General features: G+C 68.0%; 66 protein-coding genes. 31 read left to right on the top strand and 35 right to left on the bottom strand.

Translation table 11 applies throughout. The annotated features are described in order from the left end of the window. Positions 1-279 precede the first annotated feature (279 nt). Positions 280-1,542, top strand: coding sequence for a right-handed parallel beta-helix repeat-containing protein (locus tag KY501_RS48815; RefSeq protein ID WP_224372281.1), 1,263 nt, complete (start codon positions 280-282; stop codon positions 1,540-1,542). Between the two features lie 31 nt (positions 1,543-1,573). Here KY501_RS48815 and KY501_RS48810 read toward each other — a convergent pair whose 3' ends face one another. After that, on the bottom strand, positions 1,574-1,870 hold the full coding sequence (locus KY501_RS48810; RefSeq protein WP_224372280.1) for a hypothetical protein: 297 nt from the start codon (positions 1,868-1,870) through the stop codon (positions 1,574-1,576). Positions 1,871-2,130: 260 nt separating this feature from the next. Between KY501_RS48810 and KY501_RS48805 the strand changes: the two genes are divergently transcribed. From KY501_RS48805 to KY501_RS48750, 12 genes are all read left to right on the top strand, one after another. Beyond that, positions 2,131-4,341: a type VI secretion system Vgr family protein gene (locus tag KY501_RS48805; protein WP_224372279.1), complete on the top strand. Its 2,211-nt coding sequence runs from the start codon at positions 2,131-2,133 to the stop codon at positions 4,339-4,341. 18 nt (positions 4,342-4,359) lie between these two features. Next, positions 4,360-6,585, top strand: coding sequence for a type VI secretion system Vgr family protein (locus KY501_RS48800; protein ID WP_224372278.1), 2,226 nt, complete (start codon positions 4,360-4,362; stop codon positions 6,583-6,585). A 21-nt stretch (positions 6,586-6,606) separates the two neighbouring features. Then, the gene (locus KY501_RS48795) at positions 6,607-9,324 is read left to right on the top strand and encodes a type VI secretion system Vgr family protein (RefSeq protein ID WP_224372277.1); all 2,718 of its coding nucleotides are present in this window, start codon (positions 6,607-6,609) and stop codon (positions 9,322-9,324) included. 11 nt (positions 9,325-9,335) lie between these two features. Beyond that, complete coding sequence (locus KY501_RS48790; protein WP_224372276.1) at positions 9,336-10,637, top strand: hypothetical protein; 1,302 nt, start codon at positions 9,336-9,338, stop codon at positions 10,635-10,637. Between the two features lie 26 nt (positions 10,638-10,663). Next, entirely contained in the window at positions 10,664-11,611 is a 948-nt protein-coding gene (locus tag KY501_RS48785; RefSeq protein WP_224372275.1) for a hypothetical protein, read from the top strand. A gap of 9 nt (positions 11,612-11,620) precedes the next feature. Continuing rightward, a complete protein-coding gene (locus KY501_RS48780) occupies positions 11,621-12,568 on the top strand; it encodes a hypothetical protein (protein WP_224372274.1) in 948 nt (315 codons plus the stop codon). A 78-nt stretch (positions 12,569-12,646) separates the two neighbouring features. Beyond that, positions 12,647-13,117: a hypothetical protein gene (locus KY501_RS48775; protein WP_224372273.1), complete on the top strand. Its 471-nt coding sequence runs from the start codon at positions 12,647-12,649 to the stop codon at positions 13,115-13,117. An 11-nt stretch (positions 13,118-13,128) separates the two neighbouring features. Next, positions 13,129-13,536 (top strand): PAAR-like domain-containing protein, encoded by a 408-nt coding sequence (locus KY501_RS48770; protein ID WP_224372272.1) that lies wholly within the window; start codon positions 13,129-13,131, stop codon positions 13,534-13,536. 21 nt (positions 13,537-13,557) lie between these two features. Continuing rightward, a complete protein-coding gene (locus KY501_RS48765; RefSeq protein WP_224372271.1) occupies positions 13,558-14,487 on the top strand; it encodes a type VI immunity family protein in 930 nt (309 codons plus the stop codon). Positions 14,488-14,504: 17 nt separating this feature from the next. Further along, complete coding sequence (locus KY501_RS48760; protein ID WP_224372270.1) at positions 14,505-16,550, top strand: HEAT repeat domain-containing protein; 2,046 nt, start codon at positions 14,505-14,507, stop codon at positions 16,548-16,550. Beyond that, complete coding sequence (locus KY501_RS48755) at positions 16,550-17,566, top strand: DUF2169 family type VI secretion system accessory protein (protein WP_224372269.1); 1,017 nt, start codon at positions 16,550-16,552, stop codon at positions 17,564-17,566. Before KY501_RS48760 ends, KY501_RS48755 begins: the two co-directional genes overlap by 1 nt. Then, positions 17,566-18,681: a beta-ketoacyl synthase N-terminal-like domain-containing protein gene (locus KY501_RS48750; RefSeq protein WP_224372268.1), complete on the top strand. Its 1,116-nt coding sequence runs from the start codon at positions 17,566-17,568 to the stop codon at positions 18,679-18,681. The genes KY501_RS48755 and KY501_RS48750 overlap by 1 nt, the downstream gene beginning before the upstream one ends. Positions 18,682-18,694: 13 nt before the next feature. On the opposite strand, the gene gpmI is transcribed toward KY501_RS48750, so the two are convergent. The 8 genes from gpmI to KY501_RS48710 form a co-directional block, all read right to left on the bottom strand. Continuing rightward, positions 18,695-20,236 (bottom strand): 2,3-bisphosphoglycerate-independent phosphoglycerate mutase, encoded by a 1,542-nt coding sequence (gpmI, locus tag KY501_RS48745; RefSeq protein ID WP_224372267.1) that lies wholly within the window; start codon positions 20,234-20,236, stop codon positions 18,695-18,697. 127 nt (positions 20,237-20,363) lie between these two features. Continuing rightward, entirely contained in the window at positions 20,364-20,993 is a 630-nt protein-coding gene (locus tag KY501_RS48740) for a DUF4388 domain-containing protein (RefSeq protein ID WP_224372266.1), read from the bottom strand. Positions 20,994-21,166: 173 nt separating this feature from the next. Continuing rightward, a complete protein-coding gene (locus KY501_RS48735; RefSeq protein ID WP_224372265.1) occupies positions 21,167-27,514 on the bottom strand; it encodes an immunoglobulin-like domain-containing protein in 6,348 nt (2,115 codons plus the stop codon). Between the two features lie 418 nt (positions 27,515-27,932). Next, entirely contained in the window at positions 27,933-28,805 is an 873-nt protein-coding gene (locus KY501_RS48730) for a response regulator (RefSeq protein WP_224372264.1), read from the bottom strand. A 172-nt stretch (positions 28,806-28,977) separates the two neighbouring features. Further along, positions 28,978-30,969 (bottom strand): response regulator, encoded by a 1,992-nt coding sequence (locus tag KY501_RS48725; protein ID WP_224372263.1) that lies wholly within the window; start codon positions 30,967-30,969, stop codon positions 28,978-28,980. Further along, positions 30,966-33,764, bottom strand: a complete 2,799-nt coding sequence (locus tag KY501_RS48720; RefSeq protein ID WP_224372262.1) for a response regulator — start codon at positions 33,762-33,764, stop codon at positions 30,966-30,968. Before KY501_RS48720 ends, KY501_RS48725 begins: the two co-directional genes overlap by 4 nt. Positions 33,765-33,776: 12 nt before the next feature. Then, positions 33,777-34,154, bottom strand: coding sequence for a response regulator (locus KY501_RS48715; protein ID WP_224372261.1), 378 nt, complete (start codon positions 34,152-34,154; stop codon positions 33,777-33,779). A gap of 302 nt (positions 34,155-34,456) precedes the next feature. Then, positions 34,457-35,086 (bottom strand): DUF2378 family protein, encoded by a 630-nt coding sequence (locus KY501_RS48710; RefSeq protein WP_224372260.1) that lies wholly within the window; start codon positions 35,084-35,086, stop codon positions 34,457-34,459. Between the two features lie 269 nt (positions 35,087-35,355). Between KY501_RS48710 and KY501_RS48705 the strand changes: the two genes are divergently transcribed. Both KY501_RS48705 and KY501_RS48700 read left to right on the top strand, forming a co-directional pair. Further along, complete coding sequence (locus KY501_RS48705) at positions 35,356-38,205, top strand: ATP-binding protein (protein ID WP_224372259.1); 2,850 nt, start codon at positions 35,356-35,358, stop codon at positions 38,203-38,205. A 36-nt stretch (positions 38,206-38,241) separates the two neighbouring features. Beyond that, positions 38,242-40,239, top strand: coding sequence for an ATP-binding protein (locus KY501_RS48700; RefSeq protein ID WP_224372258.1), 1,998 nt, complete (start codon positions 38,242-38,244; stop codon positions 40,237-40,239). On the opposite strand, the gene KY501_RS48695 is transcribed toward KY501_RS48700, so the two are convergent. Continuing rightward, positions 40,164-42,404: an ATP-binding protein gene (locus KY501_RS48695; RefSeq protein WP_224372257.1), complete on the bottom strand. Its 2,241-nt coding sequence runs from the start codon at positions 42,402-42,404 to the stop codon at positions 40,164-40,166. The genes KY501_RS48700 and KY501_RS48695 overlap by 76 nt on opposite strands. A 219-nt stretch (positions 42,405-42,623) precedes the next feature. Then, positions 42,624-44,009 carry a sigma-54-dependent transcriptional regulator gene (locus tag KY501_RS48690; RefSeq protein ID WP_224372256.1) on the bottom strand — a complete coding sequence of 462 codons (1,386 nt, stop codon included), beginning with the start codon at positions 44,007-44,009 and terminating at the stop codon, positions 42,624-42,626. A 519-nt stretch (positions 44,010-44,528) separates the two neighbouring features. Here KY501_RS48690 and KY501_RS48685 point away from each other — a divergent pair. Together KY501_RS48685 and KY501_RS48680 are read left to right on the top strand one after the other, a co-directional pair. Next, complete coding sequence (locus KY501_RS48685) at positions 44,529-45,305, top strand: dienelactone hydrolase family protein (protein ID WP_224372255.1); 777 nt, start codon at positions 44,529-44,531, stop codon at positions 45,303-45,305. A 556-nt stretch (positions 45,306-45,861) separates the two neighbouring features. Next, positions 45,862-46,824, top strand: coding sequence for a hypothetical protein (locus tag KY501_RS48680; protein WP_224372254.1), 963 nt, complete (start codon positions 45,862-45,864; stop codon positions 46,822-46,824). Here KY501_RS48680 and KY501_RS48675 read toward each other — a convergent pair. Genes KY501_RS48675 through KY501_RS48660 form a run of 4 tightly spaced genes read right to left on the bottom strand, consistent with a single transcriptional unit; the run spans position 46,821 to position 50,293 of the window. Continuing rightward, positions 46,821-47,963: an RNA ligase RtcB family protein gene (locus tag KY501_RS48675; RefSeq protein ID WP_224372253.1), complete on the bottom strand. Its 1,143-nt coding sequence runs from the start codon at positions 47,961-47,963 to the stop codon at positions 46,821-46,823. The genes KY501_RS48680 and KY501_RS48675 overlap by 4 nt on opposite strands. Positions 47,964-48,014: 51 nt before the next feature. Then, positions 48,015-48,479, bottom strand: coding sequence for a 23S rRNA (pseudouridine(1915)-N(3))-methyltransferase RlmH (locus KY501_RS48670; RefSeq protein WP_224372282.1), 465 nt, complete (start codon positions 48,477-48,479; stop codon positions 48,015-48,017). Further along, positions 48,476-49,009, bottom strand: a complete 534-nt coding sequence (gene rsfS / locus KY501_RS48665; protein WP_224372252.1) for a ribosome silencing factor — start codon at positions 49,007-49,009, stop codon at positions 48,476-48,478. The genes KY501_RS48670 and rsfS overlap by 4 nt, the downstream gene beginning before the upstream one ends. Before the next feature lie 15 nt (positions 49,010-49,024). Continuing rightward, positions 49,025-50,293: a glutamate-5-semialdehyde dehydrogenase gene (locus tag KY501_RS48660; RefSeq protein WP_224372251.1), complete on the bottom strand. Its 1,269-nt coding sequence runs from the start codon at positions 50,291-50,293 to the stop codon at positions 49,025-49,027. Between KY501_RS48660 and KY501_RS48655 the strand changes: the two genes are divergently transcribed. The 3 genes from KY501_RS48655 to KY501_RS48645 all read left to right on the top strand — a co-directional run bounded on the left by KY501_RS48655 (position 50,292) and on the right by KY501_RS48645 (position 52,699). Then, positions 50,292-50,630 carry a tetratricopeptide repeat protein gene (locus KY501_RS48655; protein WP_255637463.1) on the top strand — a complete coding sequence of 113 codons (339 nt, stop codon included), beginning with the start codon at positions 50,292-50,294 and terminating at the stop codon, positions 50,628-50,630. The genes KY501_RS48660 and KY501_RS48655 overlap by 2 nt on opposite strands. 69 nt (positions 50,631-50,699) lie before the next feature. Next, positions 50,700-52,181, top strand: coding sequence for a DNA-3-methyladenine glycosylase 2 (locus KY501_RS48650; RefSeq protein ID WP_224372249.1), 1,482 nt, complete (start codon positions 50,700-50,702; stop codon positions 52,179-52,181). 17 nt (positions 52,182-52,198) lie between these two features. Continuing rightward, positions 52,199-52,699 carry a methylated-DNA--[protein]-cysteine S-methyltransferase gene (locus KY501_RS48645; RefSeq protein ID WP_224372248.1) on the top strand — a complete coding sequence of 167 codons (501 nt, stop codon included), beginning with the start codon at positions 52,199-52,201 and terminating at the stop codon, positions 52,697-52,699. Between the two features lie 95 nt (positions 52,700-52,794). Here the strand turns inward: KY501_RS48645 and KY501_RS48640 are convergent, their stop codons facing one another. Next, the gene (locus KY501_RS48640; protein WP_224372247.1) at positions 52,795-53,208 is read right to left on the bottom strand and encodes a hypothetical protein; all 414 of its coding nucleotides are present in this window, start codon (positions 53,206-53,208) and stop codon (positions 52,795-52,797) included. 372 nt (positions 53,209-53,580) lie between these two features. Between KY501_RS48640 and KY501_RS48635 the strand changes: the two genes are divergently transcribed. Together KY501_RS48635 and KY501_RS48630 are read left to right on the top strand one after the other, a co-directional pair. Then, positions 53,581-54,447 carry a DUF2381 family protein gene (locus tag KY501_RS48635; RefSeq protein ID WP_224372246.1) on the top strand — a complete coding sequence of 289 codons (867 nt, stop codon included), beginning with the start codon at positions 53,581-53,583 and terminating at the stop codon, positions 54,445-54,447. Next, on the top strand, positions 54,444-56,342 hold the full coding sequence (locus KY501_RS48630) for a serine/threonine protein kinase (protein ID WP_224372245.1): 1,899 nt from the start codon (positions 54,444-54,446) through the stop codon (positions 56,340-56,342). The genes KY501_RS48635 and KY501_RS48630 overlap by 4 nt, the downstream gene beginning before the upstream one ends. A gap of 429 nt (positions 56,343-56,771) precedes the next feature. Here KY501_RS48630 and KY501_RS48625 read toward each other — a convergent pair whose 3' ends face one another. Then, positions 56,772-58,238, bottom strand: a complete 1,467-nt coding sequence (locus tag KY501_RS48625) for an SET domain-containing protein-lysine N-methyltransferase (protein WP_224372244.1) — start codon at positions 58,236-58,238, stop codon at positions 56,772-56,774. Positions 58,239-58,280: 42 nt separating this feature from the next. On the opposite strand from KY501_RS48625, the gene KY501_RS48620 reads away from it, so the two are divergent. Then, positions 58,281-58,844 (top strand): SET domain-containing protein-lysine N-methyltransferase, encoded by a 564-nt coding sequence (locus KY501_RS48620; protein ID WP_224372243.1) that lies wholly within the window; start codon positions 58,281-58,283, stop codon positions 58,842-58,844. Here KY501_RS48620 and KY501_RS48615 read toward each other — a convergent pair. The 4 genes from KY501_RS48615 to KY501_RS48600 are packed head-to-tail and all read right to left on the bottom strand — an operon-like array spanning position 58,841 to position 64,944. Next, positions 58,841-59,998, bottom strand: a complete 1,158-nt coding sequence (locus tag KY501_RS48615) for a hybrid sensor histidine kinase/response regulator (protein WP_224372242.1) — start codon at positions 59,996-59,998, stop codon at positions 58,841-58,843. The genes KY501_RS48620 and KY501_RS48615 overlap by 4 nt on opposite strands. Then, positions 59,988-60,620 carry a chemotaxis protein CheB gene (locus KY501_RS48610; RefSeq protein ID WP_224372241.1) on the bottom strand — a complete coding sequence of 211 codons (633 nt, stop codon included), beginning with the start codon at positions 60,618-60,620 and terminating at the stop codon, positions 59,988-59,990. Before KY501_RS48610 ends, KY501_RS48615 begins: the two co-directional genes overlap by 11 nt. Then, on the bottom strand, positions 60,617-61,450 hold the full coding sequence (locus KY501_RS48605) for a CheR family methyltransferase (protein ID WP_224372240.1): 834 nt from the start codon (positions 61,448-61,450) through the stop codon (positions 60,617-60,619). Before KY501_RS48605 ends, KY501_RS48610 begins: the two co-directional genes overlap by 4 nt. Before the next feature lie 2 nt (positions 61,451-61,452). Beyond that, positions 61,453-64,944, bottom strand: coding sequence for a response regulator (locus KY501_RS48600; protein ID WP_224372239.1), 3,492 nt, complete (start codon positions 64,942-64,944; stop codon positions 61,453-61,455). Positions 64,945-65,199: 255 nt separating this feature from the next. On the opposite strand from KY501_RS48600, the gene KY501_RS48595 reads away from it, so the two are divergent. Next, complete coding sequence (locus tag KY501_RS48595) at positions 65,200-65,631, top strand: GFA family protein (protein ID WP_224372238.1); 432 nt, start codon at positions 65,200-65,202, stop codon at positions 65,629-65,631. Here the strand turns inward: KY501_RS48595 and KY501_RS48590 are convergent. Together KY501_RS48590 and KY501_RS48585 are read right to left on the bottom strand one after the other, a co-directional pair. Next, positions 65,621-66,799 (bottom strand): hypothetical protein, encoded by a 1,179-nt coding sequence (locus KY501_RS48590; protein WP_224372237.1) that lies wholly within the window; start codon positions 66,797-66,799, stop codon positions 65,621-65,623. The two genes, KY501_RS48595 and KY501_RS48590, sit on opposite strands and share 11 nt — an antisense overlap. A 133-nt stretch (positions 66,800-66,932) precedes the next feature. Next, positions 66,933-68,090, bottom strand: coding sequence for a hypothetical protein (locus KY501_RS48585; RefSeq protein WP_224372236.1), 1,158 nt, complete (start codon positions 68,088-68,090; stop codon positions 66,933-66,935). Here KY501_RS48585 and KY501_RS48580 point away from each other — a divergent pair. After that, entirely contained in the window at positions 68,089-68,622 is a 534-nt protein-coding gene (locus KY501_RS48580) for a hypothetical protein (RefSeq protein WP_224372235.1), read from the top strand. The two genes, KY501_RS48585 and KY501_RS48580, sit on opposite strands and share 2 nt — an antisense overlap. Before the next feature lie 25 nt (positions 68,623-68,647). On the opposite strand, the gene KY501_RS48575 is transcribed toward KY501_RS48580, so the two are convergent. After that, the gene (locus tag KY501_RS48575; protein WP_224372234.1) at positions 68,648-69,697 is read right to left on the bottom strand and encodes a TetR family transcriptional regulator; all 1,050 of its coding nucleotides are present in this window, start codon (positions 69,695-69,697) and stop codon (positions 68,648-68,650) included. A 174-nt stretch (positions 69,698-69,871) separates the two neighbouring features. Further along, positions 69,872-71,281, bottom strand: a complete 1,410-nt coding sequence (locus KY501_RS48570) for a sigma-54-dependent transcriptional regulator (RefSeq protein ID WP_224372233.1) — start codon at positions 71,279-71,281, stop codon at positions 69,872-69,874. A 118-nt stretch (positions 71,282-71,399) separates the two neighbouring features. On the opposite strand from KY501_RS48570, the gene KY501_RS48565 reads away from it, so the two are divergent. After that, positions 71,400-71,999 (top strand): NUDIX hydrolase, encoded by a 600-nt coding sequence (locus KY501_RS48565; RefSeq protein ID WP_224372232.1) that lies wholly within the window; start codon positions 71,400-71,402, stop codon positions 71,997-71,999. A 157-nt stretch (positions 72,000-72,156) separates the two neighbouring features. Further along, a complete protein-coding gene (locus tag KY501_RS48560) occupies positions 72,157-73,953 on the top strand; it encodes a methyl-accepting chemotaxis protein (RefSeq protein ID WP_224372231.1) in 1,797 nt (598 codons plus the stop codon). Positions 73,954-74,079: 126 nt separating this feature from the next. On the opposite strand, the gene KY501_RS48555 is transcribed toward KY501_RS48560, so the two are convergent. Both KY501_RS48555 and KY501_RS48550 read right to left on the bottom strand, forming a co-directional pair. Next, a complete protein-coding gene (locus KY501_RS48555) occupies positions 74,080-75,549 on the bottom strand; it encodes a sensor histidine kinase (protein WP_224372229.1) in 1,470 nt (489 codons plus the stop codon). Between the two features lie 10 nt (positions 75,550-75,559). Further along, the gene (locus KY501_RS48550) at positions 75,560-77,341 is read right to left on the bottom strand and encodes a monovalent cation:proton antiporter-2 (CPA2) family protein (RefSeq protein WP_224372227.1); all 1,782 of its coding nucleotides are present in this window, start codon (positions 77,339-77,341) and stop codon (positions 75,560-75,562) included. A 155-nt stretch (positions 77,342-77,496) separates the two neighbouring features. Here KY501_RS48550 and KY501_RS48545 point away from each other — a divergent pair, with 155 nt between their 5' ends. From KY501_RS48545 to KY501_RS48535, 3 genes are all read left to right on the top strand, one after another. Further along, complete coding sequence (locus tag KY501_RS48545) at positions 77,497-78,966, top strand: potassium/proton antiporter (protein ID WP_224372225.1); 1,470 nt, start codon at positions 77,497-77,499, stop codon at positions 78,964-78,966. 135 nt (positions 78,967-79,101) lie between these two features. Then, positions 79,102-79,551, top strand: a complete 450-nt coding sequence (locus tag KY501_RS48540) for a hypothetical protein (RefSeq protein WP_224372223.1) — start codon at positions 79,102-79,104, stop codon at positions 79,549-79,551. 493 nt (positions 79,552-80,044) lie between these two features. After that, on the top strand, positions 80,045-82,108 hold the full coding sequence (locus KY501_RS48535; RefSeq protein ID WP_224372220.1) for a monovalent cation:proton antiporter family protein: 2,064 nt from the start codon (positions 80,045-80,047) through the stop codon (positions 82,106-82,108). Positions 82,109-82,185: 77 nt separating this feature from the next. Here KY501_RS48535 and KY501_RS48530 read toward each other — a convergent pair whose 3' ends face one another. From KY501_RS48530 to radA, 8 genes are all read right to left on the bottom strand, one after another. Continuing rightward, a complete protein-coding gene (locus tag KY501_RS48530) occupies positions 82,186-82,848 on the bottom strand; it encodes an NAD-dependent epimerase/dehydratase family protein (protein WP_224372218.1) in 663 nt (220 codons plus the stop codon). A gap of 64 nt (positions 82,849-82,912) precedes the next feature. Beyond that, the gene (locus KY501_RS48525) at positions 82,913-83,485 is read right to left on the bottom strand and encodes a TetR/AcrR family transcriptional regulator (protein WP_224372217.1); all 573 of its coding nucleotides are present in this window, start codon (positions 83,483-83,485) and stop codon (positions 82,913-82,915) included. A gap of 42 nt (positions 83,486-83,527) precedes the next feature. Beyond that, a complete protein-coding gene (locus KY501_RS48520; protein ID WP_224372215.1) occupies positions 83,528-83,704 on the bottom strand; it encodes a hypothetical protein in 177 nt (58 codons plus the stop codon). A 269-nt stretch (positions 83,705-83,973) separates the two neighbouring features. Beyond that, the gene (locus tag KY501_RS48515) at positions 83,974-86,523 is read right to left on the bottom strand and encodes a hypothetical protein (protein WP_224372213.1); all 2,550 of its coding nucleotides are present in this window, start codon (positions 86,521-86,523) and stop codon (positions 83,974-83,976) included. A 325-nt stretch (positions 86,524-86,848) separates the two neighbouring features. Next, entirely contained in the window at positions 86,849-87,913 is a 1,065-nt protein-coding gene (locus tag KY501_RS48510) for a pilus assembly protein (RefSeq protein WP_224372211.1), read from the bottom strand. Then, positions 87,913-89,400: a pilus assembly protein TadG-related protein gene (locus tag KY501_RS48505; RefSeq protein ID WP_224372209.1), complete on the bottom strand. Its 1,488-nt coding sequence runs from the start codon at positions 89,398-89,400 to the stop codon at positions 87,913-87,915. Before KY501_RS48505 ends, KY501_RS48510 begins: the two co-directional genes overlap by 1 nt. Then, positions 89,397-90,173: a TadE/TadG family type IV pilus assembly protein gene (locus tag KY501_RS48500; RefSeq protein ID WP_224372207.1), complete on the bottom strand. Its 777-nt coding sequence runs from the start codon at positions 90,171-90,173 to the stop codon at positions 89,397-89,399. The genes KY501_RS48505 and KY501_RS48500 overlap by 4 nt, the downstream gene beginning before the upstream one ends. 235 nt (positions 90,174-90,408) lie before the next feature. Next, positions 90,409-91,770: a DNA repair protein RadA gene (gene radA, locus KY501_RS48495; RefSeq protein WP_224372205.1), complete on the bottom strand. Its 1,362-nt coding sequence runs from the start codon at positions 91,768-91,770 to the stop codon at positions 90,409-90,411. 214 nt (positions 91,771-91,984) lie between these two features. On the opposite strand from radA, the gene KY501_RS48490 reads away from it, so the two are divergent. Continuing rightward, positions 91,985-92,251, top strand: coding sequence for a GlsB/YeaQ/YmgE family stress response membrane protein (locus KY501_RS48490; RefSeq protein WP_224372203.1), 267 nt, complete (start codon positions 91,985-91,987; stop codon positions 92,249-92,251). The last annotated feature ends 258 nt before the right edge of the window (positions 92,252-92,509 follow it).

Genomic DNA, 92,509 nt, shown 5'->3' with positions numbered 1-92,509 from the left:
ACGACGCCTGGCCAGAGACTACGAGCGAAAAGAGGAGTCGTCCGAAGCCTTCGTCTACCTGGGGATGATCCGACTGATGCTGGGCCGCCTTGCCTGAATGCCTTGCCTCAACACCCTCTCAGCGGCGCATGCGGAGTGCTCACATGTCTGCTCTTGAATGCCTGTGGATCTGCAACACAGACGGAACGGCGCTCCTCCGAAGACGTGGAGTTTCCGCAGCGGGTGGAGGTTCCTCCCGAGAGGCCACTGCCTCCGGAGCCTGAGGGGCAGAGCTGGTATGTGAGTCCCAAGGGCTCGGATGCGGGGAAGGGAACACGCGAGTCCCCACTGCGCACCATTGGACGGGCCGTGGCGCTCGCCAGGCCAGGCGATGCCATCCGGGTGCAGCCCGGTGTGTACGCGGAGCAGCTCGTCCTGGGGTCGCGGGGTTCGGGCGCTGCCTCCATCCTCCTGAAGGGAGAGGGCCAGCCTCGGCCCACGCTCGTTCCGGGGGACAAGAGCCGGAGCACCCTCATCCGCGTGCGCGGTAGCTGGCGCGTGGAGAACTTCGAGATCGACATCGGCGGCGCTCCGATGATCGCCCTTGCCTTTGAGGCCGGTGCCAGCCAGGCGGCTCTGATCGACAGTGATGTGCACGGCGGAACGGCCGGCGCGGGCGTGCTCGTGGAGGGCGGGCAGGACATCACCCTCCAGCACAACGCCTTGCACCACTTCATCCGGGAGGGAGAGGACTCGCACGGCGTGGCCGTGGTGGGTCCATCGCGGAACATCGTCATCCGCGAGAACGACATCCATCACAACTCGGGGGATTCGATTCAGTGCCAGGCGGGGACGGCTCCCGCGGAGACCCTACTCATCGTGAGCAACACGCTTCACGACGAGGGGGAGAACGGGGTGGACATCAAACGGTGCAACGCCGTCACCGTGCGAAGCAACATCCTGTCGGACTTCCCGAACACGGACATCCGCGCGCCGGGCTCATCGGCGGGCGAGGCAGTGGTCATCCACGAGGCCGCGAGCGGGGTCTCCATCCAGGGCAACCTCATCTCCCGGGCGGGACGAGGCGTCTCCGTGGTGGACAGCTCGTCCACCGAGGACGTGTGGGTGGAGGGCAACGCCATCGAGGACATCCACAACTTCCCCGAAGGTAATGGCCAGGGCATCCGCATCGCGAGCGCCCGGAACGTGACGGTGGTGGGCAACACGATCGGGCGCACGGACAGCTACGCGATGATGCTGGCGGCCGATGGCCAGACCGTAAGTGGGCTCACCGTGAAGGACAACATCCTGCGCGCAGGCTCGCAGCCACTCCTGCTCCGGCTGGGGCGCGAGTCCTTCCGTCCGGGGATGGTCCTGCAGGGGAACTCCTATCTCCGCGGCGGCGTGCTGAAGGCCGACGGCGTGCAGGAGTTGCTCTCGGGGGCGAACCTGGGCTTCCAGGAGGCGTTCACCGGAGAGCAGCTGTGGCTCACTTCTCCGGAGAAACTCGAGGCGTGGCGGCAGGTGCTCCAGGTGGACCAGGGGTCCGGGCTGCTGGAGTGAGTCCCCGCTCTGACGGGCCAGGCGGGGCTCGTCAGTTCGAGGGCTTGGGCTCTTCGTCGGGGACGCAGCGCTCGACGAAGCCAGAGGCATCGCAGTGCGTCTGGGGACCGCACTGCAGGCGACAGGCCGGCTTCTCGCGGGTCTCCTTGGGTGGCGAGGCGCCGACGGTCGGATCCCCCACGAAGTCGTGAGGATCCTTCGGCTGAAGCTGCTGGCCGTTCTGCATGGATTGAGCGCTGTTGGGGCGGTCGGAGCTGCCTGCGGCAGGGCCAGCGCAAGCCGCCACGAGCAGAAGGGAGCCGAGTACGCCAAGAAGCTGTTTTCTCATGACATTCATTATGAGGTTACCGATGTCCCCAGGTGACTTATTTGGGGGAATCCCAAGGTGTCTCCTTCAGGACCCGTGTCTCCCGTGCAGCCCGCGTTCAAGATTCTGGAGAATCGAGAGCACTGGCGATCGAGTGAAGTGCCACGAATGAAACGGTTCTGAGCGGCAGTGTTTGTTGCTGCTAAGCCTGTCTTCCGCACTGCTAAGCTGCCGCTCCCCAGGCAGGTTGATACATGCCTGGGCGGTGGAGGCTGCTTCGCATGCGAGTGAAGGCCGTGCTCTCCCATTCGCAAGTTCCCGTGGAGGCGCAGGTCTCGCGCCTGCACGTCGAGGAGGGGCTGTCGCGCCTCTTCGTGGCCGACATCGAGTGGGTCTGCGCGGAGCCCGATCTGGATCTCGCGGCCATGGTGGGGACGGAGGGCGCCGCCATCGTCGCCGCGGACGATGGCTCCCAGCGGGTGTTCCATGGCCTGGTCGAGAAGGCCGAGTACCTGGAACGCCGGGGGGATCTCTTCGCCTATCGCCTGCGGCTGATGCCGCGTCTTCAAGGGCTCGTCCACCGCGTCCGCACCCGCATCTTCCAGGACAAGAACCTGGTGCAGATCCTCCAGGAGATCTTCGAGGGGGCTGGCATTCCGCGAGAGGACGTGGCCTGGAGTGTGCCCGAAGGGCCCGTGCGCGAGTACTGCACCCAGTGGCGCGAGAGTGAGCTGGCGTTCGTGCTGCGGCAGTTGGAGGACGAGGGCATCTTCTTCTGGTTCGAGCACACGGAGTCGGGTCACATCCTGCACCTGGCGGACTCGCCCGCTGTCCACGAGGCCATCGAGGGCGCGCCGGGGTTGAGCTTCGTTCCCTGGGACGAACGGGAGAGTCGCCGCGAAGTCGTCACGCATGTCACCTATGCGTCCCGGTTGGTTCCGGACGCGGTCAAGGTGCGTGACTGGAACTGGCGCACGCCCCAGCAGCCCGCGGAGGCCTCGGTAGGTGCCCAGGGCGCGGGAGCCCTCGAGCTCTATGCGTTCCCGGCAGGGTTCACCAGCACGGCGGCAGGCAAGCGTCGCGCCGAGGATCGTCTGACCGCCGCGCGCTCCCGTCAGCGCGTCCTGAAGGGCCGGACTCCCAGCCTGAGGCTCGCGCCCGGGCGCCGTTTCCTGCTCTTCGACGCGGAGCCTGCTCCCATCAATCGGGAGTACCTGCTGCTGGAGGTGAGCCACCTCTTCGAGGATGCCGCCGCGGGGACGGTGGCGGACGCGTCGGGCCGCTACCGCGCCAGCTTCGCCGCCATTCCCAGCGACGTGGAATTCCGGCCTCCACGCGTGATACCCAGGCCCCGGGTGCCGGGCAAGGAGCTGGCGGTGGTCACCGGCCCGCCCGGTGAGGAGATCCACGTCGACTCCTTCGGCCGGGTGAAGGTCCACTTCTACTGGGATCGCGAGGGCCCCACGGACGACAAGTCCTCATGTTGGCTGCGCGTCCAGCAGCAGAACACCGCCAGCAGCCAGATCCTCCCGCGCGTGGGCTGGGAGGTGGAGGTGGGGTTCCTCTACGGGGATCCAGATCGGCCCCTGGTTCTCCAGAAGCTCTACAACGCGGACAACCTGCCTCCGTACGCGCTGCCGGACAACCTCACGCAGAGCTCGCTGCAATCCTCGACGACGCCAGGAGGCGGGGGAACGAACGAGCTGCGCATGAATGACGCGTCGGGGGGGATGGAGTTCTTCCTCCACGCCCAGAAGGATCTGTCGCTCACGGCGGGCCACAACCTCTCCGAGCAGATCGCCGTGGACGAGGCGGTGCAGGTGGGCTCCGACTGCTCCGTGAGCATCGGCGCCACCGAGCAGATCTCCGTGGGAGGCAACCAGAGCTCCAGCGTCACGGGCGCGTGGGCGGGGGACACGGCCGGCGCGAAGACGGTGAACGTGGGGGCGGTGGATCAGTGGGGCGTGGGCGGCATGCACTCCATCACCGTGAAGGGCACGCGCGCCGAGGACATTGGCGGGTTGAAGAACGTGCTCGCCGAGAAGGTGTCGGAGACGTTCAACGCCGACCTCTCCACGCAGGTAGGCGGAGCGCTGAGCCTCAACTCCGTGGGGCCCATCGTGGAGGCGGTGGCGGGCGACAAGACGGAGACGGTTCTCGGCGCGAAGCTGGAGATCATCGCCAAGTCGAAGGCGGAGAACATCGGCCTGAACAAGGCGCTCACCGCCGGGGTGGTGAACATCAAGACGGGCAAGAGCATCTCCATGGCTGCCGAAGCGGCCCTGGCCGTCACGTCCGGAGGGCCGATGGTCATCCACTGTGATGGCGACTTCAACATCTCGGGCAGCAGCGTGACGATCAACGTCGGCGGGGCGACCCTGACGGCGGGCGGGAAGCTGAGCGCCACCCCTGGCTCCATGAAGCTCAAGGGAGACAAGGTTGGTGGGGATGGGGCTCAGCTCAAGCTCAAGGGCAACATCAAATACAAGTGAGAGGGCCGGGGCACGAACATGGGTGACGGAAGGAACCTGAGGTTCACGCTGGCCATCGACGGCGAAGAGGTGCTCTCGCACCGCGTCGTCCGCTTCGAGCTGGAGGAAGGCCTCTCCGAAGGGAGCCGTGGCTGGGTGGAGCTGGAGTCCGAGGAGGCGCTGGATGCCACCGAGCTCCCCGGCAAGCCGGTGCGGTTGGGGATCTCCTTCGGCAACGGTCTGCCGGACCGCGCCTTCCATGGCGTCATTCTCGGCACCCGCATGGAGGCCTTTCAGCCGGACCACTTCCGATTGCGGCTCGAGGTCGGTGCGCGGCTGCACCTGCTGGAGCTGGGGCAGGAGGTCCGCCTCTTCCAGAACCAGACCGTCCCCGAAGTCGTCAAGGAAGTGCTCGCGCAGGCGGGTATCCCCAAGGACGCTCAGTCCTGGCCGCTGGAGTCCTCCTACCCCAAGTACGACGCGCTCACGCAGTACAACGAGAGCGATTGGGCCTTCCTCCGGCGTTTGCTGGCACGCGAGGGTATTGCCTTCGTGGTACGCAATGACGTGGATGCGGAGAAGTTCGTCTTCTTCGACGGCTCCGATGGCCTGGCCCCCGTGGAGGGAGAGCTTGTCCTCATGGATCGCGCGAGCACCTCCACTGCGGAGGACACCGTGCTGCGGATCCAGGAGCGGCGCGCCGCGGCCTCGGACTCGGTGATGGTGCGCGACTATGATCCGCGGCGGCCCACCGTGAACCTCAGCCATACGGAGAAGGCCGAGGGCTCACGTGGGCGAGAGGTGTACCTGCACCCGGGCGGCTTCGAGGAGCTGGCGGAGGGCAAGCGGCTGGCGAAACGAGCCGTGGAGCGGCTCCAGGTGGACACCCACCTCCGCGAGGGGACGACGGACTGCCCCTTCCTGGAGCCGGGGCGCACCGTGGCCATGGAGGGACATCTCCGGCTCGAACTCAATGGACAGATGTTGCTGCTCTCCGTGGTGCACCGCGGCGGGCTTCTCCAGGGAGAGCCCGGGACCTTCGAGCAGACCTACGAGAACTCCTTCCGCGCCATTCCCCACGACACGCCCTTCCGCCCTCCGCTGCCGCCCGAGCCGCGCACGCCCGGGGTGCAGGTGGCCTTCGTCACAGGCCCCTCGGGTCAGGAGCTGCACGGCAACGAGCATGGCGAAGTGCGCGTGCGCTTCCCCTGGGATCGCTCGGGCATCCAGGATGACCGCAGCTCGCCCTGGCTCCGCGTAGGGCAGGTCGCCCTGGGGGGATCGATGATCATCCCCCGCGTGGGCTTCGAGGTTCTGGTGGATCATGAGTTGGGAACGTGGGACCGGCCCCTCGTCACCGGCCACCTCTATAACGGCGAGGCGCAGCCCCCCTACGCGCTGCCGGATCACGCCACGCTGAGCTCCTTGCAGACAGCCACGACGGATGGGGGCCCGGGAGCCAACGAGCTGCGCTTCGAGGATGCAGCAGGGGCCGAGGAGATCTTTCTCAATGCCTCGCACGACCTCACCGTCTCGGTGGAGCATGACGCCTCGATGCGCGTGCTCGTGGACGAGGCGGCTCAGGTGAGCGGCAACCGCACCTTCAGCGTGGGCGCCAACCTCACGGAGCAGATCACCTCCGATCGCACGCTCCAGGTCGGGGCCAACCAGAGCCTGAGCGTGGGGGCAGACCTCTCGGAGGCGGTCGGCGGAAGCTCGACGGTCACGGTGGGAGCGGCACGCAAGCTGACGGTGGGAGGAGACCTGTCGGAGAACACACAAGGCGCTCTCAATCGCAGCGTGGGAGGCTTGCAGTCCCTCACCGGAATCGCTGGCTACGATCGCAAGGTGGTGGGCGGCGTGAAGACGAGCGTGGGAGCGGCCTGGCTGGAGGTCTGCGCCAAGAGCCGCTCGACCACCTGTGGCCCCACGCGCGTGGAGACGGTGGGAGCCCTGAAGATGGTGAAGGCCAAGACGGTGGCGGTCTCTTGTGGCACGGCCTACGTGATGAACGCCGCGGCGGAGACGGTGAAGTGTGGCGGAGACCGGACCGACAAGGCGGGCGCGGCACTGGCGCTCTCCGCGGGAGGAGGCCTCAGCGTCAAGGCGAACAACATCAACATCACCGGAGAGAGCAAGGTGGTGTTGCGCGTGGGCGGTTCGGTGCTCGAAGTCACTCCCACGGGAGTCCGGATCAAGTCCTCGGATGTGAAGCTCGAGGGCGTGAAGAAGCTGGGCTCGACCATCGGTCATGAGAGCAACTGAGGCCACGAGAGAGGAGCGAACGTGAGCGACAAGAACTTCCTGAGCTCCAGCTTTCTCCTCGACGGGCATGAGGGGCCCCTCGCCGTGCATGCGGTGCGCGGGCGCGAGGAGGTGTCTCGGCCCTACCGGTTCGAGGTGGACTTCTCCGGGCAGGACGTGGACGTGGATTCCGCGCCGGGAGCCCGGGTGCTCCTGAGGCTGGAGTCTCCTCAGGTGGGCGAGCGCTTCGTGGGCGGCGTCGTCGAGGAACTGGAAGTGGCGGCCATGGCACAGCGGGTGGTGGACTCCCACGCTCGTTACCGGGCCTTCATCGTCCCCGAGCCGTACCTCGTCCTGTCGAACCGCCACGGCTTTCGCATCTTCCAGCAGAAGACCACGCGGCAGATCGTCGAGCAGGTCTGCCAGGATGCGGGGCTGGACAAGGAACTCTTCGACTGGCGAGGGGTGACGGGCTCCTATCCCAAGCGCGACTACTGCGTGCAGTACGATGAGACGGAGTGGGACTTCGTCTGCCGGCTGCTGGAAGACGAGGGCATCTGCTTCGCCTTCAGCCACATGGCGGACGGCGCGCGCATGCTCTTCGAGGACGACAGCAGCAGCGTGGATCTGCTGTCGACGGAGGAGCTGGAGTTTACCTTCGCTCCTCGGTCCGATGCGCCGGTGCCCCAGGTATGGGACTTCCATGTCGAGACGCGGCTTCGTCCCTCCAAGGCCACGGTCAACGACTATGACATGACGCGGCCGAGCACCTCGTTGCTCGCGAGCGCCGAGGCTCGGGAGGCGGTGAGCCGCGAGTGGTACGAGTACCCCGGCGGGTTCCGAGCCAATGCGGAAGGCAAGCGCAGGGCCCAGGTGCGGCTGGAGGAGCAGCGCTCCTCGAGGGTGGTGGCGCGTGGCCGCACGGATGCGCTGTTCATGGAGCCAGGGCGGCGCTTCCAACTGGTGGAGCACCCGGCCGCCAGCGCTGAGTATTTCGTCACGGCGGTCAGCTTCTACCTCCGATTCGATGAGGAGACCGCCGCCGATCGGCCCCTGGTGGACGCCGGCCCCTGGCTCTTCCAGATGGACTTCGAGGCCGTTCCCTCCGAACAGCTCTTCCGGCCCGCGCGGCTCACTCCGCGGCCGAGGGTGGTGGGGCCTCAGACGGCTCGCGTCACCGGACCGTCGGGCGAGGAGATCCACTGTGACGCCCACGGCCGGGTGAAGCTGCAGTTCCCCTGGGATCGCGAGGGGCAGTACGACGAGCGCACTTCGTGCTGGGTGCGCGTGACGCAGGCCCACACCACGGGCGCGCTGATGATCCCCCGGGTGGGCTGGGAGGTGCTGGTCGAGTTCGAGGATGGAGACCCGGACCGGCCGGTGTGCCTGGGCAAGGTGTGGAACGCCTTCTTCCCGCCGCCTGTCGAGCTTCCCGGGGGCAAGACCCAGACGGGGCACAGCTCCATCTCCTCACCGGGAGGAGGCGGCGTGAACGAGGTCATCTTCGATGACACGGCGGGCGCCGAGAGCGTCACCATCCAGGGCCAGTACGACATCTCCGTGAAGGCGGCGAACAACAAGCTGCTGAACGTGGGCCACGACCTGTCTCACGTGGTGAATGGCAAGCGCGAAGGGAGCGTGGGCGGCAACGAGCAGGTGGCCGTCAGCTCCAACCAGGACGTCAATGTCGGGGGCGCGAACGACACCAGCGTGGGCGCCATGCGGGACGTGAAGGTGACGGGCAGCGCCACGGAGGAGGTGGCCGGAGGCTTCACCCTCCAGGTGGGGGGCATGGAGATGATCCAGGTGGGCAGCCCCGTGCAGGCCGTGCTGGACACCATCAAGGAGGCGGCGGTGCAGGCGGCGGAGGGAATGGCGGCCCAGGCGCTCGGTGCGGCGCAGCAGGCATTGCTGGGCCCCATCCTCCCGGTGCTGGCAGGGGCACGCGCCGCGCTCGGTGAAGCGGCGCAGTTCGCGGGTCCCGCGGCGGCCTTGCTCAAGGGAGGAGACCCGAAGATCGCCGCGCTCGCGGAGGCGGCGGGCACCCTGTCGAACGTGGAGGGCGCTCGCGAGGCGGGCCAGATCGCGGCTGGGGTGGCCAGGCTCGCCGCCGGCAGCGGCATGGCGTCCCCCGCTGGGGGTGGGAGCGGTGGGGGCGGTGGCGCCTCGGGCAGTTGGGACGACGGGGGCTCGGCGGACGCTGGCGGCGGAGGCGGTGGTGGCGGCGGGGATGCGGCTCCCGAGGGACCTGCCGGAGCCACGGCGGGAGGCAGCGGCATCTGGCACACCGTGGTGAACGGCTCGGTGAAGGAGTCGGTGGGTGGACTGGCCGCCATCAACTCGCTGAAGGGCATCTCCTTCGCGGTAGGCGGCACGGCCACGGAGACGGTGGGGGCCGCGCGCGTGGAGCTCATCGGCGGCGGCAAGGCCGAGACCACCGGGGGCTCCAAGCTGGAGACGGTGGGCGTCTACATGGTGAATGCCAAGGAGTCGCTCGCCATCGACGCCAAGGCGGCGGTGGCGGTCAACATCGCCGGGACGCAGAAGCAGCGCATCTCCGGCGGCCACAGCATCAGCGCGGACGGTCCGGTGCTGGTGAGCGCGTCGCAGCTCAAGCTGAAGGGCAAGGGCACCATCACGCTCACCTGTGGAAGCACCAAGGTCGTGGTGAAGTCGGGCGGCATCTTCGTGGAGGGAGGCGCCGCGCTGACCATCGAGGGCAGTTCGATCGAGTTGGACGAGAACGCATTGGGGACATAGGCAGGTAGGAAGTGACGACGGTCGCACAGACTCCGGGAACCTGGCTCAAGGGAGGCGCGGGCGCGCTGTGGTCCGCCGCGTGCAAAGCCGCGCTCATCGCCTGTGGCATCAACCCGGACAACTTCGGCTCGTACAGCATGCGCGCCAACGCGCAGGGCCAGGAGCGCAAGAAGTACCGGGAACAGCGCATCAAGGAGTCCCAACAGGAGGGAGACAAGAAGCGGCCGCACGAGCCGAACTGCCCCGCCGGCGGCGACCCGAGCAGCCTGTGCATGTGCATCGAGAGCGATGCGGCCTACAAGGAACTGGGGGTGGAGAAGTGGATGCTGGCCAACTCCCAGTCCGGGCACATCTCCCAGAATGCCTTCTACCAGCAGCACCGCAATGACGCGTGCTCGAACATTCCTCCGACGGACGGCAACTCGGGCACCTACGGCTACCAGGACAGCAAGGCCTTCTGCATGGATCACCTGGGGCGCGCCAACAACCCGGGGACCATTCACTACGAGATCACCAACCGCGAGTCCCAGTTCGCCCAGCACCTGGCGAAGCAGGGCATCACCGTTGTCCCCGAGCCCACGATCCAGGAGGGCGTGAAGGGCACCGCGGCCGTGGCCGCCGGAGGTGCCATGAGCCGCCAGAAGGGCAACGATCCCAATGCGCCCTTCGACAAGGACCTGGGCAAGCTCACCCCTGAGCGTCAGCACGAGGGGCAGCGCTCGGATCAAGCCAAGGATGAGCACGCCGCCAAGTTGAAGAGCCAGGATAATGCGTCGTCGGCCGCAGGGGCCTCCGGGTCGGCGGATGCTGGCACTCCGAATGCGCCATCGACGAAGAGCCCCAGCCCGGAGGATGTGCAGAAGGCCATCGAGTGCATCTCGGATGCGTGGAAGCAGTCACTGGACGAGATGCGCAACGACGTGATCAACAAGCACTCCGTCGCGGGACAATCGGACGAGTGCAAGAAGCAACTCAAGGAGTACAACAAGACCCGGCCGCCAGGGACGCCGAAGGCGAAGGGCTATACGGACCTGCCCAAGGATCGGCGCGAGAAGGTCGACGAGGCGGTCAAGCAGAAGGTCACCGACCGACAGAAAGAACTCGAGGGGATAGGGGCGCACGACAAGCTTCAGAAACAGAAGGATCCCGGTCGCCCCACGGAGAAGGACTGCCTTGAGTACCAGTCCAACTGGCTCTACAACCAGCACAAGACGAAGGATGGAACGTATCCGCCCATGCAGGGACGCGTGCCTGATAGCAACGTAGGCGACGACACGAGCCTCGACAACAACGGTGGCAACGGCGAGTTCTGACCCCCAGCATCAACGATATCGAGAACATGGAAATCGAAACCGCCAACTACAGTGCGAGTGGTCCGTCGTTCGACGCTTGTTACTACCTCTGTCAGCGCTACGACGCGGAGCGCGGCTACAAGCCCTTCGAGTCTGAGTGCTGGGTCGTCACTCATCAACCCGCCGCAGGCGACACGACCGACATGGGCGCGCGGCTGGGATCGACAGGCTGGCTGACCCGCCTGTGGCGCTCGCCCTCTGGGGCCGCGTTCGTCAGCAGTTCCACGGACGCACTGGTGTTCTTCCATCCCGATCTGGATGGGAACCGAAGCGCTCCTTTCACGAAGATGAAGCTGGGTGTACCCCTCAATGGCGTGTGGGGGTTGCGTGACGAGTACGTGTTGGCGTGGGGGACGACGTACGAAGGCACGCACCACCTCTACCGATATGACGGCAAGAACTGGAACGAGATGAGCGCGCCGGACTTCGAGGTGCGAGCCATTCACGGGCTGGCCGAGGATCTGTTGTACGCGGTGGGCGTGGGAGGAGGGGTGGCCCGCTGGGATGGACAGGCATGGAAGCGCTTCCCGGTCCCAACGAACGAGGTCCTCAACAGTGTCTTCGTGGCAGGGCCAGACGAGATCTATGCCACCGGCGGGTCTGGCTCGTTGCTGGAGGGCAGTGCGCACGGCTGGGGGAAGATCGGAGAGGCACCCGGGCCTGGGCCCAAGCCGCTGCTGGGTGTAGCGAAGTGGAACAAGGAACTCTGGGTCGCGGCGGGGCAGGCGGGCCTGTTCAAGCGTGTAGGCACCGGGAATCAACTCGAGTGCATCAAGCCGAATCTCTGGGCAACAGGCCTCGAAGTGGGCCAGCAACTCCTCATCTGTTGCAAGGATGTGATCGTCAGCACTGCGGACGGCCAGCGCTTCCGGGGCTCGGGTAAGAACTACGTGCTGCAGAAGCGGAAGGGCAAGGCGCTGGGCGATGTCGGATGAGGTCGTGCCATGGAAATCGAAATCGCTAACTACAGTGCGAGCGGGCTGGCGTGCAGCAATTGCTACTATCTTTGCCAGCGCTACGATGCGGAGCGCGGCTACAAGCCCTTCGAGTCCGAGTGCTGGGTCGTTACCCATCAACTCGGTGGCGGAGATCAGACGACCATAGGGGCACGCCTGGGATCGACAGGCTGGCTGACCCGCCTGTGGCGCTCGCCCTCTGGGGCTGCGTTCGTCAGCAGTTCCACGGACGCTCAAGTGCACTTTCATCACGATCTGGTGGGGGACCGGAACGCTCCGTTCACCAAGGTGAAGCTGGGGATACCCCTCAATGGCGTCTGGGGGTTGCGTGACGGGTATGTTTTGGCGTGGGGGACGACGTACGAAGGCACGCATCACCTCTACCGGTACGACGGCAAGAACTGGAACGAGATGAGCGCGCCGGATTTCGAGGTGCGAGCCATTCACGGGCTGGAGGAGGATCTGTTGTACGCGGTGGGTGCGGGGGGAGGGGTGGCCCGCTGGGATGGACAGGCGTGGAAGCGCTTCCCAGTTCCAACTGACGAGGTCCTCAACAGCGTCTTCGTGGCAGGGCCTGACGAGATTTATGCCACCGGCGGTGCTGGCTCGCTGCTGGAGGGCAGTGCGCACGGGTGGGGAAAGATCGGGCAAGCTCCTGGGCCTGCTCCCAAGCCGCTGCTGGGTGTGGCGAAGTGGAACAAGGAACTCTGGGTCGCGGCCGGGCAGGCAGGGCTGTTCAAGCGTGTGGGCACCGGGAGTCAACTCGAGTGCATCAAGCCGAATCTCTGGGCGACGGGCCTCGAAGCGGGCCAGCAACTCCTCATCTGTTGCAGGGATGTCATTGCCAGCACCGCGGACGGCCAACGCTTCCGAGGCGTGGGCAAGGATTTCGTGTTGACGGACCGGAAGAGCAAGTCGTTGGGCGATATCAGCTGAGCCCGCGAGCAACGGCATGGCTGGAGCACCAGGAGGTTCCACTTTGAATTCCGTTTTCCCCCACCCAAGGAAGAGCCCATGAAGCCAGCCCTGCGTCACGCCCGCCGTCCCGCCGCCGCGAGGAAGAAGGCGTCTGCCCCTCTGCCCGCGGGCGCGGTGCTGCTCGCCACCGTGGTGGCCGAAGAGTCCGGCGGCTGGCGGGTCCGCATCGGGACTCAGGAGCAGGTGCTCCCGCTGGACGCTTCCGTGGATCCCGCGCTGATGCGTCAGGCGCTCGAGGAGGGCGCGCGGGTGCTCGTCGAGAATTCCGGGACGCCCTCGGTGGTGGGGGTGGTGCAGACGTCACGCAGCCTGCGTGTGGATCGCCAGGGAGTGGTGGACGCGGTGGTGGAGCGCTTCTCCCTGCACGCGCGCCTGGGCGCCACGCTTCAGACGTCCTCGGCCTTCATGCGGGTGAAGGGCTCGGAGGTCGAACTCTATGGCACCCGCGTGCTCACCCGCGCTCGCGAGGTCGCGAAGATGCTCGCGCGCATGATCAGCCTCAACTAGCGGAGCCCACCATGAGCCTGACGACGACCAAGATGGAGGCTGCCACCTGCAAGCAGCCGCTCAAGTTCGTGCCCCTGGCGCCCAACGTGTGCCTCATCCCCGCGCCGCCGCCGCCCGCCGGCCCCCAGGGCATCCCCACTCCGTTCCCCATCACCACGGACACGAGCAAGATCGACAAGAAGCCCGTGCCCAAGGTGAAGCACAAGGGCGGTGAGGTGCCCAACACGGACTCCGTCTTCAGCGGCATCCAGGGGAACGTCGGGGGAGTGGGGCAGTTGCCTCCCTCCAAGCCGACGAAGGACATCCTCACGGGCGTGAACCTGAAGAACGCATCGGCCATCGTGGGGTGTCCCAACTGCCAGGTTGGCGGCAAGAGCTTCATCATGACGGGCAGCCCCGGGCTCGGGAACCACACCTGACCTCCCGGTCGGGGCCCTCTTATGTCCGAGCCCTTCATCGACACGATGATCGACGCGCGAGAGGATGCGCCTGTCATCCGCGTCGCGCTCGGACTCACCGCGTATCTGGCCGAGCCGGAATTCTGGGCTCGCGAGGGCGCCCAGCGCGCCCTGGATCTGATGCTCCAGGCCTCCGTAGGGGGACAGCTTCGGTACTACACCACGTCCGTCATGACGCAGTGGCAGGCGGCCGGGCCGAAGACGCTCCAGGGGCTGCGCCAGGGGCTTAGCTCGCGCATCCTCGTTCAGGAGCGCCCGCGCCACTTCATGTTCTTCCGGCTCGCGGACGTACCCAACTGTCCCTCGGTGGGCTTCTCCTATACGGAGATCGATCCGCGGCGGGACGCGCGCTCGGCGGTGCTGGAGCTGACGTTGCCCCAGGCGCATCCGCCGGAGGAGTTGCTGGCGCTGGCCATCGCGCTGGGCAAGCTGGGGCCGCTGCACTCGCTGGTGGGCGGCTATGTGGCGCGCTGGAACGTGCTCCACCAGAAGACGGCCTTCAACCAATTCTACCTATGGGCCCAGCGCTACCTGGGCCTGGACATCCAGGACGCCGAGGAGCTGGCGGCGTACACCCCTTCCGCGCTGCCCGGGAGCAACTGGCTGACGCTGGTGAGTGCCCGAGTCGCCGGGGAGCGGGAGTTCGAGCTCGCCGCGCTTCAGCGCGTTCGCTGGCAGGAATCCGTGACGGTGGCCCCCGTGGGCGAGGGCCTGTTGTTGCGCGCGGGGGAGCGGCCCACGCTGGGGGATCTCAACCGCCTCTCCTACCCTCAGGCCTATGCGGAGGTCGCGCGCCAGCTCGAGCCTCTCTTCGTGGAGGAGCCTCCCGAGTTCTGGGGGCAGTTCACCAACACCGCTCGCACGGGCGCCTGGCTGCGGCGCCTGGTAGGCGCCCGGCACTGGTCGGCGTGAGGCTTGGGGGAAAGCGCATGGCGGATCCACGACACAGCGGAGCGCGCGTCCCCGGAAAGCGTGGGGGTACCGCGGCTGGCAAGGACTCCGGCCAGGGCGAGGGTCCTCCCAGCCTGGATCTGCCGGCGCGCCGCGTGCTGCTCGATGAGGCGCTCGTGCAGCTGCGCGCGGTGAAGGATCCAAAAGTTCCTCTGGGGGCCGTGAAGCGCCACGTGGAGGCCGCGCTCCGGGCGCTCTACGGCGCGCTCGTCTCGTCCGCGGACGAGGCCCGCTACCGTCCGTACACCACCCAGGCGCTTGCGCGGGCTCGTGCGGGGCTCGACTCGCTGAACGCCGCGGGCAGCCAGGATGCCGCCGTGGCTCGGAGCGTCGCCGCCCTGAGCGAGGCCACGCGAGGCTGGGAGCAGGCTGCCCGCCGCACCTTGCTCCATCCGCTGGAGCTGCCCCGGCCGCCTGATGGAGCCCGGCCGAGGCGGCTCACGGACACGCCCGCGCTCCTCACGCTCCCCCGAGGGCCCGTGCCTCCCGCAGTCGTGTTGCCACTGGAGGAACAGCCGGAGGTGGAGGCCCTGGAGTCTGTCTCCGAGCCTCCGATGCCACTGCCTGCGATGTCGCTGGACGCGTTGCTGGCTCAGGCCGCCGCTGCGGGGGCTGCGTTGGAGGCACCCCCGCGGAAGGAGCCTGCCCCGCCTCCTGCTCACAAGTCGGAGCGGGCCCCCGTGACTCCGGAGGAGATCGAGCAGGAGCAGTTTGGCGCGAGGCTCTCGCGAGAAGAGGTGGAGCTTCTGCGGGCGAAGGCCTTCTTCGAGGAGCTGGCGATGATGAGCGTGATGCGCCAGCCCGACGCGGGTGAGCTCTGGAGCAACCTGCGCCCCGTCGAGGAGCGGCTGCTGGCGCGGGTGGAGGGCATCCTGGCCTGTGGTGAGTGGGTGCTCTCGGAGTTGGTGGCGCTGCTCTGTGAGCGCCCGGTTCCGGACCCCGAGATGACGTGGGCCGCGCTCTTCATTCATGGGAGCCTCGCCGGTGAGGACACGCTCCACCAGATGGAGCGGCTGCTGAGAACGGCCGGGTTGGAGGAGCCCGTCGTCTTCGATGCCGCCTGTGACGCGCTGGCCTTCGTGCCGCACCCGGGGCTCCAGGCGATGATGCGCAAGTGGCTCACGGACAAGGAACTGCTCCACCGCCGGTTGGCGGTACGGGTGCTGGGACGCCGCGGGCTGCTCGATGCGGCGCAGGCGCTCGTGCTCGCGAGGGGGGAGGAGCCGGAGTTGGCGCTGGAGGGGGCCCGTGCGCTGCCGATGGCGCCAGGGGAGCTGGATCTGCGCGAGACCGCGCAGTTGCTGGGGCACAAGCAGGAGGAGATGGTCTCCTGTGCCATCGAGGCACTCTGGCTGCGCCACTCGCCGCTGGGCCTGCGGCACGCCCAGGCGCTGGTGGCCGAGGGACGCGGGGCGTTCGCGAGTGCCGCTCTGTGGCTGGCCGCCGGGGGAGGGCCCGAGGCGCAGCCTGTCTTCGAGGCGGCACTGGCGCGGGGCGCGTCTCCCGTGCTGCTGGAGGCGCTGGGCTGGTATGGCAATCTTCAGTTCATGGAGCCGCTGCTGGCGCTGCTCGAGAAGGGGAAGGTGGCGGCGGTAGGAGCCCTGCAGCGGCTCACCGGGGCCTCTCTCACGGATGAGGAGCCGGAGCCCGAGTACGTGAAAGGAGAGGAGCCCTTCGTGCGCGGCTTCTCGCCACCCTCGGAGGAGCTGGAGCTATCGATGGACGCGGCGGTGTGGTCGGCGTGGTGGAAACAGCACCGCGGCCGGGCCTCCGTGAAGAAGCGCTATCGCTGGGGCCACCTCTGGTCCGCTCAGGACAACCTGTGGGAGATGGAGCTTGCTCGTGCCTCGATGCCCGAGCGCAGGCGAGCCTTCCACGAGCTGGTGGCGAGAGCGGGCGCTGCCCACCCCTTCGAGCCCCGAGACTTTGTCGCCCGGCAACAGGCCGCGCTTGCCCGGTGGCGCGAGGCGCCCGAGCCCCGGCGCATCACCAGTGGTACCTGGCCCCCTTCCTTCTCACGCTGATGAACCTCCCCGAACTCAATACGCGCACTCGCGCTACCGTTGAGCTCCTCCCGCAGTTCGGGCTGGACGGGGCGCCGTGTCTCGTCGTCGTCATCAAGCAGCAGTTCGTCGTCCACCACATGCGGGTGCTGGAGCGCCAGAACGGTGCTCAGGTGCGGCTGGTGGACGAACTCTGGGAGCCCGATGCTCCGGAGAGCACCATCCGGTACCCGGCGGATGGGTGTCTCGGCAAGCCGAGCACGGACGTGGTGGTGGTCGGCAACGCCATGGCCCCGCATTCCAAGTCCGTGACGGAGCTGGACGTGCACGTGCAGGTGGGCCCGGTGCGCAAGCAGCTCAAGGTGTTCGGCCTGCGCGTCTGGTTCCGGGGAGCGCTCGGGATGGCCCTCACGGCGCCCCGGCCCTTCCAGTCGGTGCCGCTGCGCTGGGAGTACGCGTACGGAGGGATGGATACCAGCAATCCGAAGAAACTGGCTCGCGAGCCGCGCAACCCGGTGGGCCGTGGCGTCGTGGCGGACACCGATACGCTCCTGCACAAGCCGGGGCCGCAGATTGAGGATCCTTCGGAGCTCATCAGCAGCGCGCGGACGCGGCCGGCGCCCACGGGGGTGGGGGCGCTCGGTCCCCAGTTCGAGCCTCGGGCCCGCTACGCGGGGACGTATGACGACCGGTGGCAGAAGGAGCGCATGCCGCTGCCGCCGCTGGATTTCGACAAGCGCTTCTTCCAGGTGGCCGCCCCCGGGCTCGTCAGCCCCTCCTATCTGCGCGGGGGCGAGAGCGTGGTGTTGGTGGGGTTGTGCGAGGGCGGACCGCTGGAGTTCGAGCTGCCGAAGCTCGCCTTCTTCGTGGGCAGCCGGACGGTGAAGGGAGACCAGGAGTATCGGCCCGTGCTGGACACCGTGCTGTTCGAGCCCAACGAGCGCCGGATCGAGATGACGTGGCGCTCGTGCATCCCTGTGCCCCGGCGTGCTCACGACCTGAAGGCTGTCACCGTGTACGAGAAGGAGTTCCGTTGATGGCAGGGCCAGCGCAGTGGCGCGAGCAGGGGAACGCGGTCGCCATCGTGGGGACGGGAGCCTTCAACGGGCTGGCCTTCAACGCCGCGCAGAGCTGGGCCTTCTGGCGGGCCGAGGCCACCGGGGTGGTCGAGTCTCCCTTCCGCTGCGCCAATGGCTTTCGGGCCACCATGGTGTTGGCTCGCACGCTGTCTCCACGGGCTGTCGGAGTGGAGCGGATGGAGGCGCTCGCACTGGGAGCGCTCGAGGAGCTGGTGCCGGCGCTGGGAGCCGGAGGGGGCGGCGGGCCGCGTGCACTGTGGCTGGGGCTGCCGGAGCGGTATGGCGAGGGGGCGGGACGCGAGCACGTCGCGGAGCGGCGGCGGCTGGAGCAGAGCGTCCAGGCCTGGTGCAACCGGCACGCGGGGAAGATGCCCGTCAACCTGGTTCCTCGCGGGCATGCCTCGCTGGCATGGGCGCTGGAGGCCTTCTCGGAGGTGGCCTCGGGGCGGCTCGAGGCGGCCATCGTCGGAGGTGTCGACACCTACTATGCGCCCGAGGTGGTGGACGAGCTGCTGACCCAGGAGCGGCTGTTCGATGGGGACAACCTGGACAGCTTCATCCCGGGAGAGGGGGCGGCCTTCCTCGTGCTCATGCGGCCTCGCGTGGCCCAGCGCCAGGGGCTGCCCGTTCTGGCCCGCGTGGAGGCCGTGGCGACGGGGTTCGAGCCAGGAGCGATGTTCTCCGAGCAGAGCTGCACGGGAAACGGGCTGGCGCAGGCGGTTCGGGGAGCGGTGCAGGGGCTGCCCGCGTCGGGACGGCGGCTGGAGTGGTTGTTGGGCGATCTCACCAACGAGAACTACCGCGCCCAGGAATTTCAACTGGCCTTGCCGCGTGGAGTTGCTCCGGGAGGGCTCGACTCCGCGGGGAAGGATTACCAGCCCATCGCCGCGGATGAGGTGCAGGCGGACTTCCTACCGCTGCGGTTTGGGGACCTCGGCGCTGCCACCCTGCCCACGGCCGCCATCATTGCCGCGCACACATATATGAGAGACCCGCCCGTGACTCGGACGTGTCTGCTCATGGGAAGCTCCGTGGGACCGCATCGAGGAGCCATGTTGATGGCTCCCGTGTGACTGGCCTCTCGTCTCAGAGCAGGCCCTGGCGGTTCATCTCCTTGGGCTGCGGCAGGCCCATCACCTTGCACAGCGTGGGTGCGATGTCCGCCAGCACGCCCGGCCGCAGCTTCTGCCCGCGGAACGCCGGGTGGATCAAATAGAAGGGCACCGGGTTGAGCGTGTGCGCCGTGTGCGGCTCGCCCGTCACCGGGTCCTTCATCTGCTCGCAGTTGCCGTGGTCCGCCGAGATGGCCAGCACCCAGCCGTTGCGCTGGCACGCCGCGCCCAACTGCCCCAGGCACTCGTCCACCACCTTTACCGCCTGGATGGCCGCGTCCAGCCTGCCGCTGTGCCCCACCATGTCCGGGTTCGCGAAGTTCACCAGCGCGAAGTCGTACTTCCCCGAATCGAGCCGCTTCACCAGCTCCGCCGTCACCTCGCGAGCCGACATCTCCGGCTTCAAGTCGTACGTCTTCACGTCTCGCGGCGACGGCACCAGGTGCCGCTCCTCTCCCGGGAACACCACCTCGCGGCCCCCGTTGAAGAAGAATGTCACGTGCGCGTACTTCTCCGTCTCCGCCGTGCGGAACTGCTTGAGCCCCTGCTCCGCCAGGATCTGCGGGAAGATCTCCTGCGGCTGCTCCGGCCCGTACGCCACCGGCAAATCAAACGTCTCGTCGTACTGGGTCATGCACACGTACCGGCCCAGCACCAGCCCGCCGCGTTCGAACTCCTTGAAGTCCGGGTAGGCCAACGCGCGCGTCATCTCGCGGGCCCGGTCCGCGCGGAAGTTGAAGAACATCACCACGTCCCCATCCTTGATGCGCCCCACCGGCGTCCCATCTCCCTGGGAGATGATCGTGGGGTGGACGAACTCGTCGGTGATCTTCTCCGCGTACGAGGCGCGAATCGCGGACAGCGCGTCCGGCGCCTTCGGGCCCTGGCCGAACACGATGGCGTCGTAGTGCTGCTTCACACGGTCCCACCGCTTGTCGCGATCCATGCCGTAGTAGCGCCCGCCCACCGTGGCGATCTTCGCGGCCTGCGTCTCCTTCAGGAAGCGCTCCAGCTCCTCCACGTAGCCCAGGCCGCTCTGCGGCGGCGTGTCTCTCCCGTCGAGGAACGCGTGGATGTACACCTGCGGCAGGCCGCGATCCCTCGCCGCCTTCAGCAGGCAGTAGAGGTGATCCATTGACGAGTGCACGCCACCCGGAGACACGAGCCCCAGCAGGTGGAACGCCTTGCCGTCCGCCTTCGCCTTGTCCATGGCCGCGCGGATGATGGGGTTGTTGCCCAGCTCCCCGGACTCGCACGCCCGGTTGATGCGCACCAGGTCCTGGTAGACGATCCGGCCCGCACCGATGTTGGTGTGGCCCACCTCCGAGTTGCCCATCTGCCCTTCCGGCAGGCCCACGGCCAGGCCGGAGGTCTGGAGCTCCGTGAAGGGGAAGCCGTGGGAGATGCGCTCCAGATGGGGGGTGCCGGCAATGAGGATCGCGTTGTCCTCGCGTTCCTTGCGGATGCCCCAGCCATCCAGGATGCAGAGCAGAACCTTGTGCGCGGGTGTCGTCATGGGCTCAAAACTATCCACATAGGAGCCCGGAGGGAGGGAAAAATGCGAGGCCTCGGCCGTGCCGTCGCTCGGCGGACGGCGGAGCCCAGGGCGCACAGGCGGTGGGCGAGTGGGTGGAAGGGCCCCCTCAGGCCAGGATCCGCTCGTCCTTGCAGTGCGGGCGGCTCGCGGAGGGCTCCGGGAGCGGCTCCACCCGGAACCACGGGGACTCCCAGCTCATCATATGATGGGCGGCGGCCGCGCCGAACGTGTCCTCGCAGGCCACCTGGAGGATCTGACCCTGCTGGAACTGGAACGTCCCCGAGCGCAGGCCCTGCTTCATGCGCAGGACGCACGTCTCGCGCTCGTGACAGAGGATCCGCAGCAGATCGTGCAGGGCCAGGGACCGGTACTCCTCGCTCGCCTGGCTCCGCAGGCAGTCCTTCACCCGGGAGACCAGCGCGTGCGGCGTCAGGGGCCGGCTCAGGTGTCCCCGCCAGACCAGGGTCTCGAGCTTCTCCGTCTTCCGCACCCGGCTCGTCGTCAGCACGGCCACCTTGGGGCGGTAGTTGGCCAGGTAGGTCAGCAACTCCAGCCCCGCGCGATCGGGCAGGCCCGTGTGGACGATGACCAGGTCCACTTCCACATCACACAGCGTCCAGAGCGCCTCCAGGTAGCTCGAGGCCGTGAGCAAGCGGAACTCCGGGTAGGGGGCGAAGGCACAGATGGCCGTTGCGTGGACGCAGTGGTTATCGTTGACGAGAAGGATCGTTTTCATACCGGTGAGTCAGAGCAACACCGGTGCCACGCTTCACTGCCGGCCATCCTCTCGAAATCCCAGCGTTTGTGGACAGCGGGCCCCGGCTCGAGTCAAGCCAGGGCCATGACGCGCGGCGTCCTGCCACAGGTTGCGGGATTCTGCCGCGTCCCTGTCTCGCTCACTGGCGCGTTCTAGGGGCGGGGCTCCGCGGAGCGGGTCATGAAGTCGACGCGGCGGTTGATGGCGCGGCCCTCTGGCGTGGCGTTGGTCGCCACGGGACGGGTCTCTCCGTAGCCGTGCGCCTCCATGCGCTCGGGAGCCACCCCGTGCTGGGCCAGGTATGCTCGCACCGCCTCCGCCCGCCGCTGGGAGAGAGAGAGGTTGTAGTCGTCCGGGCCCCAGTCATCCGTGTGGCCCTCGATGAGCACGGAGATGACGTTCGGGTGCTCGTTGAGGACAGACACCATCTGATCCAGCAGCGGGTAGGAGCGGGGCTGGATGGTGACCTTGTTGAACTCGAAGTGGATCGTCTCCTTGAGCGCGATGCGATCCCTCTGGATGGACACCAACTGCCGCTCCTTCTCGGGGCAGCCCTCGTTGTCCGGAGGGCCGGGCTGGCACGGGCAGTTGTCCAGATCGTCCGGCAGGGTGTCTCCGTCCGTGTCCAGGGGCAGGCAGCCGTTCAACTCCGGCAGGCCGGCCACCTCGGGGCAGGCGTCCTGTTCGTCCAGCACCCCATCCTCGTCCGAGTCCTTTGGCGGGCAGCCCAGGTGGTCCGCTGGGCCCGGCTCGGTGGGGCACTGGTCCACCGCGTCCGGCAGGCCGTCGGTGTCCTGGTCCGGGCAGCCCTGGAACTGCGGCAGGCCGGGCTCCCTCGGGCACTGGTCCACCCTGTCCTCGAGGCCATCTCCGTCCGTGTCCTCCAGCGGGCAGCCCTTCTCGTCCACCTTCCCTCCCTCGATGGGGCAGGCGTCGTTGCCGTTGCTCACGCCGTCCTCGTCGTCATCCAGGTGCGGACACTGCTCCGGGGTGTGCCGACCTCCCGCGATGCACGTCGGGGGCGTGTACACGTAGGCCACGCCGAGCAACAGCCGGAAGTCCGGTGTCCCAGGCGCGGTGCCGTAGCCCAGGCCTCCCAGGGCATATGCCTCGACGGAGGCATTCACCGGCATTCGCACGCCCCCCATGGCCTCGAAGGAGGTGCCCTCGCGCCGCAGGGGCACCGCGGCGATGACGGACGTCTCCGCGCGAAGGCCCTCTCCGGTGGTGGCCAGCATGGCGCCCACGCGCAGCGCGTAGCCGATCTCGTCCTGGATCTTCGAGTCCGGCGTCAGGATGGTGCGGGGCCGCAGCAGCACGCCCGCATCCAGCGCGCCGCGCAGGAAGCCCTGGCGGCGGCCCACCATGATGCTCGGGATGGCTCGCTGCTCCCGCGCCAGCGCCTCCGCCCGGCCCAGCCTCGGGCCCGCCTGCACGCCCACGGACAGGTCCACGGGATCCTCGTGGCGCTCGGACAGCAGCCTCCAGCGCGCGCTCAACATCGGAGTGCCCAGCGCCGGGCCCTCCGCGGGCCTGGCGAGCCCCCGCGCCGTGAGGTCATCTCCGCGCTGGGAGAGCAGGAAGGGGATCTGCACGCCGATCTCCAGCTTGTCCATTAGACCGTAGGCCGCGGAGAAGTGCGCTGTGGCCCGGTAGTGGACGACGGAGCCCAGCCGCTCGCCGTTCTGCACGAACACGAGCGGATCGTTCTCGTAGTGGCCAGTGAGGGAGACGCGGTAGGCGCCGTCCGGCAACAGCTCGCCCGTGCCGAGCACCAGTGAGCCCGCGGCGCTGGGGTTGAGGCTCAGCCGCTCCATCTCGAAGGTGGGCAGCTGCCGCGTCTGCGCGGAGCTCGGGGCGCTCAGCAGCATCGCTGCGGCACCGAGCAGCCCCGGCACCGTGCGAGCACGCTCGCGGGAGAGCCGGCGCCTCCCGGTGAGCAGCGCCATCGCCAGCCCCATCATCGCCAGCATCGACGGGCCGCTGCCCGTGGAGGCACAGCCGTTGCCACCGCCCAGCACTGCGCGGTCCCAGTCGATGGGAGGAGGCAGGACCGTCCACGTGCCCTGGGCCGGGGTGGGATCCACATTGCCCAGGCTGTCCCTGGCGCGAACCAGGAGCTGGTGGGGACCCTCGGAGAGTCCTTCGAGGGAGGTGAGCTTCGAGCACGGCATGAACTCGCCGCCCTCCAAGCTGCACTCGTACGTCACATCCGGCTTGGAGGCGGCGAACTCGAACTGGGCCTCCGTGTCCTGTGTCTCGGCGGGGGGGCCCGAGAGGATCCACGTGTCCGGCAGTTTGATGAGCAGCACCGTGACGGTGGTGGTGCAGCTCGCGGTGTTCCCGGACGCATCCTTCGCCGTGTACTTCAGCTCCGTGGTGCCCAGCGGGAAGTGCGTCTGGTCGGGCTGGCTCACCTGGACCGCCAGGTCGCACGAGTCGGTGGCCATGGCCGCGCCCGGCGTGACGGTGGCCTCGTTCGCCTCGAGCACCTGCACGTTGAGGGGCTCGGGGCATGCGATGGAGGGCGCGCGCGTGTCGACCACCTGGACGGCCCGGTCCAACTCCGCCTTCTGGCCGGAGGGATCCGTGGCGAGGTAGTGGAGCGTGTAGCTGCCCGGCGTGTGGGGATCGAGCGTGCCGGAGTGCTCGATGCGAGCCGTCACGTCTCCCGCGCAGGCGTCGAGCGCCGTGGCACCCGGGTCCTTGTAGGGCTCACCGCACTCCATCGTCAGCGTGCTCGGGCCGTTGAGCGAGAGCACCGGCGCGCCGCTGTCCTTCACAGTCACGGTGCGGTGGACCGGCGTGGCTGCGTTGCCGGACGGGTCCGTGACGCCATAGCTCAGGAGGTACGTGCCCGGCGCGCCCGTATCCACCTGGCCCGAGACCTGGACGCGAGAGTTCACATCGTCCGCGCACGAGTCGGTTGCCTGGGCGCCGGGATCCTGGAAGGAGGCGCCGCATTCCAAGGACAGCTCCGACGGCCCCGCGAGCATGAGGGACGGAGGCCGCGTGTCGCGCACGTTCACCGTGCGGAAGGTCGAAGCACTGTGGCCGCTGGGGTCCTGCACCTTGTAGCTCAGCGTGTAGTGGCCCGGCACCCAGGCTTTCAGCTCGCCGGTCTGGATGATGAAGCCCGTCAGGTCGCCGGCGCACAGGTCGGTGGCCGTGGCACCGGGGTCTGGGTAGATCGTGCCGCACTCGATGTCCTGGGTGGACGGCCCCCGCAGCGAGATGGAGGGAGGCAGCGTGTCCTGGACCTGCACTCCGCGCTGAGCCGAGGCGCTGTGGCCAGAGGCGTCGGCCACGCTGTAGGTGAGCATGTAGTCGCCAGGCACCGAGGAGTCGACCGAGCCGGACTGGACGATGGCCCCCGAGAGGTCGCCCGTGCACTGGTCATGAGCGGTGGCGCCCGGGTCGGAGTAGGGCGAACCGCACTCCAGGCTCAGGAGCGCCGAGCCGAGCAGGGAGAGAGCGGGAGGCAGGGTGTCCTGGACGGTGATGGTGCGGGCAGAGGAGGAGGTGCCCTTGTTGCCCGAAGGATCGGTGGAGCTGTAGTGGATGGAGTAGGTGCCGGGCACATTGGGGTTGGCCAGGGACTCGGGCTGAGCTGGCAGCGAGCCGGCGCACACGTCATCGGCGGTGGCGCCCGGATCGACAAAGGAGGAGTCACCGCACTCGACGGCCAGGTTGAGGGGGCCGACGAGGGAGACGAGGGGAGCCAGGGTATCGCTCACAGTGACGGAGCGCTCGCCGGAGGCCTGGAGTCCTGCTCCATCGGCCACCTTATAGGTGAGCCGGTAGAGGCCGGGAGCGTGGGAGTCGACGGAGCCGGACTGGACGATGGAGGCCGTGAGGTCGCCGGAGCACTGGTCGCGAGCAGTGGCGCCCGGATCCTTATAGGGCGAGCCGCACTCCAGGCTCAGAGAAGGAGAGCCATTGAGAGAGAGGCTTGGGGGCAGCGTGTCACTGACGCGCACGGTGCGGCTGGTGGTGGAGGTGGCAGTGTTGCCCGAGGGATCCGTGGCGGCGTAGTGGATGTCATAGGTGCCCGGCACATTGGGGTTGGCGGCGGTGGTGGGCGTGGCTGGCCATTGGCCCGCGCACACGTCGTCAGCCAGGGCGCCCGGATCAGTGAACGGGTCACCACCGCACTCCAAGGAAACGGAGAGCGGACCCTTCAGCGAGATGGACGGAGGCAGTGTGTCACTCACCTTCACCTTGCGCTGGGTCGAAGCGCTGTGACCGGCGGAGTCGGCCACGCTGTAGGTGAGCGGGTAGGTGCCCAGCGTGTGGAAGTCGACGGAGCCGGACTGGACGATGGAACTCGTCAGATCCCCCGCGCACTGGTCGCGAGCAGTGGCGCCCGGGTCCGCATACGGAGTTCCGCACTCCAGGCTCGGGAGGGCCGAGCCCAGCAGTGAGATCGTCGGGGGCAGGGTATCGCGCACCGTCACCGTGCGCCCATTGGCCGAGACGGCGGTGTTGCCCGAAGGATCGGTGGCTCTGTAGTGGATGGTGTAGCTGCCAGGAACGTTCGGATCAGCCACCGTTGTGGGGACTGCTGGCAGCGCGCCGGCGCACAGGTCGGTCGCCGTGGCGCCGGGATCCATATACCCAGGCCCACCGCACTCCACCTGCGCTTCCCGCGGGCCATTGAGGGAGACGGAGGGAGCCTGCGTGTCCGTCACCGTGACGACGCGCGCCGCTTCCTTGGCGGAATGGCCGGCGGGGTCCTTCACGTTGTAGCGCAGCGTGTAGCGGCCGAGCACCTGTGCGTCCACCGTGCCACTCACGGCGAGCTCGCTCGTGAGGTTGCCAGCACACTGGTCCAGCGCCGTGGCACCCAGGTCGATGTACGGCGTGCCGCACTCCTGGCTCTGGGCGTCCGGGCCCTTGAGGAGGATGTTCGGCGCCAGGGTGTCCGTGACGGAGACGAGCCGCTGGACAGAAGGAGGGCTGTTGCCGGCCGAGTCCGTCACGGAGTACTTCAGCGAGTAGTCGGCAGGCACTCCCGCGCGGACCGCGCCCGTCCGCACCGCATCGAGGGCACCATCGCAGAGATCATTCGCGGTGGCCCAGGGATCGGCGTAGGCGCCACCCTGGGTGCACTCCATCGAGGGATGCGCCGAGCCATTGAGCACGAGCGTCGGCACGACGCGATCCAACACCGTCACCTGGCCTGAGCACGCGTCAGTGTGGCCCTGCCGATCCACGCACGTCAGGGTCACCACGGTGGCGCCGATGCCGTATGGGCCCGCGGGGGTCTGCGAGCAGGACACCAGGTCTCCGTCCGGATCATAAGAGCCGTTGTCGATGCTGGCGGCGACACCACAGGTCATCTCCGCCGCCGTGCTCACATCCCGGCAGAGCGCATGCGGAGGGTTCGACGGAGGCGGAGCCTGGGTGGTCAGCTTGCAGGACGCGCTGCACGTGCCGATCTCGCCCCTCGCGTCGCCTGTCCGGCCGTTGTTGACGCCCTCGTCGCACTCCTCTCCCTGGTTCAGGTCCACGGCTCCGTCGCCGCACCATTGGAGGTGGCACGAGTAGGAGCACGTGTCCCGGGCCTTCTGGCCCTTCACCGCCGGCATGCCATTGAGGTCATCTCCCAGGTCGCACTGCTCATCCAACGTGGGGTTGGGCAGTCCGCAGCCAGCGCTTTGCGCCTCCGCGCCTCGCACGAGGATGTAGGGCGCGCCACCGAAGGCCGTATCGACGCCCGGGTCATACAGGAAGTCCACATAGGAACGCTGGCCGGGAACCGGCGCCCCGGAGGATTTCATCGCGATGGCCGCGAACGAGAAGTTGTGGTCCGGGTACGAGGTGAACACCGAGCGCGCCGCGCACCCGTCTCCGGACAGCAGCCCGTCCCACAGGTCGCGCGAGAGCAGGTCGCCCCACATTCCGAACATGTGCGCCGAGTCGGCGCAGCCGGGCACGCCCTGCACCTTGAAGGAGCCGAAGGGCGTCAGCAACTGCACGGGCGTGCCGGCCGGGGCGTTCTGGTAGGCACAGCCCAGCGCGATGTACATGCCGGTTCGCTTCTGCACGGAGTTGAGCACGAACCGGATGCCGTTCTCGACCAGCTGCTCCGTGTTGTTGTTGCTCGGATCCGTGCCGAAGATGGCCACGTCTCCGTCCACGATGAGGCCCCAGCTGTCACGGCTGTCCACGGCGGCCTGGAACGCGGCCGCCCCGCTCTGGCACGCCGCATCTCCGATGATGAGGGCGCGGTAGGACATGAACTCCTTGGGAGTCATCCCCTTCCACTTCTCGGGCGTCACCATCTGGATCTCGGTGGTGGGGGAGGCCGCGGCCACCGCGCGCGCCTCCCGGCTGTTGAGCCCTCCCTTCACACTGCTGCTCAGGATGAGCACCTTGTTGGTGCTGTTCGCGTTCTGGAGCGGGCTGCTCTCGTGCTCCAGCGCCGGCTCGAGTTCGGCAGCTCCCTGCTCCGGGCTGCAGGAACCGGCCAGAAGGGAACCGGCCAGAAGGGACATGACCAGAAGTGAAGCTCCCCAGACGCCTCGGAGGTCCCGACGGTGATGCGCAGTGCGAGGAGTGGTATGCATGCCCCTCGTTGGAGCAACACTGATGCCGAGTCCCTGCTCGGCTTCCCCGCTGGGGACAGCCTGCATCAGAGCGAGCGGAAGGCGGTGTTCTGCATCGTCCGAGCCGTGCGCTGCGGTGTCCCGCTACACCTTCGTTTCGGGGGAGCAGGCCCTCACTGATGCCTGCGATGCGGTGGGGTACGGAGCGCTCGGGGCGCTCGACGTGGCGATCCGGGGCGGGAGGCTCGAAGCACTCGACGCTACCCTCGGGGCCATGGTGCCGCCCATGGCCTGCACGACAACACCACCACGCGCTCCAGCATGAGCGCCGCGGTGGCCAGATCCAGGTTCGGGCGTGGCTCCTCCTTCACCGCGCCGGGTGCTCGACGCCGGCACTTCCTTTGACATTGGACACCAGGGCCGCCAGCCAGGCGCGGAGCTGGCCCAGGAAGCGGACATGGCCTTCCTTCGAAGGAGCGCGGGGGCTGGGAGCGCTCGGGAGCGCAAGGGCCGCAGGGGAGGAGGGGTTCATCACCGTCGCCGAGGTCTGGGGCTGGGAGCGCTCGGCCACCTCGCGCTCCTGCTGGAGCGCTGCGGCCTGACTCAGCAGCACGTCCGTCGGCGCCATGATGGAGATGTGCAGGCCTGGCAGGATCGGCAGGATGCGCAGACTCGGCGTCTTCCAGCTCATCACCTCGGAGAAGACCTCTCGGCCCTCTCGGCCCTCGCAGCTCGCATGGATGAGCTTGCCGAAGGTGAGGTGGAGCACGGCGGTGCGCTCGGCCGAGCTGATCTGCAACACGCGCGTCTGACGCTCGTTCGCGCAGAAGAAGAGGAACTCGAGCAGCGTCACGCCGTGGCGCATGTCATACGAGGCGCTTCGGCTCTTGCCGCCCGCGGAGGCCGGGGCCCGGCGGCCTGGCGGCGGCGCCAGCACGTCCGCGGGGTTCGGGGTGAGCAGGTAGTGCTGGGCACTGCGGGAGCTCGGGGCATTGCGCAGGACGATCGGCAGATCGAAGCGGCAATCCATCAGGTACGAGAGGAAGTGGAAGCCATCCATCACGGGCATCTGCAGCAGGGTGATCAGCCCGTCGGCCCGGCCCCCCATCGCCGCCCGCGCCTGCCGCAGGCCGCTGGGGGTCATTCCCAGTGAGAACTCGTCCCGGTGCAGAGCGAAGTCGCCTTGCATCCCGGCGTTCACCTGCACTTCGTCGACTGCAACCATTTGGGGAGAGGTCATTGCGGCGGCTCCTCGTGTCGGGCTCCCTCCCTCCTTGAGCAACTTCAGTGCCGCCTCTTGCGTGCCGCCAACCCCTTGGAATCTGGAGCCTGAGGGCTGGATCTGATGCATTTCGCATCCGCCTGAGGTGCTCTGCTACAGCCTGTCTGCGCGCCCCAACCTTCCCGTTTTTTCAGTCGATCTCGATGCGGTTGCGGCCGCGAGTCTTGGCCCGGTAGAGCCGTTCGTCGGCCCGGCGGACCAGTTCGTCCAACTGGAGGCCGTCGTTCGGCGTCACGGCCACACCCGCGCTGAACGTCACCTGGAAGCGTTCGCCCTTGTCGCCCTCGAAGGTGTGCTGGGCCAGCTCCGCCGCGGTGCGCGCGAGGATCTCCCGGGCGTGCTGCGCGGACTCGCCCATGAGGGCCAGCATGAACTCCTCGCCTCCCCAGCGGCCGCGCACGTCCTCCTTGCGGAAGCGCGTGAGCAGCAGCCGCCCCAGCGTCATCAGGACGCGATCTCCGGCCAGGTGGCCGTAGGTGTCATTGATCTTCTTGAAGTGGTCCACGTCCAGCAAGCACAGCGCCAGGGAGCGGCGCCAGCGCTGGGCCTCGGCCAGCCGCGCGTGCACGTGCTCCAGGAAGGGGCGGCGCAACATCAACCCGGTAAGCGCATCCCGCTCCGCGCGCTCGCGCGCCAGTCGCCCTCGTTCCAGCCGCGCCTGCACCCGGGCCAGCAACTCCTCGCGCAGCACCGGCTTGGAGAGGTAGTCGTCCGCTCCGGCCCGGAAGGCGGCGATCCGGAACTCGTCCTGGATCAGTCCGGTGTTCAGCAGGATGGGCAGCTCCTGCCAGGCGGGCGTGGAGCGGACGATGCGGCACAGATCCAGGCCGCTCAGCCCGGGCATCTCCACGTCCATCAACAGCAGATCCGGGCGGTGCTCGGTGAGCGCCTCGAGCAGGCGGTAGGGATCCGACAGGCTCAGCACCTCGATGTGCTCGCTGGCCAGGGTGCGAGTGAGGGCGCGCAGCGCCAACGGATCATCATCCAGCGCCAGCACTCGAGCGCGCTCGGGGCGGCGGGCGGCCACCATCCGCTCCACGGCGCCCATGAAGTCCAGCGCGGTGAAGGGCCGGGAGAGGTACAGCGAGGCGCCCGCATGCGCCGCCGAGACGCGGTGCTCCAGCGCTCCATCCGCGGAGAAGAAGGTGAGCGGCAGCGCCTCGGCCCCGCTCATGCCGCGCAGCTGCGCGGCAACCTCGAAGCCCCCCTGAGGCTTTCCCAGGTGGACGTGCAGCAGCACCCCATCCAGCCAGTGCTGGTTCGCCACGGCCGCTGCCTCCTCGGCGGTGCGCGCCGTCAGCACGCGCACCAGCCGCTCGTGGCCCATCCGCTCCACCGCCGCGAGCCAGCTCGGATCGTCATCCACCACCAGCACCGTGCCGAGCGCGGTGTGGGGCGCCGTCTCGTTGGGGTGGGCGTGCACGGCGGAGGCGACCTGCACGTCCTGGAGGGCCAGGGACACGCCGTCCCAGCCTCCGCCCTCGTCCCGCCGCTGGCGCAGCCGCTTCTCCACCTGCCCGGCCGCCGCGCTCACCTGCACGAAGCCATAGGAGCCCGCCGTTCCGTGGAGCTTGTGGGCCAGCTTGAGGGCCTCCTCCAGCTCTTCGCGCCCCCCCCGCTGGGCCTGCTGCACCGCGGCCGCCAGCTCCTGGTACTTCTCCGGGAGCCGCGTGCCGTACTCGGCGCTCAGCGCGGCGATGGCCGCGGCGATGTCATCGGCCTCCACCGGCTCGGGCGTCTTCTTCGCCTTCGGGCTCAGCACCTGCTCCACCCAGACGAGCAGCTCCTGGGGCGTGTACGGCTTGTGGAGGATGCGCGCCACGCGCAGCTGCTTGGTGAGCAGCTCATGGCTCTTGAGATCCCTCCAGAAGGCCGAGGCGAAGAGGATGGGCAGGTCGGGCCGGGTCTGGCGGACCTCCTCGATGTAGCCGGCCCCCGTCATGCCCGGCAGCTGGCCGTCCACGATGGCGGCATCCACCTGCGTGCGCGCGAGAATGGCCCGGGCTTCCTCGGCATCCCGGGCCGACTGCACCTGGTAGCCCGAGTCTCGCAGGTATGTGGTGACGAGCGACTGCAGATCCTCGTCGTCTTCCAGGAAGAGCAACGTGCGGGTTCTCATCATGGCGAGGCGACCTTTTCTGGCACGGGCCTGCTGCCGGGGCTCAGCAGGCCATTGAGGAACTCCTTGACCAGGTGCGCCATCTCCCCCTCGGATGAGCGCGCCTTGTGGAGGATACAGGTGGTGCCGAGCGTGAGCTGGCGTTGCTCGTCCGCGGAGAGCTCGCGGCCGGTGAAGACGATGAGCGGGGTGGTGCGGCTCTTACCCTGGCGCAGCAGATCCACCACCTCGAAGCCATCCATGCGCGGCAGGTTCACGTCCAGGATGATGAGGTCCGGCGGCTTCTCTCGCGCGAGCTCCACCGCGCTGTCTCCGTCCGCGGCCTCGTAGAACTGCGCCCCCATGCGCTCCAGGAGCGTGCCGAGGATGTGCCGCAGGGACACGTCATCATCCACCACCAGCACGCGGGCCTTGCCCGGCGGCCGGAGGACGGAGCGCAGCGTGTTGAGGAAGCGCGTCTCGTCGAAGGGCTTCACCAGCCAGTTGATGGCCAGGGGCGCCACCACGCCCTCGCTCTCGGGCAGGTGCGAGGACACCACGAGGATGGGGAGGGTGTGGGTGGCCGGAGCCTCGCGCAGCTGCCGCACCAGCTCCATCCCGTTGCCGTCCGACAGCTCCGTGTCCAGCATCAGCGCGTCCGGCGCGCCGGCCTCGATCATCCGAGACGCCTCCTGCAGCGAGGTGGTGCGCAGCACGCGGTACCCCTCGAGCTTCAGCAGGCCCCGCAGCAGCGCGTACAGGGACTCGTCGGCGGTGACCATGAGGATGCTGTGGCGCGAGTCATCCCTCACCGCCGGCACCGACGCGGATTCCATGCTCACCGAGGAGACGGTGAAGGTGAAGGTGGCGCCCTCTCCTGGGACGCTGTTCACCTCGATGTGGCCGCCATGCTGCTCGATGATGGACTGGGAGATGGCCAGCCCCAGGCCGGTGCCGCCCTTGGAGCGCGTGTCCGAGCCATCCAGCTGTTGGAACTTGCCGAACAGCCGCCCGAGCTGCTCCGTCGAGATGCCCGGCCCGCGATCGACGATGGAGAAGCGCACGGCACCCCGCGCATCCCGCGTGGCGCTCACCTTGACCACGCCCCTGGGGGGAGAGAACTTGATGGCGTTGGAGACCAGATTGGTGAGCACCTGGATGAGCCGATCCCGGTCGCCACGCACCAGCCCCGCTCCCACCGTGGAGGAGCGCAGTGTCACCTGCGCCGTGTCCGCCATCCCTCGAAGCCCGCTGAACGTCGCGTCGATGAGCTCCGAGGGCTCCAGCGCCTGCCACTTCAGCTCCAGCTTTCCGGACTCGATCTTCTCCAGGTCGAGGATGTCGTTGATGAGGCGGATGAGGCGCTCGGTGTTGGTGCGGGCGATGCGCACCATGTCCTCGGCCTGGGGCGGCAGCGTGCCCATGATGCCGTTCTCCAACAGCCCCAGCGAGCCGCGGATGGAGGTGAGCGGGGTGCGCAGCTCGTGGCTCACGGTGGAGATGAACTCGTTCTTCATCCGCTCCACCTCCTTCCGCTCGGAGATGTCGCGCAGGTAGATGCTGAAGCGCGGCGCTCCGTCCCCGCGCACCCGGAAGATGGTGAGCTCCGCGGGGAAGAGGCTGCCATCGGCGCGCATGAGCCCCATCTCCAGACGCAGGGCCCGGCCGGGCTCGGCGTCGGCTCGCAGCGCGCGCGCCACCATCTCGCGAGAGCCCTCCGGCAGGGTGGCGGGGAGCGCCAGTCGCTGGAAGTCCCGCCCCACGGCGGTGGCCCCCGGCAGGCGGAAGGTGAGCTCCGCGGCGGGGTTGAACTCGAGGATGTGCCCCGTCTCGTCCAGGGTGATGATGCAGTCCAGCGAGCCCTCGAGGATGGCGGCCTTGCGGGCCGCGCTGGCTCGCAGCTCCTGGTTTGCGACCGAGAGCGCCGCGGTCCTCTCGTCCACCCGCTGCTCCAACCTCTGGTTGAGTGTGTCCAGCATCCGCCCCGTCTTGCCCAGCCGCACGAGGACGAACGTCACGAAGCCGCCGAGCACCAGCGACACGCTGAAGAGGAGCAGATGGGCGCGGGTGGCACGTTGGCTGGCCGCATCATAGAACTGCTGGTAGCGGGCGATGAGGAGCCCGGTCGTGTCGTTGGCGGGCTGCGCCAGCAGCGTGCGCAAGGCCGAGTTCGCCTCTCGCTGGTGGGCTGTCATCTCCCGGGCCTCCGCCTGCAACTCTTGGAGTGAGCCCTCCAGCTCCGGGGGGCGGGGCACCGACGCCAGGGCTTCCAACTGCTCCTCGAGCTCCGAGACCGGCGCCGCGTGGAAGCCCTCATCCGCCCGTGCGGCGAGGAGCAGCTCCGCCAGGGTGTCCGAGGCCTGGGGACCCAGCCTCCCGGCCAGGAAGAAAACCTGCCGCGTGAGGCGGTTGCGCAACTCGAACGCGCGTGCGTCCTCTTCCTGGATGTGCGCCAGCAGCTTTTCGCACTCATCCACCGAGCTCAGGTAGAGCGTGACCGACCGCTCCAACTCCTGCCGCTCCTCCGCCAGCAGGAATCTCGGGGAGTTCTTGAGCGCTCCCGCCTTCTCGCGCAGCGAGGCGAACTGATTCGGCCAGGAGCTGGGAATGCCCTCCAATCCCATGCGCTCGCGAAGGATGGACTGAGCGATCTGGACGCTGTCCGATCGGACCTCCCTCAGCGAGGCCCGGTAATGCTCATGCTCGGCTGTCCTCCACGGGCGGCCCAGGATGAACAGGACACACAGCAACACCAATGCCCCCATGGCGAGCGCCACGGGCAGCCTCGACAGCGCAGCGTCGCGAGCTGGTGTCGGCATGGCCATGGTTTTTCAGGATTGGGGCAGCAGTCGCTTGATCTCCGCGGGCAGCGTCAGCGGATCGAACGGCTTGCCAATGACGCCAACGGCTCCCAGCTCCAGGTAACGCGCCACCTCCTGTTTCTGGATCTTCGCCGTCATGAAGATGATGGGCAGCGTAGCGGTGGCCTCCTGCGCGCGCAGTCGGCCGAACGTGGTGGGCCCGTCCAACCCTGGCATCTGCACGTCCAGCAGGATGAGGTCCGGTTTCTCCGAGGCGGCCTTCGTGACCGCTTCGACTCCAGACGAGGCGAGCACCGTCTGCCATCCGCCCACACGGCTCAGGCTGAGCTGGCCAATGGTGCGAATGTCGTCCTCGTCATCTACGAGCAGCACCTTGCGAATCGCCATGACCCGTCTCTCTCCCCTTGGCGGGTGGAAAACCTCTGCTCAAGGCAAGTTGGATGCCGAACCGTTCAAACTTTCCAAACCCTGGAATTGATTGGAGTTGCGATCAGCGTGTCCCTGGCTGTCTGGGTTCCGTGGGTGGGCAGCGAGACTTTTTGCGACAGGCGCCGGAGCCAGGAAAACCGTGTGTTTCCGAGGGGATGGCCGGGGGCCTGTATGGACTGTGGCGTTCTGCAACAGGGAGCACCCCAAGGGTGTCGTAGCCTGCGACGCTCAGCGGGCGATGGGCGGTGCTCCTCTGAACCCTACCTCCAGGAGATGAGGTACTGGCTGTCCAGGAGGTCGAGCGGCATGCTCTGGACGGTGACGGAGTGGGGGTGGAGGTGCTCCACGGCCGCCCGGATCGCGCCCTCGTGGTACGCCGGCGGCATGAAGTCTCCGTGCATGGTGAGCTGGCAGCGCTGAGGCCCCAGCCACTTGACGGAGCGCTCCCCGTAGCTCACCGCGGTGCGGAAGAGCACGGGCAGGTTCGTCACCATGCGCCGCGCGTCCATGCCCGAGAAGCTGAGGAACGTCTTGCCCGCCATGGAGTTCAGGAAGTCCTTCATCCCGCGCTCCCCCAACTGGGTGAGCGCCGCGTCGAAGCCCTCCTGCCGGATGCTCAGGTACTGCGCCGCGGCGAAGGTCAGCCGGAGGAAGTCGAAGGTCGAGTAGCTGAAGAAGTCGAAGAAGCGGGCTTGGTTGAGCATCAGCCGGCAGCGCCGCACGGCCTCCTCGTCCGCCGCGGTGCGCACCATCTCCAGCACACCGTTGAAGAACAGCCCGCGCACCGTGTCCGTGGGGGCCGTCCGCAACAGCCGCTCTTGCAGGCCCAGGCGCGCAAGCACTGGCATCGTCTGCTCCGCATTGAACTCATAGGTCATCATGGCGGTCATGGCAGTCATTCCTTGAGCGAGCGCTCAGCCGAAGAGGGGTCCCCAGGGGGCGTGTTCCCTCTCAGAGCAACCGCAATGCCACTCGAGGAGGCTGCTAGGGATTGAGGAAATCGAGGCGGTGTCCCAGGCCCGCGCGCCTTCGCCGCGTGGTGCTCCGCCACAGCACGGGGTGGAACGCGGCAACGCTTGTTCTAAGGGGAAGCTTCCACTATCACTTCTGTCCGTGAGAGGTGGGAGGCGCGTCCCTCCTGGGGGGTACCGAGTTGAGGATGATCGCCAACCCGCCCGAACCCGGCTCCGGCGCTCGCCCGTCACCGCGCTGGGGGTGGGCGGCAGCACTGGGCGCGGCGCTGGGGATGCTGCTCACCACCTTGCTGCTCGTGTACGGGTTGCAGGAGCTGCAGCGCACGCACGTTGGGGCCGAGCTGGACATCGAGCTGAAGCGGGCCGAGGAGAAGGTGGAGGCGCAGTTGGAGGAGCGCATCCGCGTGCTCGCGCGCATGGCGCACCGGTGGGCGCGGCGGGGCCCCCCTCTCCGCGAGGATTGGGAGGACGACGCCGCGCTCTATCTCCGCGACTTCCAATCCTTTCAGGCCGTCGCCTGGGCCGATGAAAGTCATCACGTCCGCTGGGTCTTCCCGCTCCAGGGCAATGAGGCGGTGGTGGGGATGGATCTGGCCTCGGAGCCGCGGCGGCGAGAGGCGGTGCTGAAAGCCCAGGCGAGCGGCGCGGTGGTGGTCTCCCGGACGGTGGAGCTGGTGCAGCACGGCAGAGGCTTTCTCGTCATGGCCCCCATCGTGCGAGAGGGACAGTTCCTGGGAACCATCATCGGAGTCTTCCGCGTCCAGGACACGCTCGAGACGATCCTGGGCCAGGACTTCCAGTCCCGCTTCGGCATGAGCGTCTTCGATGGGGACGAGCTCATCTATCACCGGGAGCTGCTGGGAGCTCCCGCGGACGCCGAGTGGACGCGCGAGGGCACCTTGCGCTTTCGCGACGTGGTGTGGCGCTTGCGCCTTCAGCCCGCCCCCGAGTTGATGGATCCCCTCTGGTTGGCGTTGCCGGAGCTGGTGCTGGTGGTGGGAGTGCTGTTGAGCGGGCTGGCCTTCGCGGCCGTCTGGCTGGCCTCCCAGGCGCGCTCGCGGGCCCAGGAGCTCGAGGGGCTCAGCGCCTTCCAGCGCGCCATCCTGAACGGGACGAACTTCGCCATCATCTCCACCCACCTGGATGGAATCATCCGCGTCTTCAACAAGGGCGCGGAGAAGATGCTCGGCTACAGCGCCGAGGAAGTGGTGGGCAAGGTCACCCCGCTCGTCTTCCATGATCCCCAGGAGCTGGAGGATCGGGCCCGGCAGCTCTCGCGGGAGCTCGGCCGGCCCGTGGCGCCGAACTTCGAGGCCCTCAGCCCGAGGCTGTTCGAAGAGGGAGTGGCGGAGGGCGAGTGGCACTACCTGCGCAAGGATGGGAGCCGGGTGCCGGTCCAGCTCTCTCTCTCGGCGCTGCGCAATGCCCAGGGGCAGGTGACGCAGTTCGCGGGCATTGCCCTGGACGTGACGGTGCGCAAGCAGGCGGAGCGGGCACTGGTGCAGGCCAAGGAGGCCGCCGAGGAGGCGACCCGCGTGAAGTCGGACTTCCTGGCCCGCATGAGCCACGAGCTGCGCACCCCCTTGAACGGTGTCGTGGGCATGCTGGAGCTCGCGTTGGGCACACAGCTGAGCCCTCCGCAGCGGGACTACCTGGAGACGGCCCAGGACTCCGCGCGCTCCCTCTCGCGGATCATCCACGACATCCTGCTCTTCTCGAAGGGCGAGGCGGGCAAAATGCTGCTGGAGCAGCTCCCCTTCCGCCTCCGGGAGCTGCTGCGCCTGACGCTCAAGCCCCTGGAGCCGATGGCTCGGGAGATGGGGCTCGGGCTGCGCATCGCCATTCCGGACGCAGTCCCCGATACCCTGATGGGGGACCCGTACCGGCTGCGCCAGGTGTTGCTGAACCTGCTCGAGAACGCGCTCAAGTTCACCGAGCGAGGCGAGGTGGTGATGGCCGTCGAGAGGGAGGAGTCGCCGGAGGGCTTCGTCCGGCTCCGCTTCTCGGTGGCGGACACGGGCATTGGCATCCCCGAGGCTCAGCGTCACCGGGTGTTCGAGGCCTTCGTCCAGGCGGACGAGGCCACCACCCGCAAGTATGGAGGGACAGGGCTCGGGCTGGCGATCTCCTCTCAGCTCGTCTCCCTGATGGGCGGCCGGCTTCAAGTGGAGAGCCAGGAGGGCCAAGGCAGCCGCTTCCACTTCTCCGTGGAGTTCGCCCTGGCCAGCGAGGTGCCCGCTCCAGAGGTGCTGGTGGCCAGCGTGCTCCCGGATTCCCGCCTGGCCCAGCAGCCTCGGGAGGTGCTGGTCGTGGAGGACAACAAGACGAATCAGCGCGTCGTCACGGGCCTGCTCGAGCGGGCCGGGCACCGCGTGACGTCAGTGGACAATGGGCAGGTTGCCATCGAGGCACTCCGGGTTCGCCGGTATGATGTCGTCCTCATGGATGTGCAGATGCCGGGGATGGATGGGCTCGAGGCCACCCGGGTCATCCGCTCCGAGGAAGCGCACCGAGGCGAGCGTGTCACCATCATCGCGCTGACGGCCCAGTCCCTGGAGGGAGATGAACAGCGGTGTCTGGAGGCCGGTATGGATGGCTATCTCTCCAAGCCTGTGCAGGCCGGAGCTCTCCTGAAGGCCATCGACGAGCTCCCCCGCCCGAGCGAGGCCAGCCCTCCCGCTTCGACGCCAGAGGAACCGCCTGTCGATCAGGAGTATCTGCTCAGCCGCCTGGATGGCGACGTGCACTTGATGAAGGAAGTGGCGGGGCTGTTCCTCTCCGAATGCTCGGAGCTTCGGGTTGCCATCGAGCAGGCGCTCGAGCGGGGGGATGCCAGGGAACTGGCTCATTTCGCACACAGAGTGAAGGGCGCACTGCTCAACCTCTCCGCGAATCCCGCGGCTGCCGCGGCGCGCAAGCTGGAAGAACTCGGCCGCGAGAAGCGCCTCTCCGAGGCCCGTCCAGCGTTGGACGACTTGAAGCGGGAGCTCGATCGGTTGTGCGGTGTCTTGGAAAAGTTGCGTGCTACGGTCTGAGAGCAGGAAGCCTTCTCTGCCCCTTACGAGAGGTTCATGAAGACGACGGTGCTCATCGCCGACGATGACGCAACCTCCCGGCGCATGCTCGAGGCGACGCTGGAGCGCCACGGCTACGCGACGCTGTCCGTCAGTGATGGTGAGCAGGCGTGGCAAGTGCTCCAGCGCCCGGTGTCTCCCGCGATCGCGGTGCTCGACTGGAACATGCCCGGGATGGACGGTCCGGAGATCTGCCGGCGCGTGCGCCAGCTCCAGGGCCGGCCCTATGTCTTCCTCATCCTCATCACCGCACGCTCGGAGGTGGGTGCCACGGTGGCCGGTCGTGAGGCCGGGGCGGACGACTTCATCCTCAAGCCTTTCTATCCCCCGGATCTGCTGGCACGCATCCACGTGGGAGAGCGCATCATCGCCGCCGAGCGCCGGCTCGCCGCGCAGCTGCAGCGCCAGAGCGTCCTGCACGCCGTGGCCCAGGCCATGGCCGAGTCCCGCGATCTGGGCAAGGCCATTCGCTACATCCTCCAGTTGCTGTGCGAGGAGTTCCGGTGGGAGTACGCGGGCTTCTGGAGGGTGGAGGCGGAGGAGGGAGTGCTGAGGGCCGTGGAGACCTATACCCCCACGCCGGCCTCGCCCGGGCTCACGGAGTTCGAGGCCCTGTCGAGGACCGTGGCGCTCCAACCTGGCCAGGGCCTGCCGGGCCTGATCTGGTCATCGGGCCGGCCCGAGTGGCGCGCCCAGGCGCCTGGGGAAGATGAGGACATCGGCCCCCGGCAGAGCGCGAGCCGCCAGGCCGGGCTGAGCTCCGCGTGCGGTGTGCCCCTCATGGGCGAGCGGGAGCTGCTGGGCGTGCTGGAGCTGATTGGCCGGACGCCCCGGCCCCTGGACGAGGAGCTGCTCCAACTCCTCGCGCACATTGGCCGCGAGCTGGCGCACTTCATCCAGCGCAGCCGCGTCGAAGAGGCGCTGCGCATCAGCGAGGCGCGCACCCGGGCCGTCATCGAGCACATGCCCACCGGGCTCATCATCATCAGCCCGTTCGGCCGTATCGAGACGATGAACGGCGCGGCCGAGCAGATCTTCGGTTACTCCCGGGAGGAGTGCCTGGGGAAGCCCTTCTCCATGCTTGTCGTGGAGGAAGCGGGCAATCGCGGCAGGTTGATGGAGCAGGACAAGCGGCTGGAACCGGGGCGCATCTGGGAGTGGGAGGGGCGCCGCAAGAATGGAGAGGTCTTCCCCTTCGAGCTCGCCCTCTACGAGCTGCCGGTGGCGCACGGGTACTGGTTCGCCGCGAAGATCCACGACATCTCCGAGCGGCGCGAGCTGGACCGGCTGAAGAACGAGTTCGTCTCCACGGTGAGCCACGAGCTGCGCACCCCGCTCACCGCCATCCTGGGCTCCCTCTCCCTGCTCCAGGGCGGCGTGGTGGGCCACATCGATCCGCAGGCGCGAGAGCTCATCCAGATCGCCCACGCCAACGTCGAGCGGCTCATCCGGCTGGTGAACGACATCCTCGACATCGAGAAGATTGAGGCGGGCGGGCTCGAGCTCAAGCTGGGCGTGGTGGATCCGAAGGACATCGTCGCCACGACGGTGGACGGCATCCGTGGCATGGCCCAGGTCGCGGGCGTGGAGCTGGTGTCGGACGTGGGCGACTCACACAAGGTGTATGGGGACTTCGATCGGCTCGTCCAGGTGCTCACCAACCTGGTCTCCAACGCCATCAAGTTCTCTCCGGCGCGGGGCTCGGTCTTCGTCCGCACCATGCCGCAGCCGGGGATGCGGGTCCGCTTCTCCGTGGTGGATCAGGGCCGGGGCATCGCGCCGGAGCAGCAGCACAAGCTGTTCGGCAAGTTCCAGCAGCTGGACAGCTCGGACACGCGCTCCAAGGGCGGCACCGGCCTGGGGCTGGCCATCTCGAAGGCCATCGTCGAGCTGCACCGGGGGCGCATTGGCGTGGAGAGTCAGGTGGGGCAGGGGGCCACGTTCTGGTTCGAGCTCCCCTCGCTGGAGGATCCCGGGGCCCTCGCGTCCGGGTAGGCGTTCGGGACCTGCAGCAGGGGGCCGAGCAGCTCATGGGCCGCCTGGGTGAGCTCCTCCTCGGCCGAGGGCTTCTTGAGGATGTAGCGGGTGTTGCCCAGCGTGTGCTGGCGCAGCTCTTCGCGGGACAGCTCGCGCACGGTGAAGACGATGAGCGGCGTGCTGCGCACCCGGTCCTGGCGCAGCAGGTCCACCACCTCGAAGCCGTCCAGCAGGGGCAACATCACGTCCAGGACGATGAGGTCCGGGGGAATCTCCCGAGCGAGCGCCACGGCGCGCTCTCCATCCTCGGCCTCGTAGCAGGCCGCGCCCATGCGCTCCAGGCACGAGCGCAACAGCCGCCGCGCGTCCACGTCATCGTCCACCAGCAGCACGCGGGCCTGGCCCGGCTGGCGGAGCACCTCGCGCAGCGCGCGCAGGAAGTGGGCCTCCTCGAAGGGCCTCGTCACCCAGGCCACCCGCTGCAGGCGCAGCTCCTCGGTGGAGGTCGGCTCGGCCAGCACGACGATGGGCAGCTGGTGCGTGAGCGGATCCGCGCGCAGGCGGCGCACCAGGTTCATGCTTTCTTCCTCCGGCTGCTGCGGATCCAGCACCAGCACATCCGGCCCCCCTGCCTCGATGAGCCGCATGGCCTCCTCCGCCGTGGTGGCGCGCAGCACGCGGTAGCCCTCGCTGGTCAGCAGGCCGCGCAGCAGCGTGGAGAGCTCCGTGTCCGCCGTGGCCACCAGGACGTTGTAGCGCGAGTCGTCCCGCACCACGGGGGCCAGCCCCATGTCTCCGCGCACGGCCGGAATCGCGAAGGTGAAGGTGGAGCCCCGGCCGATCTCGCTGTGGACCTCGATGTGGCCGCCGTGCTGCTCGACGATGGCCTGGGAGATGGCCAACCCCAGGCCGGTGCCACCCTTGGAGCGCGTGTCCGAGCTGTCCAACTGCTGGAACTTGCCGAACAGCCTGGCGTGCTTCTCCGAAGGGATGCCCGGCCCCTGATCCACCACCGAGAGCTGTACCTGCCCTTCCTGCGTGCGCGCCGCGCGGAGCTTCACCACGCTGTAGGCCGGGGAGAACTTGATGGAGTTGGAGACCAGGTTGGTGAGCACCTGGATGAGCCGGTCGCGGTCCGCACGAACCTGCCCCGTGCCGTGCACCTCCGCGTGCAGCTCCACTTTCGCCGCGTCCGCCATGCCCTGCAGGCCGCTGAACGTGGCCTCCACCAGCTCCTCCACCTCGACCGGCTGCAGCCGCAGCTCCAGCTTTCCGGACTCGATCTTCTCCAGGTCGAGGATGTCGTTGATGAGGCGGATGAGGCGCTCGGTGTTGGTGCGAGCGATGCGCACCATGTCCAGCACGGGAGTGGGCAGCTCCCCCAGGACGCCTCCCTCCATCAGCCCCAGCGAGCCGCGGATGGAAGTGAGCGGGGTGCGCAGCTCGTGGCTCACGGTGGAGACGAACTCGCTCTTCATCCGCTCCACCTCGCGGCGCTCGGTGATGTCTCGCACGTAGACGGTGAAGCGCGGCGGGCCCTCGGCGGTGACGCGGATCAGGGTGAGCTCCGCGGGGAACACGTCCCCGTCCGAGCGCAGCCCGGACAGCTCCAGGCGCGTGGCGCGGCCGGGCTCCACATCCGCCTGGAGCGCGCGGACCACCGTCTGCTGCTGCTCGGGGGGGGCGGAGGCCGCCAGCGCCATGGCCAGGAAGTCGCGCCGCAGCGCCTGGGCCCGGGGCACCCGGAAGATGCGCTCGGCGGCGGGGTTGATCTCGAGGATGCGGCTGGCCGCGTCCAGCGTGAAGATGCCGTCGGGAGAACCCTCGAAGATGGCCGTCTTCCGCGCCTCGCTGTCCCGGAGATCCTCGTAGGCGGCGGAGAGCGCCGCGGTGCCCTCCTCCACGCGGCGCTCCTGCTCCGCGCGCAGCGTGGCCTGGAGGGTGGTCCGCGCCTCGGCCCGGATGAACGCCACCACCACCCAAGCGCCCAGCAGCGCTGCCGCCACCAGCAGGGGGGCTCGCAGGCTGACAATTCCTTCCAGGACCCACCGGGTGAAGCTGGGAACCTGCATGTGCGGCGTTTCGGTGGCCAGGCTGAGGAGAACGCACACAGCCACCATCCCCACCACCGAGAGGCTCACGGAGCGCTTCGAGGAGTGAAAGGGTTTGAGCGGTGGCGTCATGGCAGACCGGCAGGGCAGAGAAGCAGCGGGCCGCAGGGCTTCTCGAGGTCGCCCGGAAGTGGTGCCAGGAGCGTGCCACGGCCGGTGAGAGAGGCTCGTCCGCTCGGTACGAAAGGGCCGTGGTGTTTCGCGACAAGGCCCCTGTAGGGATTTGCAAAAGACGACACCCTCCCCTGGCAACCAGAGGAGGGTGGAGTGAGCCCGGTTGGGCGCGTTGCGTCAGCTGGGGCGGCCGCCGGTGCCTTCGCCCGCCAGGCCGTAGCGCTCGAGCTTGCGGTAGAGGGTGGTGCGGTCCAGGCCGAGCACCCGCGCCGCCATCGTCTTGTTCCCGCCCACCGCCTGCATCACGCGGGAGATGTAGCGGCGCTCCACCTCCTCCATGGGGACGAGCTCCGACGGATCATCCCCCGCGACGACGACGTGCGAGGGCTGGAAGGTGCGGATCCGCTCGGGGAGATCATCCGGCAGCAGTTGTTCGCTGCGGGTGAGGGCCACCGCACGCTCGATGCAGTTCTGCAGCTCGCGCACGTTGCCGGGCCAGGAGTAGCCGCTGAGCGCCTTGGCCACCTCGGGGGAGAGCCCCTTGACGTCCTTGCTGGCGCGCGTGGCGAAGTGCCGCAGGAAGTGCTGCGCGAGCACGAGCACGTCCGCGCCGCGAGCCCTCAGCGGCGGCAGATCCACCTGGATGACGTTGAGGCGGAAGTACAGGTCCTGCCGGAACTTGCCCTCGGCGATGGCGGACTCCAGGTCCTTGTTGGTGGCGGCGATGAGGCGCAGATCCACGGGCACCTCCGCGTCCGCGCCCACGGGACGCACCTTCCGCTCCTGCAGCGCGCGGAGCACCTTCACCTGGAGGTGGATGGGCATGTCGCCAATCTCGTCCAGGAAGAGGGTGCCGCCGTCGGCCTGCTGGAAGAGGCCGGCGCGTGCCGAGCGAGCGTCCGTGAAGGCGCCCTTGGCGTGGCCGAACAGCTCGCTCTCCAGGAGCTGCTCGGGCACGGCGGCGCAGTTCACCGCGATGAAGGGCCCGTCCTTGCGGCGGCCCTTGCTCCAGAGGGCGCGTGCCACCATCTCCTTGCCGGTGCCGCTCTCGCCGATGATGAGCACCGAGGATTCGGACTCGGCCACCCGGCCCAGCAAATCGAAGAGCCGCTGCATGGCGGGGCTGGTGCCCAGCAATTCGGCGAACTGGCCGCCCTCGGCGACGACGCGGCGCAGGCGACGCACTTCCTGCCGCAGCCGGTGGTGCTCCACGGCTCGCGAGAGCGTCATCCCCAGCGCGCCCATGTCCGGAGGCTTGACGGCGAAGTCATACGCGCCGGCGCGCAGCGCTCCCACCGCCGAGTCGAAGGTGCCGTGGGCGGTGAGGACGACGACGGGGAGATCCGGGCGGATGGCGGCCACGCGCTGGCACAGCTCCAGCCCGCTCATGCCCGACATGTTCAAGTCCGTGAGGATGACGTCGACCTCCTCGGACTCGAGCGCGGCCAGGGCCGCGGACCCCGAGGTCCGAGTCACCGAGTCGAAGTCCATCCCCTTCAGCTTGAGTGCGAGGAGTCGGCAGAGACTGTCGTCGTCATCCACGAGCAGCACGCGGCCTTGCATGGTGGGATACTCTCTTATTTGGGGTTGGCTCTGCAAAGGGAAGGAGACTCAAGGGGGTTGCCAGCAGGGCTGCCGGGCGTGGAGGCGTGGCCCGTGCCTCGGAGTCAGAAGAACAGGATGAGTTCGAGCCCCCAACTGGATGAACCGCTCTTGCGACTGCGGGACCTGAGTCCCTGCATGGCATGTGCCGGACGCGTGCCGGACTCGAGGGTGAACTCCTCATAGCGGAGTTCACGCGGGGAGTTTCCAGCCAGAATGAGCGTTCCGCGAATCGGTTGGAGGCGGTGTGTGGAGAAAACGACGACAGTACTTCGACGCTGGTAGGGAGCCACCAGTTGCTGCAGGCTGGGCACGCCAAGCATCCCGGTTCGCGCTGCCCATCGCCGACACCCAGGCCCTCTGGCCGAGCCACCAGGTCCCCGCGGCGTTGTTGCTGGACACCCCGAGCATGAGCGCGGAAGGTTCCCGTCCACCCTCCGGAGAGATGGCCTCGAGGAGGAAGAGAAGGAGCTGGATGCGATGAGAACCCTGGCGGTGTTGGTGGGTTTGTTATCCGTAGCAGCGGCAGCGAAGCCCGTGCAGAAGCCAGTGAAGTACGAGGTGGGCGGCACGAAGTTCGAAGGCGTGCTCATCTACGAGGATTCGGTGAAGACGCCTCGTCCGGGCCTGGTGCTGGTGCCCAACTGGTTGGGCATCAACGCGGCGAACCTGAAGCAGGCGGTGGAGGTCGCGGGCAAGGACTACATCGTCTTCGTCGCGGACATGTACGGCGAGGCGGTGCGGCCCAAGGGCCCTGAGGACGCGGGCAAGGCGGCCGGCGCGGTGAAGGGAGACCGGAAGCTCATGCGGACGCGGGTGAACAAGGCGCTGGAGTTGCTGCGCTCCGAGGGCAAGGCGGTGGGGTTGGATGCGAAGAAGGTGGGCGCCATCGGGTTCTGCTTCGGTGGCACCAGCGTGCTGGAGCTGGCGCGCAGCGGCGCGGAGGTGGCGGGGGTGGTCTCCTTCCACGGCGGGCTGGATGCGCCCACTCCTGCGGAGGGCAAGGGCATCACCGCGAAGGTGCTCGCGCTGCACGGGGCGGATGATCCGTACGAGTCCCCCGCGGAGGTGGCGGGCTTCCAGGAGGAGATGCGCAAGGCGAAGGCGGACTGGCAGTTGGTGGTGTACGGCAACGCGGTGCACAGCTTCACCGACGTGGATGCCAACCAGCCCGGCCAGGCGCAGTACAACCCGAAGGTGGCGAAGCGGGCCTACAAGGCGATGAGCGACTTCTTCGCCGAGGCCTTCGGCGGCTGAGCCGCGTGCGTCTCAGCGGGGGCTCTGGCCCATGCATTCGGGGAATGCCCGAACATGGGTTTCGGAGCCTCCCGCGGCCCTTCGCCTGGGGCGAGCTGGGAAGGGGAAGCGGCGGCGGCTTGCGTGAACCTCCAGGCGAAGGAGCCGAACAGGCCCGATTGGACCAGGAACATCAGCACGAGCAGTGTGAGTCTTTGCGCCAGCGTCATGGCGGTTCCCTCTCGTTTCCGTGGGAGCAGAGCCTGCTCTGGCTCCAGAGAGCAGGAGGCGTGCCAGGGCCAGAAGGACAGGGAGAGGTGGCCAAACCGTGGAGAAGAGGGGCGGGTTCCCGGGAGCAGGCCGTTGCGGACGTTGGAATCTGCCACAGCGTTGCGATGCTCCACCCTGGGCGGTGCCTGGTGCCCAACTGGTATGACAAGCATACCGGTTGGGCGGGGCTTCGCCCGGCGTGGGCTCTTGGGGAGAACTGCGGGTTTGCGGCGTTGCCCCGCGCACGGTCGAGGTCTAGAACGCACGTCCCCCTGACGCCCCCACCATCGCCAGGGCTGGAGCCTCCATGTTCCGCTTCTTTCGTGCTCTCTCCGCCCTGGCGCTCACCGGGATGCTCACCCACTGTGCGACCTCTTCGGGGGCGAGTGGGTCGGCGTCGGGCGACGCCGTGAAGCTGCGCTTTGCGTGGCCCGAGGGGCTCGCGGTGAAGGTGGCCTCCACCAACACTGCGACGCAGAACGCGCAGCCTCCGGAGCAGTCAACGTTGAGCTACCAGCTCCGGCTGGAAGGGAAGGGAGAGGAGCGAAAGCTGATCACCGAGCAGATGACGCCGGCACCGGGCACTGCCGAGGAGGGGCCGCAACTGCCGACGCCCGCCATCGTGTTGGGCCCCCAGGGGGAGTTGAAGCGCATCGAGGGAGTCGAGCAGATCGTCCAGGACATGGCCCGGGAGGCCGAGAGCCAGGGGCTCCCAAAGGAGCAACAGGAGCAGATCACTGGGCTGGTGCGCGATGCGCTGGAGCAGGCCACGCGGTTGCGGTGGGCGGCGCTGGTGGGGAAATGGAACGGGCTCGCGTTGAAGCCGGGGGAGGCGTTCGAGCGCAAGAGCCAGACGACGGTGCCGCTCTTCGGGAGCAGCGCTGGCACCGTGGAGCACGTGACGCTGAAGGAGCGTGTCCCGTGCACCGAGGGCGCGGCGGAGAAGCGCTGCGTCCGCTTGGTTCTGGAGTCCTCGCTGGATCCGAAGGCGCTCGATCAGTCGATGGAGGAGCTACTGAAACGGGTGAAGTCCTTCATGAAGGCGAACATGGGGCTGATGGACGTGGCGATCCCGGAGATGAAGGTGACGAAGCTGAGCATCGACAGCACCCTGGAGTTCATCGCCGAGCCAGAGACCCTCATTCCCCACCGTCAGCGGACGGTGACGAACGCGCACGTGGTGCTGCAGGAGACCGAAGGAGAGCCGAATCCGAAGAACTTCGACCTCCACAACGAGCGGGTGGAGGACTTCACGCCCGTGGCTCGTTAGGAGTGCGAGCCGCGCTTCTTGTACGTGAGCACCGGGGCCAGCGTGGCAATGACCCGGACGAGCCCCGCCTCCACCAGATCCGTCACCACGCGGTCGATGGCCTTGTATGCGGGCGGTGCCTCTTCGAAGAGGAGATCGCGATCCTCGCAGATGACGTGGCTCTTGAAGGAGGTGCGGGTGAGGGACTCGGCGCTGAATCGCTCGCGCATCCGCTCACGGGCGGTGGTGCGGTTCCACTTGCGGCCGGCGCCGTGCGCCAGGCTGTGCGCATTCGAGGAACCATCGCCCATCGGAAGGACCAGGTAGCTCAGCGCGCCGCGACTGCCGGGGATCACCACGGGGCCCTGGTCCGATGGCGCCGCGCCCTTTCGATGCAGCCAGCAGGTACAACCTTCCACTTCTTTTGAGATGACGCTGTTGTGGCAGACATCCAGAACTCGCCGGCCACTGGCTCCGATGCCGTCCAGCATCCGTTGAGCAATCGCCGCCCGGTTGGCTCGGCCCCAGGCCACCGCGTGATCGTGCCGGGTCAGATACGTCCGAGCCTCACCCGAGTCCTCCGCCAGGCCCCCGGCGCCGTGCCGGTCGACATGGGCTCTCAGCGTCGCCTCGCCCAGACCGCGTGAGCCGGAGTGGACGAGCAGCAGCAGCCGGTCCTCCCTCAGCCTCAGCGACGCGAAGGTCTCCGCGTCGTGCACTTCATCCACCCGCTGTACCTCCGCGAAGTGGTTGCCTCCGCCCACCGTCCCCAGTGCCTCCTCGAAGCCGGAGCTCTTCACCCCCTGCTCCTCGAGGAAGGCCGCAGCGTTTCCCTCCCACGGCCCATCCAGATCCAGTCTCGCCGCCCACCGCTCTGCCTTGGCTTTGCGGACTGGCAGGTCCACGTCCCACAGCCCCATCCCACAGCCGATGTCGTTGCCGACGAGGAAGGGATAGAGGAAGCCTTCCGAGGCGAGTGCCGCGCCCACCGGTGCTCCCTTGCCAGGATGGAGATCCGGCAACCCCACTGCGAGCCGCATGCCTGGAAATCGAGCCACGCCTTCCAACTGGCGGATGGCCTCGCCTTCGATCCAGGACTGGGAGGAGGCGATGATTCGAACTCGAGCACCCGGACGATTCGCGGAGGGGGAGGTCATCATGGGCGGCCGGACGCCTCGCCCAAAAGGCCCCTGACGCTCCGACGCTCCGCGTTACTTGTGGTACGGCTCACCCTTCAGGAGGGTGAAGGCCCGGTAGAGCTGCTCGACGAGCACCAGCCTCGCCATCCGGTGCGGCAGCGTCATCCGGGACAGCGAGAGCGTGAGGTGCGCGGCCTGGCGCACCGTCTCGTCCAGCCCCTCGTCGCCGCCGATGACGAAGAGCAGGTCCTTCGCTCCCGTCTGCGCCTTGGCCACGTAGCGGCTGAGTTCCACCGAGTCCAACTGCTTGCCGCGCTCGTCCATGGCCACCAGCCAATCCTGGGGCTTGAGGCGGCCGAGGATGGCCTGCGCCTCGGCGGTCTTGGCGTCCCCGGGCTTGAGCTTCTTGCCGCTGGCCTCGGACAGCTCCACCAGCTCGAAGCGCGTGTAGTGCGCCAACCGAGAGGCGTACTCCTGGACGCCCGGCTCGAACAGGCCCGAGCGATCCTTGCCTATCGAGAGGAGGCGGACCTTCAGGAGAGCTTCTCCCGAGGCGCGTCGGCCCAGAGGCCCTCGAGATCATAGAAGGCGCGCACGTCGTTGAGGAACAGGTGCGCCACCACCTCGCCGTAGTCCAGCAGCACCCACTGGCCCGTCTCCTTACCCTCGGTGCCAGAGGGGTGGAGGCTGTCCTCCTCCTTGATCTTCACGTGGACGTTCTCCGCCATGGCGCTCACCTGGCGATCGCTATCGCCCGAGGCCAGCACGATGTAGTCCGCGTACGAGGCCATGCCGCGCACGTCGAGCACCATCACGTCCAGCGCCTTCTTGTCGAGCAGCAGCTGGGCGATCTTGTGCGCCAGCGCCTTGGCGCGAGGGTTCTCGGGTGGGCCGGCGGGGGCCTCGGGAGGCGCTGCGGGGAGCAGCTTCTTGCGCTGCTTGGGTGGGGCCAGACGCTTGCGCGCGGGCTGCTTCTTGGCCGCCGCCTTCTTGCCGCGTGCCGCGGGCGCCTTCTTCGCGCCGCTCTTTGCCTTCGGGGAACTCGTCTTCTTCTTCTTCAGTGCCATGTGTGGGGTGCCACCCTAGCGCACCTGACCGCGCCCGTGGACGACGTACTTCTGACTCGTCAACTCTCGTAAACCCATGGGGCCAAAGGCATGGAGCCTGCTGGTCGAGATTCCAATCTCCGCGCCCAGCCCCAGCTCTCCCCCGTCGTTGAAGCGGGTGGAGGCATTCCACAGCACCCCGCTGGCCGTCACCTCCCGGGTGAAGCGGGTGGCCGCCTCCTCGTCCCCGGTGACGATGGCCTCGGTGTGTTCACTGCCGTAACGGGAGATGTGGGCCAGCGCCGCGTCCAGGTCCTTCACCACGCGGATGGCGAGGATGAGGTCCAGGAACTCGCGTCCGTAGTCGTCCTCGGCGGCGGGCTTCACGGGCACGCCGGCTCGGGAGAGCACCGCCACGGTTGTGGGGCAGCCGCGCAGCTCCACCTGCTTGTCCGCCAGCGCACGCGCCACGGTGGGCAGGAACTGCTCGGCCACGGCGCGGTCCACCAGGAGACACTCGGCGGCGTTGCAGACGCCCGGGCGGCTGGCCTTGGCGTTCACGGTGATGCGGGTGGCCATGTCCAGGTCCGCCGCCTCGTGCACGTAGACGTGGCAGACGCCCTTGTAGTGCTTCACCACGGGGATGCGGGCGTTCTCCGCCACGAAGCGGATGAGCCCCTCACCGCCTCGGGGGATGCACAGGTCGATGAGTCCCTCGAGCTTGAGCAGCTCCAGGAGGGATTCACGCTCTCCGGCGGGGACGACCTGGATGGCGTGCTCGGGGAGCCCAGCCTCCTGGAGGCCTGCCTGGAGCGCCCGGGCGATGGCCTGGTTGGAGCGGGCGGACTCGCTGCCGCCGCGCAGGAGCACGGCGTTGCCGCTCTTGAGGCACAGGGTGGCGGCGTCGCTCGTCACGTTGGGGCGGGACTCGTAGATCATCAGCACCACGCCCAGGGGCAGGCGCACCTTGCGCACCTGCAGGCCGTTGGGGCGCTTCCAGTGCTCGGTCTCCTCGCCGACGGGGTCCTCGAGGCCGGCGACCTCTTCTACGGCGCGAGCCATGGATTCGAGGCGTTTTTCGTCCAGGAGGAGCCGGTCGAGGAAGGCGGCGTTCTTGCCGGCCGAGCGGGCGGCCGAGACGTCCTCGGCGTTGGCGGCGAGGATGGAGGGAGCGGCCGAGCGCAGGTGGCGGGCCATGCTCCGCAGCGCGTCATCCTTCTGCCGCGTGGGGGCGATGGAGAGCTTCCGGGAGGCAGCCCGGGCCTGCTCGGCGAGGGAGCGAACGTCTTCCTTGGCAACCGTCATGGCTCTCCTCTATCAGAGGCGCATGAGCGATGCCCGGTTGGAGCAGTTCCAGAAGATGGCGGCCGACTTCCCTGATGCTCCCATGGCCCACTTTTCCCTGGGAAAGGCGTACTTGGAGCGCAAGCAGTACGCCGAGGCGGTGAAGAGCCTGGAGGCGGCCGTCCGCCTGGATTCCAGCTATGCGGCAGCGCTGGTGTCGCTGGGGGATGCCCATGTGGGTGCAGGGCAGACGGACAAGGCTCGTGAGGTGCTGGAGCAGGCCAAGGCGCTGGCCCTGGCTCAGGGCCACCCGGGGCTGGCCGAGGAGATCGACGAGCGGCTCTCGGACCTGTCCTGAACGGGGCCGGGCGGTGATGTCCGATTCTGGCGAGCGCCCCGGGCTCAGGCCTGCCATCTACGGTACTGCATGGAAAGCCAAGACCTTCTCGACCAGGACCTTTGTTACCGGGCGCTCTCGGGGCGGGATGCTCGGTTCGACGGGCGCTTCTTCACCTGTGTGAAGACCACCGGCATCTACTGTCGGCCCATCTGTCCCGCTCGGACGCCCAAGCGGGAGAACTGCATCTTCGTCCCGAGCGCTGCCGCCGCCGAGGAGCTGGGCTACCGCTCCTGTCTGCGCTGCCGGCCCGAGACGGCGCCGGACACTCCAGCCTGGGCCGGGACCGAGGCGAGCGTGGCGCGGGCGCTGCGGCTGATTGACGAGGGCGCGCTCGATGAGGGCTCGGTCGAGCAGCTTGCCGCGAGGCTGGGCGTAGGCGTGCGGCAGCTTCACCGGGTGTTCGTGCGGCACCTGGGGGCCAGTCCTCACGCGGTGGCGAGCAGTCGCCGGCTGCTGGCGGCGAAGCAGCTCATCACGGAGACCGTGCTGCCCTTCAGCGAGGTCGCCATCGCCTCGGGCTTCCAGAGCCTGCGCCGGTTCAATGATGCCGTGCAGAAGGCCTACGGCCGCAGCCCAAGCACCTTGCGGCGCCCGTCGAAGGCTTCGGAGGCGGGGGCTTCCTCGGCCATCTCGCTGCGGCTCGGGTACCGCCCGCCTTTCGATTGGGAGCGGGTGCTTGGCTACCTCGCGGGACGAGCGATTCCGGGGGTCGAGGTGGTGGAGGCTGGGACCTACCGCCGCACCTATCGGCTGGGCGGCACCACCGGCACGCTCGAGGTTTCACACAATCCCGAGCTGCGCTCGCTCAGGGTTCGCATCGACGCCTCGGGTTCGGCGCCGGTTCGCCAGATCGTGGCGCGCTTGCGCCGGTTGTTCGATCTCAATGCGGATCCCGCAGCCATCGCCGCGGCTCTGGGGAGCGATCCGATCCTCGGGCCTCGACTCGCGCGAGCGCGAGGACTGCGCATCCCGGGCACGTTCGAACCTTTCGAGTTGTTTGTCCGGGCCGTGTTGGGCCAACAGGTCTCCGTCAAGGGCGCGACGACGCTGGCGGGACGGCTGGTGCAGCGGTGCGGCAGACAGGTGGTCGCGCGTGATGGCCTGACCCATCTCTTCCCGACAGCGGAGGAATTGGCCCAGGCGGACCTCTCCGGGCTGGGGCTGACCGGGGGGCGCATCCACGCCCTGAAGAGTCTGGCGGCGGCGTGTGCCTCGGGAGCGTGTGAGCTGAAACCGGGCGTGAGCCTGGAGGACAGCGTGGCGCGGCTCGTCTCGCTGCCAGGGATTGGCGAGTGGACGGCGCATTATGTGGCGCTTCGTGCGCTCGGTGAGCCAGATGCCTTCCCCACGGCCGACCTTGGTTTGCGCAAGGTGGCGGGAGGCGGCGTGGCGATCGAGCCGCGGGTGCTCGAACGGATGGCGGAGGCCTGGCGCCCGTGGCGAGGCTACGCGGCGCTGCTGCTGTGGACGGAGCCGATGCTCGAACAGGTCTCGAGCGTGGCGGCCTGAACTCGGAGGGTACATTCATGAAGATCCCCATGACGGATGATCTCGTCACAACGCGTTTGCAGACTCCGATTGGTGAGCTGCGGCTTGCCGCGAATCAGGAAGGGCTCGTCACCATCCTCTTCGCTTGTGATGAAAAGACGCTGCCAGAGGCTCGGGGCACTGCGTCGGCTCGGGTTCACCTGGAGCAGGCCTGCACGGCATTGCAGGAGTACTTCGCGGGCCGCCGGACGAACTTCGGGGACGTGACGCTCGCGGCGAGCGGAACCGAGTTCCAGCATCAGGTGTGGCGCGCGGTGAGCGCGATTCCCTTTGGCCAGACGGTCAGCTACGCGCGGGTCGCCAACCAGATCGGTCGACCCAAGGCGGTACGCGCGGTGGGACTCGCGAACGGGCAGAACCCCATTCCTCTCATCGTGCCGTGCCACCGGGTGATCGGCTCCAACGGGAGCCTGACAGGATTCGGCGGTGGACTGCCCACCAAGAAGTGGCTGCTCGAATTCGAGGGTGCGATGGGCTGAGGGGCTCCAATCGCGAGACACTTTCCTCTCAGCGATACCCAAGAAAGATGCTGTTCCTCGGGTGAGGGCAGGGTGCTCGCGAGCAGGAGGGGGAATCAGAAGTACACCCCCTCGACCTTCTCCACGATCGCCTTGATGGCTTCCGGGGTCGTGCTGCACCACTTCGCCAGCTTTGTGGCCGAGAGCGTGAACGCCACCGTGGATGGGGGGCCCGCCGCAAGCACATCGCCAATGATAGGCCCCTTGTCGCCAGGCCAGGGCAGTGCCTGCAGTTCCTTCCAGCGAGGGAACGGATCCAGGAAGGTAAAGCACGGCCATCGTGGGAAGCGCAGGGTGCGTGCATCGCCACCGAGAAAGCGTGACCAATCCACATGGGCTTCCGAGAAGTCACAGTCCTCGATGCTGCCGTGGCCCGGCGCGGAGGGCCACTCGCCGAAGTCGTTGCCCGTGAAGCGGCCCTTGAACCGGCAGCCTTTCAGGTGAGCCGTGTCCCAGCGGAAGTTCTTCAACTCCTTCGGAAGAAGGTGTCCGCCATCCGCCGACCATGAAGTTCCGTTACAGGCAGGGTTGGCCTCGGTTGTGGAGTCTCTTCCTCCCATGCTCTGGGCCGCCATGGCGACCGCTGTTGCTGGTAGGGAAATGACGAGGGTGCTTCCGACAACGGCCAAGCGGGTGCAGGCGGGTTCTCCCAGCAGCCCCTCGGAGGGAAAGCCACTGCTCGACAAGGCCGTCTACACACCAGGCTCGCGGGCATCGAGATCGTACGGGGGGAGGCTCCGTGAGAGGAGCCCAGGAATCTGAGGTCTATAGGAGCAGAGGCCAACCTGTGCCTCTCTGTCGAAGGGAGAATGGTAGCGTGTGACCTGGGAGGTTACTGCTGAATGCTCCGACCTGTCACATGTGCTTGGGCGTTGGGAGGGTTGCTGGTGCTGACCGAAGCCACGGCTCAGCCTTCGCTGATACGTGGACGGCACGTCACCATCGCCGCCCAGGCTGGTGAGCCGCTCCCCGAGGTTCGGGTGGCTGCGGGGAGCACGACCCTCATCCTCCTGGACGCGCCTGTGGACAAGGCTTCGGTGCAACTCGACACGACGCGCATCCGGCTCGTGGACGTGGGCGAACGCACCCTCGTGCTGGAACCGATAGTGACACCCGCCCCGAAGGAGCGCTGGGTGCTGCGCGTGCGGTACGCGGACGGAGCCCAGCCGGAGTGGGCTGCCTTCGTGCTCGTGTCGCAGCCCGGTGAAGTGGATCTCCAGGTCACCGCCGTGAGGAAGCGGCAGACGTTGGCGTCGTGCCAGGCTTCGCTCGCAGAGGCGCAGGCTCGCTGCGCGAGTACACGCGCCGAGGTGTGGGTGCTGGTGGATTGGCTTGCAGGAGACTCCGTCCAGGCCGCCCCTTTCAAGAAGGATCCCAGGGTGCGTGGCTGGGTCTACCGGCTCGGAACCCAGGTGTTCCTGGTGCTGACGCTGACGAGTGCCGCAGGCCCGGAGCCGTGGACACCCACCGCTGCAACGCTGCGCCGCCAGACTCACAAGGGTACGGAGGTACGAGTGCGAGCCGTGCACGCGAGGCAGGACCCGCTGATGGCTGGGGAATGGGGCACGATCGTGGTGGAGGTGGAGCTGCCCTCAACCCCTGAAGACTCCGTTTTCACCTTGGAACTGCGGGACGAGGGCGGCCGGAGCCTGAAGGTAAGGGATGTGGAGATTCCGCTGGTCCCAGGAAAGGAGCGTGCAGGGCGATGATGGAAGAGGTGGATCCCGACAACCTCCCGGTGGGCACGCTGGTGGACGGCTGGCGGGTGGTGCGCCGGGTAGACGGCGGCGCTTACGGCACGTTGTACGAGGTGGAGAAAGGCGGCGAGTCCTACGCCCTGAAGATGGCGCGCTACCTCGAGCAGAGCCAGGATGCGCGGCACACGGATGCGCGCGCCCAGCGCGAGCTGTCGTGCATGCTGTCGCTGCGCCACCGCTACATTGCCCGGGTGTGGGCCCATGGCCGTTGGCCTCACGCCCGCGAGGGCTTCTTCTACGTGGTGATGGACTTCGTGAAGGGCTACACCCTGGACGAGTGGGCCGAGCGCTCGCGCGTGACGCCCCATGAGGTGGTGGTGCTCGCCGACCGGTTGCTGGAGGCGCTGGCCTACATGCACGGCCAGGGCATCTTCCACCGGGACTTGAAGCCCGGAAACATCCTGGTACAGGCACAGACCGGGGAGCCGGTGATCGTGGACTACGGGGTAGCGCATTTCCCAATACCCGCCGCCCCCCAGTTGACGGGAACACGCCTGCCGCCAGGCACCCCTCGCTACACCTCGCCCGAGGCCGGGCGCTTCGACGCCGAGCACCGGCATGACAAAGCGGCGCGCTACGTCTTCAAGGTGACCGATGAGGTGTACGCGCTGGGAGTCACCCTGTATGACTTGCTGACAGACCCACAGCCGCACAGCCACCCTGCGCCTCAGCCGCTGAGCCCGTTGGGCTTTCCGCCCGCGCATGAGGTGAATGAGCGGGTGCCCGTGCCGCTGAGCCACTTCGTCGCCCGGTTGGTGGCGCTCAAGCCGGAGCAACGGCCTGTGAGTGCGGAGGCCGCACGGAGGGACCTGCCGGAGCTGCTCTCCCTCCAAGCGGACTCCTGGATGAAGCGGCCGCTACAGGCGCTGCCACCCCAGTCCCTACCAGAGGTGGCTCCGCCCAAGCCTGCCCTTGAGGCAGTCCCGGCTGAGGTTCCACGCGTCAATCCCGTGTCCATGAAGCGCCGTGGAGCGAGCAGGGTGGCCCTGGCCACGGTGGGCCTGGGAGCCGTTGTGGTGTGTGGCGCATACCTGCTGTTGCGAGGAGGAAAGCCGGAGCGGGAGGTCCTCTCTTCACCCAGGAGCGAAGAAGCTCCCTCCCAGGAGCCCCCCGCGCCCGCGGCGCAAGCACAGCCTCCGGCGCTTCCCATAACCTCTCCGTTGCCGGCGCATCCGCCGCATCCGCAGCCCGCCCCCTCACAGCCCGTTGCCCCCTCGGAGAAAGGCCCCCCTGTGAATACCCGCCGAAGTCCCGACGCTGCTGTCTCGTCCCTGTGCTCGCAGAAGACACCTCCTGCGCGTGGCAACCCCAAATGGTTGGAGTGGTGCAAGTGCGCGGCGATTGCGGGCACCATCGTCGCGTCTCAGGCGGGCTGCCCGGCTGCTCAGGTGCGACAGCCGATCATGGGCGAGTGCCGCACCGAGTCGGTGGAAGCGATGAAGCTGCTCGAGATTCCGCGCCGAGAGACCCCGGTCAACCTGGCCCTGGACGCCAAGGCACCGTGCGACACTGAAGGAGGACGGATGTGCAAGGGGCGTGCGATCGTCACAGTCGGTCAGGTCATCACCAGCAAGGTGCGGTACACCCAAGGCAAGTTGGTGGAAGGCTCGCTGCTGTCCGGCAGGGTGTTCCATGCGCCTATCCCTAACGCAGACTCTCCCAGCGGGATTTACTACCGTTGGAACGAGGCGACACTCCCCGATGGAAGCAAGTACCCTGTTTGCCTCGAGTCGGGAGCCCCTTTGGCAGAGCCCGGCCTCACTCCCGGTACCTGGATCGCGGATCAGGGAACCGCGGCGGGCTGGATCAGCGAGCAGTGGGACCTTACCCGCCATATCACCCGTTGATGTCGGGGGCGGCCCACAGTGCGAACTGGTTCGCAGTGGCGGCAGGGGTTGAGGCTCAGTACGAACTGGTTCGCAGTGGCGGCAGGGGTTGAGGCTCAGTGCGAACTGGTTCGCAGTGGCGACAGGGGTCGAGGCTCAGTGCGAACTGGTTCGCAGTGGTCTCTCAGGGAGGAGGTCCATGCTGACCCGTCTCAAAGATGGACTGTCAGTCTCCGTCCGTGGACGGTGAAGAACCCGCCCGCAGGCTTTCTGGGTTGTACCACGCACGCAAGTGCCTGTTTCTCGGAGGCACTCTGCGTTGGCCTGCCGGGTGCAATGCCCCGTCTCGCCTCTCGACCCATTGTCCCCGGAACCTGCGCTCCATCAGGCAACTTGCACCGGCTCGGCGCCCGTGCTGCTCACCCACACTGAGTGGGGCATATCCGTGACTTAGGCTCGCTTTCGGGCCTGTTTCACGTAGGGGGATACGTGATCGCCGTACCGAGCCTCCACCCAGGGCTCCAGGTGGTCCGTGCCGCGGATGGTGCCCCGGCAGCCCTGGCTCCCACACTCACACGTGAACTCCGCCATCGTCGGCCCGTAGAGCGTGGCGTAGTCGATCGTGATGGGCTCGCCCTCCCGGATCGGGCGTCTTGCCACGAAGTCGAGCCCGTTGAGCCAGGCGTTCGGCTCGCAGGAGTGGTTGATGACAGACCACTCCTCGGGAGACTCGAGCCCCCCTGCGAGGACTCCCTCCGAGAGCGGATGGGACCAGCGAGACAGAGCCTCTCGCTGCCCATCGGCCCACGTCCGCTCGACGTGCCGCCAGCTCATGAGCGAGTGCGGACGCCCCTCTCCGGCCAGGATGCACTCTCCCTCGGCCAGGTCCTTCGCGGCGGCCAGCCCATAGCCTCCTGGGTGGCCGTACTCGATCCGTATCCTGGGACGGCGTGCCTCCTGGCGGCGCAGGGCACACGCGATGATGTGCTCCAGGAAGCCGCGCTGCCCTCCCGGATCATTCGAGAGGATGATGTCCGCGCTGCCGAACTGGCCCGGCGGATAGAACACTCCGCAGGACGGGTTCACGTCGAGCAGGTGCAGCCGCCCGTCCGGACCCATGCGCACATCGAGTCGGGCGTAGCTGACTCCCTTCAGGGCGGCGAAGACGCGCTGCCCCAATTGCTGGAGGCGCAACTCCAGCGCCGCATCCGACACGCGCCGCGTGCCCATCTGCGCGTAGTCCGACCACTTGAGATCGAAGTGTTTGAAGCTCTCCCCCTCTGGGAAGAGGATCTCCACGGGGGGATAGGCCCGAGGCGTGCTCTCGTTCAGCCCCGGCTCGGCCACCAGGGCGGTGAACTCAGGCCCGTCAATGAACTCCTCGATCAGCGCCTCTCCGTACTGTGCCAGCATCTGCTCCACCCGCTCCAGGAGCTGCTCTCGCTTCTCGACCCGAGAGCTCCGCGTCATCCCGATGCTGCAGTAGCTGTTCGGGTGCTTGACGATCATCGGGAAGCGCAGCGACGAGGCCGCGCGCTCGGCGTCCGCAATCCGTGCGACAAAGGCGTGCCGCGGCGTATCGACTCCAATGCGGTGACAGATCAACTTGATCACCTGGCGGCTCGGCTCGAAGAACTGGGGGCTGGGGCCCGTGTACGCCACTCCCAGCCGCTCCAGTTCGATGGCGACCTCGACTCCGGCCACGTCCTCTTCCCAGGCCCCGTCGCACATGTTGACGAAGGCGTCATAGCCGCGACCGGCCAGCTGCCGGACCGTCTGCACGGCGGTCCCCTTGTGGATGAAGGAGCGCTCCCACGTGTGCTCGGGTATCAGCCGAGACGGGTCCTGGACCGGATCCACCTCTTTGAGCGGCGAGCTGGACTGCTCATACGAGGGGTGGAGCACGCAGAGTCGCATGGGGGCATGATAGAGGGCACGCAGCCCCCGAGCGAGAGAGCCATGAGCCGAGCGACCTATCCCCCCCGTACCTGGACCGACGAGCGCCTGCGCGCCGGGGCTTCCTCCATCGATGGGAACGGGTTGTTCGCCACCTGTGACATCCCCGAGGGCACCGTTCTCATGATCTGGGGCGGCGTCGTGGTGGACCGGCACCAGATCGACTATTCGAAATACCGCGTGGAGACGGTCGTCCCCATCAGCGAGACGCAGTACCTGGCGCTCCCCCTCTCCGACACCAGCGAATCCCTGGATGTCTTCCTCAACCACTCCTGCGATCCAACCGCCTGGCTCATCGATGAAGTCACCGTGGTGGCCCGGCGCCCCATCCGGGCCGGTGAGGAGATCACCACCGAGTTCGCCACCTGGTTCGACTATGAGCCCGGCTCGAACTACTCCGTGAACTCCATCTGCAAGTGCGCCAGCCCCCACTGCCGCAAGGTCCTCACCGAGCAGGACTGGAGGAGGCCGGAGCTCCAGCAGGCCTTCGCCGGCCACTTCTCTCCCTTCCTGGAGCGGCGCATCCAGGCGGAGCGCCGCGAGAATCTCGAATCCTCGCGGACCTAGAGCTTGACGACGTCCTGCCCGCGGCGCGGCAGCTCCACGCTGAACACCGTGTAGCGGCTGGTTCCAGATTCCACCTGCACGTCGCCCTGGTGCGCCTGGACGATCTGCTGGACGATGTAGAGCCCCAGCCCCAGCCCCTCCTTCCGCCCGCGCTGGCGCTGTCCGCCCCGGAACGGATCGAACAGCGACTGCTGCACGTCCGGCGGGATGACGCCCACGTTCTCGACCGAGAAGCGGATGGCGTCATCGTGTGTGCCGTCCAGGAGGATCTGGATGGGCTCCTTGACATCCCCATGCTGGAGCGCGTTGCCGATCAGGTTGGAGGCCACCTGCGCCAGCCGGTCCGCGTCCCAGTTGCCCACGCCGTTGCCCTTCTGGTGCACCTCGATGCGGCGCTCGGGGAAGGCAGCCTGGTGCTCCTGGACGATGCGGTGGAGCATCTGCCCGAAGTCCGTCTCCTCCCTCTTGAGCGGGATGCCGCCGGCCAGCCGCGCCCGCGCCAGATCCAGCACGTCCTCGATCATCCGCCCCATGCGCTTGCCGCTCGCCAGCATGCGCCCGGCGGCCTTGCGCACGGCCTCGTCCTCCGTGCGGCGCTGCAGCAGCTCCGCTCCCGTGAGGATGGCGCTCAGGGGGTTGCGCAGGTCGTGCCCCAGCACCGCCGTGAACATCTCGTTGAGGCGCAGCGTCTCCGAGAGCTCGTCCAACTGATGCGCCAACAGCCGCTTCTGCCGGTAGAGCTGGAAGAAGACCTCGGACTTGTTGCGCAGCACGTGCGGATCCAGTGGCTTGTAGAGGAAGTCCACCGCGCCCGCGTCGTAGCCCTTGAACTGGCGGTGCTGATCCCTCGCCCCCGCCGTGACGAAGATGATGGGCACATGGCGCGTGCGCTCCATGCCCCGCATGAGCTCGGCCAGTTCGAACCCGTCCATCTCCGGCATCTGCACGTCCAGGAAGGCCAGCGCCACGTCATTCGCCAGCAGCAGCTCCAGGGCCTCGCTGCCCGAGCGGGCCTGGAGGATCTCCACGTCCTCCCGCCGCAGCAGCGCCGCGAGCGCTAGCAGGTTCTCCTCCAGGTCATCGACAAGCAGGCACTTCACCCGGTCGGACACGGGCCTTGCCGCCTGCGGGGTGGGGTTGGAGTCAGTGAGCACTGGGACCTCCCATCACCTGGAACAGGTGTGCGATCTGCTCGAGCGTCAGCACGAAGTCGGCCGGGCCTCGGTTCAGCGCCGACTGGGGCATCAAGGACACCTGGGCGGTGTCGGGCCGCTGCACCACCGTGACGCCTCCCGCCGCGCGCACCGTCTGCAGCCCCTGCGCCCCATCCGCGTTGGCGCCCGTGAGGATGATGCCGGCCAGCCGGGGCCCGTACACATCCGCCGCCGACTCGAACAGCACGTCAATCGAGGGGCGCGAGTAATGGACGGGATCGTCCACCGAGAGCGCCAGGGTGGGGCCCTCGTCCACCAGCAGGTGGTAGTCCGGGGGCGCGAAGGAGACGGTGCCCGGTTGCACCTGCTCCTTGTCCTGCGCCTCCCTCACCGGCAGCTGGCACTTGCCCTGGAAGATGTCCACCAGCAGGCTCGGCCTGTCTCGTGGCAGGTGCATGACGATGAGGATGGCGGCGCGGAAGGTCCGGGGCAGCGCGGGCAGCAGCACCGAGAGCGCCTCTACGCCGCCGGCGGAGGTGCCCAGCACCACGGCGTCGATGCGCTCCCGGAGCTTCTCCGGCTTGAGTCCGGTAGGGCTCTCGATGTTCGCGGAGGGGTTCATCGCTTCTGGTAGATGCGGTCCTCCCGGACGAACTCCGAGAAGGACTCCTCGTGAGAGGTGAAGCGCAGGGACTCCTTGGCGCCCAGGCCCAGGAAGCCCTTGCGGCAGAGCGCCTCGGCGAACAGCCCCACGGCGCGCTCTTGCAACTCGGTGTTGAAGTAGATGAGGACGTTGCGGCACGACAGCAGGTGCACCTCCGCGAAGACGCTGTCGGTGGCCAGGCTGTGGTCCGAGAAGACGATGTGCTCCCTCAACCTCGGATCGAACACCGCGTGGCCATAGGCCGCCGTGTAGTAGTCCGACAGCGAGTTCCGGGCGCCGGACTCCCGGTGGTTGCGGGTGAACGTGGAGATGCGCTCCACGTCGTAGACACCCAGCTCGGCCTTCTGCAGCGCGTGCAAGTTGATGTCCGTGGCGTAGATGAGCGTGCGCTCCAGCAGCCCCTCCTCGCGCAGGAGGATGGCCAGCGAGTACACCTCCTCGCCGGTGCTGCACCCGGCCACCCATACCTTCAGCGAGGGGTAGGTGCTCAGGTGCGGGCAGATGCGCTCCCGCAGCGCGCGGAAGTACGGCGGATCCCGGAACATCTCGCTCACCTGCACGGTGAGGAAGTCCAGCAGCCGGGGGAAGGCGGTGGGATCGTGCAGCACCTGGTCCTGGAGCTGGGACAGGCTGTGGCACCCGAAGCGCTCGGCGGCCAGCGCCAGGCGCCGCTTCAGCGAGGCCATCGCGTAGCCTCGGAAGTCATAGTGGTACTTCAAATAGATGGCATCGAGCAGCAGCCGCAGCTCGATGTCGAAGTCCTTCGTGCTCACGAGGCGCTCGTCCACGGCTACTTGGGCATCCAGACGCGGACGAGGGAGAGGAGCTTCTCCACGTCCAGGGGCTTGGCGATGTAGTCGTTGGCTCCCGCCTCGATGCACTTCTCCTGATCATCCTTCATGGCCTTGGCCGTCAGGGCGATGATGGGCAGCTTCTTCCACTCGGCGCGCTTGCGGATCTCCCGCATGGCGGTGAGCCCGTCCATCTCCGGCATCATGATGTCCATGAGGACCAGGTCCACCGCCTTGGCCTGCTGGGTGAGGCTGCGGGTGAGCGCGTCCAGGGCCTCCTTGCCGTTGCGGGCGATCTCCACCTTGGCGCCGCGGGGCTCCAGCACGCTGGAGAGGGCGAAGACGTTGCGCACGTCGTCCTCCACCACGAGGATACGCCGGCCCTCCAGCGCGGCCTCGCGGTCCCGGGCCACCTGGAGCATCCGTTGGCGCTCCGGCGGCATCTGCGCCTCCACCTGGTGAAGGAAGAGCGTCACCTCGTCCAGCAGCCGCTCGGGCGAGCGGGCGCCCTTGATGATGATGGACTTGGAGAAGCGCCGCAGCCGCTGCTCCTCGTCGCGCGTGAGTGAATGGCCCGTGTAGACGATGACGGGTGGGAAGGAGACCTCCTCCTGCGCCGCCATCTTCTCCAGCAGCGCATAGCCGCTCATGTCCGGCAGGCTCAGGTCCATCACCATGCAGTCGAAGGTGGTCTGTTGGAGTTGCTGGAGCGCCTCGCCCGCGGTGGCCACGCCGAGGATTTGCACCTGCTCACTGCCCAGGAGCTGGCGGATGCTCTCGCGCTGGCGCTCGTCATCCTCCACGACGAGCACGCTTCGCAGGCCCTGGTTGGCCTTCGTCTCCAGTAGCCGGAAGGCCTCCTCCAGCTCCGCGTGCTTCACGGGCTTGAGGGCGTAGCCCACGGCGCCGAGCTCCAGCGCCTCGCGCGAGTAGTCCGCCACCGACACGACGTGGACCGGGATGTGCCGCGTCCTCGCGTTGCGCTTGAGCTGATCCAGCACGCCGAGGCCGGAGTGGTCCGGGAGGTTCATGTCCAGGAGGATGGCGCTCGGCAGGTAGGTGAGCGCAGCCGAGATGCCTTCTCCCCCAGAGTGGGTGATGACGCACAGGAAGCCCCGCTCGCGAGCCAGGTCCCGGAGGATGGCGGCGAAGCGGGTGTCGTCCTCGACGATGAGGATGACGCGGGATTCAGGGGTGAGCTTCTCGCGGTCATCCTCCACGGACGGGGCCGCGGGGCGTGGGGGGACCGCCACGGACGGGCGTGGAGGGCCGAGGGGCTCGGTCCCGGCACCGCGGGGCGGGCTCGCGGGGACCGAGGGCTCTCGCGAGGCCAGGGCCGGCTGCGGGGGGACTTGATTCGTGCGCGGAGGGTTGAGGGGCAGGGTGAGGGTGAAGGTGCTGCCCGCGCCGGGCGTGCTGTGGACGGTGACATCTCCTCCCATCAGGCGTGCCAGATCCCGGGAGATGGACAGGCCCAGCCCCGAACCTCCGTACTTGCGGTGCGTGCTGCCATCCGCCTGACGGAACGCCTCGAAGATGAGCGCCTGCTGGTGCGGGGCGATGCCGATGCCCGTGTCTCTGACGGCGAACCCCATGTGCCCGGGCGCCGAGGAGAACACGCGGACGGCCACCTCGCCCTTCTCGGTGAACTTGAAGGCGTTGGCGACCAGGTTGCGGAGGATCTGCCCCAGGCGCTGGGAGTCCGTCTCCAGCGTGTCGGGCACGTCCTCTTCGACGGTGACGGAGAAGCCCAGCTTCTTCTCCAGCGCCACGGGCTGGAAGGTGCGGCGCAGCGACTCGAGCGCGCGCTGCAAGGGGATGACCTCCAGCTGTACCTCCACCTTCCCGGCCTCGATGCGCGACAGATCGAGGATGTCATTGATGAGGGAGAGCAGATCATTGCCGGCGGCGGAGATGGTCTGCGCGAACTTCACCTGTTCCTCGGTGAGGTTGCCCGTCTTGTTGTCAGCCAGCAGCTTGGCGAGGATGAGCGAGCTGTTGAGCGGCGTGCGCAGCTCGTGGCTCATGTTGGCGAGGAACTCGGACTTGTAGCGGCTGGTGCGCTCCAATTCGCGGGCCTTGTCGGTGAGGGTGACCTGGGCCTGGGTCAGCTCCTCCTTCTGCTTCTCCAGCAGCTGGGTCTGTTCCTCCATCTGGGCGTTGGTCTGCTCGAGCTCGGCCTGCTGGGCCTCGAGGCGGGCCTGGGACTCCTTGAGGATCCGGCTCTGCTCCTCTAGCTCCTCGTTGGAGACGCGCAGCTCTTCCTGTTGGGTCTGGAGTTCTTCCGCCTGGCGCTGCGTCTCTTCGAGCAGTTGCTCCAGGCGCGTGCGGTCGTGCGAGGAGCGCACGGCGATGCCGATGGATTCGGACACGCGCTCCAGCAGCTCGAGGTCCGACGGGTGGATGGGGTGCAGGAAGCCCAGCTCCACCACGGCGTTGACCTTGCTATCCACCTGGGCGGGCACTACCAACACGTGTCGCGGCTTGCTCTGGCCCAGGCTGGAGTTGATGGGCAGGTAGTCCGCGGGGACCTCCCGGAGGTGGAAGGCTCGGTTCTCCTTGATGGCCTGGCCGACGAGCCCCTGGCCGGGCAGTACCACCTCGCCCGTCTTCGCGGAGGGGGGCAGGGCATAGCCCGCGAAGCGGCGGAATTGCCCGGAGGCCTCGGCCAGATAGATGGAGCCCACCTGGGCATCCAGGTACTCGGCCAGGAAGCGCAGGACGTTGTCCCCGAGCTGCTCGAGGCGCTGGTCGCCCTGGATGCGCTGGCTGAGCGTCGACTGGCCCGTGCGCAGCCAGCCCAACAGGGAGCGGGCCCGGAAGTCGCGGGACGTCATGTAGCCCGCGGAGGAGATGAGGAAGAGGAGCACCGCCGAGCCCGCCCAGGAGATGAGCAGGGACATGTTGGCCGACTGCTGCCACTCCTCGTTGCGATCCGCGAGCAGCTGCTGCTCGTGCTGTTCCATCTCTCCCAGGGTGCTTCGGATGCGGTCCATCATCGCCTTGCCCCGGTCGGTGAGGATGAGGGTGTGCGCGGCCTCTGTGTTTCCGGCCTGCTTGAGCTCGATGGTTTCCCGGAGTTCGTCGAGCTTCTCCTTCACCAGCCCGGAGAGGCGGTCGAGCCGCTCCTGTTGCTGGGGGTTGTCCGCGGTCATCTCTCGGAGGTGTTGGAGCTGCACGGTGATGGCCGTGTTGGCCTCGCGGTAGGGGGCGAGGTAGCGATCAGCGCCGGTGAGCAAGTAGCCCCGCTGGCCGGTCTCGGCATCCTTCAGCGAGGACAGGAGCGCCTCGAGTTCGCCGACCACCTGCAGGGTGTGCGTGACGCGCTCTCCGGTGCGCTCGCGGTTCCTGAGGGAGCTGTAGGAGAGGCCGGCGATGAGGAGAACGGCCAGGATGGCGAGGACGAAGCCCGCGAGCGTGGTGGGAGGCAGGAGGGGGCCGAAGCGGGCCGCGCCCTGGGCTGCCAGGGTGGACGGGGGAGCGTTGTTCACGAGAGACACCGGCCTCTCTGCGGGAGAAAGAGGAGGCCGGGCTGGGAACAGCGGGTGCTCGCGCGGGTCCGGCGGAGGCGGAGGAGGCGATCAGGGCACAAAGGAACGACGCTCACGATGAGGAAGCAGTGCCAGTCGGCTCTGGCGGGGGCGTACGGGGAGTAACATAGGTCTCCCCCGTGGAAAGCCCCCCCATCCGGGGAACTGTCTGCTGGTTTGCTTCTCCCCGGTTTCAGAACTGAGAAAGAGGAGTCCATGACCAATCCCGTTCGCACGCTGACCGGAGAGTGTATGTGCGGCGCCGTCCGCTATGCCGTCATGGACGAGTTTGCCTACGCCGCGAACTGCCACTGCTCCAAATGCCGGAAGGCGACGGGGGCGGCATTCAAGACGTTCGCGGGTATCGAGCGGAACAAGCTGCGCATCAACCAGGGCGAGGACTGCCTCATGATCTTTGGTGAGGAAAACGCCTGTGACACTCGCTGCAAGGTGTGCGGCTCGTTCCTCTATTCCGTCGTCCGCGAGGGGCAGTTCGTTCACGTCGCCATGGGGACCCTTGTAGACGAGCCCACCATTCGTCCGGCCGAGCACATCTTCGTCGGCTCGAAGGCGCCGTGGTTCAAGATTACCGATGACCTGCCCCAATACGGGGGGCACGTCACCGCGGCTGGGCCTACTACGAGATGACGCCGCGCAGCTCCGTGCGGATCGCATCCGCCCGGTGGCGGATGTAGACGTCCGGGTGGGCCGCCGCGGCCTGGAGCACCTCGGCCAGCCGGTGTCGCAGCCCCAGATCCATCGCCCGCCAGTCGATTCCCGCCAGCTTCGTCAGCGCCGTGCGCCGTACGTCCAGGTCCTTCTCCCGCTGGAACGCATCCAACAGCCCGCGCGCTGTCTCCTTCACCGAGTCCGCGTCCGGAGGCGGGCACCAGTACAGCGCTCGCATCGCGCCGGACTTCTCCGCGTCCACGCCCTGCCGCATGTACCACAGCAGCCGCTCGTGCACCGGCGCCAGCCCCACGCCTCGCACCGCCGCATCCACGAAGTGCCGGTTGCGGCTCGGGTCCTGCTCATAGATGGCGGCGCAGATCAGCGGCTCGAGCAACTGCGGGTGCACCGACTCCACCAGCCGCACCAGCCGCACCACGAACCACTTCTTCCGCTCGTCGTAGAGCGCCTTGCCCAGCCACTTCAAATCCTCCGTCGACGCGTGCAGGTAGTGCGCCGCCATGGCCGGCAGTCGCGCCGCCTCCTCGTTCGCCTCGGAGGTGGCCGAGGGCGGCTCTGTCTCCCCCGGGTACGGGTACGCCATGTGGAAGCGGCTCAGGCGCAGGAAGCCCTCTGCCCGCGCGTCCCAGTCCCGCGTGTCCGGGTGGCTTCGGGCAATCGCGTCCAGCACCGCCCCGCGCAGCCGCAGCCGCTCCAGGCCCAGCATCTCCAGCGCCAGCTCCCCATGCCCCGGTGAATCCAGTGGATCCGCTGGCCCCGCCGTCACGTCCAGCCGGTCCGGCCGCAGCGCCAGCAGCAGCGAGCCTGACGTCTGCAACCCCAGCAGGTTTCCCTCGTCCTGCACGTGGAGCATCACCGAGGCCAGTGGCCCCGACATCTCCTTGGGCCCCTGAAGCACCAGCGGCTCCGGCGTCACCGCCAGCTCCTCCAGCGGAGGCTCCACCCGCTCCGGCGTCAGCCCTAGCGCGGCGCACGCTACGCCCGCATGGCTCGTGTCTCTCACCAGCGCTCGGAGCAAATCTCCCGTCGTCAGATGCGCCCCTCGCGCGAGCTGTTGCGCCCGCACGAGGTTCTCTCCGACTTCACGGCCGAGTCCCTGCTCGTGGGCATAGGCGGACCAGTCCAACGGGTGTCTCCTTCCCTGGAATCAATTGAAAACGGGCTCTGCCTGCGAGGCGCCATGCTCGCATATCCCGGCGCCTGATCATCCCCCCCTCCCCCTGCCTCGTTTCTGGGGAACACCCCAAGTCTACCCTCGCCTACATGCGCCAGGTGAGGCCCACCCCTGCAACCTGCCGGAGGTAGGAGAGCTCATTGCGCGGCAGCCGGGTGCCGTAGAGGGAGTAGGACAGCTCCAGGTCCAGGTGAGCGTTCACGGGACGGGCCAGTTTCAGCGAGAGCGCGTTCTGCCCCTCGTCCTCCTCCACGAGAATGATCTCCGGAGAGAGGTAGATGCCGTCCGGGTAGCGGCTCAGCCCCAGTGCTCCTTGCGCCAGCGCGGTGACATTCCACGGCAGCTTCAATCCCACGCTCCCGCTGAGCCGGTGGCGCAGCACCGTCTCGCCGAAGCTGTTGGAGCTGATCTCCTGGAACGTATAGGTGAGCCCCAGCGCCAGGGGACCGCGGTACGTGTAGGTGGCCCCGGCCGACAGCGCTCCGTCCTGCCTCCGGCCGAGCGAGAGCCCCTGGCGCTCCGGGGGAGGACGCGCCTCCACTCCGTAGCGCCGCCCTCCGTACTCGCCGAACACGCTCAGCGAGTGGCGGCGATCGAAGCGGTAGCGCCCCAGGAAGCCCACCTCCGAGCCGCCGAAGTTGGCGCGCGAGTCCGGGCGGTAGACGAAGCGGTGGGCCCCCGCGCGGATGCGCAGCGCCAGCCGCACGTCCGGTACGTACTCGAGGAAGGCATCCGCCCCCAGGTCCGAGTAGTCCCGGGAGCCCCCACGCCGATCCTTCGCCCGTCCCTCCAGCCCGAGCCCCGCCTGGGTGCCCAGCGCCATGGAGCCCTCCAGGGCCCCGGCCTGGACGAGCACATCCTCGGAGGTATAGCGCGCGTACTTGCGGCCCCCCAGCTCATAGCGGCCCACCAGTTGGAGGCTCTCGCCGGTGATGCGGCCGTCCGCCGCGGCCAGCACGCTCAGGGCGAGATCCGCAAGGGGGGCTGGCGTCTCCGGGCCGTGGAAGTCTCTCGGGGCGTTGGAGTCCACCATCAGCCGGCTGGTGAGGCGCAGGGCGCCCTCCGTGTCGGACGCGCGGGCTCCCCCAGGGAGCACGAGGGCCGCGAGCAGGAGCGTGGAGAGGAGCCGTGACACGCCCCAGCACCATACCGTGGGCTTTGCCTGCACGCCTTGTTCCCGACAGTTCAGGCCGCACGGCTCGCCGGTGACGGAGCGGCGGAGCCCCGTTACAGTCCCGGCCATGCGTCCCGCCTCGCTCATTCCCGCCTGGGCCTGTCTCGCGCTCGCCGCCTGCGCCCCTGCCTCCTTTCAGACAGAGCTCAAGGGCGAGACCACCGTGCCCGCAGGTCCCCCCGGCACCCCCCTCAATGCCTTCCCGGCCATTGCTTCCTTTGGAGGGCTGGACTTCAACCAGAACCAGGATTTCAAGAACCAGGGCGTCTCGAAGGGCGAGGTGAACGCCGTGCACGCCAAGAGCCTGGAACTGCGCCTGGTCAGCCCCAGCACCGGGGACTTCACCTTCCTGGACACCCTCGAGCTCTTCGCCAAGGCCGGGGACCAGGAGGCACGCGTCGCCCGGAAGCAGGACATCTCCCGGTTGTCGCTCAACGCGCCCAACCCCGTGCTGAAGATGGACATGGAGGGCACGGAGCTGCAGCCCTTCGTCGCCGCGCCCTCCATGAGCTTCATCTTCCGGGGCAAGGGCCGCATGCCCGAGGAGGAGGTGCGACTGCAGGCCCTGCTCTTGCTGGAGGCGGAGGTGAACCTGTTCTGAGGCCCGGAAGGGCGGGGGCCGGCGGCTACTTCAGCTCGCGCACCCGCTTCTCGATGGACCTGGCGCGGGCGTCGAGATCCTTCGCCATGGACTCCAGCTGCTTCGCCTGGGCCTCCAGGGAGTTCAGGTCGTCGAAGTCCCCGGCCGCGAGATCCTGCGCCCGCAGCGGGTTCACCTCGGGACGGCGATCGCTGGCGCGGGCCGTGGGAGGAGCGCTGGTCGTAGTGGGAGGCTCCTCGGGAGCGCCTGCCGGGGGCGGGTTCGGATCCATCACGGACGGCGCGTTCGGGGTGTTCGAGTCGTTGTAGAGGGTGGTCCCCGGTCCACTGCGCACGGGCGTCCGCTCCACCTCGACGGCCTTGTCCGAGTTGAGCCGCAGGCGCATGCGCCGGTCCTGCTCGTCGAACATGGCCTCCTCGCCGAGGAAGTCGCTCATCCGGCGCTCGAGCTCCTTCTCGTCGCGCAGTTCGGCGATGCGGGCCTTGAGCGCGCCCAGCCGCTGCTTCACCTTGTCCTCGGAGTCGCGAAGCGCATCCGCCTGCTCGAGCAGATCCTCGGGGTCATCGCTCGTGTCCGCGGGGCTCAACGCTGGAACCTTGGAGGCGGGAAGCGCCGCACGCACCGCATCCCGCTCGGTGCGCAGCTCGCGCATGCGCGAGATGAGCCGGGCGCGCTCTTGCCTGTCGCTCGTGGAGTCCCACGCCGCCTTCACCCGCGCCAGCTCCTCGGACAGCGCGGAGTGCAGCGCCACGTGGGCGCGCTCGGAGTCGCCCTCCGCCGTGGACACCGCCTGCGCCAGCCCGGTCAGCTCTCCGCTCAACTCCTGCGAGCGCCGCAGCGCCTGATCCAGCTCGCCGCTCGGGGTGAGCTTGCCCTGCTGAGAGGCCTTGAGCGTCTCGATGCGAGAGGCCAGTCCGTTCAGCTCGTTGCGAAGGGCCTGCTGGCGCTCGCGCAGGGTGCGAACGCCACTTCGCGCCGCCTGAGCCAGGGAGCGTGCCGCCTCGAGCCCGGTGGCAGCCCAGGCGGGCGCTCCGGTGAGCAGGCACAGCAGCAGGATGGGCAGGGGGCGCTTCATCACACCCCTCCCATCAGCAAGGGGAGTGCCAGCCCGCAGGGCCCCCCATGGCTTCCGCTGGGAGCGAAAGCCTCGTGATTCCGATGGGTTCGGGGGTGGTGGAAAGCACCCCCGGGCGGGATGGAGCAGTGGAAAGTCACGGGTGGTGGTGCGTAACCATGGATTTTCGAGGGATCAACCTTCCTCAGGGGCCTCCCCCTTGGAGATGAAGCCGTACTTCTCCAACTTGTAGTACAGCGCGGACGTCTTGATGCCCAGCAGGCGAGCCGTCTCCGTCTTCACGCCGTTGGCTTTCTCATAGGCCCGGGCAATCAGCTGGCGCTCGATGTCCTCGAGGATGTCCGGCAGGGGACGATCCCCGTGGGGGATGGGCAGGCCGCTGGCGTCCGTGCGGGGTGTGCTCGAGTTGAGGTGCGAGGGCAGGTCCGCCTCGGTGAGCACCTCGCCCTCGGCGAAGACGAGCGACTGTTCGATGACGTTCTCCAACTCGCGCACGTTGCCGGGCCAGGCGTGGCGGGCCAGGGCGCGCAGGGCGCTGTCGTCCAGGCTCTTCACGCGCCGGTTCACCCGGGAGGCGTGCTTGGTGACGAAGTGGCGGGCCAGGGTGGAGATGTCCTCGGGGCGCTCGCGCAGCGGGGGCAGCATCAGCGGGACGATGTGCAGACGGTAGTAGAGGTCCTCCCGGAAGCGGCCCGCCTTTACCTCGGCCTGCAAGTCACGGTGGGTGGCGCTCACCACGCGCACGTCCACCCGGAGCGTCTCCTCTCCACCCACGCGTTGAATCTCCTTCTCCTGGAGCACGCGCAGCAACTTGGTCTGCACGGAAGGGGGAATCTCTCCAATCTCGTCCAGGAAGAGGGTGCCGCCGTCGGCCAGCTCGAAGCGGCCCAGCTTGCGCTTCACCGCGCCGGTGAAGGCGCCGCGCTCGTGGCCGAACAGCTCGCTCTCCAGCAGCGTCTCCGCCAGGGCGGCGCAGTGCACCACGACGAAGGGCCCGTCCTTGCGAGGGGAGTGCTGGTGGAGCATGCGGGCCACCAACTCCTTGCCGGTGCCGCTCTCGCCGCGCACCAGCACGGTGGCGTCGCTGGCGGCGGCCTTGCGCACCTGGGCCAGCAGCTTCTGGATGGGCTCGCTCTCGCCCACCAGATTTCCGTGGGTGAGGGCGGCGTCCGCGTCGTGCGCGGCGGTGCGAGCGCTCAGCTTCTCCACCTGGCGGCGCGTGGAGGACAGCTCCAGCCCCTTCTCCACCTTGGCGCGCAGCACGTCCGGCGGGAAGGGCTTGGTGATGAAGTCGTAGGCGCCCTCCTGCATGGCCTGCACGGCCGTCTCGATGGTGCCGAAGGCCGTCACCACCATGACGACGGCCGCCGGATCCAACGCCTTGAGCGCCTTGGTGACGGCGATGCCGTCCATCCCGTCCATCTTCAGATCCGTGACGACGAGATCGAACGGGGATTTCTTGTATGCGGCCAGCCCATCCGCGCCCGAGCGCGCCGCGGCCACGGTGTGCCCGGAGCGGGTGAGGGTGACGGTCATCCCCTCGCGGAGGGTGTCATGGTCATCGATGACGAGGACGCGGGCCATGGGTGCCTTCTCCCCCAGGAAGGGGGCGGGTGTCACTACACCACATGCTGTCCCGCTTGCGCACCCACGGGCCGAGCCCCGAGCCGGCGTGCAGAAGCTACTGGCGCGGCGGGGCCACATGCGCTTTATGCGCGCCATGGCTTTGAAGACGGATGCCCCTCTCCTGGAATTGCTCGCGCGCCACGTCCCCGCGGACGCCAAGGAGCGCGAGGACCTGGAGCGCATGCGTGCCTTCGCCGCCGAGCTGGAGAGCCCCTTTTCTCGCTCGCAGCCCACGGCGCACTTCACGGGCAGCGCCGTAGTGGTGGATCCGGCCGGAGAGCGGGTGGTGCTCATCCACCACGGCAAGCTGAAGCGCTGGCTGCAGCCGGGAGGGCACGCGGAGGAGGTGGATGGCGGCAGCATGGAGGCTTCGGCGCTGCGCGAGGCCCAGGAGGAGACGGGCTGCCAGGTGCGGCTGCATCCCTCGGCGCCTCGCCCCCTGGACGTGGACGTCCACCGCATCCCGGCGCGCAAGGACGAGCCTGAGCACCTCCACCTGGATGTGCGCTATCTGGTCATCGCGGAGGACCCGCAGGCGCTGGCGCATGACCCGAACGAGTCCTTCGGCGCTCAGTGGCTGAGCTGGGCCGAGGCCCTGCAGCGGGCGGACGAGCCTCCCCTGCGGCGGATGCTGGAGAAGGCCCGGGCGGCGGCTCAGGGAGGGGGGGCGGGGTGAGACTCGGAAGGTGGGCAGGCGTGGGCTCAACCCGTGGCGGGGGGAGTGGGATATCCCGTGCAGGTGGGAGCCCGGTTCTCTTGAAATGAAGGTCTTCCAGGTTTTTTATTTGGAAGGGCAGTTCACAGCGGCGGATTTCTTGGCTTGAATGGCACCCGTGGCTCCAACCAATGACGAACAATTGATCCGCGACTTCGCCAGGCGCGGGAGTCTGCTGTTCCTGATGTGGGTCCTGGCCCCCATCCTCATCTGCGCGTACCTCATCGCCATGGCGGTGGGAGTGCCGAGCAGCGAGGCCCTGGCGCCGGTAGTGCAGTACATGGTGCCCATCGCGGCCGTGTGCTGCCTGGGGTACCCGTACGTGGCGCTGCGGTACCTGGCGTCCGAGTCGCTGCGGCACCTGCCGGGAGACGCGCCGGGAGATCGGCTGCGGCGCATCCTGCGGATGCCGTGGCGGGCCAGCTTCTACATCTCGTATGTGGCGTGGACGGTGGGTGGCTTCACCTTCGCGCTCATCGTGAGCCTGGTCTACGACAAGGGGCCCGTCCGGGTCTTGCTGGGCACGCTGATCGCCTTCTTCTTCGGCGTGGTGGTGTCCTTCCCGTTCGGCATCAGCCTGGAGAAGATGGGGCTGGCGCAGGCGATGGAGGAGCGCAAGGCGCACCAGTCGCTGGTGCTGCAGGGCGCGGGCCCCTTCTGGCCTCGGCAGACGTGGTTCCTGCCCTTCACGTTCGTGGCCTCCATCATCGCTACGCTCATGCTGTGCAGCTGCGTGGTGGTGGTGAAGCTGCTGGGGCTGCGAGACGCGCTCCATGCGCAGCTGGTGGCCGAGGGCGCCACGCAGTCGGCGCAGACGATCCAGAACCTGAGCGGCTCGATGTTCTCGGATCTGGCCTTCGTGCTGCCTTGGGTGGCGGTGCTGGCCTTGATTCTGCCCACCATCACCGCGTGGATGCTGGCGCGCCGGCAGGCGCAGGGTGCCAGCGCGGTGGGCAAGGCCATCGAGGGCCTGGCGGTGGGGCGCATCTCGTCTCCGGAGTGGGTGTCCACGGACGAGATGGGCGACCTGGCGTTCGCGCTGAACTCGGTGCTGAGCAAGCTGCGGCAGATTCCTGAGACGCTGGCGTCGTCGGCCTCGCGGCTGGTGGCTGCGGGCAAGGAGCTGAGCGAGGCGAACAACGAGCAGCAGCAGAGCCTCAACCAGCAGGCGGCGGCGATCCAGGAGACGCAGGTGACGTCTCAGGAGATCAAGCACACCTCGCAGATGACGTCCGAGCGTGCCGAGTCGATGCTCCGGGTGGCGCGCCGCGCCGAGGAGCTGGGGCACGAGGGCGAGGCGGCCATCGAGCAGTCCATGCAGGGCCTGGCGACCATTCAGCAGTTCGTGGATGCGATGCAGGTGAAGCTGAACCGCCTGGCGGAGAGCGCCACGCAGATCGGCGAGATCACCGAGGCCGTGAAGGACATGGCGGACCAGTCGAACCTGCTGGCGGTGAACGCGGCCATCGAGGCGGCGCGCGCTGGAGACAACGGCAAGGGGTTCGCGGTGCTGGCGCGGGAGATTCGAGCGCTGGCGGACCAGTCGGTGAAGAGCACCACGCGCATCCGCACCATCCTGGGCGAGGTGATTGGCGCCATCCGGGCAGCGGCGCAGATGGTGGAGCAGGGTTCGCGAGACATCGCGGGCGGCCTCGAGCGGATGAGGGCGTCCAGTAACAGCCTGCGAGAGTTGTCGAAGCTGTCGCAGGAGAACTCGTCGGCGATGCGGCAGATCGTCGCGGCGGTGAATCAGCAGAACGCGGGTATCTCGCAGATCTTCAGCGCGATCGCGGACCTGTCGCAGATCATGGACGCGACGCTCAAGCGGCTCGAGTCCACGCAGCAGGCCACGGGCACGCTGGAGGCGGTGTCGACCGAGGTCAGCGAGATGGCCCAGCAGTTCACCGTGAACTGACGCGGTGGCTCATGGCGCCCCTCGGGCGCGCGGTGAGTGCCAACTGGTACTCTGGCAGTACCAGTTCGGCTCACCGCATTCGCGCCGTGGTCCAGCAGCAACCATGCGGCGGCGAGGTGACCGCGGTCAGGTGCGGCCCGATGCCCCCAGCGGCAGGGTCAGGGTGAACGCGGTGGCACCCGGTGCGGAGGTGAACGCCAACTCTCCGCCGTGCGCCCGGATGATCTTCCGCGCCAGCGGCAGCCCCAGCCCCGTGCCCTTCTCCCGAGTGGTGAAGAAGGGCTCGAAGATGCGCTCACGCTCGGCCTCGGGGATTCCAGGTCCAGCGTCCCTGACTTCGATGGCGTAGCGCGAACCCTCCGCTCGGCCCGTCACCTGGACGCGCGCTCCCGAAGGGGAGGCCTGCACGGCGTTCTTCACCAGGTTCACCAGCGCCGCCGTCAGCAGGCTCCCATCCGCCTCCAGTTGAGCGGAGGCAGCTTCCAACTCCACCTTCACGTTCTTGGCCTCGGCCTCGGCGGACAGCAGTTCGCACGCGTTCGAGAGCAGCGCGGGGGCCTCCACCGGAGCCCGGGCCAACGGCTGCTCGCGAGCGAAAGCCAGGAAGTCCTCGACGATGCGCTGGAGGTACGCCACCTCGCGCTGGATGCGCCCCACATGCGCGGCGGCATCCTGGGAGCTCCCGGCCCGCAAGTCCTCCGCGAGCAGGCCGGAGAAGAGTTCGATTCCGCCCAGCGGGTTACGCACCTCATGCGCCACTCCGGCGAGCATCAGCTTGAGCTGTCGATCCCGGCTCTCCAGCGCCCCACGCATCTCCTCCAACTCGCGTGCGAGCACTCCAATCTCCCGCATGGGCTCGGGAGGCACAGGCGTCGTCAAATCTCCCCGGCCGATGCGCAGCGCCGAGTTCATCAACCGCCGCAGTGGCCGGGCCAGCCCTCGGGCCGTCATCACCGCCACCGCTGCCAGGACCGCCAGCGCCACCGCCGTGGCCACCGTGAACGTGCGAGACAGCCGCGCCAGCGGTCCGAAGAAGGCCGCGCTGCCCTCCACGGCCACGGCACCCACCACCTTCTCCCCCTGAAAAACCGGCGCGTATCCCGTCTTGTAGAGCCGCCCATCCGAGCCTTTGAACAGCACCTGGCTGGCCGCTCGCTCGCCGGCGAACACCCGCGTCAGCTCCAGCCTGTCCCGGGCCAGCTCTGGCACCTCGGCGCCCACGGGCAGTCCGCCGCCCACGTCCACACGCACGCGCCCCTGCACATCCACCGCGAACACCCGGCGCACGCCGCTGGCCTTCTGCACATCCACCAGCGAGCGCGTGAGGTTGCGCCACGTGCGAGTGCCGTTGACGTCATCGCCCGGCTCGATCATGAGCATCCGCTCGCCGCTCACCTGGCTGGCCGCGGCGGCGGCGATGGCGGACAGGCCCTGCCCCAGCTCCTCCTCGAGGATGGAGCGCGCCAGCGTGTAGCTCGCCAGCCCTGTAAGCCCGAAGAGCGCCAGCGTGGGAACCAGGAACGCGATCAGCAGCCGGGCCCACAGCGAGCCCAGCGCCCCACGCAATCCCGAACTCGAAGGAGGAGAGCCACTCATGGAGGGCGGCTCAGCCGGCCTTCTTCTCCTCGGCGGCATCCTTCTCGAAGAGGCTCTCCAGCTCCGCGCGAGCCCGGGCCGCCATCTCGCTGAGCTTCTTCTCATCCTTGTGGAAGGGGAAGGTGGCCATCAGCAGGTCCTCGTCGTGCTGCCGGAAGCGCTCCAGCGTCTTGTGGCTCTCCGAGTACGTCAGCCCCAGCTCCTGGAGGATCTCTCCCGTCATCTCCAGGCTGGAGACCCACGTCTCGCGCATGATGTGCTTGATGCCCAGGTTGAGCAGCCGGTAGGCATGCTGACGGTTTCGAGCCCGAGCGAACACGGTGAGGTGGGGGAAGTGCTGCACCACCGTTTCCGCCGCGCGCACGGACGCCTCGATGTCATCGATGGCGAGCACGAAGATCTTCGCCTTGTCCGCCCGAGCGGCCCGCAGCAGATCCAACCGCGCCGCATCCCCGTAGTGGACCTTGTTGCCGAACCGCTTGATGAAGTCGATGTGCTCGGAGTTGATGTCCAGCGCGGTGAAGCCGATGCGCTTGGCGCGCAGGACGCGAGCCGTCACCTGCCCCACGCGGCCCATGCCGGCGATGATGACGGGGTTGTCCTGCTCGGGGGCCACTTCGAACTCCCGATGGGCCTTCTGCTGGAAGCGAGGCCGGATCCACCGCGCGTACGAGGCGAAGAGCAGCGGGGTGGTGACCATGGAGAGACTGACCACGACCACCATCAGGTCCGCCAGCCTGTTGTCCATGACATGGAAGCCCACGGCGAGCCGGAAGAGCACGAAGGCGAACTCGCCGCCCTGGGAGATGACAATGGCCATGCTCAGCGCCTGCTCATTGCCGCCGAATGCCCACCGGCCGATGGCGTACAGCGCCACGGCCTTGATCGCCACCAGGCCCAGCACCAGCCCCACCACGAGCAGGGGGTATGTGCTCACCAGGCCGATGTTCACGGACATGCCCACGGCGATGAAGAACAGGCCCAGCAGCAGGCCCTTGAAGGGCTCGATGTCCGCCTCCAACTCGTGCCGGAACTCCGAGTCCGCCAGCAGCACGCCGGCGAGGAACGCGCCCAGCGCCATGGACAGCCCCACCGCGCTCACCAGCGCCGCCGTGCCCATGACGAGCAGCAGCGCCGTGGCGGTGAACAGCTCCTGGCTGTGGAACGAGGCCACCACCTTGAACACCGGCCGCAGCACGAAGCGGCCCGCGAGGATGACGCCCACCAGCACCCCGGCGCCCTTGAGCGCGGACAGCCACGTGGGCTCGGTGGACGGACTGTCCGAGGAGCCCAGCACGGGCAGCAGGGCCAGCAGCGGGATGACGGCCAGGTCCTGGAACAGCAGGATGCCGAAGGACGCGCGCCCGTAGTCGGTGGTCAGCTCGTTCTTCTCCGCGAGCAGCTGGAGGGCGAACGCCGTGGAGGACAGCGACAGGCCCAGGCCGACGATGAGCGCGGTGTGCGGCGCCAGCCCGGCCACCTTCCCCGCCGCCGCCAGCAGCAGCCCCGAGCCCACCACCTGCAGGCCACCCAGCCCGAACACCGACTTGCGCAGCTCCCAGAGCCGGGCCGGTTGCAGCTCCAGGCCGATGAGGAACAGCAGCAGCACCACGCCGAACTCGGAGAAGTGGAGGATGGCCTCCACGTCCGAAATGGCTCCAATTCCCCACGGGCCGATGATCATCCCCGCCGCCAGGTAGCCCAGGACGGAGCCCAGCCCGAGACGCTTGAAGAGCGGGACAGCCACCACGGCGGCGGCGAGGAAAACGAGGGCCTGCGGGAGGAAGGACATGTTCTCCTCATTGCACAGGCCCATGCTTGGGGACAATCTCACGGGATTCCCAGGGTAGAGTAGGGGGCATGTCGCGCGCTTCATCTCTGGCCCCTCGATGGAAGGGGCTTCTCGTCTGCATGCCCGTCCTCAAGCCCGCTCACCGCTGAGACCCGATGGAGCCGCTGCCTACCGCTTTCCTGCTCATGGTCGCGGGCGTGCTGATGGCGCTCAGCGTCCTGCTCAGCCGTGCTTCGCGCTTCGGGCTACCGGTGGCGCTGCTCTTCCTGGGCATCGGCATGGCGGCCGGTACGGACGGGCCCGGAGGTATCGAGTTCAGCAACTACGGTGCGGCCTTTCGCCTGGGCACGGTGGCGCTCGTCCTCATCCTCTTCGATGGAGGGTTGAACACACCCCTGGCGGCGGTGCGCGCGGCCATCCGTCCGGCCTCGTTGCTGGCCACACTGGGAGTGGTGGCCACGGCGGGCTTCATGGGACTCGCCGCCCACCTGCTGTTTCACTTCACGTGGTCCGAGGCCCTGCTGCTGGGGGCCATCGTCTCGTCCACGGACGCGGCGGCGGTGTTCTCCGTGCTGCGCGGCAGCGGGCTGCACCTCAAGCGGCGCGTGGGCACGACGCTCGAGCTGGAGTCCGGGCTCAATGATCCGATGGCCGTCATCCTCACGGTGGCCCTCACGCACAACCTGGCGACCGGGGAGGAACTGTCCTGGCGGTTGTTGCTGGACGCGCTCCTGCAGATGGTCGTGGGCGGAGGCCTGGGTCTGGGGATCGGCTGGATCGGGAAGCAGCTCCTCAAGCGCCTGCGGTTGCAGGCCGCGGGGCTGTACCCGGTGATGACTCTGGCGCTGGCCTTCCTGGCGTTCGGGGTGCCCACGATCTTCGACGGCAGTGGCTTCCTGGCGGTGTACGCGGTGGGCGTGCTGATGGGGAACGAAACGCTGCGTTACCGCACCGGCCTGCTGCGAGTGCACGACGCGCTGGCGTGGCTGTCGCAGGTGGCCATGTTCCTGGTGTTGGGGCTGCTCGTCTTCCCCAGTCAGCTCATCGCCGTGGCGGGGGTGGGGCTGGGGCTGAGCCTCTTCCTGGCCTTCGTCGCCCGTCCGCTCGCGGTGCTGCTCTGCCTGCTGCCCTTCCGCTTCCCAGCGGGGGAGATTCTCTACACGGGCTGGGTGGGGCTGCGAGGCGCGGTGCCCATCATCCTCGCCACATACCCGGTGTTGGCCCAGGCGCCGGGAGCCCACGCGCTCTTCAACGTCGTCTTCTTCATCGTGGTGGTGAACGGCCTCATCCCGGGAGCCACGGTGCCGTGGGTGACGCGCAAGCTGGGGCTGGCGGCCAACGTTCCAGAGCCGCCGCCCGCGGTGCTGGAGATCGCCTCCACGCAGTTGCTCAACGGGGAGCTGAGCGCCTTCTACATCGACGCGGCGTCGGCCACGGTGGGGGCGCGTATCTCCGAGCTTCCCTTTCCGCCAGAGTCCGCCGCGATGCTCATCGTCCGGGGCTTGGAGCTGCTCGCCCCCAAGGGAGACACCATGCTCCAGGCGGGGGATCACGTGTACGTCTTCTCCCGCTCGGAGGATTTGCCCTTCCTGCGGCTGATGTTTGGCCAGCGCGAGGACGAGTAGGGCGATAAAGCACCGCGCGGAATCACTCCGCGTTGGGGGGGCTTTACTGGAAGACCCTCTGCGTAGTACCTGAATTTCATGCGCGCTGAAGTCCTCACAGCACAGCCGATCCGTGAGCGGAGAACGCTCCGGTCCGTGCTTGCCGTGGGGGGAGCCGTCCTGACGCTCGCTCTGGCGGTGGTGGTGGCCGGACTCTCCTCGGAGTCCGTTGCCACCCAGGCCGTCCGTGAGCAGGGACACAGCCAGTGCACCCAGCTCGCCCAGGGGGTGGAGCGCTCGGTGGCTGCTCCTGCGCCGGATGGGTGCATGCAGCCCCGGCGGGTGGTGCTGAACGAGCAGGACGCCATCGCGGGAGCCTCGTCGACGACGTCTCTGCCTCAGCAGGTGCTGGCGGCGCGGGCGCGGGCGAAGTTCCAACCGCACACACAGTCCGCGATTCGCCTCATCCGCGAACGGCAGGACGCCATCATCACGGCGTTCTCGCACCGGATGCGGGACGCCTCGGAACCTGGATCCGCGAGCCACTCGGCGGATCGCCCTCTGATCGTGACACGGCCGTTACGCGGACCTCCCTCTCGGGCCTGATGTACCCCTGACGCGCATGCCCTCCTGGGCGGCGCGCTCCCTGTCGGGTCTCCCACCCTGGCGTCCACCCGAGGTCCGCGCGCACGCGGCCGGGCTGGGCACAGGTCTGGCCGGCCCCTCCCGAGAACTCTCAGCACGCCTACAGCTGGCGCGAAGGTCTTTTCACGTGAAGAAGTCCACTGCTGCGTTCGAAGTCTCCGAGCCCGTCGTCTCGACGTCTCCACCTACCCGCCCCGATGTCCCCGAGGAGCAACTGCCAGTCCTCTCCGGAGCCAACCGCATTCTATGGGGGCGCATGGGCGGAGCGATTCTCGCTTGTGTGCTCGTTTGCCTCGCGGCGATCGTTTTCGAGTCCTGTCTCTGATCCATCCCGGCGGCCCGCCCGAGGCGCGGTCGCTCTGACGCAAGGGTTCTGGTGCCTTGCCCGGGTGGAGCGACCGGCGCGAGGCATGGGCCCGGCTTTCACCCATTCCTACGTTTCGAGGAGAACTCCATGCACGACCCTCACGCGCTCTTGAAGGCCATCGCGGTGGTTCTGTGCGTCGCCGCGGTGACGACGGTGCTGTTCCAGCGCCTGCGCCAGCCGGTGGTGCTCGGCTACATCCTCGCCGGCCTCATCGTCGGCCCCTACCTGCCCATTCCGCTCGTGGCGGACGCGAGCGTCGTCCACACGCTCTCGGAGCTGGGCGTCATTCTGCTCATGTTCTCCCTGGGGCTGGAGTTCAGCCTGAGGAAGCTGTTCGCGGTGGGCCCCACGGCGGGGCTCACGGCCATCATCCAGTGCAGCCTCATGATATGGCTCGGCTTCGTGGTGGGCCGGGCCTTTGGCTGGACGACGCGCGAGAGCATCTTCACCGGAGCGCTCATCGCCATCTCCAGCACCACCATCATCGCCAAGGCATTCGACGAGCAGGGCATCAAGGGCCGGCTGCGCGAGCTGGTGGTCGGCGTGCTCATCGTCGAGGACCTGATCGCCATCCTGCTCATGGCGATGCTCACGGCCATCTCCACGGGCAGCGGTCTGTCGGCGGGAGGCCTGGCGCTGACCATCGGCCGGCTCGGGGCGTTCCTGGTGGGGCTGGTGGTGGTGGGGTTGCTGGTCGTCCCTCGGGTGATGCGAGCGGTGGTGCGGCTCAACCGTCCGGAGACGACGCTCGTGGCGAGCGTGGGCCTGTGCTTCGCGGTGGCGCTGCTGGCGCAGGCGTTCGGCTACTCGGTGGCGCTGGGGGCCTTCCTGGCCGGCTCGCTGGTGGCGGAGTCTGGTGTGGAGAAGGAAGTGGAGCACCTGGTGCAGCCGGTGCGAGACATGTTCGCGGCCGTCTTCTTCGTCTCGGTGGGGATGCTGATCGACCCGGCGCTCATTTCGAAGCACTGGGTGGCCATCGTCGTGCTGACGGGGGTGGTGATCGTCGGGAAGATCTTCAGCGTCTCGTTGGGCGCCTTCCTCACGGGCAACGGCACGCGCACCTCCGTGCAGGCGGGGATGAGCCTGGCGCAGATCGGCGAGTTCTCGTTCATCATCGCCAGCCTGGGGCTCACGCTGAATGCGACGGGGGAGTTCCTCTACCCGGTCGCGGTGGCGGTCTCGGCCATCACCACGCTGACCACGCCCATGCTCATCCGTTCCTCGGGGACGGTGGCCTCGTTCGTGGACCGGAAGCTGCCGAAGCCGCTGCAGACCTTCGTGGCGCTGTACGGCAGTTGGCTCGAGCAGCTCCGGGAAGCCCCCCCCCGCCAGACGCGAGGTGCCAGTGTCCGGCGGTTGGTGGGCCTGTTGGTGGTGGATGCGGCGCTGCTCGTGGGGGTGGTGATCGGCTCCTCACTGTCGCTCCGGAAGATCTCGGTGCTGCTGGAGGAGCAGATGGGGCTGAGCCGAGGGTTGGCGGAGAAGCTCATCATCGGAGGCGCCGTGGTCCTCGCCTTGCCGTTCCTGGTGGGAATCATTCGAGTGGCCAGGCGGCTTGCGGGAGAGTTGGCGGCGGCGGCTCTGCCTGTTCGGGCGGCGGGGACGACGGACCTGGCGGCGGCGCCTCGGCGGGTTTTGCTCGTCACGCTGCAGGTGATCATCCTCCTGCTCGTCGGCGTGCCGGTGGTGGCCATCACGCAGCCGTTCCTTGGAGGCATCGCGGGTCCGCTCATCGTGTTGACGCTGCTGGTGGCGCTGGGCGTCGCGTTCTGGCGCAGCGCTACGAATCTGCAGGGGCACGTCCGAGCTGGGGCCCAGGTCATCGTCGAGGCTCTGGCCGCCCAGTCCCACGCGAAGGTTTCTGGCACTGAGCACGGCACCTTGGAGAAGACCCATCAACTGTTGCCCGGTCTCGGCACGCCGACGCCGGTCCGGTTGGAGGAGGCGAGTCCTGCGGTGGGGAAGACGCTGGCGGACCTGAACCTTCGAGGGCTGACGGGAGCCACCGTGCTGGCCATCCACCGCGAGGGAGGAGACCTCTCCATCCCCACGGCCTGGGAAGTGCTCAAGCCAGGGGATGTGCTCGCGCTGGCGGGGACGCATGCCGCCGTGGAGGCCGCGAAGGGCCTGCTGATGCCCGCGCCTTCGTGACCCCCCGGGCGCGGTCTGAGCCAACTGGTAGAGCTGTCATACCAGCTCGGTTCAGGGTCGCCCCGAGGGGCTGCTGCTCAAGGTGAGGTGCCGGGAGCTGGCCAGTTCCGCAGCTCGCGGTTGCGCAAGAGCTTCTCCGAGGCGCCGCGCTTCGCCACGTCGATCAGTGCACGCGAGAGAGTCGCGGCACCCACGCTGAAGTCATCTGTGAATTTGTCGATCACCCACGCAAGTGGCAGGAACACCGTCGGAGCGAGTGGTCTCTTCTGCCCGGGGTAGGCGGGCTTGATGAACGCCGGGCGGAAGTGGAAGACGTTCGGGCTCAGCTTGGAGAGTTCGCGCTCGGTGCGGCCTTTGATCTGCTTGTAGAGCGTCGACGCCTGCTCCTCCGGGTCCGCTCCGCGTCCGCTGAGAAAACAGAAGCGCAGGTTCGGGTTGGCTCGGAGCATCGCTCCCAGCGCGGCCATCGCGTAGCCGTAGGTGATCTCGATGTACTGCTCTCTCGACACTTCGGTCTGCGAGACCCCCAGGCACCAGATGCAGGCGTCGGCGTTCACTTGGTCGGCGGCAGGCGAGTAGTCCAGAAAGCTCTTCAGCACGATCTCGTGCAGCTTCGGGTGGTTCAGGCCGACGGACTTCCGGACGAGCACGGTGACGCGCTCGATCTCGGGATCCTCGAGCGCCTGTCGTAACACCTCGCCGCCAACGAAGCCGGTCGCGCCGGTGAGGAGGAGCTTCATGGGTGTGCCTGCCTTCCGGAATCTTGATTGACCGCGTACTCACTCATTTATGGGGCACGAACCACTACGGTTTGCTGCTCAGGGCGCCCCACAGCATCTGGAAGCCGAGCGCGCGGAGCTGGTCGGCTTCCTGGGGTCGTTGTGAGATCAAGTCCATTGTCATCTCGGCGAGTGCCTTGAGCGCGTGGGCAGCCATGTGCTGAGGCAGCTGGAGCCGCTTCTGCTCGCGCGCGTCGAGCTCGATGCGGTCGACCTCGGCGAAGATGACGGCTCCCTCGGCACGGGTCTCCGGGGTGATGACATGGGACATGGACACCAGCCTCAGCGCCTGACGCGTGAGGGGGTTTTCCACGCCCCACATCACATAGCGCGACCAGATGTGCTCCAGCCGTTCGCGGATTCCCGCTCGGCGGGGGAAGCCAGGCATCACCGCGTCGGCCACCTGGAGGCGGATGTCCCGATAGAGCGCGTTGATGAGCTCGTCCTTGGTCTTGAAGTAAGTGAAGAACGAGCCTTCGGAGACCTTGGCCTCGGAGGAGATGAGCGCGGTCGGAGCGGCCAGGCCCCGCTCGGCGAAGACCTTCGTCGCCGCATTGAGCAGCGCTGCACGCCGGTCATCACTCTTGGGCCTCGCCATGGTTGGCTGAGTATATACTCAGCTAACGGTCGGCCCGCAAGTTCAGTAGGAGTTCAGTGCCTGGCGCGCGAAGTCGCGGACCTCTTCATCTACATCCGTCGCCGCGACCCGCTCCCACAGGGGGCGCAGGTGGTCCGGGCAGTTGAAGGGGAACGCGTTCATCAACTTGCCGCGCACGTGGGAGGAGTCGTTTTCCGAGAGCCGCTCGATGAGCTTCATCAGCTCTGGCGACTCTCGGAATCGGCCGCCAGCGCCTCGGTCAGCTCTCGCTGACGTGACCCTCCGGCGTCTGGCGGCGCGAAGCTCGCCGAGCGCCGCACTCGGGAGCCCAGTTCGGAGTGGTCGCGCCCGACAGGGGCTCCTGCGCTGCGGGGCAGGTGAAACGCTCCGGGCCAGCCCCAGCGTGGGTTGCACGCCGGGGCTGGCCGGAGGAGTTGCGGGAAGGGGGATTTTCCCACAACTCTGACCGCCGGTGTCCCGAACGGTTTTCAGAATCCCGTGTAGTAGAGGCTCTGCCTCTTGCGGTCCTCCGTCTCCTGCTCCAACTCTTCCTGCTTCTGTACATCCTCGGGGGTGGCAGGCTTTGGCGTGTCCGTGAAATTCACCTGGTCCTCATCGATCTGCAGGTCGCCAATCTGATGGGGGCTGTCGGTGGCCAGCTCGATGATGGTGTTGACGAAGAACCCACCGGCCCCGATCAGCGCACCCACGATCGGTGTGCCCGCGAGGGCCGCGCCAATGCCCAGCACTCCGGCGGTGATGTCGACGGCGCCCTGCGCGACCTTCCCCGGCAGGCCGAACTCCTGGCCCTGGCTGAGGGTGCCGAGGCCCGCCGCGACGGTCCCGAGTCCGCCCAGCACGCCTCCACCGGCCCCGAGGAACTTGGAGGTGGACGCCAGGGCCTTGAACCCGGCGCTCGCTGCGCTGCCCAGCTCGAGCCCCGAGCCCGCCAACTGGAGCCCCGCGCTGAGCTGGGCGGCCGCATCCTTCTCCTGGATGGCCTGGGACAGCGAGATGCCGGCGCTCGCCACGCCGAAGGCGGCGGCGAGGCCTCCGACTCCGCCCTCGTTGGCGAGCTTGAGGCGGGCCTTGTCTGTCACATTCAGCGCCTTGCCCATGTGCTCGAGCAGCCCTCCGGCGATGCCCTGAGTGCCCTGGAGGGTGCCCTTCACCGCATTCGTGGCCATGATCGCGGACGCCGCGGCCAGGTCCTGCTCTTCCGGAGTCCCGAGCGTCGTCGGGTCGTCGACGTCGAACTCCTCGCCCTGGGCGTTCTTGAACTTGTAGCTCTCGCCCTTGTCATCCACCGAGTACGTCGCCGTCCCAGCCGGGCCGCTCACTTCGTTGTTCAGGCGCAGTTCCTTCTCCGCGCCATCCGGGGTGACCTCGGTGTAGCGGTCCATCTTCGACGTCGTGGTGGGGTCCGCCTTGTCCGGCTCGAAGGTCTTGCTCTCGTAATGCTCCTTGAACTGGCCCTCCTTGCCGTCCGGCTCGCGGGAGTAGCTGTTCTGCTGGATGGTGCCGTCCGGCGCGAGCACGTCGCTGTGGAGGCTCTTGAGCTTGCCATCATCACCGTACTGGCTCTGGGTGGAGCCCTTCACGTCCACCAGGTTCTTGCCGTCCTGGGAGAACGTCTTGCCCTCGTAGCGCTCCTCGATGGTGTTGTCGGGCTTGAGGGTGCGCTCGGTGGTGAGGGTGGCATTGGGCGCACCCTCCACGAACGTCTGCGAGCGGTAGCTCTCTGGGCTCTTCTTCACCTCCACCAGCCAGCGCTTGGGCATGGTGCCCGAGCTCTGGTTGTCGTTGGCGTCGAAGTCTCCACCCCAGAAGTCGTTGTGCGCGTCGCGGACCTTGACGATGTCCTCACGTGAGTGAGGCTGGGTGCCTGCCACCTCCTTGTAGTCCACGTGCTTCTCGGGGGGGAGGTTGCCGGGAGCCCCCGTCGTGACGAGCGCGGTGAAGTGCTCCTGATCCGCGTCCAACTTGCCGTCGACGAAGGAGGTGGCCTGGACGTCTCCCTGGGAGAAGCGCTCGGTGCGGCGGTACTCGCCGGGCTCCTGCTTGCCGTCCACCGGGGCGGGCATGAAGTAGGAGTGGGTGGTGGCGCGGTCGATGTCCTGGTCATCCTTGAAGGGACCGCCGAGCTTCTCGTCGAGGCCTTCCTCTCCCCGCTGCGTGGTGTACTGCGTCGTGGAGAGCTTCACGGCGCCTTCGCTCTGGGAGTACTCGTCCACCGAGAACTTGCCGCCCTCCTTCACCCAGTGGCCCTGGTCGTCCAGCTGGCCCACCCGGTTGTCCGTCATGGAGTACTTCGGGTCTCGGGAGTGCTCGATGTCCTCGAAGCTGGGAGGCTGGGTGACTTCCTTCACCTCGCCCTGCCACTGGGCGTGGCGCACGCGCGTGCTGCCATCCTCGAGCGACTCGGTATGGTCGCGCGTGGTGACTCCGTCCTGGTGCTTCGTGGTGTCCAGGCTGGCGTAGCCGTCCTTGCCACGCTTTGCCACCGTGCGCTCCACGGTGTTGCCGTCCTTGTCCACACGGACGAGCTCCGCCTCGGTGTCGGAGATCTTCTTCACCTTGGCGCCCTCGGGCACGGACTTCTTGCCCTCGGCCATGGCGAGGATGTCATCGGCGCTCTGGGTGACTTCCTTCTTCAGGGCGGTCTGGGTCTCCTCGATGTTGGTGCGGTCCTTGGCCACCGTCTGGACGTTCACGTCCTGCTCGGCGCGTTCCTTGCCTGTGATTCCTTGGGGCTTCTGCACCTCGCTCGTCTTGCCCGCGGCGTTCGCCTTGCCCGCGGTGTCCGCCTTGCCCGCGGTGGCCAACTGGCTCAGCTTGAAGGTCGGCCCGGCGTGGGCCAGGGTCTGGGGCTTGCCCGAGAGGTCGACCGGAGAGGATCTGCCCTGGGTGGAGAAGGCGTCCTTCCGTTGCGCGGTGAGAGGGTTCTTCGCGGAGGCGTTGGACGCCTTGGCGGGAGCGCTCGGGGAGGTCTGCTTCGGGAGGACTGCCTGGGGGGAGGCGGCCTTGTTCAGCTTCATGGGGGCTCACTTTGCTGCGATGGGGGATGCACGGCGGTAGTGCAGCCCCTTTGCCATTCCCCCGAACCGCTACGCGTCTCGGCAAAATCGTAACGTTTTCATCCGATTGCGTCACGCGCTGATGGCGTGCCAGAGGTGAAGGGAGAATGCCCACACGGTGACGGCTGTCACCGGCGGGAGGCCCGCAACAGAGGGACAACGGTCGTCACCAGGGAGGGGACGGCCGTCATCCGCGCAAGCCTGCGGAATTGTGGGGATCCTGGGGAGAGGAGCGTCCGCTCTCGGGAAGATGCTCACCTGAGCGGAGCGCTCGCGGCGCCAGGGCTCAGCAGTCCCTCACGCCCAGGAAGCACAGGTTGGAATTGCGGCGCACCGGGCTGGGCTTGTGGTCCGGGCCACCAGTGTTGCGGGGCCGGTCGATCTCGTCCAGCGCCTCACCGCGAGGCGTGTCCCGCTCGATGTAGTCGTCCTCCTCGCCGCGGTAGCTCATGAAGAAGCCGCTCTCGTCGACGGGGCTGTAGCCGGCGAAGGCCTCGGCGAACTCCGAGGCGGCGCGGCCAGCGGAGCGCCGGTTGTTGTCGAAGACCTTCATGGCCGCGTAATAGAAGGTCGGGTTGGCGCGGCACGGCTCATTGGGACGCTCGGCCTGCAGTGGACAATGGTCGCTGGCGTCCGCATCGGAGAAGCCAAAGTCTCCCAGGAGGATGCCATAGCGGCCGGAGCAGACGCCGCCCACGGCCTGTCCCGTGGCGCAGGCCTTCATCTGCTCATGGGGCTCGGCCTTCAATCCCTGGCCGAGCGAGCGCGCATGATCGAGCAGCAGTCCGGGCAGGGTGGGCAGTCCCTGGAGATTGGCCTGGGCCGAGCAACTGATGCCGCCCACGTTCTCGTAGATGCCATCGAGCGGGCTGTCCGTCGCCTGGCCGAGATCCGGGTTGGGCTCGGCGGCGCCAAAGTCTCCGTCCACGGGCTCCATCAGGATGGGGCGAAGGCTCCGCGGAACATCGAACGCCACGCGGTCATCGCGCTGGCAGTCCAACTGCAGGCCGTCCATGCGGGTGAAGACCTGGGTGATTTCGGAGCGGTTGCCCACGGAGGAACTGCGCCCATCGAAGTCGGCGTAGCGGGCGCGGGCGTTGGCCTCCACATCGGGGGCGATGCTGGCGAAGGGGCTGAAGTCGCCAATCTGGTCCTCGCGGGGCTCCATGCGGTGCACGCGCAGCGCGGTGCTGTCCCAGAGCGGAGCGACGGCGGCCTCGGGCACCTTGAGCGAGAGGTAGCCGACCTCGGCGAAGTGGATGCCGTAGATGGCCACGATGGTGAAGATGAGCAGGCCCACGGCGAGTTCCACGAGGGCCTGGCCGCGCGAGACATGACGGTGGGCGTTCATCACAGGACTCCCTTGTAGCCAGCGAGGACGAGCTGCCGGAGGGCTTCCGCGGCGGGCCCACCCACCGTGTCGGCAATGTCCGTGCCGCCCCGCCGCAAGTCTCCGGAGGCGTCGACATCTGCGGAGACGAGGGTGGCGCGCCAGTAGGGGTTCCAGAGGTTGGGGGCTTCGTTCCAGTGTCCGGGGCGGTGGTAGTAGGCGAGGCCGGTGCCCAGAGCCTGCTGGACGCTGATGTCCATGCCGCTGGCGGTGTTCCAGCCGTGGCTGTCGAAGGTGCCGGGGGAGGTGGAGGTGAAGCGCAGCTGGAAGAGGAGCTCCCAAGGCTGGCTCTTGCGGCCTCGCGCGCGGTAGTCGCGTTGCACGAGGGCATAGGTTTTCGGCTGGGCCCAGAGGTTTTCGTCCTGCTGGTCGGCGGTGTTGTACGTCATGCCGCCGATGAAGGTGTTGGGGCAGAACTCGCGAGGCCAGCAGGACATGAGGGTGTGGCGGTACTGCTTCTCCATGCCGTTGTCGGCCTGGCCGAGCTTGGAGCTGGCGGAGGTCCACCAGTGGTCATCGGAGGTGTCCTCCTTGTCGGTGGCCTTCACGCCGGCGGTGGCGTGGACGCGGAAGGGGGCGCAGCCGGGGAAGGTCACCTCGAGGGTGGCGTGGTCCTCGGCCCAGGTGAACCAGGTGGAGTCCGCGCGGCCGCCGTGGCCCAGGTTGGAGCCCCAGTAGGCGCTGCCGCCGCCATCCACCACGCGCATGCGGCCCCCGGCCGCGCCGAGCGCTCCGAGGATTCCACCGGGGGCGGTGAGGTCGGCGTTCACCTGGCGGCGGGTGATGAAGCCGTACCCGCGGGAGGCCATGGCCATGTCCATGGCGTGGTCATTGCCGCCGGAGGTGGCGTGCACCAGCTCGCCCACGGACACGGGGGTGGGGCCGGCATGGAGCTCGTTGGGGAAGCGGCCTTTCTCGCTGGCCATCTTGGACATGCGTGCGGCGAAGGACTTGGGGCCGCCGGAGACGGACTCCTTCAAGTCTTCGAGCATCTTCCCCTGCATATAGGCCAGGTAGTTGCCGAGGATCTGGATGTTGTAGGCCTGGACGCCGGCGCGGGCATCCAACTCGTGCCAGCGCTCTTCGATGGCGGCGTTCTGCTCGTCCAGGGCGGCCAGGGCGTCGGCGGCGGCGGGGCAGCCGTTGGCGGCCATGCGGGCGGAGTTGAGGTCCGCGCGGACCATGCTCGTCCAGCTGATGAGGCTCATCACCGAGGTGATGGCGACCAGGTGGCCCGTCTGGGCGCGGCGGGTGAGGGCCACGCTGTTGAACGTGCGGGCGGTGGCCACCGCGCCGCTGTAGGCGGCCAGGTCCGCGACGTTCTGCGTCTCCATCTTGTCGCGCATCTTCATGGAGAAGGAGAGCGTGAGGCAGACCATGAGCACGAGGAACAGCAGTGCCAGGCAGAGGAGGAGCAGGGACTGTCCGCGAGGAGAGGGGGAGCTCATGGCGCCGGGGAGGGAGTGAGGGGGCAGTTCTGCGTGGCGAAGAAGCGGGGCCGCGGCGGAGTCATCATCCGCATGGCGTAGGTGGCCTGGAGGGGGAAGGCGTACTCGCGGCGATCGGCGCGTGCGAGCATCTCCTGGCGGATGGCGGCGTCGAGGGAGACGGGCTGGCCGGCGCGCCAGTGCGTCTCGTGGACGGGCTGGAGGGGATCCACGCCGACGAAGTCGCGCAGGCCGAGCTGGGCGAGGAACATGCTGCTCAGCACCCAGTTGGCGAAGGGGATGCGCATCGGGTACCAGAAGACGAGCCGCGCCTCGAGCCGGGTGACGTCGGCGGAGCTGGAGTAGCGGGCGGGATCATCGAAGCTGCGCTCCTCGTCCTCGCGGATCTCCGAGGCGAGGGGGCGCTCGCGGTGGATCCAGACGATGTTGCCGGAGTGGCCGCTGTCGGCCGCGGGGGCGTAGAGGTTCTCGCGGTGGAGGCGGAACGCGGAGCCGAGCGCCACGGGGGAATCCGTGCGGGCGAAGGAGGGCAGGAGCGCGGCGATGGCGGCATGAGTCATCGCCTCGCAGTCGCCATATTTGACGCTGCCGGAGCGCACGGCGCGGAAGGTGGCGTAGCCGGTGAGGGCCTGGGCCTGGAGCAAGAGGAAGAGTTGGAGGGTGCCCAGGAAGAGGAAGATGAGCAGGGGGAGGGTGAGGGCGGCCTCGACGGTGGCCTGGCCCCGCTGGGCGCGCGAGGGCTTTTGACGGGAGAGGGAGGACGGGTAGGGCACGGCGGGGACTCCGGGGCCTGCGGGCAGCACCCCCGCCTACTGCGACGGGCATGCCACGGCAGGGGGAGGCCTCTGGGGCCGGAATCCCTCTCGAGCGGAGGGGCTGAGGCTGCGCCGGGCCCTCAGTGCCTGGAGACAACAGTCACCGGTTCGGAGACAGCAGACTCCGGGGAGAACGGGGGCCCGCTAGGCCAGTGTGAGCCCCCGAGTCGTCATGTAGGTGTGAGTGCGCCAGTCAGTCGAACATGGCGGCCAGGGCTTCGCTGAGGGTCTCGACGCCGACGACCTTGAGCTTGGTCTCCTCCATGCGGCGAGCGCTGCCACTGGGGAGGACGACGCGCTGGAAGCCCATTTTCGCGGCCTCGGCGAGGCGGGGCTCCACCTGACCCACGGCGCGCACTTCACCGGCGAGGCCCACTTCGCCCAGCACGAGCGTGTGCGGATCCATGGGGCGGTTCTGCAGGCTGGAGACGAGCGCGGCGCAGACGGCGAGATCACACGCGGGCTCGGAGAGCTGCATGCCGCCAGCCACGTTGACGAACAAGTCACAGCCCACGAGGGGGATGTCCTCCTTCTTCTCGAGGACGGCGGCGAGCAGGGCGACGCGGTTGCCATCCACACCGATGGCGGTACGGCGAGCGGTGCCGTAGCCGGTGGGAGCCACCAGCGCCTGCACTTCCACGAGAAGGGGGCGGGTGCCGTTGAGGGTGGAGGTGACGACGCTGCCGGACTTGCCGACGGGACGCTCGGCGAGGAAGAGGGCGGAGGGGTCCGCCACCTCGACGAGGCCGAGCCCCTTCATCTCGAATACACCGATCTCATTGGTGGAGCCGAAGCGGTTCTTGTGGGCGCGGAGGATGCGGAAGGGGTGGCCACGTTCGCCCTCGAAGTAGAGGACGGTGTCGACCATGTGTTCGAGTACGCGAGGGCCGGCGATGGAGCCCTCCTTGGTGACGTGGCCGACGATGAAGGTGGGAACGCCGGAGCGTTTGGCGAAGGCCATGAGGCGGCCGGCGACTTCGCGCACCTGGGTGATGCTGCCGGGAGCGTTGCCGAGCTCGGGCAGATACATCGTCTGGATGGAGTCGACGACGAGGGCGGAGTGCTTGAGGGCCTCGGCGGCGGCGAGGACGCGGTCGGCGTCTGTCTCAGCGAAGAGGTGAAGGGCCTGACTCTCGACGCGGAGGCGCTCGGCGCGCATCTTGGTCTGACGGAGACTCTCCTCGCCGGAGACATAGAGGACAGGCCCGTGCCGTGACAGGCGGTCGAGCGCGGCGAGCAGGAGGGTGGACTTGCCGATGCCGGGGTCTCCACCGAGCAGCACGAGCGAGCCATCGACGACACCGCCGCCGAGCACGCGATCGAACTCAGCGATGCCGGTGCGGCGGCGGACCTCGGCCTCACCGCTGACGTCCTTGAGGAGGACGGGCTTGGAGGCGCCACCGGAGGCACCCCATGCGGGGCGCTTGTCATCGACCTTGGGGGCGGTCTCCTCGAGGAGGGAGCTCCAGGCGCCGCAGTCGGGACATTTCCCGAGCCACTTGGCGGTCTGGTAGCCGCAAGCCTGGCAGGTGTAGTGGGTCTTCGCCTTCGCCATGGGTAGGGTTCTCTAGCCGTTCCCTCTGACGTTTCCCCGACATTTCGACGACTGTGGGGGAGGCAGGGGCAGCCAACCTCTCGGAGAGCGAGCGGGCGAGGGAGCGCTCGCGATGCAAGGGGGTGTTGTCAAGTTGTCCCCGGGAAGGGGACGCCTCACCTTCCTGCGCAATGGCGCCGCAAGCCGCGGTGCTCTCCATTCAAGGAGGCAGTCAATGAGTATCATCGCGTTCCTGGTGATTGGTCTTCTGGCGGGGTTGATTGCGCGCGCGTTGATGCCGGGCAACCAGTCCATGGGTCTGATCGCCACCACGTTGCTGGGTGTTGCCGGCTCGTTCGTGGGCGGCTTCATCGCCTCGCTGTTCTACACCGACGGTCGCCGGTGGGATCTGCACCCGACGGGGCTCATCTTCTCGGTGATCGGCGCGATGCTGGTGCTCTTGTTGGTGGGGTTGGCGGGACGAAGCAGGCGAGTCGTCTGACGCAGCCACGATAAGAGGGGGGAGGGGCGGCGGGAGTTGACTCCCGCCGCAACGCCTGGTTCGAAGGCTCGCGCCTGTACCGGCAGGCGTGCTCGTTAGCCGAAGCCAGCTTCCATGCGTACCAGGTGAGATAGGCACTAAGAGCGCCTAACAAAAGTAAGGTTTGAAAGGGAGGGTAGCCGGAGAACCTGGCCATGAGCACCTGAGCCTCATGGCTCAGGACCTCGTACCGGATGCGCTCTGGGAGCGGATCGCTCC

Origin of the sequence: Hyalangium versicolor (assembly GCF_020103695.1) — a bacterium.
Classification (GTDB): Bacteria; Myxococcota; Myxococcia; order Myxococcales; family Myxococcaceae; genus Hyalangium; species Hyalangium versicolor.
The sequence above is the reverse complement of the archived record's forward strand: the minus strand, read 5'-3'. Positions and strand labels throughout refer to the sequence as shown.

What these genes read in the sequence shown, in the direction of transcription:
- KY501_RS48770 (WP_224372272.1), top strand. Translation starts at nt 13,129, where the DNA reads ATGAGCCTGACGACGACCAAGATGGAGGCTGCCACCTGCAAGCAGCCG.
- gpmI (WP_224372267.1), bottom strand. Translation starts at nt 20,236, where the DNA reads ATGACGACACCCGCGCACAAGGTTCTGCTCTGCATCCTGGATGGCTGG.
- KY501_RS48685 (WP_224372255.1), top strand. Translation starts at nt 44,529, where the DNA reads ATGAGAACCCTGGCGGTGTTGGTGGGTTTGTTATCCGTAGCAGCGGCA.
- KY501_RS48755 (WP_224372269.1), top strand. Translation starts at nt 16,550, where the DNA reads ATGAACCTCCCCGAACTCAATACGCGCACTCGCGCTACCGTTGAGCTC.
- KY501_RS48660 (WP_224372251.1), bottom strand. Translation starts at nt 50,293, where the DNA reads ATGACGGTTGCCAAGGAAGACGTTCGCTCCCTCGCCGAGCAGGCCCGG.
- KY501_RS48490 (WP_224372203.1), top strand. Translation starts at nt 91,985, where the DNA reads ATGAGTATCATCGCGTTCCTGGTGATTGGTCTTCTGGCGGGGTTGATT.
- KY501_RS48760 (WP_224372270.1), top strand. Translation starts at nt 14,505, where the DNA reads ATGGCGGATCCACGACACAGCGGAGCGCGCGTCCCCGGAAAGCGTGGG.
- KY501_RS48735 (WP_224372265.1), bottom strand. Translation starts at nt 27,514, where the DNA reads ATGTCCCTTCTGGCCGGTTCCCTTCTGGCCGGTTCCTGCAGCCCGGAG.
- KY501_RS48650 (WP_224372249.1), top strand. Translation starts at nt 50,700, where the DNA reads ATGGAAAGCCAAGACCTTCTCGACCAGGACCTTTGTTACCGGGCGCTC.
- KY501_RS48585 (WP_224372236.1), bottom strand. Translation starts at nt 68,090, where the DNA reads ATGGCCGGGACTGTAACGGGGCTCCGCCGCTCCGTCACCGGCGAGCCG.
- KY501_RS48675 (WP_224372253.1), bottom strand. Translation starts at nt 47,963, where the DNA reads ATGATGACCTCCCCCTCCGCGAATCGTCCGGGTGCTCGAGTTCGAATC.
- KY501_RS48775 (WP_224372273.1), top strand. Translation starts at nt 12,647, where the DNA reads ATGAAGCCAGCCCTGCGTCACGCCCGCCGTCCCGCCGCCGCGAGGAAG.
- KY501_RS48725 (WP_224372263.1), bottom strand. Translation starts at nt 30,969, where the DNA reads ATGATGAGAACCCGCACGTTGCTCTTCCTGGAAGACGACGAGGATCTG.
- KY501_RS48750 (WP_224372268.1), top strand. Translation starts at nt 17,566, where the DNA reads ATGGCAGGGCCAGCGCAGTGGCGCGAGCAGGGGAACGCGGTCGCCATC.
- KY501_RS48530 (WP_224372218.1), bottom strand. Translation starts at nt 82,848, where the DNA reads ATGAAGCTCCTCCTCACCGGCGCGACCGGCTTCGTTGGCGGCGAGGTG.
- KY501_RS48575 (WP_224372234.1), bottom strand. Translation starts at nt 69,697, where the DNA reads ATGAAGCGCCCCCTGCCCATCCTGCTGCTGTGCCTGCTCACCGGAGCG.
- KY501_RS48810 (WP_224372280.1), bottom strand. Translation starts at nt 1,870, where the DNA reads ATGAGAAAACAGCTTCTTGGCGTACTCGGCTCCCTTCTGCTCGTGGCG.
- KY501_RS48800 (WP_224372278.1), top strand. Translation starts at nt 4,360, where the DNA reads ATGGGTGACGGAAGGAACCTGAGGTTCACGCTGGCCATCGACGGCGAA.
- KY501_RS48525 (WP_224372217.1), bottom strand. Translation starts at nt 83,485, where the DNA reads ATGGCGAGGCCCAAGAGTGATGACCGGCGTGCAGCGCTGCTCAATGCG.
- KY501_RS48690 (WP_224372256.1), bottom strand. Translation starts at nt 44,009, where the DNA reads ATGCAAGGCCGCGTGCTGCTCGTGGATGACGACGACAGTCTCTGCCGA.
- KY501_RS48635 (WP_224372246.1), top strand. Translation starts at nt 53,581, where the DNA reads ATGCTCCGACCTGTCACATGTGCTTGGGCGTTGGGAGGGTTGCTGGTG.
- KY501_RS48535 (WP_224372220.1), top strand. Translation starts at nt 80,045, where the DNA reads ATGCACGACCCTCACGCGCTCTTGAAGGCCATCGCGGTGGTTCTGTGC.
- KY501_RS48545 (WP_224372225.1), top strand. Translation starts at nt 77,497, where the DNA reads ATGGAGCCGCTGCCTACCGCTTTCCTGCTCATGGTCGCGGGCGTGCTG.
- rsfS (WP_224372252.1), bottom strand. Translation starts at nt 49,009, where the DNA reads ATGGCACTGAAGAAGAAGAAGACGAGTTCCCCGAAGGCAAAGAGCGGC.
- KY501_RS48705 (WP_224372259.1), top strand. Translation starts at nt 35,356, where the DNA reads ATGATCGCCAACCCGCCCGAACCCGGCTCCGGCGCTCGCCCGTCACCG.
- KY501_RS48715 (WP_224372261.1), bottom strand. Translation starts at nt 34,154, where the DNA reads ATGGCGATTCGCAAGGTGCTGCTCGTAGATGACGAGGACGACATTCGC.
- KY501_RS48730 (WP_224372264.1), bottom strand. Translation starts at nt 28,805, where the DNA reads ATGACCTCTCCCCAAATGGTTGCAGTCGACGAAGTGCAGGTGAACGCC.
- KY501_RS48740 (WP_224372266.1), bottom strand. Translation starts at nt 20,993, where the DNA reads ATGAAAACGATCCTTCTCGTCAACGATAACCACTGCGTCCACGCAACG.
- KY501_RS48805 (WP_224372279.1), top strand. Translation starts at nt 2,131, where the DNA reads ATGCGAGTGAAGGCCGTGCTCTCCCATTCGCAAGTTCCCGTGGAGGCG.
- KY501_RS48695 (WP_224372257.1), bottom strand. Translation starts at nt 42,404, where the DNA reads ATGACGCCACCGCTCAAACCCTTTCACTCCTCGAAGCGCTCCGTGAGC.
- KY501_RS48595 (WP_224372238.1), top strand. Translation starts at nt 65,200, where the DNA reads ATGACCAATCCCGTTCGCACGCTGACCGGAGAGTGTATGTGCGGCGCC.
- KY501_RS48655 (WP_255637463.1), top strand. Translation starts at nt 50,292, where the DNA reads ATGGCTCTCCTCTATCAGAGGCGCATGAGCGATGCCCGGTTGGAGCAG.
- KY501_RS48720 (WP_224372262.1), bottom strand. Translation starts at nt 33,764, where the DNA reads ATGCCGACACCAGCTCGCGACGCTGCGCTGTCGAGGCTGCCCGTGGCG.
- KY501_RS48785 (WP_224372275.1), top strand. Translation starts at nt 10,664, where the DNA reads ATGGAAATCGAAACCGCCAACTACAGTGCGAGTGGTCCGTCGTTCGAC.
- KY501_RS48565 (WP_224372232.1), top strand. Translation starts at nt 71,400, where the DNA reads ATGCGCTTTATGCGCGCCATGGCTTTGAAGACGGATGCCCCTCTCCTG.
- KY501_RS48680 (WP_224372254.1), top strand. Translation starts at nt 45,862, where the DNA reads ATGTTCCGCTTCTTTCGTGCTCTCTCCGCCCTGGCGCTCACCGGGATG.
- KY501_RS48610 (WP_224372241.1), bottom strand. Translation starts at nt 60,620, where the DNA reads ATGAACCCCTCCGCGAACATCGAGAGCCCTACCGGACTCAAGCCGGAG.
- KY501_RS48550 (WP_224372227.1), bottom strand. Translation starts at nt 77,341, where the DNA reads ATGTCCTTCCTCCCGCAGGCCCTCGTTTTCCTCGCCGCCGCCGTGGTG.
- KY501_RS48555 (WP_224372229.1), bottom strand. Translation starts at nt 75,549, where the DNA reads ATGAGTGGCTCTCCTCCTTCGAGTTCGGGATTGCGTGGGGCGCTGGGC.
- KY501_RS48620 (WP_224372243.1), top strand. Translation starts at nt 58,281, where the DNA reads ATGAGCCGAGCGACCTATCCCCCCCGTACCTGGACCGACGAGCGCCTG.
- KY501_RS48765 (WP_224372271.1), top strand. Translation starts at nt 13,558, where the DNA reads ATGTCCGAGCCCTTCATCGACACGATGATCGACGCGCGAGAGGATGCG.
- KY501_RS48580 (WP_224372235.1), top strand. Translation starts at nt 68,089, where the DNA reads ATGCGTCCCGCCTCGCTCATTCCCGCCTGGGCCTGTCTCGCGCTCGCC.
- KY501_RS48700 (WP_224372258.1), top strand. Translation starts at nt 38,242, where the DNA reads ATGAAGACGACGGTGCTCATCGCCGACGATGACGCAACCTCCCGGCGC.
- KY501_RS48645 (WP_224372248.1), top strand. Translation starts at nt 52,199, where the DNA reads ATGAAGATCCCCATGACGGATGATCTCGTCACAACGCGTTTGCAGACT.
- KY501_RS48570 (WP_224372233.1), bottom strand. Translation starts at nt 71,281, where the DNA reads ATGGCCCGCGTCCTCGTCATCGATGACCATGACACCCTCCGCGAGGGG.
- KY501_RS48515 (WP_224372213.1), bottom strand. Translation starts at nt 86,523, where the DNA reads ATGAAGCTGAACAAGGCCGCCTCCCCCCAGGCAGTCCTCCCGAAGCAG.
- KY501_RS48510 (WP_224372211.1), bottom strand. Translation starts at nt 87,913, where the DNA reads ATGAACGCCCACCGTCATGTCTCGCGCGGCCAGGCCCTCGTGGAACTC.
- KY501_RS48710 (WP_224372260.1), bottom strand. Translation starts at nt 35,086, where the DNA reads ATGACCGCCATGATGACCTATGAGTTCAATGCGGAGCAGACGATGCCA.
- KY501_RS48625 (WP_224372244.1), bottom strand. Translation starts at nt 58,238, where the DNA reads ATGCGACTCTGCGTGCTCCACCCCTCGTATGAGCAGTCCAGCTCGCCG.
- KY501_RS48630 (WP_224372245.1), top strand. Translation starts at nt 54,444, where the DNA reads ATGATGGAAGAGGTGGATCCCGACAACCTCCCGGTGGGCACGCTGGTG.
- KY501_RS48505 (WP_224372209.1), bottom strand. Translation starts at nt 89,400, where the DNA reads ATGAGCTCCCCCTCTCCTCGCGGACAGTCCCTGCTCCTCCTCTGCCTG.
- radA (WP_224372205.1), bottom strand. Translation starts at nt 91,770, where the DNA reads ATGGCGAAGGCGAAGACCCACTACACCTGCCAGGCTTGCGGCTACCAG.
- KY501_RS48520 (WP_224372215.1), bottom strand. Translation starts at nt 83,704, where the DNA reads ATGAAGCTCATCGAGCGGCTCTCGGAAAACGACTCCTCCCACGTGCGC.
- KY501_RS48780 (WP_224372274.1), top strand. Translation starts at nt 11,621, where the DNA reads ATGGAAATCGAAATCGCTAACTACAGTGCGAGCGGGCTGGCGTGCAGC.